At 57.7% G+C, this 115,343-nt stretch carries 105 protein-coding genes and 2 tRNA genes (1 of these 107 running past the window's edge); 41 read left to right on the top strand and 66 right to left on the bottom strand.

Features of this window, described 5'->3' with window-relative positions; all coding sequences use genetic code 11:
* On the top strand, positions 1–1,363 hold the 3' portion of the coding sequence (gene alaS / locus GQF02_RS09185; protein ID WP_160796541.1) for an alanine--tRNA ligase. It extends 1,268 nt beyond the left edge of the window; 1,363 of the gene's 2,631 nt are visible here — the last part of the coding sequence; the start codon falls outside the window, past its left edge; its stop codon occupies positions 1,361–1,363.
* A 66-nt stretch (positions 1,364–1,429) separates the two neighbouring features.
* Here the strand turns inward: alaS and GQF02_RS09180 are convergent, their stop codons facing one another.
* From GQF02_RS09180 to GQF02_RS09125, 12 genes are all read right to left on the bottom strand, one after another.
* Positions 1,430–3,079 (bottom strand): methyl-accepting chemotaxis protein, encoded by a 1,650-nt coding sequence (locus tag GQF02_RS09180; protein WP_235930130.1) that lies wholly within the window; start codon positions 3,077–3,079, stop codon positions 1,430–1,432.
* Positions 3,080–3,093: 14 nt separating this feature from the next.
* Entirely contained in the window at positions 3,094–4,182 is a 1,089-nt protein-coding gene (locus tag GQF02_RS09175) for an HD domain-containing phosphohydrolase (RefSeq protein WP_160796539.1), read from the bottom strand.
* Entirely contained in the window at positions 4,170–6,782 is a 2,613-nt protein-coding gene (locus GQF02_RS09170; protein WP_160796537.1) for a PAS domain S-box protein, read from the bottom strand. The genes GQF02_RS09175 and GQF02_RS09170 overlap by 13 nt, the downstream gene beginning before the upstream one ends.
* A gap of 311 nt (positions 6,783–7,093) precedes the next feature.
* Positions 7,094–8,485, bottom strand: a complete 1,392-nt coding sequence (locus GQF02_RS09165) for a methyl-accepting chemotaxis protein (RefSeq protein WP_160796535.1) — start codon at positions 8,483–8,485, stop codon at positions 7,094–7,096.
* A 225-nt stretch (positions 8,486–8,710) separates the two neighbouring features.
* On the bottom strand, positions 8,711–10,537 hold the full coding sequence (locus tag GQF02_RS09160; RefSeq protein WP_160796533.1) for a SurA N-terminal domain-containing protein: 1,827 nt from the start codon (positions 10,535–10,537) through the stop codon (positions 8,711–8,713).
* Between the two features lie 66 nt (positions 10,538–10,603).
* A tRNA-Asp gene (locus GQF02_RS09155) sits at positions 10,604–10,680 on the bottom strand.
* A gap of 64 nt (positions 10,681–10,744) precedes the next feature.
* Positions 10,745–11,014, bottom strand: a complete 270-nt coding sequence (locus GQF02_RS09150; protein WP_124734539.1) for an HU family DNA-binding protein — start codon at positions 11,012–11,014, stop codon at positions 10,745–10,747.
* A 172-nt stretch (positions 11,015–11,186) separates the two neighbouring features.
* Positions 11,187–13,601 carry an endopeptidase La gene (gene lon, locus GQF02_RS09145; protein ID WP_124734540.1) on the bottom strand — a complete coding sequence of 805 codons (2,415 nt, stop codon included), beginning with the start codon at positions 13,599–13,601 and terminating at the stop codon, positions 11,187–11,189.
* A gap of 131 nt (positions 13,602–13,732) precedes the next feature.
* Complete coding sequence (gene clpX, locus GQF02_RS09140; RefSeq protein ID WP_124734541.1) at positions 13,733–15,010, bottom strand: ATP-dependent Clp protease ATP-binding subunit ClpX; 1,278 nt, start codon at positions 15,008–15,010, stop codon at positions 13,733–13,735.
* Between the two features lie 17 nt (positions 15,011–15,027).
* Complete coding sequence (gene clpP, locus GQF02_RS09135) at positions 15,028–15,645, bottom strand: ATP-dependent Clp endopeptidase proteolytic subunit ClpP (RefSeq protein WP_220789403.1); 618 nt, start codon at positions 15,643–15,645, stop codon at positions 15,028–15,030.
* 32 nt (positions 15,646–15,677) lie between these two features.
* A complete protein-coding gene (gene tig / locus GQF02_RS09130) occupies positions 15,678–16,985 on the bottom strand; it encodes a trigger factor (RefSeq protein ID WP_124734542.1) in 1,308 nt (435 codons plus the stop codon).
* Between the two features lie 297 nt (positions 16,986–17,282).
* Positions 17,283–17,367: transfer RNA gene (locus GQF02_RS09125), tRNA-Leu, on the bottom strand.
* Between the two features lie 158 nt (positions 17,368–17,525).
* Between GQF02_RS09125 and GQF02_RS09120 the strand changes: the two genes are divergently transcribed.
* A complete protein-coding gene (locus GQF02_RS09120) occupies positions 17,526–18,215 on the top strand; it encodes a Bax inhibitor-1/YccA family protein (RefSeq protein ID WP_124734543.1) in 690 nt (229 codons plus the stop codon).
* Between the two features lie 375 nt (positions 18,216–18,590).
* The gene (locus GQF02_RS09115) at positions 18,591–19,136 is read left to right on the top strand and encodes a hypothetical protein (protein ID WP_160796531.1); all 546 of its coding nucleotides are present in this window, start codon (positions 18,591–18,593) and stop codon (positions 19,134–19,136) included.
* A 29-nt stretch (positions 19,137–19,165) separates the two neighbouring features.
* Here the strand turns inward: GQF02_RS09115 and GQF02_RS09110 are convergent, their stop codons facing one another.
* The 6 genes from GQF02_RS09110 to motA form a co-directional block, all read right to left on the bottom strand.
* Positions 19,166–19,504: a YegP family protein gene (locus tag GQF02_RS09110; protein WP_124734545.1), complete on the bottom strand. Its 339-nt coding sequence runs from the start codon at positions 19,502–19,504 to the stop codon at positions 19,166–19,168.
* A gap of 103 nt (positions 19,505–19,607) precedes the next feature.
* Complete coding sequence (locus GQF02_RS09105; RefSeq protein WP_160796529.1) at positions 19,608–20,390, bottom strand: TrmH family RNA methyltransferase; 783 nt, start codon at positions 20,388–20,390, stop codon at positions 19,608–19,610.
* Between the two features lie 3 nt (positions 20,391–20,393).
* Complete coding sequence (locus GQF02_RS09100) at positions 20,394–21,722, bottom strand: histidine kinase (protein ID WP_160796527.1); 1,329 nt, start codon at positions 21,720–21,722, stop codon at positions 20,394–20,396.
* The gene (locus GQF02_RS09095) at positions 21,712–22,440 is read right to left on the bottom strand and encodes a class I SAM-dependent methyltransferase (protein WP_160796525.1); all 729 of its coding nucleotides are present in this window, start codon (positions 22,438–22,440) and stop codon (positions 21,712–21,714) included. Before GQF02_RS09095 ends, GQF02_RS09100 begins: the two co-directional genes overlap by 11 nt.
* A gap of 11 nt (positions 22,441–22,451) precedes the next feature.
* Complete coding sequence (gene motB, locus GQF02_RS09090; protein ID WP_160796523.1) at positions 22,452–23,354, bottom strand: flagellar motor protein MotB; 903 nt, start codon at positions 23,352–23,354, stop codon at positions 22,452–22,454.
* Between the two features lie 15 nt (positions 23,355–23,369).
* On the bottom strand, positions 23,370–24,230 hold the full coding sequence (motA, locus tag GQF02_RS09085; RefSeq protein ID WP_124734550.1) for a flagellar motor stator protein MotA: 861 nt from the start codon (positions 24,228–24,230) through the stop codon (positions 23,370–23,372).
* Between the two features lie 180 nt (positions 24,231–24,410).
* Between motA and GQF02_RS09080 the strand changes: the two genes are divergently transcribed.
* On the top strand, positions 24,411–24,578 hold the full coding sequence (locus GQF02_RS09080; RefSeq protein ID WP_160796521.1) for a hypothetical protein: 168 nt from the start codon (positions 24,411–24,413) through the stop codon (positions 24,576–24,578).
* Positions 24,579–25,099: 521 nt separating this feature from the next.
* On the opposite strand, the gene GQF02_RS09075 is transcribed toward GQF02_RS09080, so the two are convergent.
* The 4 genes from GQF02_RS09075 to ald are packed head-to-tail and all read right to left on the bottom strand — an operon-like array spanning position 25,100 to position 29,821.
* Positions 25,100–26,476 carry an aspartate aminotransferase family protein gene (locus GQF02_RS09075; RefSeq protein ID WP_160796519.1) on the bottom strand — a complete coding sequence of 459 codons (1,377 nt, stop codon included), beginning with the start codon at positions 26,474–26,476 and terminating at the stop codon, positions 25,100–25,102.
* A 58-nt stretch (positions 26,477–26,534) separates the two neighbouring features.
* Complete coding sequence (locus GQF02_RS09070) at positions 26,535–27,869, bottom strand: glutamine synthetase family protein (RefSeq protein ID WP_124734552.1); 1,335 nt, start codon at positions 27,867–27,869, stop codon at positions 26,535–26,537.
* 38 nt (positions 27,870–27,907) lie between these two features.
* Positions 27,908–28,675 (bottom strand): gamma-glutamyl-gamma-aminobutyrate hydrolase family protein, encoded by a 768-nt coding sequence (locus GQF02_RS09065; protein WP_220789411.1) that lies wholly within the window; start codon positions 28,673–28,675, stop codon positions 27,908–27,910.
* 21 nt (positions 28,676–28,696) lie between these two features.
* Complete coding sequence (gene ald, locus GQF02_RS09060; RefSeq protein ID WP_124734554.1) at positions 28,697–29,821, bottom strand: alanine dehydrogenase; 1,125 nt, start codon at positions 29,819–29,821, stop codon at positions 28,697–28,699.
* 211 nt (positions 29,822–30,032) lie between these two features.
* Between ald and GQF02_RS09055 the strand changes: the two genes are divergently transcribed.
* Together GQF02_RS09055 and GQF02_RS09050 are read left to right on the top strand one after the other, a co-directional pair.
* On the top strand, positions 30,033–30,578 hold the full coding sequence (locus GQF02_RS09055; RefSeq protein WP_160796517.1) for a cupin domain-containing protein: 546 nt from the start codon (positions 30,033–30,035) through the stop codon (positions 30,576–30,578).
* 49 nt (positions 30,579–30,627) lie between these two features.
* Positions 30,628–32,118, top strand: coding sequence for an aldehyde dehydrogenase (locus GQF02_RS09050; protein ID WP_160796515.1), 1,491 nt, complete (start codon positions 30,628–30,630; stop codon positions 32,116–32,118).
* Positions 32,119–32,237: 119 nt separating this feature from the next.
* Here the strand turns inward: GQF02_RS09050 and GQF02_RS09045 are convergent, their stop codons facing one another.
* Positions 32,238–34,304, bottom strand: a complete 2,067-nt coding sequence (locus GQF02_RS09045; RefSeq protein ID WP_160796513.1) for an EAL domain-containing protein — start codon at positions 34,302–34,304, stop codon at positions 32,238–32,240.
* A gap of 493 nt (positions 34,305–34,797) precedes the next feature.
* On the opposite strand from GQF02_RS09045, the gene GQF02_RS09040 reads away from it, so the two are divergent.
* From GQF02_RS09040 to GQF02_RS09020, 4 genes are all read left to right on the top strand, one after another.
* Positions 34,798–35,247 (top strand): hypothetical protein, encoded by a 450-nt coding sequence (locus GQF02_RS09040; RefSeq protein WP_160796511.1) that lies wholly within the window; start codon positions 34,798–34,800, stop codon positions 35,245–35,247.
* Positions 35,244–35,852, top strand: coding sequence for an adhesin (locus GQF02_RS09035; RefSeq protein WP_160796509.1), 609 nt, complete (start codon positions 35,244–35,246; stop codon positions 35,850–35,852). The genes GQF02_RS09040 and GQF02_RS09035 overlap by 4 nt, the downstream gene beginning before the upstream one ends.
* 1,642 nt (positions 35,853–37,494) lie before the next feature.
* The gene (locus GQF02_RS09025; protein WP_160796505.1) at positions 37,495–38,166 is read left to right on the top strand and encodes a C39 family peptidase; all 672 of its coding nucleotides are present in this window, start codon (positions 37,495–37,497) and stop codon (positions 38,164–38,166) included.
* Positions 38,167–38,178: 12 nt separating this feature from the next.
* Positions 38,179–38,853, top strand: a complete 675-nt coding sequence (locus tag GQF02_RS09020) for a hypothetical protein (protein WP_160796503.1) — start codon at positions 38,179–38,181, stop codon at positions 38,851–38,853.
* Positions 38,854–38,920: 67 nt separating this feature from the next.
* Here the strand turns inward: GQF02_RS09020 and GQF02_RS09015 are convergent, their stop codons facing one another.
* The 9 genes from GQF02_RS09015 to rimP all read right to left on the bottom strand — a co-directional run bounded on the left by GQF02_RS09015 (position 38,921) and on the right by rimP (position 50,108).
* Complete coding sequence (locus GQF02_RS09015; RefSeq protein WP_160796501.1) at positions 38,921–40,189, bottom strand: transporter; 1,269 nt, start codon at positions 40,187–40,189, stop codon at positions 38,921–38,923.
* A gap of 79 nt (positions 40,190–40,268) precedes the next feature.
* Entirely contained in the window at positions 40,269–41,042 is a 774-nt protein-coding gene (locus GQF02_RS09010; protein WP_235930129.1) for a M90 family metallopeptidase, read from the bottom strand.
* Between the two features lie 130 nt (positions 41,043–41,172).
* Positions 41,173–43,320: a polyribonucleotide nucleotidyltransferase gene (gene pnp / locus GQF02_RS09005; protein WP_124734565.1), complete on the bottom strand. Its 2,148-nt coding sequence runs from the start codon at positions 43,318–43,320 to the stop codon at positions 41,173–41,175.
* Positions 43,321–43,498: 178 nt separating this feature from the next.
* Entirely contained in the window at positions 43,499–43,768 is a 270-nt protein-coding gene (gene rpsO / locus GQF02_RS09000) for a 30S ribosomal protein S15 (protein ID WP_124734566.1), read from the bottom strand.
* 75 nt (positions 43,769–43,843) lie between these two features.
* Positions 43,844–44,764: a tRNA pseudouridine(55) synthase TruB gene (truB, locus tag GQF02_RS08995; protein ID WP_124734567.1), complete on the bottom strand. Its 921-nt coding sequence runs from the start codon at positions 44,762–44,764 to the stop codon at positions 43,844–43,846.
* The gene (gene rbfA, locus GQF02_RS08990; RefSeq protein WP_124734568.1) at positions 44,764–45,150 is read right to left on the bottom strand and encodes a 30S ribosome-binding factor RbfA; all 387 of its coding nucleotides are present in this window, start codon (positions 45,148–45,150) and stop codon (positions 44,764–44,766) included. Before rbfA ends, truB begins: the two co-directional genes overlap by 1 nt.
* Before the next feature lie 84 nt (positions 45,151–45,234).
* On the bottom strand, positions 45,235–48,114 hold the full coding sequence (infB, locus tag GQF02_RS08985) for a translation initiation factor IF-2 (protein ID WP_160796499.1): 2,880 nt from the start codon (positions 48,112–48,114) through the stop codon (positions 45,235–45,237).
* 35 nt (positions 48,115–48,149) lie between these two features.
* Entirely contained in the window at positions 48,150–49,631 is a 1,482-nt protein-coding gene (gene nusA, locus GQF02_RS08980; protein ID WP_124734570.1) for a transcription termination factor NusA, read from the bottom strand.
* Positions 49,632–49,682: 51 nt separating this feature from the next.
* Positions 49,683–50,108, bottom strand: a complete 426-nt coding sequence (gene rimP, locus GQF02_RS08975; protein ID WP_124734571.1) for a ribosome maturation factor RimP — start codon at positions 50,106–50,108, stop codon at positions 49,683–49,685.
* Between the two features lie 226 nt (positions 50,109–50,334).
* Here rimP and fadD point away from each other — a divergent pair, with 226 nt between their 5' ends.
* The 14 genes from fadD (at position 50,335) to GQF02_RS08905 (ending at position 67,880) form a co-directional block, all read left to right on the top strand.
* Complete coding sequence (gene fadD / locus GQF02_RS08970; protein WP_160796673.1) at positions 50,335–52,014, top strand: long-chain-fatty-acid--CoA ligase FadD; 1,680 nt, start codon at positions 50,335–50,337, stop codon at positions 52,012–52,014.
* Between the two features lie 102 nt (positions 52,015–52,116).
* The gene (locus GQF02_RS08965; protein ID WP_124734572.1) at positions 52,117–53,256 is read left to right on the top strand and encodes a PilT/PilU family type 4a pilus ATPase; all 1,140 of its coding nucleotides are present in this window, start codon (positions 52,117–52,119) and stop codon (positions 53,254–53,256) included.
* Between the two features lie 11 nt (positions 53,257–53,267).
* Positions 53,268–53,618, top strand: coding sequence for an ArsC family reductase (locus GQF02_RS08960; protein WP_124734573.1), 351 nt, complete (start codon positions 53,268–53,270; stop codon positions 53,616–53,618).
* Positions 53,619–53,908: 290 nt separating this feature from the next.
* Positions 53,909–54,538, top strand: coding sequence for a MarC family protein (locus tag GQF02_RS08955; RefSeq protein WP_124734581.1), 630 nt, complete (start codon positions 53,909–53,911; stop codon positions 54,536–54,538).
* Between the two features lie 164 nt (positions 54,539–54,702).
* Positions 54,703–56,847 carry an FAD-dependent oxidoreductase gene (locus GQF02_RS08950; protein ID WP_124734582.1) on the top strand — a complete coding sequence of 715 codons (2,145 nt, stop codon included), beginning with the start codon at positions 54,703–54,705 and terminating at the stop codon, positions 56,845–56,847.
* Positions 56,848–56,857: 10 nt separating this feature from the next.
* Positions 56,858–58,039 (top strand): ABC transporter substrate-binding protein, encoded by a 1,182-nt coding sequence (locus GQF02_RS08945; protein ID WP_160796497.1) that lies wholly within the window; start codon positions 56,858–56,860, stop codon positions 58,037–58,039.
* 3 nt (positions 58,040–58,042) lie between these two features.
* On the top strand, positions 58,043–59,644 hold the full coding sequence (locus GQF02_RS08940; protein ID WP_160796495.1) for an ABC transporter permease: 1,602 nt from the start codon (positions 58,043–58,045) through the stop codon (positions 59,642–59,644).
* Positions 59,622–60,272, top strand: coding sequence for an ATP-binding cassette domain-containing protein (locus GQF02_RS08935; RefSeq protein WP_220789402.1), 651 nt, complete (start codon positions 59,622–59,624; stop codon positions 60,270–60,272). Before GQF02_RS08940 ends, GQF02_RS08935 begins: the two co-directional genes overlap by 23 nt.
* The gene (locus GQF02_RS08930) at positions 60,265–60,882 is read left to right on the top strand and encodes a CDP-alcohol phosphatidyltransferase family protein (RefSeq protein WP_160796493.1); all 618 of its coding nucleotides are present in this window, start codon (positions 60,265–60,267) and stop codon (positions 60,880–60,882) included. The genes GQF02_RS08935 and GQF02_RS08930 overlap by 8 nt, the downstream gene beginning before the upstream one ends.
* Positions 60,879–61,517 (top strand): DUF3047 domain-containing protein, encoded by a 639-nt coding sequence (locus GQF02_RS08925; RefSeq protein ID WP_160796491.1) that lies wholly within the window; start codon positions 60,879–60,881, stop codon positions 61,515–61,517. The genes GQF02_RS08930 and GQF02_RS08925 overlap by 4 nt, the downstream gene beginning before the upstream one ends.
* Positions 61,514–62,593, top strand: a complete 1,080-nt coding sequence (locus GQF02_RS08920; protein ID WP_160796489.1) for an FAD-dependent oxidoreductase — start codon at positions 61,514–61,516, stop codon at positions 62,591–62,593. Before GQF02_RS08925 ends, GQF02_RS08920 begins: the two co-directional genes overlap by 4 nt.
* Before the next feature lie 189 nt (positions 62,594–62,782).
* Complete coding sequence (locus GQF02_RS08915; protein WP_160796487.1) at positions 62,783–63,787, top strand: ABC transporter substrate-binding protein; 1,005 nt, start codon at positions 62,783–62,785, stop codon at positions 63,785–63,787.
* Positions 63,784–66,246 carry a putative bifunctional diguanylate cyclase/phosphodiesterase gene (locus GQF02_RS08910; protein WP_160796485.1) on the top strand — a complete coding sequence of 821 codons (2,463 nt, stop codon included), beginning with the start codon at positions 63,784–63,786 and terminating at the stop codon, positions 66,244–66,246. The genes GQF02_RS08915 and GQF02_RS08910 overlap by 4 nt, the downstream gene beginning before the upstream one ends.
* Before the next feature lie 62 nt (positions 66,247–66,308).
* Positions 66,309–67,880, top strand: a complete 1,572-nt coding sequence (locus GQF02_RS08905; protein ID WP_160796483.1) for a methyl-accepting chemotaxis protein — start codon at positions 66,309–66,311, stop codon at positions 67,878–67,880.
* Between the two features lie 35 nt (positions 67,881–67,915).
* On the opposite strand, the gene GQF02_RS08900 is transcribed toward GQF02_RS08905, so the two are convergent.
* From GQF02_RS08900 to GQF02_RS08885, 4 genes are read right to left on the bottom strand one after another with little or no spacing between them, the layout of a single operon-like run.
* Entirely contained in the window at positions 67,916–68,689 is a 774-nt protein-coding gene (locus tag GQF02_RS08900) for a DODA-type extradiol aromatic ring-opening family dioxygenase (RefSeq protein ID WP_160796481.1), read from the bottom strand.
* 57 nt (positions 68,690–68,746) lie between these two features.
* On the bottom strand, positions 68,747–69,316 hold the full coding sequence (locus GQF02_RS08895; protein WP_160796479.1) for a YceI family protein: 570 nt from the start codon (positions 69,314–69,316) through the stop codon (positions 68,747–68,749).
* A gap of 21 nt (positions 69,317–69,337) precedes the next feature.
* On the bottom strand, positions 69,338–69,880 hold the full coding sequence (locus GQF02_RS08890) for a YceI family protein (RefSeq protein ID WP_160796477.1): 543 nt from the start codon (positions 69,878–69,880) through the stop codon (positions 69,338–69,340).
* 10 nt (positions 69,881–69,890) lie between these two features.
* The gene (locus tag GQF02_RS08885; RefSeq protein WP_160796669.1) at positions 69,891–70,427 is read right to left on the bottom strand and encodes a cytochrome b; all 537 of its coding nucleotides are present in this window, start codon (positions 70,425–70,427) and stop codon (positions 69,891–69,893) included.
* 95 nt (positions 70,428–70,522) lie between these two features.
* On the opposite strand from GQF02_RS08885, the gene GQF02_RS08880 reads away from it, so the two are divergent.
* Positions 70,523–71,440 (top strand): LysR family transcriptional regulator, encoded by a 918-nt coding sequence (locus tag GQF02_RS08880; RefSeq protein ID WP_160796475.1) that lies wholly within the window; start codon positions 70,523–70,525, stop codon positions 71,438–71,440.
* A gap of 230 nt (positions 71,441–71,670) precedes the next feature.
* Positions 71,671–72,918 (top strand): hypothetical protein, encoded by a 1,248-nt coding sequence (locus GQF02_RS08875; protein WP_160796473.1) that lies wholly within the window; start codon positions 71,671–71,673, stop codon positions 72,916–72,918.
* A gap of 80 nt (positions 72,919–72,998) precedes the next feature.
* Here the strand turns inward: GQF02_RS08875 and GQF02_RS08870 are convergent, their stop codons facing one another.
* From GQF02_RS08870 to GQF02_RS08840, 7 genes are all read right to left on the bottom strand, one after another.
* Positions 72,999–73,151: a protease inhibitor I42 family protein gene (locus GQF02_RS08870; RefSeq protein ID WP_160796471.1), complete on the bottom strand. Its 153-nt coding sequence runs from the start codon at positions 73,149–73,151 to the stop codon at positions 72,999–73,001.
* Positions 73,152–73,154: 3 nt separating this feature from the next.
* Positions 73,155–73,406 carry a hypothetical protein gene (locus GQF02_RS08865; protein WP_160796469.1) on the bottom strand — a complete coding sequence of 84 codons (252 nt, stop codon included), beginning with the start codon at positions 73,404–73,406 and terminating at the stop codon, positions 73,155–73,157.
* Between the two features lie 118 nt (positions 73,407–73,524).
* Positions 73,525–74,262 (bottom strand): IS5 family transposase, encoded by a 738-nt coding sequence (locus tag GQF02_RS08860; protein WP_407924825.1) that lies wholly within the window; start codon positions 74,260–74,262, stop codon positions 73,525–73,527.
* A gap of 20 nt (positions 74,263–74,282) precedes the next feature.
* Positions 74,283–74,789 (bottom strand): ureidoglycolate lyase, encoded by a 507-nt coding sequence (locus GQF02_RS08855; RefSeq protein ID WP_124734599.1) that lies wholly within the window; start codon positions 74,787–74,789, stop codon positions 74,283–74,285.
* Positions 74,786–75,805, bottom strand: a complete 1,020-nt coding sequence (gene alc / locus GQF02_RS08850) for an allantoicase (protein WP_160796467.1) — start codon at positions 75,803–75,805, stop codon at positions 74,786–74,788. The genes GQF02_RS08855 and alc overlap by 4 nt, the downstream gene beginning before the upstream one ends.
* Entirely contained in the window at positions 75,802–76,734 is a 933-nt protein-coding gene (gene puuE / locus GQF02_RS08845; RefSeq protein ID WP_160796667.1) for an allantoinase PuuE, read from the bottom strand. Before puuE ends, alc begins: the two co-directional genes overlap by 4 nt.
* Positions 76,734–77,930, bottom strand: a complete 1,197-nt coding sequence (locus GQF02_RS08840; protein ID WP_160796465.1) for a urate hydroxylase PuuD — start codon at positions 77,928–77,930, stop codon at positions 76,734–76,736. The genes puuE and GQF02_RS08840 overlap by 1 nt, the downstream gene beginning before the upstream one ends.
* Before the next feature lie 209 nt (positions 77,931–78,139).
* Here GQF02_RS08840 and uraD point away from each other — a divergent pair, with 209 nt between their 5' ends.
* The gene (gene uraD, locus GQF02_RS08835) at positions 78,140–78,664 is read left to right on the top strand and encodes a 2-oxo-4-hydroxy-4-carboxy-5-ureidoimidazoline decarboxylase (RefSeq protein ID WP_160796463.1); all 525 of its coding nucleotides are present in this window, start codon (positions 78,140–78,142) and stop codon (positions 78,662–78,664) included.
* On the opposite strand, the gene GQF02_RS08830 is transcribed toward uraD, so the two are convergent.
* Entirely contained in the window at positions 78,630–79,595 is a 966-nt protein-coding gene (locus GQF02_RS08830) for a LysR family transcriptional regulator (protein WP_160796461.1), read from the bottom strand. The two genes, uraD and GQF02_RS08830, sit on opposite strands and share 35 nt — an antisense overlap.
* A gap of 203 nt (positions 79,596–79,798) precedes the next feature.
* Between GQF02_RS08830 and uraH the strand changes: the two genes are divergently transcribed.
* Genes uraH through xdhC form a run of 4 tightly spaced genes read left to right on the top strand, consistent with a single transcriptional unit; the run spans position 79,799 to position 84,911 of the window.
* Entirely contained in the window at positions 79,799–80,170 is a 372-nt protein-coding gene (gene uraH, locus GQF02_RS08825; protein ID WP_235930127.1) for a hydroxyisourate hydrolase, read from the top strand.
* Positions 80,171–80,173: 3 nt separating this feature from the next.
* A complete protein-coding gene (xdhA, locus tag GQF02_RS08820; RefSeq protein WP_160796459.1) occupies positions 80,174–81,649 on the top strand; it encodes a xanthine dehydrogenase small subunit in 1,476 nt (491 codons plus the stop codon).
* Positions 81,646–83,955: a xanthine dehydrogenase molybdopterin binding subunit gene (xdhB, locus tag GQF02_RS08815; protein WP_160796457.1), complete on the top strand. Its 2,310-nt coding sequence runs from the start codon at positions 81,646–81,648 to the stop codon at positions 83,953–83,955. Before xdhA ends, xdhB begins: the two co-directional genes overlap by 4 nt.
* Positions 83,952–84,911, top strand: a complete 960-nt coding sequence (gene xdhC / locus GQF02_RS08810; RefSeq protein WP_160796455.1) for a xanthine dehydrogenase accessory protein XdhC — start codon at positions 83,952–83,954, stop codon at positions 84,909–84,911. The genes xdhB and xdhC overlap by 4 nt, the downstream gene beginning before the upstream one ends.
* A gap of 70 nt (positions 84,912–84,981) precedes the next feature.
* Here xdhC and GQF02_RS08805 read toward each other — a convergent pair whose 3' ends face one another.
* On the bottom strand, positions 84,982–85,821 hold the full coding sequence (locus GQF02_RS08805) for a hypothetical protein (RefSeq protein WP_220789400.1): 840 nt from the start codon (positions 85,819–85,821) through the stop codon (positions 84,982–84,984).
* A gap of 339 nt (positions 85,822–86,160) precedes the next feature.
* Between GQF02_RS08805 and GQF02_RS08800 the strand changes: the two genes are divergently transcribed.
* From GQF02_RS08800 to GQF02_RS16210, 4 genes are all read left to right on the top strand, one after another.
* A complete protein-coding gene (locus tag GQF02_RS08800) occupies positions 86,161–87,186 on the top strand; it encodes an ABC transporter substrate-binding protein (RefSeq protein WP_160796453.1) in 1,026 nt (341 codons plus the stop codon).
* An 8-nt stretch (positions 87,187–87,194) separates the two neighbouring features.
* A complete protein-coding gene (locus GQF02_RS08795; RefSeq protein WP_124734607.1) occupies positions 87,195–87,974 on the top strand; it encodes an ABC transporter ATP-binding protein in 780 nt (259 codons plus the stop codon).
* A gap of 9 nt (positions 87,975–87,983) precedes the next feature.
* Positions 87,984–88,751 (top strand): ABC transporter permease, encoded by a 768-nt coding sequence (locus tag GQF02_RS08790; RefSeq protein WP_124734608.1) that lies wholly within the window; start codon positions 87,984–87,986, stop codon positions 88,749–88,751.
* A gap of 419 nt (positions 88,752–89,170) precedes the next feature.
* Positions 89,171–89,383: a DUF924 domain-containing protein gene (locus GQF02_RS16210; RefSeq protein ID WP_160796451.1), complete on the top strand. Its 213-nt coding sequence runs from the start codon at positions 89,171–89,173 to the stop codon at positions 89,381–89,383.
* Between the two features lie 326 nt (positions 89,384–89,709).
* Here the strand turns inward: GQF02_RS16210 and GQF02_RS08780 are convergent, their stop codons facing one another.
* The 13 genes from GQF02_RS08780 to urtA form a co-directional block, all read right to left on the bottom strand.
* Positions 89,710–90,279, bottom strand: coding sequence for a HupE/UreJ family protein (locus GQF02_RS08780; RefSeq protein ID WP_124734609.1), 570 nt, complete (start codon positions 90,277–90,279; stop codon positions 89,710–89,712).
* Positions 90,272–90,907, bottom strand: coding sequence for an urease accessory protein UreG (gene ureG / locus GQF02_RS08775; protein WP_124734610.1), 636 nt, complete (start codon positions 90,905–90,907; stop codon positions 90,272–90,274). Before ureG ends, GQF02_RS08780 begins: the two co-directional genes overlap by 8 nt.
* A 38-nt stretch (positions 90,908–90,945) precedes the next feature.
* A complete protein-coding gene (locus GQF02_RS08770; protein ID WP_160796449.1) occupies positions 90,946–91,620 on the bottom strand; it encodes an urease accessory UreF family protein in 675 nt (224 codons plus the stop codon).
* Positions 91,617–92,123, bottom strand: coding sequence for an urease accessory protein UreE (gene ureE, locus GQF02_RS08765; protein ID WP_160796447.1), 507 nt, complete (start codon positions 92,121–92,123; stop codon positions 91,617–91,619). The genes GQF02_RS08770 and ureE overlap by 4 nt, the downstream gene beginning before the upstream one ends.
* A gap of 9 nt (positions 92,124–92,132) precedes the next feature.
* A complete protein-coding gene (ureC, locus tag GQF02_RS08760) occupies positions 92,133–93,836 on the bottom strand; it encodes an urease subunit alpha (protein WP_124734613.1) in 1,704 nt (567 codons plus the stop codon).
* A gap of 2 nt (positions 93,837–93,838) precedes the next feature.
* Complete coding sequence (locus GQF02_RS08755) at positions 93,839–94,159, bottom strand: urease subunit beta (RefSeq protein ID WP_124734614.1); 321 nt, start codon at positions 94,157–94,159, stop codon at positions 93,839–93,841.
* 155 nt (positions 94,160–94,314) lie between these two features.
* The gene (gene ureA / locus GQF02_RS08750) at positions 94,315–94,617 is read right to left on the bottom strand and encodes an urease subunit gamma (RefSeq protein WP_124734615.1); all 303 of its coding nucleotides are present in this window, start codon (positions 94,615–94,617) and stop codon (positions 94,315–94,317) included.
* Positions 94,618–94,670: 53 nt separating this feature from the next.
* Positions 94,671–95,516, bottom strand: coding sequence for an urease accessory protein UreD (locus GQF02_RS08745; RefSeq protein ID WP_235930125.1), 846 nt, complete (start codon positions 95,514–95,516; stop codon positions 94,671–94,673).
* A gap of 1 nt (position 95,517) precedes the next feature.
* Positions 95,518–96,216 (bottom strand): urea ABC transporter ATP-binding subunit UrtE, encoded by a 699-nt coding sequence (gene urtE, locus GQF02_RS08740; protein ID WP_160796445.1) that lies wholly within the window; start codon positions 96,214–96,216, stop codon positions 95,518–95,520.
* Between the two features lie 2 nt (positions 96,217–96,218).
* On the bottom strand, positions 96,219–97,061 hold the full coding sequence (gene urtD, locus GQF02_RS08735; protein ID WP_160796443.1) for an urea ABC transporter ATP-binding protein UrtD: 843 nt from the start codon (positions 97,059–97,061) through the stop codon (positions 96,219–96,221).
* Entirely contained in the window at positions 97,058–98,161 is a 1,104-nt protein-coding gene (gene urtC, locus GQF02_RS08730; RefSeq protein ID WP_124734618.1) for an urea ABC transporter permease subunit UrtC, read from the bottom strand. The genes urtD and urtC overlap by 4 nt, the downstream gene beginning before the upstream one ends.
* A gap of 10 nt (positions 98,162–98,171) precedes the next feature.
* The gene (urtB, locus tag GQF02_RS08725; RefSeq protein WP_220789399.1) at positions 98,172–99,734 is read right to left on the bottom strand and encodes an urea ABC transporter permease subunit UrtB; all 1,563 of its coding nucleotides are present in this window, start codon (positions 99,732–99,734) and stop codon (positions 98,172–98,174) included.
* A gap of 123 nt (positions 99,735–99,857) precedes the next feature.
* Entirely contained in the window at positions 99,858–101,129 is a 1,272-nt protein-coding gene (gene urtA, locus GQF02_RS08720; protein WP_160796440.1) for an urea ABC transporter substrate-binding protein, read from the bottom strand.
* 383 nt (positions 101,130–101,512) lie between these two features.
* Here urtA and GQF02_RS15830 point away from each other — a divergent pair, with 383 nt between their 5' ends.
* Positions 101,513–102,118 (top strand): response regulator transcription factor, encoded by a 606-nt coding sequence (locus GQF02_RS15830; RefSeq protein WP_235930123.1) that lies wholly within the window; start codon positions 101,513–101,515, stop codon positions 102,116–102,118.
* A complete protein-coding gene (locus GQF02_RS16205; RefSeq protein WP_160796660.1) occupies positions 102,111–102,281 on the top strand; it encodes an IS66 family transposase in 171 nt (56 codons plus the stop codon). Before GQF02_RS15830 ends, GQF02_RS16205 begins: the two co-directional genes overlap by 8 nt.
* Before the next feature lie 14 nt (positions 102,282–102,295).
* Here the strand turns inward: GQF02_RS16205 and GQF02_RS08705 are convergent, their stop codons facing one another.
* Both GQF02_RS08705 and GQF02_RS08700 read right to left on the bottom strand, forming a co-directional pair.
* A complete protein-coding gene (locus GQF02_RS08705) occupies positions 102,296–102,811 on the bottom strand; it encodes a nucleoside deaminase (RefSeq protein WP_160796439.1) in 516 nt (171 codons plus the stop codon).
* Positions 102,808–103,842: an ABC transporter substrate-binding protein gene (locus GQF02_RS08700; protein WP_160796438.1), complete on the bottom strand. Its 1,035-nt coding sequence runs from the start codon at positions 103,840–103,842 to the stop codon at positions 102,808–102,810. Before GQF02_RS08700 ends, GQF02_RS08705 begins: the two co-directional genes overlap by 4 nt.
* Before the next feature lie 531 nt (positions 103,843–104,373).
* Here GQF02_RS08700 and GQF02_RS08695 point away from each other — a divergent pair.
* Positions 104,374–105,372, top strand: a complete 999-nt coding sequence (locus GQF02_RS08695; RefSeq protein ID WP_160796437.1) for an isopenicillin N synthase family dioxygenase — start codon at positions 104,374–104,376, stop codon at positions 105,370–105,372.
* Between the two features lie 450 nt (positions 105,373–105,822).
* Here the strand turns inward: GQF02_RS08695 and GQF02_RS08690 are convergent, their stop codons facing one another.
* From GQF02_RS08690 to norV, 4 genes are all read right to left on the bottom strand, one after another.
* On the bottom strand, positions 105,823–106,419 hold the full coding sequence (locus GQF02_RS08690; RefSeq protein WP_160796436.1) for a class I SAM-dependent methyltransferase: 597 nt from the start codon (positions 106,417–106,419) through the stop codon (positions 105,823–105,825).
* 170 nt (positions 106,420–106,589) lie between these two features.
* Positions 106,590–106,934 carry a DUF1971 domain-containing protein gene (locus tag GQF02_RS08685; RefSeq protein ID WP_160796435.1) on the bottom strand — a complete coding sequence of 115 codons (345 nt, stop codon included), beginning with the start codon at positions 106,932–106,934 and terminating at the stop codon, positions 106,590–106,592.
* A gap of 69 nt (positions 106,935–107,003) precedes the next feature.
* Entirely contained in the window at positions 107,004–108,194 is a 1,191-nt protein-coding gene (gene norW / locus GQF02_RS08680) for an NADH:flavorubredoxin reductase NorW (protein WP_160796434.1), read from the bottom strand.
* Complete coding sequence (gene norV / locus GQF02_RS08675; RefSeq protein WP_160796432.1) at positions 108,191–109,669, bottom strand: anaerobic nitric oxide reductase flavorubredoxin; 1,479 nt, start codon at positions 109,667–109,669, stop codon at positions 108,191–108,193. Before norV ends, norW begins: the two co-directional genes overlap by 4 nt.
* Positions 109,670–109,839: 170 nt before the next feature.
* On the opposite strand from norV, the gene norR reads away from it, so the two are divergent.
* Positions 109,840–111,372, top strand: a complete 1,533-nt coding sequence (gene norR / locus GQF02_RS08670; RefSeq protein ID WP_160796430.1) for a nitric oxide reductase transcriptional regulator NorR — start codon at positions 109,840–109,842, stop codon at positions 111,370–111,372.
* Between the two features lie 302 nt (positions 111,373–111,674).
* Here norR and GQF02_RS08665 read toward each other — a convergent pair whose 3' ends face one another.
* Complete coding sequence (locus GQF02_RS08665) at positions 111,675–112,130, bottom strand: ferritin-like domain-containing protein (RefSeq protein WP_160796428.1); 456 nt, start codon at positions 112,128–112,130, stop codon at positions 111,675–111,677.
* 263 nt (positions 112,131–112,393) lie between these two features.
* Complete coding sequence (locus tag GQF02_RS08660; protein ID WP_160796426.1) at positions 112,394–113,302, bottom strand: LysR family transcriptional regulator; 909 nt, start codon at positions 113,300–113,302, stop codon at positions 112,394–112,396.
* A gap of 101 nt (positions 113,303–113,403) precedes the next feature.
* On the opposite strand from GQF02_RS08660, the gene GQF02_RS08655 reads away from it, so the two are divergent.
* Positions 113,404–114,294: an MBL fold metallo-hydrolase gene (locus GQF02_RS08655; RefSeq protein ID WP_160796424.1), complete on the top strand. Its 891-nt coding sequence runs from the start codon at positions 113,404–113,406 to the stop codon at positions 114,292–114,294.
* A 74-nt stretch (positions 114,295–114,368) separates the two neighbouring features.
* A complete protein-coding gene (locus GQF02_RS08650) occupies positions 114,369–115,220 on the top strand; it encodes a DsbA family protein (RefSeq protein WP_160796422.1) in 852 nt (283 codons plus the stop codon).
* The last annotated feature ends 123 nt before the right edge of the window (positions 115,221–115,343 follow it).

Below are 115,343 nucleotides of genomic sequence, written 5' to 3'. Positions count from 1 at the left end.
AGTGGAAATGAACGCCCAGCGCGAACGCGCCCGCGCTGCCTCCAGCTTCAAGATGACCGGCAATGTTGACTACAGCGGTGCCGACACCTGCTTTGAAGGCTACAGCCAGCACAGCACCGACGCCCGCGTACTGGCCCTTTACAAGGACAACCAGCCGGTCGAGTATCTGAATGCCGGCGACGAAGGCATTGTCGTTCTGGACAACACCCCGTTCTACGCCGAAGGCGGTGGCCAGATCGGCGACAGCGGCACGATCTCGGTGACCGGTGGTATCAATGCCCTGTTCGATGTGACCGACACCCAGAAAATCCAGTCGGCCGTCTTCGGACACAAAGGCGTACTGGCACGCGGCGAACTCAAGCTGGGTGACAGCGTGACCGCCACCATCGACCTGCACACCCGCCTGGCAACGGCACGCAACCACTCTGCCACCCACTTGCTGCATAGCGCCTTGCACCATGTACTGGGCAACCATGTGGCACAGAAAGGCTCTCTGGTCACCTCCGAGCGTACTCGCTTCGACTTCTCGCATGGCGAAGCCGTCAGCAGCGAGCAGATCGCCGAGATCGAGCGCATCGTCAACCGCATGGTGGCGCATAACGCCGAGGTTTCGGCGACGGTGATGCCTTACGATGACGCAATGAAAGCCGGTGCCACCGGCCTGTTCGGCGAGAAGTACGGCGACGAAGTGCGCGTACTGAAGATGGGCGAGCACTCGATGGAACTGTGCGGCGGCACCCATGTGAACCGCACCGGTGATATCGGCTTCTTCAAGATCGTGTCCGAAGGCGGCATCGCAGCCGGCGTGCGCCGTATCGAAGCGGTCACTGGCGAAGGCGCCATCCTCTGGGCGCAGGAACAGGATGCCCTGCTCAAGCAGGCAGCCGTCGCGCTCAAGGCACAAGGCACGGCCGAAGTCGTGACCAAAATCAGCGCTCTGCAGTCCGATCTTAAGGCGCTGGAAAAGGAGATGGCAAAGCTCAAGGTCAAGCTCGCCGCTGCCGCCAGCGCCGAACTGGCCGACAATGCCCAAACCGTCGCCGGCGTGAAACTGATCGCCACGACTCTGGAAGGCGTCGACAATGCCGGTCTGAAGGAAACCGCCGAAAAGCTCAAGGACAAGCTGGGCTCGGGCATCATCCTGCTGGCCACCACTAGCGAGGGCAAGGTATCGCTGGTCGCTGCGGTGACGGCGGATCTGACCGGCAAGCTCAAGGCAGGCGAACTGGTTAACTTTGTCGCCCAGCAAGTTGGCGGCAAAGGTGGCGGCCGTCCGGACTTTGCTCAGGCGGGTGGCACCCAGGTCGAGAACCTGGCACAGGCTGTAGCCAGCGTCGAAGGCTTTGTTGCCGGCAAGCTGTAAACGCAAGGCAAGATAAAAGCGGCGGGCACAACCCGCCGCTTTTTTGCGTCCTCTTCTGTGCAAATACTACACGCGGAACGAAGCCACCGTTTTGCGCAACTCATGCGTGAGCTGATGCAAGGCAACCGTCGCTTTGGACGTTTCATGTGCCACGACGGCATTGCTGGCTGCACCCTGTGAAATCTGCTCCACATGGCGGGCAATCTCGCTGCTGGCCTGACTTTGCTCAGTCAGAGAATGCGAGATATCACTGACCACGGCCACAATACTGCTGGCGCTTTGCTGAATGCGCACGATGGCCTGCCCGCCCTGCTCCGCCAGCGCCACGCCATTTTCCGCCCGTTTGACGGCATCGCCTATGGTATGAATCGAGGCATCCGACACGCCCTGAATGGCCGCGATCATCGCGGCAATCTGCTGGGTAGACTGGGTGGTGCGCTCGGCGAGCTTCCTGACCTCATCGGCCACCACAGCAAAACCGCGCCCTTGCTCGCCGGCACGCGCAGCCTCAATAGCCGCATTCAGCGCCAGCAAATTGGTCTGGTCGGCCACATCACTAATGACCTCCATAATGCTGCGTATGGATGCTGTCTTGTCCGTCAGCTCGGCAATAGACACGCTGGCCGTACCGACTTCGCGACTGATTCCCTCAATTTCACTGACAGCACGGGTAATTACCTCGCCACTTTCACGCGAAATTTCGCCGGAGGCCTGCGATTGTTCTCGCGCCATGCCCGCATGGTCAGCAATATGGTGGATACTGGTGGTCAGCTCCTCGATTGCTGCCGCCATCGAAGCGGCAGCCTGACTTTGTTGCTCGGAGTTGCCGGCATTGATTTCAGCATGGCGCTCGATGCCCTCCGCCATATTCCCCAGCTTGTCGGCCGAATCGATGATATTGCCGATCAAGTCCTTGAGCTGGTCCTGCATCTGCCCGATAGCGGCAATCAGGCTGGTGCTGTCCCCTTGCTTAACCTTGATATGCTCGCCCAGGTGACCCGACGCAATAACCCTGACCACCTCGATGGCGTAGGCCGGATCGCCGCCCAGCCCCTTAAGCAGGCCGCGGATAATCAGCGTGCTGGCCGCCAGCAAGGCCAGCATCACCAGTGTGCCCACGCCCAGCAGCATGATGGCCTGGCGCCAGAAAAACGCGTCGATATCATCGATATAGATGCCGGTTCCTACACTCCAGCCCCAGTCCTTGCTGCTTGCGACATAGGAGATCTTGCCGACGGGCGCAGCCGCACCGGGCTTGGCCCATACATATTCGACCACACCGCCACCGCGCTGGATCGACGTACCAAACAGCGCACCAAGATCCGCACCATTGGCATCCGTTTTACCCCTGATGGATTGCCCGACCAATTTTGGGTTAACACCGTGGGCAATCCAGCTCAGCTCCCGGTCGAGCACAAAGAAATATTCTTCGCCATCAAAGCGCTGCCGGCTGATGGCGGCCAAAGCCAGACGCTGTGCCTGTTCGGTGGCAAGCCGTCCCTGACGGGCCTCGTCCTCATAAAAACCAACCATGCTGACCGTACTCTCGACCAAACCTTTGACCTTGTCGATACGATCGCCCAGCAAGGCCTGGCGCTGCATATACAGCGCAGTCATGCCCAGGACAATCAATCCGCTGACCGCCAGCGCGACCAGCAGATACAGTTTGCTGCGCATGCTTATGCCACGGCGCGCCACATGGAGGCTACTCATCATCAGTTTCTCTTTGCTTATACATATTGAAGTTCGCCGGCCGCGATCAGATCCGGGTTGGCCAGACGAATAGCCTGGAATTCAGGCAGGTGCTGCAGGAAAAGTGCGACCAGCGCAGGGTCGAAATGACGGCCGGCCTCCCGGGCGATCAGCGCCGCCGCATCGCTCTCGCTCCACGCCTTCTTGTAGGGGCGTTCGGAACACAGGGCATCGAATACATCGACCAATGCACAGATCCGGCCGCTTAGCGGAATAGTCTCCCCCGCCAGACTCTCAGGGTAACCACTACCGTCCCACTTCTCATGGTGGGTGGCGGCAATGATCGCGGCCATCTGCATCAAGGCAGATGGATGATTGGACAGGATGCGCTGACCGATACGGGCATGCTCGCGCATGATGCGCATCTCGTCGTCCTCCAGCCGTCCCGGCTTGAGCAGGATGGCATCGGGAATGCCGATCTTGCCCAGATCATGCAAGGAGCTGGCATGCAGCAGCATGGCGCAAAAATCGTCATCGCAGCCGGCCAGACGCGCCAGCAACTGTGCCATGCGGCTCATACGCTCTACATGCATGCCGGTTTCGTTGTCGCGAAACTCGGCGGCCTGCGCCAGACGGCGCACGATTTCCAGCTGGGCCTGTTGCAGCTCGCGTTCGCGCCGGGACAGCGCATGCTCAAGTTCGGCTGCGCGTGCGCGGGTACTCCGGTAATACTGCCGGACACGGAGTAGGTTCTCTACCCGCAGCAAAACTTCCCAATGCAGAAATGGTTTACCCAGAAAGTCACGCGCCCCCAGACGCAACGCCTGTTCGCGGGTCAACTCATCGCTCTCCGCCGTCAGCACCATGACCGGCGGCATGGCCTGTGGCTCATGGCTGAAATAAGCCTGCATCTGTTGCAGAAGATCAAGCCCGCTCAGGTACGGCATGCGGATATCCAGCAATACCAGATCAACCGAATGGCTCGCCAGATACGGCATCACCTGCCGGGGATCGCCGATAGAATGCACCGCCTTGTAGCCTGCGTCATCGAGCAAGTCTTCCAGTACGGCCAGATTGGTGGGTTTGTCGTCCACCAGCAGAATATGCAATCGGGTCAAACTGTCCATGAAGCAGGTGTCTCGGTCAGTGGATTCAGCCAGCACTGCAGCACCTTATTCAGGGCGGCAAGATCGACCGGCTTGGTCAGATAATCGGCAAAACCGGCCTTATGCGCCCGGCGCACGCTATGTTCCATGGCATTGGCACTCAGCGCGACGACAGGGATCGTACGGGTTTCCTCATGCTGCAGCAGTGCCTGGCGCGCGGCAAAACCATCCATGCCAGGCAGATTGATATCCATCAGGATCAAATCCGGTTGCCCGCATATGGCCAGCGCAAGACCACTCTGGGCATCCGAAGCAAGAACAAGCCGCCATGCCGGGTATTCCTCCATGATGTCCTGCATCAACTGGCAATTTTGCGGGTTGTCCTCGATATACAGCACCGTCTTTTGCCCAATTTGCACCGCCGGCAAGGCCCCCTTGCTTTCACTCGCCTTGCCCGCTGCGACATCGACCGGGTCAACACCAGGCAGGTCCAACCAGAAGCGGGTTCCTCCTGTCTCCACAGTGTCGACACCAATACTGCCTTGCATATGTTCCAGCAGGCGTTTGCAGATGGCCAGGCCGACACCGGTACCTTCAATCTGCCCCTGCTCCTGCCCCAGCCGCTGAAAAGGCTGAAACAGCAAATGCAATTTGTCGCCGGCGATACCGGGGCCATCGTCCTCGACGACAATGCGCACCATCTGCACCGAGGCGGGAGACAGGCCGATGCGTACGGCAATATGGCCGCCGGATGCATGGTGATACTTGATGGCATTGCCAAGCAGATTCAGCAGCACCTGACGCAGGCGCATGCGGTCGGCCCGCACCATCAGGCGTTCGCTGCCTTGCTGCTGCAAAATGATATTCCGGTTGCCGATCAGCGATGACGCCAGCGCCAGCGTCTCCTCGGCCAGCTCATTGACCTGTACGTTTTCCGACGACAGCGTCAGCTTGCCGGACTCGATACTGGCCAGATCCAGTACCTCATTGATCAAGCCCAACAAGTGGCTGCCCGCCTGACGGATATGCCCGACCTGTTTTTTCTGTTTGTCGGTGAGCGGGTCGCGCTGGCTGTTTTCCATTAACTGGGCAAAACCGAGAATGGCATTCATCGGTGTTCTTAGCTCGTGACTCATGCTGGACAAAAACTCGTCCTTGGCACGACTGGCACTCAAGGCCGCTTCTTGTGCCGCTTTAAGCTCGGTAATATCGGTCTGGACACTCAGCCAGCCAAGACCGCTTACCCGGCAATTGGCAACCTTCAGCCAGCGGCCGCCGTCCAGCGGATAGATAAAGCTGCTCTGCTGCTGCCGGCTTTGTGCCAGACGCCACGCGATCCATTCCTCTTCATTGCCGATGGCGTCGCTGAATTGCCCGCGTGCCACACCGGCCCGCAAGATGTCGGCAAAAGGGGTTCCCGCCTGCATCCGGTCGGCAATCAGTGGATACAGCGCCTGATAGCGCCGGTTGCACAGCAGCAGACAATCATCCTCGCCATACAGCGCAAATCCGTCGGGAATATTCTCGATCGCGGTCAGTAATTGCTGCCTGGCCGCCTGCGCTTTTTGTTCGCTGCGCTGTTGTTCGCTGACATCGTGGCCTACGGCAACCAGACCGGTAATCTGACCATGGACATTCCGCCATGGTGCCTTGCTCATATTGATCCACAGTTCACGCGCAGGCTGACCGGCTTCGGCATCGCGATAATAATGTACTAATTCGGCACAAGGCTCACCGCTGCCCATAACCTGCCTGTCCAGCGCCACAATCCTGTCGGCAAGCTCGGGCGGGAACAACTCGTGATCGGTCTTACCCTGGACAGACTGGTGTTCAATACCCAGCAACGCGGATGCCGCCGCATTGGCAAAGGTGTAACGGCCGTTCAGATCCTTGCCCACAATCGGGTTGGGCGATGCATTAAGCAGGGTATCCAGTTTCAGACGCTGGTTTTCCAGCTCCAGCTGAACCGCCTTGCGGGCGGTCAAATCATGCAAAATGCCGGTAAACAAGCGCTGTCCGCCTATCACCGACTCTCCAATAGATAGCCGTGCCGGCAACGTGTGGCCATGCTTGTGCCTGACCCTGACCTCACGCCCGATGCCGATAATGCTGGCGTGGCCGGTCAGCAGATAACGGGCCAGATAGCCGTCATGTGCCGCGCGCTCCGCGCCCCCCATCAGCATATTCACATTACTGCCCAGCAGTTCGCTCAAGGCATAGCCGAACAGGCGCTCACAAGCGTGATTGGCTGACTGGATAATCCCAGACTGATCGATCACGACAATCGCGTCGGCGGCATTGTCCAGCACCGCCTGATGCTGCTGCCGTGCCTGAAGGAAGCGTTGCTGCTGTTGCAGCTGCTCTTCACACAGCCGGGCAAGAGCTGCAAAGTCCTGTTTCCAGTGCTCATCCGGTTCATGCTCTGCCATCCGCACGCAAGACAAACTGGCGACCGCCACCCCATCCAGACAAAGCGGTAAACGCTCAGCAGCAATCTGCCCGCCCTCCCCATCCACGATGGGCAAAATGGAAACTGTGCCGCAAAGCAGGCGTGCAGCAAAGGCAAGCAGATGCTGCGATGCAGCATCTGCAGACAAATCACGACCATCCGATAAATACATGAAGATCAACCACTAATAAATGAGCCACCCCATTCCGGCTGACTCAGTAATATTTATTATAAGTAATATTTTACATCATTTTATCCATAACAGTTACAAGGTTATTGATTGCAGCACGCCAACACATGCCACAGCGTTTATGGCCGCATACAGCGCCTTACTCGCAGTAGTGCAAGATGCAAATGAATAGGAACAGAATGGACAGGGCGTTTTTGCTGGGGCATGAATACCCCAGGTGGGAATCAAACACAGCGCAGGCTAGCGCGCAGAGCCTGCCGACAAGCAAGCTCCCCACGCTAGCCTCTCAACGTTTAAGCAACAATATGGTTAAAACGCACATCCCCCTCGAAGACACCTAATAACTGCCCGGCTGCATTAAACAAAGGTGCAGAGAGGGTAAAGCAATACTGGTCGGTATCAACCGAACGGTACAGGTCAGACACCACCAAGGCCCGCGCCCTGACTGCATCCTGAAACCAGCGCCGGTCATGCCAGTCGTTGTTACGGCCAGACAAATCGAAATGGCCGGGCGCCACATCGGCAGAGACCTGACGCCCCCGGGCATCGGTCACACACGCCATTTCTAGGGAGGGTTCCTGCCGGCACAAAGCCACCAGCTTGCGATCCAGATCCTCTCCATCCAGCTGCTCCAACTGCCAGCTTTGCAGTGCCTGCGCGATCCGGTCTCGGCTTTGCTGGTGGCCCTCCAGACGGAATTTTCCGACCTCGCCCAACAAGGCATCGCTATCTTCACGCACCTTGACAGCGCTTTGCGCCAAGGCATGGGCGTCGTCCAACTGTTGTCTTGCCCCCTCCACGACGCCGTCTATCTGGCTGGCAATGGCGGCTACTTTGGCACTTTGCGCACCGCTGGCGTCGGCGATCACATGCACATGCTCAATCAGGACCGTAATATCGCGCGAAGCAGCCTTGATCGATTCGCCGGCTTCCCCCGACACCACAATACCCTGCTGCACCAGACTGGCCATCTGCTGCATGGTCACGCCCGAGGTCGCCACCTGCTGCTGGATATTGGCCAAGAGCGTTTCCACACTCTGCGTGGCCTGTGTAGTCTGGTCAGCCAGTTTGCGCACCTCATCGGCAACCACAGCAAAGCCGCGCCCCTCTTCACCAGCACGCGCCGCCTCGATCGCCGCATTAAGCGACAGTAAACGGGTACGGTCGGCAATACTCTTGATCAGCTCGACGACTTCACCGATCGAGTCAGAACTGGTTTTCAACAAGTCCATCTGCCGGGCCAGTGTCTCGGTGCTACTGCCTATGGCCTCGATTTGCCGGCGGTTTTGCTGATCGCTGGCGTTGGCATTACTCACCGCCTGCGCGACCTCACCGGAAAAAGACGATGCCTCGGCCGCGCTATTGGCAATCGATTGCACGGTGACAGACAACTCCTGACTGGCACGGCCTATTTGTTCGGCGTACTGCTGCTGGGCCTGGGCGCGTGCTTCGAGCTTGCCGGCCATTTCCGACAAGGGCGTCGCCAATTGCGACAAATTGATGGCATGGCCGGCAATTTTGCCTATTGCCTGATGAAGATGGCGAAACAGGCGGTTAATCAGGCCAGCCATATCAGAGAGTGCAGAGCGCCCTTCCGGCAATACCAAGGTCAGATCGACTCCACGCTGCGTTGCTGTGCTTAATGGCCGCAGGAATTGCTTCAAGCTTCGGATAGAAACAAACATTGAACACTCCAATAGGCAATCGCTGCCAAAATAAGGCTACAAGGCACAGCCAGCATGAATAACAAATAACAATACCATTATTTTATATTACGATAATTTATTCTTAAGCTATTTGATTACAAACAAATAGCCTTCAATCTCGGGCTACTAACAAACAGCCAAGGCAAATTGACAACGCAAAAACGGGCGCCATCAAGCGCCCGTTTTTGCGTTCAAACTCAAAATTTACTCGGCAGGCTGCTGACTCAGCGTCACCGGATACTTCTGACGCAAGCTCTCCAGATACGCACTGACCAGCGCATTGGATGACATCTCGCCAATCACAGCCGAAAGCTGGGCCAGTTCCGCCGGGTTATCATTTTTAGCCGGCACCAGCTTATCGATGCGGTAGATCACATAGTCGCCATTGTCATGTTTGATACCAGCGTAGGCCGGCAGCACCTTGGCAGACACGGCAAACAAAGCACGCAAATCAGCCAGCGGCAGTCCCTGTGGCGCACGGCGCGACACCGGCACCATCTCGCCCCAGCCTGTTAGCGAAGCGGCCTTACCAGCTTTGAGTTCGGTCAGCAAAGCCTTGCCCTTCTCCTCAGCCTGCTTGGCCCCCTCCTTCTGCAACAGTTCTCTACGAATCAGCGGCGTCACTTCGGCCAGCGTCTGTTGGTGAGCAGGCTGATACTCGGCCACGCGTGCCACGACCAGCGTATTGTTACCCACCTCGACCGGTTCGCTGTTGTGCTTCTTTTTCAGCACATCATCAGAAAACACGGCTTCCAGCAACTTGGAATTGCCGGCAATGCCCTCGCCCGGCTTGCCACGCACCACAAGCGCGCTCTTTTCAACCGGCAGACCCAGCGCATCCGTAATCGCCTTGAGCGAATCGCCATGCTGGTAAGCCAGATCGGCCAGCTTCTCGGCGGCTGCACGGTATTCGGCGGTCGCCTTCTGGCGCTTCATCTGCTCGATGATTTGCGCTTTGACGGCATCAAAATCGGTCGTCTTGATCTCGTCCAGCTTGAGAATGTGATAACCGAAATCGGTGCTGACTACTTCGCTGATCTGGTCTTTTTTCAGACTGAAAGCAACGTCTTCAAACGGCTTGACCATGGCACCGCGACCGAAGAAACCCAGATCCCCGCCATTGGCTGCCGAGCCAGGATCCTGCGAGCGGGTCTTGGCCAGCTCGGCAAAGCGAGCCGGATTTGCGCGCACTTCCTTGAGCAGCGCCTCCGCCTCGGCCTTGACCTTGGCTTTGACTTCCGGCTTGGCGGCTTGATCGACCGTCAGCAGGATATGCGAAACACGGCGCTCTTCGCTGGCAAACTCGGCGGCGTGCGTCTCGTAATACTTGCGGGCCTCGGCATCGCTCACGTCGACCTTGGCCGCCAGTTGCGCCTGCGACAGTACGACATAATCAAGCTTCACCGCATCCGGCGTACGGAAACGCGCCTTATTGGCGTCGTAGTAAGCCTTGAGCGCAGCCTCGTCCAGCTTGATATCCGCTTCGAATGCCTGCGGGCGCAGCACCATCGCCTGCACATCGCGCGTTTCACCCAATAATGCAGCCATGCGCGCCGCAACGGCACGTGATACGAAATGGCTGCCGGTATAAGGCAACAACTGGCTTTGCAGGGTAATGTCCTGCAGCACGCGCGCTTCGAACGCATCCGGCGTCATGTAACGGCTGGCCAGAAACTCCTTGTAGCGCTCGGGACTGAATTTTCCGTCTTGCTGGAAGGCCGGTATCGAGGCGATCACCCGGCGCAGCTCGGTGCTGCCCACAGACAGGCTGGACGCCTCGGCATCCGCCAGTACCAGATTCTGCCGGATCAGGTTTTCCAGCGCCGCCTGGCGGGTCGCTGCATTGGCAGGCTGCCCCTCAAGTGCGCGGTCAAGATCGGCCTTGACGATCTTCTGGCCGCCGACTTTGGCCAGATAAGGATCATCCACCACTGACGAATAGCTGCCTACCCCGAAACCGACAAAGGTCAGGGCTACTGCACCAAGAATGATCTTGATGGCAAATTTGTTGTTATGAACGAAATCAAACATGGCTTTACTGGAGTCAACGACCACAAATAGAAAAAGGTGAACGGTTGCCCGTTCACCTTGCGTGTCTGGCGGAGTGGACGGGGCTCGAACCCGCGACCCCCGGCGTGACAGGCCGGTATTCTGACCAACTGAACTACCACTCCGTTAACATGACAGAAGAGCAAGCTCTCTGTCCGGCCTGCCCGTTACAGGCAGGCATGCAACTGTTTACAGTGCATCCTTGAGTGCCTTGCCGGCACGGAACTTCGGGGTACGGGCGGCAGGAATGGTGATGGTTTCACCAGTCTTAGGATTGCGGCCGCTACGCTCGGCACGTTCGCCTACGTAGAAAGTACCAAAACCGACCAGCGTGACATCATCGCCGTTTTTCAGGGTATCGGTTACAGCAACAATTACGCCATCAAGCGCTTTGGCAGCAGCTGCCTTGGAAATGTCGGCATGGGCTGCGATGGCATCGATCAGTTCAGACTTGTTCACGTTAAGTCCCCTTTCATCATTCTTCGGAATACGTAGTATGCGGCAAAACCGCCTGATTTATAGCAAGGCTGAAATCCTTGTGTCAAGCGGCCTCCCGAGGGTAGCCCCCGGTAAAAAAGCGGTCTGACACGAGGTATTTCATGCGCTTTTAAACTCTTCCCGACGCCTTGAATCAGTGCGTCACGACGGACTGATTCTGCACGACGTCCGCTGATTGCGACATATTGGCAGACGTTGCATCCTCTGACAACGCCTCAGGCATTCTTTCCAGCGCCAAAGCCAATACCTGATCTATCCATTTGACCGGATGGATCTCCAGCTTGCCCTTGATATTCGCTGGAATTTCAACGAGATCCTTCACATTGCCATGCGGGATCAGCACCTGCTTGATGCCGCCACGGTGCGCCGCCAAAAGTTTCTCTTTGAGGCCACCAATTGGCAACACTTCGCCACGCAAGGTGATTTCACCCGTCATGGCCACATCGGCACGCACCGGAATTCCGGTCAGCACCGACACAATGGCCGTGGTCATGGCGATGCCCGCAGATGGCCCGTCCTTTGGGGTTGCACCCTCGGGAACATGTATGTGCATGTCGCGTTTTTCATAGAAATCCGGCTTGATGCCCAGCGATGCGGCACGGCTTCTGACCACGCTCAGCGCCGCCGTGATCGATTCCTGCATCACTTCGCCCAGCTGGCCGGTGCGGATGATATTGCCCTTTCCTGGCAAGGCCACCGCCTCGATCGTCAGCAATTCTCCGCCCACTTCGGTCCAGGCAAGACCCGTTACCTGTCCCAGACGGTTCTCCTCTTCGGCCAGACCATAGTCGAATCGGCGCACACCCAGATACTTGTCGAGGTTATCGGCATCGACCGTCACCTTGCCGGCTTTGTCTTTTTTCTGCAACTGTGCCATCACCACCTTACGGCAGATTTTGGCGATTTCACGATCCAGGCTACGTACACCGGCTTCACGCGTGTAGTAGCGCACGATATCGCGAATGGCCGTTTCATGGATCAGCGCCTCGTCCTCGCTCACCCCGTTGTTCTTCATCTGCTTGGGCACCAGATACTTGAGCGCGATATTGATCTTCTCGTCTTCGGTGTAACCGGACAGACGGATAATCTCCATTCGATCCAGCAGCGCAGGCGGAATATTCAACGAGTTGGCGGTCGCGACAAACATCACATCCGACAGATCGTACTCAACCTCGGCATAGTGATCGACAAAAGCATGATTTTGCTCCGGGTCCAGCACCTCCAGCAGTGCCGACGACGGGTCGCCACGGAAATCGGCACCCAGCTTGTCAACCTCATCCAGCAGGAACAGCGGGTTTTTCACGCCGACCTTGGTCATGTTCTGCAGCACCTTGCCCGGCATGGAGCCGATATAGGTACGGCGATGTCCCCGGATTTCAGCCTCGTCGCGCACACCACCCAAAGCCATACGCACGAACTTGCGCCCGGTGGCACGGGCAATCGACTGCCCAAGCGAGGTCTTGCCTACGCCCGGCGGCCCCACCAGGCACAGGATAGGCGCTTTGAGGCGATCGACACGCTGTTGTACCGAGAGATACTCGAGAATGCGCTCCTTGACCTTTTCCAGGCCAAAGTGATCCTCGTTCAGGACATCGTCGGCATGTTCGATATCCTTGCTGATCTTGGTTTTCTTTTTCCACGGCAGATCAAGCAGGGTGTCGATATAGGTACGCACCACCGTTGCCTCGGCCGACATCGGCGACATCAGCGACAGTTTCTTGAGTTCGGCGGTCACCTTTTCGCGTGCCTCCTTGCTCATGCCGGAGGCCTTGATGCGTTTCTCCAGCTCTTCGGTCTCGCCACCTTCTTCTAGCTCGCCCAGCTCTTTCTGGATGGCCTTGACCTGCTCGTTCAGGTAATACTCGCGCTGGCTCTTTTCCATCTGGCGCTTGACGCGACCACGGATGCGCTTCTCGACTTGCAGAATATCGATTTCGCCTTCCAGTTGAGACAGCAGATGCTCGAGTCGTGCCTGCACCTCGAGGATTTCCAGCACTTCCTGCTTCTGCTCGATTTTCAGCGGCAGATGCGCCACCACCGTATCGGCCAGGCGCCCGGCCTGTTCGATGCCGGCCAGCGAAGTCATGACTTCGGGCGGTATTTTCTTGTTGAGTTTGACGTACTGTTCAAACTGGTTGAGCAAGGCACGGCGCATGGCCTCGACTTCGGTCGAGTCCGCCGGCTCGGGAGCCACAGGCGAGACGGTCGCAACAAAGCAATCCTCCTCTTCCCTGACATCCTTCACATAGGCGCGCTGGCGCCCTTCTACCAGTACCTTGACCGTACCGTCCGGCAGCTTGAGCATTTGCAGCACAGAGGCAACGGTACCAATTTCATACAGATCTTCGGGCGCAGGCTCATCCTTGGAGGCGGAGCGCTGGGCAACCAGCAGGATCTGCTTGCCTTCGTCCATCGCGACTTCCAGTGCGCGGATAGACTTGGCTCGACCGACGAACAGCGGGATAACCATATGGGGGAAGACCACCACATCGCGCAGCGGCAACAGCGGCAATGCGGTTTCTTCGTGAAGTTCGGCGCTCTGGGACATATTTCCTGACCATGGCTAAATGGATATTAATAGAGCAGAAATGGGGGAGCACATGCGCATTTCAAGCGCTCCGGCTGTCAGCCCCAAATAAAAAACCGCCCTGAAGGGCGGTTTTGTCATGTTCAACCGTTTCAGGCAGACTGGGCCAGCCCGTCATCTGCCTCGCGGTAGATGAACAAGGGTTTATCGCCCTTTTCTATCACTTTCTCGTCAACCACGACCTTTTCCACATTCTGCATCGAAGGCAGTTCATACATGGTATCCAGCAAGGCGCGTTCGAGAATGGAGCGCAAACCGCGGGCACCCGTCTTGCGTATCATCGCCTGCTTGGCGATCACACGCAATGCAGACGGACGCAATTCCAGCTCCACGCCTTCCATGGCGAACAGTTTCTGATACTGCTTGCTCAGCGCATTACGCGGCTGGGTCAGAATGGTGACCAGCGCTTCTTCGTCCAGCTCTTCCAGCGTCGTCACGACCGGCAAACGACCGATCAACTCCGGAATCAGACCAAACTTGATCAGATCTTCCGGCTCCACTTCCTTGAACAAGGTGGAAACGCTCTTGCCTTCATCTTTGGACGATACTTCGGCACCGAAACCAATTCCGCCCTTTTCCGAGCGACGGCGGATAATCTTTTCCAGCCCATCAAACGCCCCGCCACACACAAACAGGATGTTGGTGGTGTCGATCTGGATAAATTCCTGATTCGGATGCTTGCGGCCACCTTGCGGCGGAATCGAAGCTACCGTACCTTCGATCAGTTTCAGCAGTGCCTGCTGCACGCCTTCACCCGAAACATCACGGGTAATAGACGGGTTTTCCGACTTGCGCGAAATCTTGTCGATCTCGTCGATGTAGACGATACCGCGCTGCGCCTTCTCGACATCGTAATCACACTTTTGCAGCAGCTTCTGGATGATGTGTTCTACATCCTCCCCCACATAACCGGCTTCGGTCAGGGTGGTTGCATCCGCGATCACAAAAGGCACATCCAGCAATTTGGCCAGCGTCTGCGCCAGCAGCGTCTTGCCGGAACCGGTCGGGCCGATCAAGAGAATATTACTCTTGGACAGTTCAACCTCATCCTTCACCACCGGCGTGTACAGACGCTTGTAATGGTTGTACACGGCGACCGCCAGCGATTTTTTGGCCATATCCTGGCCAATGACATGCTGGTCCAGCGCTTCGCGGATTTCCTGCGGTGCAGGCAGCTTGCGCTCTTCACTCTCGCCGGAAGCTTCGATCGATTTCTGGTCGAGCTCCTCGATAATGATATCGTCACACAAGCGCACGCACTCGTTGCAAATATAGACCTGGGGGCCGGCTATCAAGCGCTGCACTTCATGCTGGCTTTTGCCGCAGAAAGAGCAGTACAAGAGTTTTTCGCCGCTCGATTTTTCAGACATGCATACTATCCGTCAGCTTAAGCCACCACGTCCTTGCGGGACGTCAGTACCTTGTCAATAAGTCCGTAGGCGCACGCTTGTTCGGCCGACATGAAATTGTCGCGCTCGGTGTCGCGTTCTACCTGCTCGACGTCCTTGCCGGTATGCAAGGCCATCAATTCATTCATCAGCGCCTTGATCTTCAAAAGTTCACGCGCATGGATTTCGATATCTGTTGCCTGGCCAGACAAACCGCCAATCAATGGCTGGTGAATCATGACCCGACTATGAGCCAGGGCATAACGCTTGCCCTTGGTGCCGGCAGACAGCAGGAATGCACCCATGCTGGCTGCCTGACCGATACACAGGGTCGATACATCAGGCTTGATGAAATTCATCGTGTCGTAAATCGACATGCCTGCCGTAATCGAACCACCCGGCGAATTGATATAAAGGTAAATATCCTTGTCCGGGTTTTCCGACTCAAGGAACAACATCTGCGCGACGACCAGATTGGCCGACTCGTCGTTTACGGGGCCCACGAGGAACACGATACGTTCCTTGAGCAGGCGCGAGTAGATATCGTAAGCGCGTTCGCCACGCCCACTTTGCTCTACCACCATAGGTACCAGGCCCAAGGCCCGGGGATCCATCATCGACATGATTCGGCCTCTCTGGTCAGTCATTATCAGGCGTTGTTGCCCATCAGTGCATCAAACGCAACTTCTTTCTCTACCACTTTAGCCTGCGAAAGCACAAACTCTACGACATTGTCTTCGAGAACCATGGAGGTCGGGCCTTCCATGCGCTCTGCACTTTCCGCGTACCACTTGGCCACTTCTTCCGGATGCTCGTAGCTATCGGCAAACTCGGCGATCATGGCGTTAACCTGTTCCGGCTTGGCTTCCAGCTTGTTGGCTTCAACAACAGCCGACAGGATCAGACCCAGTGCCACACGGCGCTCGGCCTGTGCAGTAAAGAGCTCAGCCGGGAAAGGCATGTCCTTGATATTCATACCACGCTGTTGCAGATCCTGGCGAGCCTGATCCATCAGACGGCCGACTTCCAGCTCAACCAGCGACTTAGGCAAGTCGATCTTGGTTGCGTCCAGCAGCGCCTGCATCACGTTTTCCTTGGTGCGGCTAGCCAGACGACGTTTCACTTCGCGTGCTACGTTCTTGCTGATTTCGGCGCGCATTTTTTCTACGTCGCCATCGGCCACACCCAGCGCCTTGGCAAAGTCGGCATCAATAGCCGGCAGTTGCGCTTCGGACACGTTTTTAACGGTGATTTCGAACACGGCGGTTTTGCCGGCTACGTCTTTACCGTGGTAATCCTCAGGGAAAGCCACTTCGATCGACTTGGTTTCGCCTTCTTTCAGACCGGTGACACCGGCTTCGAAGTCAGCCAGCATCTGGCCCTGGCCCAAAACGAAAGCGTGGTTTTCAGCCGAGCCGCCAGCGAACAATACGCCGTCGATCGAGCCTTTGAAGTCGATAATCACGCGATCGCCTTCGGCAGCTGCGCGGTCAACATAATTGAAACGGGTGCGCTGCTTACGCAGGATCTCGATGGTCTGCTCGATCTGCGCATCGCCCACTGGGGTGACCGGCTTTTCGATTTCAGCAGAGGTCAGATCGCCTACGACCACTTCCGGGAACACTTCGAATACGGCGGAGAACTTGAAGTTCTCCAGATCAGCGCTTTCCTGGGCCGCTTCAAAACGCGGGTAGCCGGCTATGCGCTGCTTTTCCTGTGCAACGGCAACATAGAAGCTCTGCTGAACCTGCTCGCCGATCACTTCTTCGCGGATCTGCGGGCCGTAGTTTGCTTCAACAATCTTGAACGGCGCCTTGCCCGGGCGGAAGCCCTGAATCTTGGCGCTGCGGGCTGCGCGCTTGAGGCGTTCTGTTACCTTGGCATCGATCTCGGTCATCGGCAGCGCGATGGTGATGCGACGCTCGAGGTTGCTCAACGTTTCCAGCTGAACTTGCATGTTGAATCCTTGATCTTTATACAGGGTTGGAGTGAGCAGGCAGCGCAATCAAACAGACTCCGCCACACAGGTTTACATGCACCGGCACTCGCCGGTCACGGCAAAACCGCAAAAGCAAAATATATTTCCTGCACAGCCTGCCGCAAAAGTTGGCCAGTATATCATGCCCTATCGGGAAGCTATAAGCCGCAAGCGGCGCTTGCTACCCCGCAAAGGACAAACAAAAAACCCCGCAAAACGGTACTTGCCGTTTGTGCGGGGCTACTGCCTACAGCACAAGGCTGCAGAATTTATCTATGGTGCGAGGGAAGAGACTCGAACTCTCACAGGTCGCCCCGCTGGAACCTAAATCCAGTGCGTCTACCAATTCCGCCACCCTCGCCTGCCAATGGCGTCATCTGCCAAGACAAGAGCGCAATAATAACGCACACTAAGCGGCAAGACAAGGCATACGACCATATTTCCATCCACAATGGAAACCATTTACCATTAGTAATGTCAGAACCAATTCACACCGCAACACCCAAGGAGAAACACTGTATGCAACAGAACTTTCAGACTACCTACCGCACCAGCACCGAGGTAGGCGCCAGCCATAAGGTTCTGCGCAATACTTATGCGCTGCTGGCTCTGTCGATGATTCCGACCATCATAGGCGCGGTCATCGGCACCAATATGAATTTTGCCTTTATGGCAGGCAGCCCGATCATGTCCAGCCTGATCATGATGGCCATGCTGTACGGCCTGTTTTTTGCCGTAGAAAAGAATCGCGACAGCTCGATGGGCGTCGTCCTGATGATGGTACTCACCCTGTTTATGGGTGTACTGCTCGGGCCTTTGCTGCAAGTGGCGCTCAGCCTGAAAAATGGCGCCCAACTGGTCCTGGTGGCGGGCGGCGCAACTTCGGTGGTCTTTTTCGTGATGGCCGGCATCGCCACTACCACCAAGCGCGACCTGTCCGGACTTAGCCGCTTCCTGACCGTTGGCGCTGTTGTCCTGATGGTAGCGATGATCGCCAACATCTTCCTGCGCATTCCGGCCATGCAGCTGACCATCTCCGCAGCCTTCGCTCTGTTCAGCTCGCTGATGATCCTGTGGCAGGTCAAGTCCATCGTTGACGGCGGCGAAACCAACTACATTTCTGCCGCGCTGACCATTTACATCAGCATCTACAACCTGTTCACCAGCCTGTTGCAGCTTCTGATGGCTTTTGGCGGCCAGCGCGACTAATCAGGTAAATTCAACAGGCCGGTGCTACCCGACAAGGGTTGCACCGGCCTTTTTTATTTACCGGACAGAATAGAAGCCCCCCATTGAGGCGCTCAAGTAATGGCAAACACAGACGATAGCAAGTAAAGGCTTACCGAAAGACAGTCCATGCAAGTGCGCCCCTCAACCGAACAACGTATCTCAACGCCACACGGCACCGCACACAAACACCCTACCACAACGCCTACCAGCAATGCAGCGCCCCCGCCCCCGGCTACCCGCACACTCGCCCATGAGCAGCAAAACATTCTGCAAGACACGCTCTCCACCGCACTGAACAAGTACATGGCCAAACTGCGCAAACCAACTGCCGCCGCGCCATCAAATTCAAACCCAATGAATGACATCAGCAAGACTATGCTCAAGGCGCGGATAGAGATGCTACGCAAAATGATGGCACTAGCCGGCAGCGACCCGGGCAGCTTGCGGGCACTGGCGCAGCAACTGGCACAAGCGGCACGTGAGCTAAAGTCCCTGAGTGGCGGGAGCGGCAATGCGACACCCACCCTGCCGCAGCAGCCAGCCATCGTAACACCGGCAGATGGGCAGACCGAGGATACTCAGGCGACAAGCGTGATTTTGCCGGAAGCCGGAACACTGACGGCGGATCAGGACAATGCCGCAAACAGCCTGGCCGGCGAAGATGAACTGCCAGATGAAAACCAGATGGAAAAATCCGGTGACAACACACCCAAACTGGGGCGCTCAAGCACTGAGATACAGAAGCAAGAAGAAGACCCCGAAATAAAAAAGATGCTGGCAGAACTGAAAAAGATCCGCGACTGGCTAAAACAACAACTTCGCGGCAGCGATGATCCGCAAGCGATGCAGGCGCTCAAGGATGTAGAGCACACCCTGGCTGCGATTGAAAAAGATGGCTAGGGGCACAATCAACATACCCCATCCAGCCTCTATAGCGCCGTCGTATCGATCACCTGAGCGGTCGGCGCATGATCCAGCAACGAATCTATTCCCCGCTCCATCGCCGAGGAGGATGAATACATTTCACTACGCGCCAGCACTTTATCACCGCGCCCCAGCACACTGAAATAAGGATCCCCCACTGTCGATATCTTGCGGCGGATGCGGGCATCCAGCTTAGGCTCAGATTGCAGGTACTGAGCCGCCTCTATCGCGTGGTGCAAAGAGTCAAACAGCTGGCTGGTCAAAATAATCTGACCGTTGCCGGCCTTAAGGTTGAACAGATACTTGCCATTCTTGGACTTACTGACCTCAAACTTGCCACTCATCGCACTCTCCTTGTGCACGGTGCAGATGATGAATATCACCGTCAACCAATACCCAATATAGATTACGATTAATCACAAATCACCCTGTAACACTACAGAACAATTAGCACTGCAATTGGCGCACCCGCTCAAACAGGCAGATCGTGGCGGCCATCGCGACATTCAGCGACTCGGCATGCCCCGGCATCGGAATACGTACACGGACGTCAGACAGACTAACCAAGGCATCAGACACCCCGCTCCCCTCATTGCCCAAGACCAGCGCAATCGGCCCGGACAAATCCTGCCCGTAAAGCGAAGTACTTCCGGCCAGATGCGTCACCAGTTTACGTCCGGTAAAAGCGGCCAATTCGGCGGCAAGATCGGCGCCTTCATGAATGGACAATGCAAAATGCGCCCCCATGCCCGAGCGCAATACCTTAGGGGAAAACACATCGACACAGCCTTTGGACAGATAGACCTCACGCACATCGGCAGCGGCGGCCGAGCGCAAAATCGTGCCAAGATTGCCCGGATCCTGAATGTCTTCCAACAGCAGGCGGCTGGCATCCTCCTGCGGCTTGCTCGCCTCGGGACGCGGACAAATCGCCAACACCTCGGGCGCGCTAGATAGCGCCGTCACCTTGGCAAACACGCCCCGCGCCACCTGAATGCACTCACTTGCCGAAGGCAGGCGCGCCAACAAAGCCTGTACGTCGGATCGCTGCGCAGCATCTTCATTGACAAAAACCATCGTCGGCACCAGCGCAACATCCAGCGCAGCCTCAAGCAGATGAATCCCCTCCAGCACCATCTGCCGGCTCTTGCGCCGCTCGCGTACATTTTGCACCAGTCGTGCCAATTGCTTGAGGTCTTCGTTACTTGCAGAGCTGATAATCTTTTGCATACGTCAGAATGATAAACTGGCCACTCTGGCGGCCAGTAATTTGAATTGTTGATAGCAGGCATCGTCAATGGCGCGCCCGGAACCGGCATTATCGACCACAAACAGGCCCAGCGGCCGGCCTTCTGCATAAACCGACAGCAAGGCGACATCATTTCCACTCAATGCCGACAACCAGGCATCGGCGTATTTCACCTGCAAGCGCGCATGCAGCGCCAGTGTCAGCAAAAAACCCTGAGGCCGGCCAAGCAGCAAAGCCGGCAAGCCATCCGGCTTCATCAGCGGCATTTGCTGCAATAGGACATCGCCAGACTTGAGACCAATCTGGAACTGCAAACGCAAAGTATCACCCGCTTCATTCAAGCGATAAAACAACACGCGCTCGAACCCCAGATCATTAGCCAAATGGCGCAAGGCGCCCCGTATAGCCAGATCGGTACGCGCAGCTACATCCAGCGAGGGCGGCAAGCATGGCTCATCGGCTAGCGGAATATCCCCTTCCATGGCCAGAAAACGGCGGGCAGCAAAAGTATAAGCAGGCGCCTGCGGGTTGCGTGCCACCTGTAAAACGGCATGCACTACGGCCTGGTAAGCCTCGGAATAGGTTACACCCATCAAATGAGCGGCCGCCGAAACCCCCGCCTGCCACGCAGGACGCCACCATCCTTGATCCAGCCCCTCGGCACAAGCAACGGCAAGTTTAAGCAACTGGCGATGCCGGCCAGGCACACCACTACCCAGCAGCGCATTCAAGCCCTCAGGCAGAGGCATGCGCTGGATAAACGCAGCCAAGAGCGGCGGATAATCCATGGCGAATTGCTCTGCCATCTGCTGTAGCGCCGGCTTTTTTAGCCGCACCTGGTGCTGCAACAGATACAGGCATGCCGGCAAGTTGTAAATCTCGGCGGCAACAAAACTGTCTTCGACCTTGTGCTCCCCTGCAAGGGACAACCAGGCTTTGACAATCAGTGCGGAGATGCGCGCACGCCCCATCAGGCCGGCCACTTCCTCCTGCACGGCAAACTCATGCCGGTCAGCAGGTTCAGGCCAGGCCGTCAACTGGCGATAACGCATCATAATGCGCTCGCTGCCCACCACCATCAGCATCTGCTCGACCGCAGGCAAGCTGCCACTACGTTGCAAGGCGGTGGAAGTCGCCATCAGGCGCAACAAATCCAGCAGCAAAAACGGATCGGACAATGTCAGATTGGCCAGCACCTCGAAACGTAAGCGTTCGCTACCACGCGCCAGCTCCTGCCGTATACGCGCATGCGTTTGCGGCAGGACAGGCCAGCGCTGTACAGCAACAGAAGCCAGCCAAGTGTCAAGTTGCATGGGGATGACGCCAGATAAGAAGCTCGCGCTGCAAAGGCCCGGACAATACCAGAACTTCATTGGCAGGCACGCCCGGAATGGCAAAGGTATTGCTGATCAACACTGCATCAGCGCCCGCACCCGCACTAAACACCTGCCACAGCCGCGGCATCGGGGCGGGGGAAAGAAAGGCATAGACCACATCATACTCACCCCATTTTGCCTGCCAAAAACTGCCATAACATAGCTTGGCATTGGCCGGAGAGCCAGCCAGACGCCAGCGCAAACGTGCAAACAGATAGGGCAAGCAGGCATTCTCCATACCCACCACCTCAATATCTGGCCGCAGATGCGCCAACAGCAACACCGCCCGGCCATCGCCACTACCCGCATCAAGCACGCGCACACCAAAAGGCAGCCATATGGAGAGCACCCGGCAGGCCTCGTCTGACGACAGGTAAAACGGCACCCGCTCAAATAAGGCATTGCGTGAAAGACCAAAAGTCAGCGCTGCGGCCAGCGCATATGACCAAGCCGGAAGATCCAGCCACAACGCCAACACCAGCAAGGGAAACAGGCCGGCAGAGAACAGCGCAGCAAGCACAGTAAGACGGAACAGATGCGCCAACAGCAATACGATACCAGCTTGCAGCGCACACCAGGCCAGCGGCTGCGTGGCCGGCGCATAGACCAACCACGCCAAGACAGCAGCCGACAGGGCAAGCAACGCAGCTCGCATCAGCAACACGATCAGTGTTCGCCGCCTGCCGCAGTTGCGACAGGCTCCGATGCCACGTCAGCAGCCGTATGTTGCGCAGCGCTTAAGCCATCACTACGTATACGGTCGACCGCATCATCATTCAGAATCACAATGGCAATACGGCGGTTTTCCGGGCTGAACTGGTTTTGCGGTATCAGCGGATTGGCATTAGCCAAGCCCACCACACGCAGGATCTTGACCGGATCCATCCCGCCCAGCAAAAGCTCGCGCCGGGCAGCATTGGCCCGATCCGCCGAAAGCTCCCAATTGCTATAGCCCTTTTGCCCCCCGGCAAAAGGCGCCGCATCGGTATGCCCGGACACACTCAACATATTGGGCACGGCATTGAGCTCATAACCCAGTTCGCGCAGAATTTCGCGCGTATGCGGCAGAATATCGGCACTGCCTGACGCAAACATAGGGCGGTTTTTTTCATCCACAATCTGGATTTTCAAACCGTCCGGTGTCATTTCCAGCCGCAGTTGGTTCTTGTAAAATTTCAGCACATTGCTGGTATTGATATCGGCCTGAATTTTTTGCTGCAGCGCCTGCAGGCGCTGCTTTTCCTGCGCCAGTTCAGCCGGATGTTTGTAGCCGCGCTTCACCTGCCCCGCCTGACGGGTGAGATCGGTACCCCCCCCTTTGATCATGGAGGTGGCATCTCCGGCACCAGATCCTCCGGACAGCGCCACCTTAAGCGGGGTTTTGAAATACTCGGCAATACCATTGAGCGTGCCTTGAGACGCAGACCCCAGCAGCCACATCAGCAGGAAAAAAGCCATCATGGCGGTCATAAAGTCGGCGTACGCAATTTTCCATGCGCCGCCGTGATGACCATGACCACCCTTCTTGATGCGCTTGACGATAATGGGGCGTTGAGATTCGTCAGCCATATTGTCTTCCCTGCCTTACTTGGCCTTGGCCTGTTTGACGTGCTCTTCCAGCTCGCGGAACGAAGGACGATCCTGCCCGGCCAGCGCCTTGCGGCCAAACTCAACGGCGACCTGCGGCGCATAGCCATTCAGGCTTGCCAGTAAAGTCACCTTGATCGTCTGGAAAACTCGGGTCTGGTCAGCCAGCTTGTGCTCCATCGCCGTTGCAATTGGTGCGACAAAGCCATAGGCCAGCAAAATACCGACAAATGTGCCCACCAGCGCAGCACCGATCAGCTTGCCAAGTTCAGCCGGCGGCAAACCCACCGACTCCATGGTATGCACCACCCCCATCACGGCCGCCACGATACCGAAAGCCGGCAGGCCGTCGGCCAGGCTCTTCACCGCACCAATCGGCACCTCGGCTTCGTGATGGTGCGTTTCCAGTTCGACATCCATCAGGTTTTCAATCTCGAAGGCATTCAGGCTGCCTCCGACCATCAGGCGCAAATAATCGGTAATAAACTCAACCACATGATGATCTGCCAGAATCGCCGGATACTTAGCAAACAAAGGACTACTCTCTGGCGCCTCGACATCCGCCTCGACCGACATCAAGCCCTCTTTCCTGACCTTGGCCAGGATCTCGAAAAGCAGAGCAAACAAATCCATATAGAAGGCCTTGCTGTAAGGCGAGGCCTTGAATACCTTGGGCAATGCTTTTCCGGTTGCTTTTAGTGGCGCGCCACCATGTGCAGCCAAAAAAGCACCAAAACCGGCACCACCAATAATTAGCAATTCGACAGGCTGAAACAGCGATGCCAGATGCCCCCCTGCCAGCGCAAACCCCCCGAAACAGGCTGCCAGAATGACCACATAACCGATAGGAATAAACATGTATACCCTTGGGGAAAGCTGAAGCTAAGCCGGACATACACACCCGTCGCAATACCAAGGCTATGGACAGTGCACTCGACACTAGCAAATAAGAAACTTTTTTTATTGTATTACACCCTATAGCGATAGTCACCCGTAAGCAAATGTGACAACACCCGCCATAAGCATCAACGACATATCATGCATCAAGCCAATGCCGCGTTTGGCCACTACCGCACCGGCACCCAGACCAAAACCCATTTTCAAACGGCCACGCAAAGTTGCACGCAAACAACAGCAATGATTAAAAACAGACCGGGGGCAGCATTCAACCATCATCCACATATTGCGACTCGCACCCTCGCGTAAAAATCAAAGAAAACAAGACAAGCCATTGATTAAATTAAACTTAAGTACCTTGGCGCCAGCAGCAAAAACAATCAGACAACGAAAACCAAAGGTACATCAGCAACTTTCCAACCATCTTTCACTTATAAAAACACAAACTTAATACACTAAACTCATGAAACCATAACAAAATCAAAGCACAATCAAAGTCACACACCTACCCATTCCAAGCACTAAAGCCGGCACACCCAGTCATGACCGATGCAGGCTATTGATCAACAAAAGAGGGGCAGGAGGGCACACGATGCGCGAATGGTTCAGCAGTGTAGTATGGGAAATCATTTTTTCTATAGCCATCATTGTCGTACTGCAGTTCGCCATCCTGTACATACTCAAACGCTTTTTATTGAAAGAAAAAGACTAGATAGCGAAACTTATTGCACCCAACAGATCAAGCAATGAAAAATACGGGGAGTCAGAGCCCTAACCGCTACGTGCAGCGACCAAAGCCCAGACTCCCCGAATCCGCCACCCTTAAAAATTTACGACCGCGCAGCAACAAGCTGCTCAAACTCCCGCAAGCAGGCTACCGCAGTTTCCAGCATGGCATCGATTTCCGCCTTAGTAATCACCAAAGGCGGTGCACACACGATATGGTCACCGCAGGCGCGCATAATCAGGTTGTGCTTGAAGAAAATATCGCGACACTGCGTACCTGCCTCCCCCCAGTTATCAAACAGCTCACGCGTCGCCTTGTTTTTCACCAGCGTGAATGCCTGAATCAGGCCAACCCCGCGCACATCGTCCACATGGGCAAACTGGCCAAACACCTCGCGCCAACGCTGCTGCATATAGGGGCCGGTCGCGTTCTTGACCCGTTCAACGATACCCTCGTCACGCAGTGCCGCTACGTTGGCATGTGCAACGGCGGCACACACCGGATGACCGGAGTAGGTAAATCCGTGATTGAAATCCCCCCCCTCTTCGATCAGACCGCGTGCCACGCGCTCTCCGACAAAAACCGCACCGATAGGCAAGTAGCCGGATGACAATCCCTTGGCCGTGGTAAACATATCGGGCTTGAAGCCGAAATGTGTCTGGCCGAACCATTCGCCGGTACGGCCGAAACCACAGATCACCTCATCGGCAACCAGCAACACATCATACTTGCGGCAGATGCGCTCGACTTCAGGCCAGTAGGTCGATGGCGGAATAATCACACCGCCCGCACCCTGAACAGGCTCGCCGACAAAGGCCGCTACCTTGTCAGCACCGACTTCCAGTATCTTGGCCTCTATCCACTGCGCCGCTTGAATGCCGAATTCTTCCGGCGTCAAATCCTTGCCATGCTTGTAATACCAAGGCTGCTCGACGTGAGCGATGCCGGGAATCGGCAGATCACCCTGCTCGTGCATATAGCTCATGCCGCCTAGACTGGCGCCACCTATAGTCGAGCCGTGATAACCGTTCCAGCGCCCGATCAGCACCTTTTTCTCCGGCTTTCCGACCGAACTCCAGTAATGGCGCACCATGCGAATCATAGTATCGACCGACTCCGAGCCCGAGTTGGTATAAAACACATGCTCGAAACCATCCGGTGCGACGCTGGCCAGCAGGGCCGACAGTTCCGCCACCTTGGGGTGGGTGGTCTTGAAGAAGGTATTGTAATAAGCCAGCTCTTCCATCTGGCGCTTGGCCACTTCAGGCAGATCCTTACGACCGTAACCGATATTCACGCACCACAGTCCGGCCATGCCGTCGGTAATCTTGTTGCCTTCCGAATCCCACAAGTAAATACCGTCAGCATGGGTGATCACGCGTGCGCCTTGCGCGTTCAGCCCCTTGGTATCGGAAAACGGGTGCAGGTGGTGGGCGGCATCCATGGCGCGCCAATCCTGGGTGGTATGTTGCTGGCTCATCAGTTTCTCCTCTTAGCAAAACACCCGCCGCAGCGGGTGTCTGGTTTATACGACAGGGTTAGACATGCAACAGCAGGAACTTGCGCTCCCACGGGCTGATCACGCGGAAGTATTCGGAGAACTCCTTCTGCTTCATCCCTACATACATTTTCACGAAGCGCGGCCCCAGAATTTCGGCGATATCTTCGCAACGCGCCAGACGCACCAAAGACTCTTCGGTGGAATGCGGGAACTGGTAAGGCAACTCATACGCATCGCTCTGGCACGGGTCACGCGGCTTCATATTCTTGATAATGCCAAGATAACCACATGCCAGGGTCGCGGCCATGGCGATATACGGGTTGACATCCACCCCCGGCACACGGTTTTCCACACGACGGCCGGCCGGGCTGGAATGCGGCACGCGCAGGCCGACAGTACGGTTGTCGTAGCCCCACTCGACGTTGGTCGGCGCCGCCATATAAGGCGACAGACGGCGGAACGAGTTCACATACGGCGCAAACAGCGGCATCACCTCCGGCAGATAGTGTTGCAGTCCGGCAATAAAATTGAAGAACAGATCTGATGGGGAGCCATCCGCATTGCTGAAAATATTCTTGCCGGTTTCCTTGTCCGCCAGACTCTGGTGAATATGCATGGCACTGCCCGGCTCGTTCTCCATCGGCTTGGCCATAAAGGTCGCGTACATATTGTGACGGAATGCAGCTTCACGCACGGTGCGTTTGAACAAGAAAACCTGATCTGCCAGCGACATCGCATCACCATGCAGGAAGTTGATTTCCATCTGCGCGGTGCCGACTTCGTGAATCAGCGTATCGACTTCCAGATTCTGCGCATGGCAATAGTCATAGATGTCCTCGAACAAAGGATCGAACTCGTTGACCGCATCGATGGCATAAGAGCGACGGCCGAATTCTGCGCGGCCAGTACGCCCCACCGGCGGCGCCAACGGAATATCCGGGTCCGGGTTAGGCGACAGCAGGTAAAACTCCATCTCGGGCGCCACCACGGGCGCCCAGCCCTTGGCGTCATACAGGGACAGCACGCGGCGCAAGACATTGCGTGGTGCCACATCTACCGGCGAGCCGTCAGCGCGGAAGCAGTCATAGATCAACTGTGCCGTCGGATCGGTCGCCCATGGCACCAGACGCAAGGTGGTTGGGTCCGGCTGCAGCACCATGTCCGGATCGGTCAGATCCAGCATACTGTCATCCGGATAGTCACCGGTCACGGTCTGCATCAGCACCGCCTCCGGAAGACGCATTTCCGTTTCGCTGATGAATTTATCCTTGGGCACAATCTTGCCTCGTGCCACCCCCGTCATGTCCGGGACAATGCACTCCATTTCGGTGATACGGTGTTCGCGCAGCCAATCTAGATTTTGTTGAAACATGGTCTTCCCTTGTGTTGCGGCCGGTTCACCGGCTCTGGTTACCGTGTCAGCGACGACTCGCGTCGCATACGGCGCTCCCGGCAAGCGTCGCCAAAAGCCTTGAAAATTGCCTGGGAGAGCGTGTTCTCCCAATACTTCCATTCCGGATGCCATTGCACGGCAAAGGCAAAAGCACGCGCCCCTTCCACCCGGTATGCCTCGATCAGGCCATCACTAGCATAGCCCTCGGCCACCAGCGACTCCGCCAGCCGCTTGATACCCTGCTGATGAATGGAATTGATGCGCACCTGCGTCTTACCGGTCCAGCCATGCAGCCAGCCATCCGGCGTGATCGCCAACTCGTGTGCAGGGCCATACATTTGCTCGAGATCATCAGTATTCGGTTCACGATGATCCATCTTGCCGTCCTCTTCCTGCACATGCTGGTAGAGTTCACCCCCTAGCGCGACATTAATCTCCTGAAAACCGCGGCAAATCCCCAGCAATGGAACACCCTCTTCCAGAGCCAGCCGGATCAACGGCAAGGTGGTCGCATCCCGGGCAGGATCATGCAAAGTGCCGGCACGGCTAGGCTCGCCCTGATAATGCGCAGGCTCAACATTTGACGGCGAACCGGGTAACAGCAAACCATCGACCAGTTGCAGCAAGGCACGGATCTGATCCTCGTCCCCGAGTGAAGGAATAAGGATAGGCACGCCCCCTGCCCCGCCCGCTGCGGCGGCAACATATTTGTCACCCACGGCGTGAAAAGGGAAATGCCCTATCATCTTGACGTCACAGGGAATACCGATTACGGGTTTTTGCAACATACGACCTCTGATAAAAAATCAACCGGCTGCCTTGATGGCATCAAGCGGCTTAATAAACGGATAACCCAGCGCGTTAGCGACAGCGGCGTAAGTCACCTGCCCACAACACACATTCAAGCCGTCGCGCAGATGGGCATTATCAAGCAAGGCCCGTGCCCAGCCCTTATCGGCCAGCTCCAATGCATAAGGCAAGGTGGCATTGGTCAACGCCATGGTCGCTGTGCGCGCCACACCACCGGGCATATTGGCCACACAATAGTGAACGATGCCATCGACAACATAGGTCGGCTCTTTGTGCGTGGTTGGCCGGCTGGTTTCAAAGCAGCCGCCCTGATCGATAGCCACATCCACCAGTACTGCGCCAGGCTTCATGCTGCCCAGCATCTTGCGCGTCACCAGTTTGGGCGCGGCCGCACCCGGAATCAGTACCGCACCGATCACCATATCGGCTTCGCGAATGGATTCATCGATATTCACGCCGTTGGACATCAGGGTCTTGATGCGCCCGCCAAACAGCATGTCGATTTCTTTTAGCCGTGGCAGCGACTTGTCGAGAATGGCGACATCTGCCCCCAACCCCATGGCCATACGTGCAGCATTCAAGCCCACAACACCACCACCTAATACCACCACCTTGGCTGGCGCGACCCCAGGCACGCCTCCCAAGAGCACGCCACGACCCCCTTGCGCCTTTTCCAGTGCATGAGCGCCGGCCTGTATCGCCATGCGCCCGGCCACTTCCGACATCGGCGCCAGCAGCGGCAACCCCCCCTTGTCATCGGTCACTGTCTCATAAGCGACGGCAATTGCCCCCGATTCGACCAGCAAACGCGTCTGCTCCGGGTCCGGTGCCAGATGCAGATAGGTAAACAGCAGTTGTCCCGGACGCAACATCCGGCATTCGATGGCTTGCGGCTCCTTGACCTTGCAGATCATGTCGGCTCGGGCAAAAATCTCTTGCGCACCCGATGCGATGGACGCACCTGCCTGGATGTAATGCTCATCAGTAAAACCCACACCAAGGCCGGCCTGAGACTGCACGACCACCTCATGGCCGTGCACCACCAACTCGCGCACACCAGATGGCGTCAAACCAACACGGTACTCGTGAACCTTGATCTCTTTCGGAACGCCAATCAACATTGCAGTCTCCTGTCATACTGTGTAGACGCTTCAATCTGGGTGCGTTTAAAAAAATTCACATCATGGCAAAGCAATACCCTGATACTGGCTACAAAATAGCCAATTTGCAATGATCTTCCATTTTGCATTGCAGCAACGCCTGAGCAGACAACAATTTACTTAACATTATTCGTCTAATATTATTAACATCAGACTACAAAGGCCGGAAGACATGGATATTGGAGCAAGACTAAAAATGGTGCGTGAACGCCTGAGTTTGTCCCAGCGCGAGCTCGCCAAACGTGCCGGCGTGACTAACGGCACCATTTCACTGATCGAACAGAACCGGGTCAGCCCATCGATTAGCTCGCTGAAAAAGGTACTGGAAGGCCTGCCGATGACGCTGGCCGATTTTTTCACCTTCGATGCAGAGCCGCGGGCACCCACGGTGTTTTATCAGGGCGAAGATCTGCCTAATCTGGGCAACGAGGAAATCAAGCTCTTGCTGGTAGGCATGGCGCATCCCAAGCGCGATCTCGCCATCCTCAAGGAACGTTACGAGCCCGGCGCCGATACTGGCCCGGATATGCTGGAGCATGAAGGACAGGAAGGCGGTGTCGTGATTAGCGGACAAATCGAACTGACTGTCGATGGTGAGCAACGTGAACTGGGCCCCGGCGATGCCTACTACTTCGATAGCCGTTTACCACACCGCTTCCGCAACTCAGGCTTATTGCCGTGCGAAATCGTCAGCGCCAACTCGCCCCCGACTTTTTAAGACGCGCCACCACCCACTATTTGCAAGAAAACAACAAGGGAGACACACCATGGCTCGTAGCTACCCCGAATGGCAACAACTCGCGACCGAACTTGAAATCGAAGGCCGTGCCTTTATCGCCGGCGAATACAGCGCAGCTCAAGATGGCCGCAGTTTTGCCTGCATCAACCCGGCCAATGGCCAGACACTGGCACAGATTGCCTGGTGCGGGCAGCGCGAGGTCGATACCGCTGTTCAAGCCGCACGCCAAGCCTTTGAGTCCGGCGAATGGTCGGCACTGGCACCTCTGGCACGCGGGCGCATCCTCAAACGCTTTGCCGCGCTGATACGCGAGTGCAGCGATGAATTGTCCCTGCTGGAAACGCTGGACGTGGGCAAACCCATCGCCGACACACAAAGCGTGGATGTTGCCGGGGCAGCCTACTGTGTGGAATGGTTTGCCGAGGCAATAGATAAAATTGGCGGTGAAGTAGCGCCAGTCGACCCCAAGCTGGTCGGTCTGGTCACCCGCGAAGCAATCGGCGTGGTCGCTGCGGTAGTGCCATGGAACTTCCCCATCCTGATGGCCAGCTGGAAGTTCGGCCCGGCCTTGGCGGCAGGCAACGCCGTGATCGTCAAGCCTTCGGAAAAATCTCCGCTGACAGCCATCCGGCTGGCTGCACTAGCCAAAGAAGCCGGTATCCCTGACGGGATCTTCCAGGTACTGCCCGGTGCCGGCGACACCGGCAAGATGCTGGCACTGCATATGGATGTCGACTGTATCGCTTTCACCGGTTCGACTGCGGTTGGCAAACTGATCGCGGCCGATGCCGCCGCATCCAACCTCAAGCGCACCTGGCTGGAACTGGGCGGCAAGTCGCCCAACATCATCCTGCCGGACTGCCCCGACATCAAAAAAGCTGCCCGCACCGCCGCCGCCGCCATCTTTTACAATATGGGCGAAATGTGCACGGCAGGCTCGCGCGTACTGGTACACCGCGACATCAAGGACAGTTTCCTCGCTGCCTTCAAGGAAGCTGCGCAAGGCTGGCAACCAGGTGACCCACTTAATCCGGACACCGCCATGGGTGCCATCGTCGATCGCATCCAGTACGACAAGGTACTGTCCTATGTGGATAAAGGCTTGAATGAAGGGGCAACGCTGATTTGTGGCGGGAAAGCAACACATCTTGAGCAAGGCCTATTTATCGAACCGACCGCATTCGACTGTGCGCGTGCCGACTTGACCATCTGCCGCGAAGAGATTTTTGGACCGGTACTGTCGGTGATCACCTTCGATACCGTCGAAGAAGCTATTCGTATTGCCAACGATAGCGAATACGGCCTGGCGGCGGCGGTCTGGACTTCGGATCTGTCAACCGCGCATAAGGTGTCGCGCGCACTCAGGGCTGGTACGGTGTGGGTCAATTGCTACGACGAAGGTGGCGACATGAACTTCCCCTTCGGCGGTTTCAAGCAGTCCGGCAACGGCCGCGACAAGTCCTTGCATGCAATGGAAAAATACTCCGAACTGAAGAGTACGCTCATCAAACTCGGCTAAACCGCTTAAAACGGACAAAACAGACGGTAGGCGGATACCACCGTCTGTTTTTCAGGCTTACCACCTGCGCTCCATACTTATCTGCCAGTATCAACCGACAGCAGCTTTATCCAGCAGCGTTACACCATCGCCTCAGTGACCCTTTGCTGCTCGACCAGATGATGCAGCAAATCTGCCATCGGCATCGGCCGATAAAAATAATAGCCCTGCACCACGTTAACCCCGCAAGTAGCAAGCGACTCCAATTCTTCTTTTGTCTCTACCCCCTCGGCCAGTACGCTAGCACCACTAATCCGGCACAACTTGACGGTAGCGGCAAAAAACTCTTGCCCAACCGAACGCGTCAGCCCATGCACCAGCGTGCGGTCTAGCTTGATCTTATCGAATGGATAGCGGGTCAAATAGGCCAGCGTAGAGTAACCCGAGCCAAAATCGTCCAGCGCAATATGCAGCCCGCGTGCGCGCAACGCAGCCAGATTGGCAGAAAAGCACACCGGGTCATCAATCAGCTGACTTTCGGTAATCTCTATTTCCAGCCTGACACCCGTCGGCAAGGCCTTGGCCAAGATGCGGTCGAGCACCTGCGGCAAACGCACATCGAGCAAAGTCTGTGGTGAAAGATTGATGGCCAGACTCACCTGACCAACACCTTGCAGAGACTGAGCGGCAGCTACTGCATGCTCCAGCACCCAAAAGTCCAACTCAGGCATCAGGCCCAAACGGTCAAAGCTGGCAATAAAAGTAGGTGCCATGATATGCCCATCACGACTCTGATGACGTAATAACGCCTCCACACCGACAATGCGCCGGCTATCCAGTGCCACCTGCGGCTGGTAAAACAAAACAAAGTTGCCACTAGCGCGCAAAGTTTCGACTTCCTTTTGCGCGTGAAAATTGTGATGCATCTCGGAAATAAAACTATTCCGCTGCGTGATTACATCAAGCTTTGCATCCGGACCGGAAACACCATCCAGACTGGTGGGCGTGAAAGACAAGCCCAAACTGCGCTTCTCCATCCACTGGAAAAATGGCCAATAAATCAGCGCCCCCAGCAAGATAACCAGCAATTGCAGCGCAACGGCCACATAGGAGCCACCACTGGCCATCCAGCTATTCACCAAAGGCGGCATCATCCAGCCGGGCTGCATATGAAACGCGGGCACCAGCTCAAGGTAGGTTGCCCCATAGCCAACCAGATAACCCGTTAATGGCGCTAACAAAAAAGGTATCGCCATCACCGGATTAAAGAAAACAGGCACACCGAAAACCAGCGGCTCATTCACATTCACAATAGCCAACGGCAAGGAAGCACGTGCCAGCTGCCGGTAACCCGTGCTGCGTGCACGCAGCAACATGCACAGCGCCAGACTCAAGGTACTGCCGCTGCCACCGGAGGCGCACCAGACATCAAAAAAGGTATTGCTCAAGATATTGAGCGGTGCTTCTCCCACCCGCCAGGCTTCCATATTCAACTGGCTGGACAACTGCAAAGCGGCACTGGCATCGCGTAGCACATGGTGTCCGTTGACACCGAACAACCAGCTCACCCCGCGGCTGAACTCATACAACATTCCGCTAACAAATTCAGTCGGGTGCAGATTGGCCTGCCATTGCAGCCATTGCGATGCCAGCACCCCGAGCAAGGGTGCAGACAAAAATGCGATTGCAGCAGCTGCTGCAGATACAGCTATCAGGTTGGTGATGTGATTGATGCTCTGCTCGACCAGCCCGTTGCACGAGCCCGTACTAAACCAGGGCAGGCGTTGCGCCTGCTTGAACAGCCAGTTGGTCAAAAACCCGGCCACCAGCGCCAGCGGGATACTGTCAGGCAAGAGGCCGGCTTGCGGCAGCCAGATCAGATTGAGCATCATCAGCACGCTCAGGCTGACCGTCACGCAGAGCGCCGGCGACAGCCGCTCACGCGCCGCATAGTAAAGCGCGAGATAAATATTCAACAGCAGCGGCACCATGGCAAAACATAGTGCTTGCAGGCTTTGCAACTGCTGGGCGAGTTGCAAGTAGTCAGCATTATTAGCGAAAGCCGCAGCGACTTGCAGCAAGGCGCGCAGTACCGCAAGCGGCACGATCAGCACCGTAATACTGACCACGGCAGTCAATGCCGGATTGGCCGCCAGCCGAACCAGCGCGCGCTCAAGCACCGCCTCAAAGCTTGAAATTAGCCGCATAACGCTCCAAAAACACTAAACCACAGCCACACCTTATCAAATAGATAGCCTCCAATAAGCAAATCAAATGGATTCAAAACAATTCACTTTCTTTGTTGCATGCAAATAGCCATAAAAAGACTATGTCCAAGTTGCATGTAGTTAATTGTTGCTGGCCATGCAAGCACTTAGAAATATCCGTTCTTCAGCACACCTCATGCTAGCAAACTGATCCAGACCGAACATGCCATAAGACGTACGTATAGCAATTTGTATTTTACTACCTTTTTGCTTACCCGCATTGCACGCACCGGTCTCTCCAGAGGCAAACCCCAAAGGAAAATTTATATGAGAGCACTAACATCTCGTTATGTTTTTAAACCATATGATTCATTTTGTTTTAAATTTACTTGAACTATCTAGTTTCGCATCTACGCTAGAGATCAACAAAGAAGCAAGACCTTACCCAATGCAGATGCTTTCTGCTGGGGCGAAATGCATAGGAACCTAGATCATGAAAAACCGGCTATTACTGATACCACTGCTACTGCCCTGTATCGCAGCTAGCTGGGCTCACGCCAGCCAGCCGGAAGTCGTGATCTACCGTGAAGTCCCCAGCCACAACGCCTTCAGGAATGCGCCACGACCACCGGCAGCCGGTGTCAGCCCAGGAGCGATAGTCAGCGAGCAGGTCACCCAGGCGACTGGTTCGCTAGACGACAGCCTGCTGGCCAACGTCGGAGCTGGGAATGCTCGAGGTGTCGCCAACTCGCCCGCAGACAGCGGCAGTCCATACACATCCCCACTCGGCATGCAAGGCCGCACAGGACTAGGATCTTCCACAACAGCAGGTGGCGTCTCATCCGCACGCCAAGGCAGTCTTGCAGGGATAGGCGCGGCGACAGGGAAGATCGCGCCGGCCATCGGCCAAGCGCTAAACGGACTAACAATGGGCCTGAAATGATGCGTATCAACACAATGACAGTGCTTGCCCTCGTATGGCTAGGTGGGACTTCCACGGCGGCCAGTGCCGACGGCACGGCCCGGATACTCGACAGCGGCCAGCAGAATCAGGGCGTACTTAGCGTCAACCAGACTGCAGGAAGCTACAACCAGCAGGCGAATCTGCGGGCCATCGTCACCGAAGGTAGCGTCTCTGCGACGGCCAGCCAGCAGCAGTCGGCTCAGCGTTCGCTAACGAATCATCCGCTGGCACAGGGAAACTACCGCAGCGCGATAGAAGGCGCGTCATTTGCCGGCAGCCACGGCGTCATCGGTGTCAACCAGGCCAGCGGCGTCGGCAACCAGAACGTCAATAGCCTGACCCTGTCACTGAGTCGCAGTGGACAGACGGAACAGGGCGCCCTCGCGATGGACGATAGTTTGCTCGCCTCGGTTCAGGGACAGGGCGAAGCCGGCATCAGCACACCCACAGCCGACGGAAATTCTGTGCTTTTTATCGACGATGCGGCGTTCGCTCAGGCGAGCGGCATCATCCAGGTCAACCAGGTGGCCGGCATCGCGAATCAGGCCAGCAATACGCTGAGCCTGCGCTTTTCCGGCCTCTGATAGAGAAAAATTTCCGGGGTCAATGGACTCTGGTTTAGCGGCCTCGCGGCCGAGCATGCAAGTAGTCGTAGTTCACTACTCAAAGGAGACTTACCATGAAACACTCGAAAAAAGTGCTGTTCGTCGCGATGCTGGCAGCTTACAGCGCGGCATATGCTGATACCCCTCCAGCACAACCGGCTGACCCGACCAGCGTGGTGACCACGGTCGGCGGCAGCAACACGCTAGTGGTCAATAACCGTCAGGAATACAACGTCAATGAAGGTGGCAGCTTCACCTACGGCAACGACTACAACGAAAACATCGATATCACAGTCGAACACGACCCCAAATTCAGCAACGCAGTCACCGCTACAGCTACCGACTCGCAGAAAATCCTTGGCGGTACCGGTTCTCCGTTCGTCATCAAGGATCCGTCGAACGCCACCATGAATGACAGCGTCGTCGGCAACGCCGGTAATGTCGGAGTCAACCAAGCCGCCGGCCTGCTTAACCAACAGGCGAACGACTCTGCGCTAGCTTACTGGCAAGGCGGGGCTCAGGACGTCAGCCAATCTGGCAAGGGTATCTTCCCGANCAACCAAGCCGCCGGCCTGCTTAACCAACAGGCGAACGACTCTGCGCTAGCTTACTGGCAAGGCGGAGCTCAGGAGGTCAGCCAATCTGGCAAGGGTATCTTCCCGATCCCGATCCCGATTCCAGTTCCGAACAAGCCGAGGGTTGCGGTTCAAGCTTCTGCGATGCACGAGCAGCTGATTGACGGCGGCAACGGAGCGATGAATATCGGCCAACCCTTCCCAGGAGCCAATACCAACTCCGCAAGCGCCAACATGACAAACAGCGTTCTGAACAATCTCGGTAACGTCGGCGTCAACCAGGCCGCCGGCATGGCCAACCAGCAGAAGAACGACCTCGCACTGGCGGTGGCAGTAGGCCTTGACGCAGCCGTCGTCAGCAGCCGCGCTGGCGGCGCCCAAGTACAGACCGATGTCGGCATCGATCTGCAGACCAACTGGAACGGACCAAGCGAGGGAGGCAACGCGGTCGCGCTGCAAAACACCAGCAATATGACTGGCTCCGTCAACAGCAACTTGGGCAATATCGGCGCCAACCAGGCCGCCGGCATGGCCAACCAGCAGAAGAACGACCTCGCACTGGCGGTGGCAGTAGGCCTTGACGCAGCCGTCGTGAGCAGCCGCGCTGGCGGCGCCCAAGTACAGACCGATGTCGGCATCGATCTGCAGACCAACTCGAACGGACCAAGCGAGGGAGGCCACGCGGTCGCGCTGCAAAACACCAGCAATATGACTGGCTCCGTCAACAGCAACTTGGGCAATATCGGCGCCAACCAGGCCGCCGGCATCGGCAACCAGCAAGCAAACAGTCTGGCTGCTGCTGCGGCCGAATCGACACTGGTCACCGCGCACGCCGGCGGCTTCCAGGTCATCGACAATCCATCGATCGTGACCCTGTACCCGCTGATAAACAATGCCACCATGACGGCTTCGGTCAGGTCCAACGTGGGCAACATCGGCGTCAACCAGGCATCCGGCCTGTCGAACCAGCAGGTCAACAATCTGGCCATCTCGACCAACCAGTAAGCCAAACCGGACCTGCCAGGGCAACCTGGCAGGTTTTTCCGATGCGTATCAGTGTACTGTTACTGGCCTTGGCCAGCCTGCCCGCCTTGGCGTTCGACGGCATGGTACCGGCACAAACGGTACCGTTCGCCTTTTCCAAAAAGGTCACCTCGCTACGCGACGCGCGCTACGCGCATGTCGTCGAGCAGAAGACCGATTATTCGTGCGGGGCGGCAGCACTGGCCACCTTGCTGACCCACGCTTACAACCGGCCAGTCGACGAGCAGGCCATCATCTTGGGTATGTTCGAGACCGGCGACCGCGCACTGATTGCACAACAGGGCTTTTCGATGCTGGACATGAAACGCTATCTGGAAGCGCAAGGACTACGCGCCGGCGGCTTCGTGGTCGACATGGAAAAGCTCAGAACACTCAAGGTGCCCGCCATCGTGTTACTCAATGATAGCGGCTACAAGCATTTCGTAGTGCTGCGCCGCTTCAGCGACAGCGGTGCACTGGTCGCAGACCCGGCGCTGGGCAACCGTACCATTCCGGCACAGGATTTCCTGCGCCAATGGAACAAGGTACTCCTGGTCGCCGCCGGACCGGGTTACCGGCTGGACAATCCGCTGATGAAGCCAGGCTCGCTGGTCGCGGCACGTTTTGACCGGCTGCGCGCGCCACTACAATCGGAGCTCTTGGAATTCGGTTTTAAACACAGCGATTTTTTCTGAACGGAGGACACCATGCGTACTCCCTCACTTGCCGTGGTATTGCTGGTCGGTGCGATTGGCAGCGCGGCACATGCGGACAGCATTTTGGCGGTGGTCAGCGATGACGCGCTCGCCAACATGCGCGGCCGCTATCTCGACGCCGGCCAGATCACCTACTTCGGCATCCAGATGGTCAGTAGTTGGCGCAACGCCGACGGCAGCGTCTCCGGCAATGCAGCAGTCCTTTATGGTAGCCCGCAAGACCCGAAACTGACGGCCTACAACTACGCGGGCAAGCAAAATGAAGGCTCAGCGGAGCGCGTCCCCGACGGTCTCGCCAGCGCAGGCGGCGTGATACAGGTCAACCAGGTTGCCGGCAGCGGCAACCAGTCAGGCAACGCGACGACCATCACAGTCGGCCGCCCGGGGCAATTGAATCCAGCCACCCCCGGCGCAGGCTGGCAGAGCGTTCCGCTCGGACAAGGCGTCAGCGCCGATGGCGGGCGGTTACGGGTCGAAGTCGTGCATGGTACTGCCGGCTCGGCTTTGCAGCAGATCGGCAGCGGGCAACTGCTGCAGATCACCCGCATCAACGCCAACGGCGTCGCTGCAACCAACGCCCTTAATATCAAGCTGGAACTGGATCCTTCACGCATCTCCGCCTCCCAACTGGTGCAGGCGCAGCAGGCGCTGCTACGGGGACTGTAGGCAGTACCACCCAAAACCAAACGCCGCAGGCCTTAGCCTGCGGCGTTTTGCTTGGTACAAAAAAGTATCAAAAATTGTACGGGAAGCGTAAGGAGAACGCGTAATCGGCCGCATCCGGCGTCAGCCCGACCGCCAGATTGGGGATGACCGACAGGTTCTTGGACATCGCATAGGTCAAGCCCAGATTCAATGTCGCCGAGTTCGAGTCGCTACCCGGCACCTTCTCATCGTTGACCCGGGTCTTGGTACCAAACTGCTGTGCGTACGACATGCCGATGCTGAGCTTGTCATTAAGCGCGAACGCGAGCCCTGCACCCAATGAAATGCTGTCACCCAGCTTGATGTCGCTGCCGTTAAAGGTGCCCACAAAGTTGTGCGTATAGGACAAGCTGCCATAGAGTACGGCAGGGTCGACCGTCTTCACTGCACTCACGCCTAGCGTCGTACCCCATACCCCATTACCGGTCGGCAGGTAGGACGGGATGGTCAGGTTATTCTGGCCTTCGATCTTTTCACTCACCACATCGTATGGATGCTTGCCGGTTGGCGCGCGCGCGCGCAGGTTGAGCACCACGTCCGGCCGGGTCGCACTTTCCTGCTGCAGCTTGTAGGCAACACCGAAACTGGTGTCGCCAAGTTTGGGCGACGAAGTCTTCGAGGCCTCACCGACACAATCGCTGCTACAATTGGCAGCCGTCGTCCCGCTGAAAAAGTTCGAATAGCGGGCAACCAGCGGCAGGTTAACGTCAAACTGCCAGCGCGGCCACGGCGACCAGCGTGCGGCAAGGTCGAGCGTCAGGTTATCGCTCTTGATCCGATCGAGATTGAGCTTACCGAGGAAGATCGCGTCCAGTGCGTAAAAACCGTTGACCTTGAGCTCGCGAGTGTCGTAATGCGTGTAAGTCAAGCCGGTCTCGAACGAGAACTTTCCGCTCTGGATAAAGCCGGTCGCATCCTGATAGATGTCATCGACGCTTTTAGGCACTTCGCTGACCACCGGTAGTGGCGCTCGCGGCTGTTGCGGCGCCATGTCCGCCGCTGCCATTGTCGGCGCAGCGACCTGCCTCGGCACACCAACAGGGAGTACAGCAGCCGGCGGGCTGACTGCCTGGCCGACACTGGAAGCCGGTGCGACCGACGCCTTGACCGGCGGTGCGATTCGGGACTCAAGCTGGGACAGCCGCCGCTCAAGCAAGCTGTTCTGCTGACGCAGTCGTTCAAGCTCCTGCTGCAGCCTCGTCACGTCCGCCGGCGATGACCATGCCGCTGCCGGCAGCAGCAGGCTACACAGTAACAACGGCTTCAATGCAAAACCAGACTTCACCCTGGCTGCCATATTCACTCCTTTGCGAAAAACCATTACTGTCTGATTGCACCCATAAACTTCCGCCTTAAATAATCATAGTTCATAAATATCAAATTGTCACAGACTGCGAAGCAGGCAATCTGGCCAGCGTATCCTGCCGGTAAAAAGCGGACAAATGGGCATAGAGCGTGGGATAGTCGGCTTTTATCCAGTGCGGGGTTTCGAAAAAGCATTCCGACAACACCGCAAAGAATTCGGCCGGATGCTCCGCGGCATAAGGATCCAGCCATGAGTGTGCTCCGGCCGCAAGCTGGCGGCCAAATGCCTGATAAGCCGTCTGCCAGTCATGTGCCCACTGCGCCCTATCCATGCCTTTATGCAGAGGTGGACAACCATTGGCATCCCCATCCAGCATATCCAGCTTATGCGCCATTTCATGGATCACCACATTCCATCCATCCAGCAAGGGTGAATCCATCACATCCGGTAAAGACAGCAACAAAGGCCCGTCTTGTCTCGCCTGACCGATCAGCACCTGCTCGCCTTCATGCGCGAGGCCCATATCATCCAGCCAGGCATCGCGCGTCACAAAAGCAGCCGGATACAGAACCACCTCTTGCCAGCCCACCAACGCCGACTCGCCCAATGCCAGTACCGGCAGCACCGCCTGCAAAGCCAGCTCGGCCGCATCCTGATCCTCCAGACTCTCGCCATCGACACGCAGCAATGATTTGCTGTCGATAAAAAGCAGAGCAAGCTCGGCCAGGCGGGTGCAATCCTCCTCGGACAAACCCGCCAGCAACGGCAGGCCCGGCATCACATCACGCAAAAATTGCAATTTGCGCGCCCTGACATGATCAGCGCCAACATTTTTCCAAAACATGCGCCCTCCTGCTGAATTTGCCCTATACCGCTGTATTTTGCATCAAGTGCTCGCGTGAGACCCAAATAATAAAACCCGCACGCAAAGCGTGCGGGTTTTCAATGGCAAAGCGGAAAATCCGCCCCTGCGATCAGTTGCCGGACTTCAGACCGAACGACTCGGCTGTTTCACGTGCCACTTTGGACTCGTCTTCCAGCAGCGCCTTGATGGACAGGCGCACACGGCCGCGATCGTCCATTTCGATGGCTTTAACGCGTACCACCTGACCTTCTTTCAGATAGTCGGCCACATTCTTGATGCGCTCGTTGGCGATCTGGGAGATGTGAACCAGACCATCCTTGCCCGGCAGAATGGACACGATGGCACCGACGTTGTTGTCGAGGATCTTGACGACAGGACCTTCGTAAATCTTACCGACTTCGACTTCAACCGTGATTTCTTCGATGCGCTTCTTGGCAGCATCCGCACCCTCTTGCGTGACCGAAGCGATGGTGATGGTACCGTCGTCTTCGATATTGATTTCGCAACCGGTGTCCTTGGTAATGCCACGGATCGTCTCGCCACCCTTACCGATCACTTCACGGATTTTTTCCGGATTGATCTTCATGGTGAACAGACGTGGTGCAAACTCGGACAGAGTCTGAGGACCTTCAACCGCATCCTTCATTACGCCCAGGATGTGCATGCGGCCTTCTTTGGCCTGCGCCAGCGCAACCTGCATGATTTCCTTGGTAATGCCCTGGATCTTGATATCCATCTGCAAAGCGGTCACGCCTTCAGCGGTACCGGCCACTTTGAAATCCATATCGCCCAGATGATCTTCGTCACCCAGGATATCGGACAGCACGGCAAAGCGGTTGCCTTCCAGAATCAGACCCATGGCGATACCGGCCACGTGTGCTTTCAGTGGTACGCCTGCCGACAGCAGCGCAAGACAGCCACCGCAAACGGATGCCATGGACGAAGAACCGTTGGACTCGGTAATTTCAGAAACGACACGCATGGTGTAGCTGAATTCGTCAGCAGGCGGCAGCACGGCCAGCAGCGCGCGCTTGGCCAGACGGCCGTGACCGATTTCACGGCGCTTAGGCGGGCCCATACGGCCAGCTTCACCAGTGGAATACGGCGGGAAATTGTAATGCAGCATAAAGCGGTCGGTGTACTCACCGGCCAGCGCATCGATAATCTGCTCGTCGCGGCTGGTGCCCAGCGTTGCGGTTGCAATCGCCTGGGTTTCGCCACGGGTAAACAGCGCGGAGCCGTGGGTACGTGGCAACACGCCGGTACGTACCGAAATCGGACGCACGGTACGGGTGTCACGACCATCGATACGCGGCTCGCCTGCCAGAATCTGGCCGCGCACGATCTCACCTTCCATATGCTTGAAGATGCCCTTGATTTCATTGGCCTTCAGCGTGCTGGTTTCTTCTGTGATCAGTGCAGTCTTGACGGCATCCCATGCTTCGGCCAGTGCTTGCGAGCGCACTTGCTTCTGGCGGATGCGGAAGGCGGCAGCGATTTTTTCGCCCGCCACTTCGCGGATCTGTGCCAGCAGTTCGGCATCATGTGCCGGTGCTTCCCATGCCCACATTACCGGATTGACTTCATCAGCCAGTTCGTTAATGGCGGTGATGGCAGCCTGCATCTGCTCGTGACCGAATACCACGGCACCCAGCATCACGGCTTCGGACAATTCCTTGGCTTCGGACTCGACCATCAGTACGGCACGCTCGGTACCGGCAACGATCAGATCCAGCTCGGAAGTTACCAGTTCAGTCTTGGTCGGGTTCAGGATGTACTCGCCAGCAGCGTAGCCTACGCGCGCAGCGCCAACCGGGCCGGCAAACGGCAAGCCGGAAATGGCCAGCGCAGCCGAGGCGCCAATCATGGCAGGGATATCGGCATCAACTTCTGGGTTCAGGGACATCACGGTCGCAACAATCTGCACATCGTGATAGAAACCAGCCGGGAACAGCGGACGGATAGGACGGTCAATCAGGCGGCAAGTCAGAATTTCCTTTTCCGACTGCTTACCTTCGCGCTTGAAGAAACCGCCCGGGATTTTACCGGCGGCGTAAGTGCGCTCGAGATAATCAACGGTCAGCGGGAAAAAATCCTGACCCGGCTTAACGTTTTTGGAGCCGACAACAGAAACCAGTACCACGGTTTCGTCCATGGAGACCAGAACGGCACCCGAAGCCTGGCGTGCAATTTCGCCGGTTTCAATGGTGACGGTATGCTTGCCGTACTGGAAAGACTTGCTGATTTTATTGAACACTGGGAATCCCTTACTCTGGATGAGTTGGTGTAGCTTTTGATAACGGGAACCCCTAGCTATCAGCACTCGTTGAAATGCTGATAACTAGAGGCTCACCCCGCCATCTTCAATAATAAGTAATGACCAGTTGAAACGTGAAAAATCGCAGCCTGGGCTGCGACTTTTCATTTTACTGCACTTACTTGCGCAGACCCAGACGAGCGATCAGAGCGCGGTAGCTATCGTTGTTGGTGCGCTTGAGGTAGTCAAGCAGACGACGACGACGGCTCACCATCTTCAACAGGCCACGACGGCTGTGATGATCTTTGGTGTTGGTCTTGAAGTGCGAAGTCAGATCATTGATACGAGCGGTCAGCAGAGCAACCTGAACTTCGGAAGAACCGGTATCGCCTTCCTGATGTTGAAAGTCTTTAACGATTTCTGCTTTTTGCGCGGCGGTCATTGCCATGTGTAAAACTCCACAATACTAATTGAGGGCGATTGCCCGGCAAGCACGGCGAGCGCGAACCCATCCGTGCTTCACTTAAGCGGCAGCTTTCGCTACCACGAGCCGGCTTGGATGCAGGAAACCTTCTTCCCTTACCTCGGCCAGACCCAAAAATTCGCGCGTTGCCTCACGGTACACGCGAAAACGCGACATTATTACATGGTTTGCCTGTGACGGGACAGCCTGACCATGCATAAATCGCGCGAAATTCTCCTCGCCCAGCGCCACTTCCGGCAGGTGGGTCAGCAGAATATCCACCGGCAGCAGCAAACCTGTGCGCGCCTCGGCGGCAACGGCTTCTACCTGCTCGATGGTCAGCGCATCCTCCAGACGGAAGCCCGCCGTCTGCGTCCGGCGCAAACCGGTCAGGTGCGCGCCACAGCCCAGCGCTTCACCCATGTCCTGTGCAAGGGTGCGGATATACGTTCCCTTGCTGCACAACACATTGATCACGGCGGTATTGCCGGAGAAAGATTCCAGCTCAAGCTTGAAGATGGTGACCTTTCGCGCCGGCCGCTCTATTTCTATGCCCTGACGCGCATATTCATACAAAGGCTTGCCCTGATGCTTGAGTGCCGAATACATCGGCGGCACCTGCTCGATATCGCCGGTAAAGCGTGCGATCACGGCCTGCAACGCGTCCAGGCTAAAACTGACCGGCCGCTGCTGCACCACTTCGCCCTCGCTGTCTCCGGTCGTGGTGTTCACTCCGAAACATACGGTCGCGCGATAACCCTTGTCCGCATCCAGCAGGAACGAGGAAAACTTGGTGGCCTCGCCAAAACAGACCGGCAGCAACCCTGTCGCCAGCGGGTCAAGTACGCCAGTATGGCCGGCCTTGGCTGCGGTATACAGCCAGCGCACCTTTTGCAAGGCTCCATTACTGGAAAAACCCAAAGGCTTGTCGAGCAGCAGTACGCCATCGATATTCAGCTTGGGACGACGCACCTGAGCCATTACTCGTCCTCGCCCAGCTTGTCGCGGTTTTTGGCATCCACTTCGGACACATCCGAAATCAGGCGGCTCATATATACGCCACGTTCAATCGACTCGTCGTAGACGAAGTGCAATTGCGGCACGGTATAAACGCTCAGGCCGCGCCCCAACTCCTTGCGCAGAAAACCTGCCGAGTGTTCCAGCGCCTCTTGGGTGATTTCACGCTTGCCCTCACCCATCACGGTGTAAAAAATCTTGGCATGCGAGTAGTCACGCGTACATTCAACCGAAGTAATCGTGACCCAACCTACCCGCGGATCCTTGAGACCGGTACGAATCAGTTCTGCCAGATCACGCTGGATCTGGTCAGCCATACGGTCAGAGCGGGAAAATGCTTTTCTAGCCATCACGCTATCCTTTCTTATTCAGCAAAAAAGGCGAGTGCCACCGGCCTTAAGCCGGATAAGCACCCGCCCTGGTTCAACTCAGACTCAGAGGGAACGCGCCACTTCGACGATTTCGTATGCCTCGAGCTGGTCGCCCTCATGGATATCATTGAAGTTCTTCAGCATCAGGCCGCATTCGTAGCCCTGCTTCACTTCCTTCACATCATCCTTGAAGCGCTTGAGCGAATCCAGTTCGCCGGTATGCACGACTACATGGTTGCGGATCAGGCGAATCATGGCGGAACGCTTGATCAGACCATCGGTCACCATACAGCCGGCAATATTGCCAACCTTGGACACGGAAATCACCTGACGGATCTCGACCGTACCCAGGATCACTTCCTTCTTCTCCGGTGCCAGCATGCCCGACAGTGCTGCTTTCACTTCGTCTACCGCATCGTAAATGATGTTGTAGTAGCGAATATCCACGCCTTCGTTCTCGGCCAGCTTGCGTGCAGCCGCATCGGCACGGGTATTAAAGCCGATTACGATAGCCTTGGACGCAATGGCCAGGTTGATATCGGATTCGGTAATCCCGCCCACACCGGAGTGCAGGATATTGACGCGGACTTCGTCGGTCGACAGCTTCTGCAAGCTGCCTGCCAGTGCTTCGTACGAACCCTGAACATCTGCCTTGATAATAATGGACAGGTTCTGGATCTCGCCCTCTGCCATCTGGGCAAACATGTTTTCCAGCTTGGAAGCCTGCTGCTTGGCCAGACGCACATCGCGGTATTTACCGGCACGGAACAAGGCGATTTCACGCGCCTTCTTCTCGTCGGTCAGCACCATCGCATCTTCACCAGCCTGCGGCACGTCGGACAGACCCAGAATTTCAACCGGGATAGCCGGACCGGCAGAATCAACCGGTTTGCCGTTCTCGTCGATCATGGCGCGAACGCGGCCAAATGCCGTACCCGCCAGAACCACATCACCCTTCTTCAGGGTACCGGACTGAACCAGCAAGGTCGCAACCGGACCACGGCCCTTGTCCAGACGGGCTTCAACAATAATACCCTTGGCTGGCGCATTGACCGGTGCCTTGAGTTCCAGCACTTCGGCTTGCAGCAAAATGGCTTCCAGCAGGCCGTCGATGTTCTGACCCATCTTGGCAGACACTTCGACGAACTGGGTGTCGCCACCCCAATCTTCCGGCACGACTTCCTGAGCAACCAGTTCCTGACGGATACGCTCCGGGTTGGCACCCATTTTGTCGATCTTGTTGACCGCCACAACCATAGGCACGCCGGCAGCCTTGGCATGGTGAATCGCTTCAATCGTCTGCGGCATCACACCATCATCGGCAGCCACCACCAGCACCACAATATCGGTTGCCTTGGCACCACGGGCACGCATGGCGGTAAACGCCTCGTGACCCGGGGTATCGAGGAAGGTCACCATGCCGCGGTCGGTCTTAACGTGATAAGCGCCGATATGCTGGGTAATACCACCGGCCTCACCCGAAGCCACTTTGGCGCGACGAATATAGTCCAGCAGCGAAGTCTTACCGTGGTCAACGTGACCCATCACGGTCACAACCGGCGGACGCGAGATCTGCTCAACGGCAGCCGCACTTTCGTCTTTCTCCAGATACGCTTCCGGATCATCCGCCTGTGCTGCTTTAGCCGTATGCCCCATCTCGCCCACGATAATCATCGCGGTATCCTGATCTAGCACCTGGTTGATGGTGACCATCATGCCCATCTTCATCAGCACCTTGATCACCTCGGCAGCCTTAACGGCCATGCGGTGAGCAAGATCGGCAACGGTAATGGTTTCCGGCACCAGCACTTCATGGATGATAGGTTCGGTTGGCGCGCTAAAGGCATTCTGCCCGCTATGCTTGTTACGGCCACCACTCTTCTTGGACTTCCAGCCGCCGGTGGTATCGCCACCCTTGGTCTTCAGGCCACGACCACCTTTTTTCTTGTCATCCCAATCGCGATTGCCACCCTTGCCACCACCTGGTTTTTTATCAGGCGAGCGCGGACCGCTAGGCGCAGCAGCTGGCGCCGCAGGTGCGGCTACAGCTGGACGGGCACCAGCAGGAGCACCACCGGCACGCGCCGGCGAAGAAGATACAGACTGACGATTAGCCGACGGACGCGCCGAACGGACCGAATCACCGCCACGACGGTCTTCCGGCTTGGCAGGGGTAATGCCCGCACCGGAAGGCTTGGCAACCGGTTCGGCCTTAGGCTTGGGTGCTGGTGGCGGAGGTGGCGCATTCTTGGCCGCGATGGCAGCCTGGCGGCGCGCTTCACGCTCCTGCTTCTCGCGCAGCATGGCTTCCTGGCGTGCGCGCAGTTCGGAATGACGACGTGCCTCGGCTTCACGCGAAGCAATTTCTTCTGCCGACAGGATGGATTGCGGCGCAACCGGACGCGCAACAGGTGCGGGTGCAGCCGGCTTGGCTTCGGCCTTTTCCACCTTGGCTTCTACCTTCGGCTTGGCCGCTGGCTTGGGTTCAGCCACAGGCTTGGCAGGAGGCGCAACCGAAATCACCGGCGCAACAGGTGCAGCCTTGACTTCTACCGGCTTGACCTCGGCCTTAGCTTCGACCTTAGGTTCGGCTTTCACTTCGGCCGCAGACTTCACTTCGACTGCAGGTGCCGCTACGGGTGCCGCAACAGGCGCGGATTCTTCCGGACGGGCCACAACACGCTTCTTGCGTGTTTCGACCTTGACGGTACTGCCGTCTGCAGTGCGAATCTCACTAGTCTGCTTACGTGCCAAAGTGACATTTTTATCGTCAGCCGCACCATGTGCCTGCTTCAGATGAGCCAACAGACGACTCTTATCCTGTTCGGTCAAAGTATCACTGACAGCTTGCTTGGCCACACCGGAAGCACGCAACTGCTCAAGCAGGCGCTCCGGTGTCAGCTTAAGCTCAGCTGCAAATTCTTTTACATTAGTTAATGCCATTCGTCTTCCTACAATCTGTTAATTCTGCTTGATGCTTACTGGGCAAACCAGTGCTCACGCGCTTTCATGATCAGAGCGCGGGCAGGTTCGGCTTCCATACCGGTCAACTCGACGAGGTCGTCCACAGCCAGATCGGCCAGGTCGTCACGTGTCGTCACACCGTTTTCAGCCAGCTTGCGCACCAGTTCGGCATCAAGGCCTTCCAGATTGCGAAGCTCATCTTCCACACTCTCCACCTTTTCTTCGGTGGCAATCGCCTGCGTCAACAATGCATCACGTGCACGGCTACGCAAGTCATTGACGAATTCTTCGTCAAATCCGTCGATTTCCAACATTTCAGAAATCGGCACATACGCCACTTCTTCCAGCGAGGTAAAACCTTCCTTCACCAACACACCCGCCAGCTCATCACTCAGATCCAACTGGCTGATGAATACTTCGCGAAGCACATTGTCTTCGGCCTGGAGCTTCTCCTCGGCCTCCACCACGGTCATGATGTTGATGTTCCAGCCAGTCAGTTCTGCCGCCAGACGAACGTTCTGGCCGCTGCGGCCGATGGCGAACGCCAGCTGTTCTTCCTCAACCACAACATCCATCGCATGATTGTCTTCATCAATCATGATGCGGGTCACTTCCGCCGGCGACAGTGCATTGATCACGAATTGGGCCGGATCCGGTGCCCAAAGTACGATATCGACACGCTCACCCGCCAACTCCTGCGTCACAGCCTGGACACGGGAGCCACGCATACCGATGCATGTTCCTTGCGGATCAATGCGCGGATCGTTGGCCTTGACGGCAATCTTGGCGCGCATACCCGGGTCACGGGCAGCTTCCTTGATTTCCAGCAAGCCTTCTTCAATCTCCGGCACTTCCAGCTCAAACAGCTTGACCAGAAAATCGGCGCTGGTACGCGACAACACCAGTTGCGGACCACGGCCGGCGCGGTCAATACGCAACAGGAAGGCACGCACACGGTCACCAACCCGCAGGTTTTCCTTAGGGATCATCTGGTCTCGCGGCAGCACGGCCTCAAGCTTGCCGCATTCGACAATGGCATTGCCACGTTCGATGCGCTTGATGGTGCCCGATACCATATGCTCACGGCGCTGGAGGAAATCGGTCAGCAGTTGCTCGCGCTCTGCGTCACGGATTTTCTGCAAGATGACCTGCTTGGCAGTTTGCGCACCGATGCGACCGAACTCAACCGCTTCCATCGGCTCTTCAACCAGACTTCCCACCTCGGCACGCGGATCCTTTTCCCGCGCCATCGCCAAAGTCATCTCACGATCTTCAGATTCGAGAAGCTCGTCCTCGACCACCAGCCAGCAACGGAAAGTGCTGTACAGTCCGGTCTGGCGATCGATCTCGACACGCACTTCCATGTCGTCTTCAGCTGTGAACTTCTTTTTGGTTGCCGAAGCCAGCGCCTGCTCCAAAGCAGAAAATACCACATCCCGGCTAACGTTCTTTTCGCTAGCCAAGGCGTCAACCAGCAACAAAATCTCGCGACTCATTCATTCCTCCGGATACATTGTCCTTTTTGTGAGAGAAACGCCTGCCCTGAATCAGAACTCCGGCTCTATGCGAGCCTTGTCGATATTGGACAGTTCGATCTCCACAATCCGGCCTTCCACTTCAAGCTTGAGCACACCATCCTCAACACCCGACAGACGACCGGTAAATTTCTTTTGCTGCTCTACGGGCAGACGTGTGCGCAGCTTGGCAAGCTGTCCCGCGAAACGCACAAAATCGGCCTCCTTTTTCAGAGGACGATCTAGACCTGGGCTCGATACCTCGAGCCGGCTGTAATCGATATTCTCCACCATGAACAAACGGGTCATATGATTGCTGACCGACACACAGTCCTCAATCGTTACGCCACCTTCTTTGTCCATGAAAACACGCAAGCCACCACCCGGGGTCAGCTCAACATCAACCAACTCAAAACCCAGGCCCGGCAGGGTATTTTCCAACAGCAGACGTACATCCATTGCATTTTCCACAAATAAAAAATGGGCGAACCGCCCATCACTAAATATCGGTTAGTGTAACCCATTCAGCGCAAAAAGAAAACGCCAAGCCTGTATTGCATACCACACCACACAGGCATGACTGGCGACAATTTTGCACTAGCCATTCAGTTAAGGTAAATTGCAGAAAAAGAGCACCGGTGCGCGTATACCGGCCACCAAGAACACGATGGAGAAACAACAGGATATGGAAAAAGTCTGGTTCAAGAATTATCAGGCAGGCGTCGCTCACGAAATCGACATCAATACATTCAAGTCTATTGTCGAGGTCTTTGACGCCAGTGTAAGCAAATTCCGCGATCGTCCTGCCGTAGCCTGCATGGACAAGGTACTAAGTTACGGCGAACTGGACCAGCAGGTCAGTCACTTCGCCTCCTACCTGCAAAACACACTTAAGCTTGCCAAGGGCGACCGCGTCGCCCTGATGATGCCGAACCTGTTGCAGTACCCCGTTGCAGTTTTCGGCACTTTGCGCGCCGGCTGCACCGTCGTCAACGTCAATCCGCTCTACACCCCGCGCGAACTGGAACACCAGCTTAACGATTCCGGCGCCGAAACCATCGTTATTCTGGAAAACTTCGCCAACGTACTGGAAGACGTGATCCGCCGCACCAAAGTAAAAAACGTCATCATTGCCTCCATTGGCGATATGCTGGGCTTCCCCAAAGGCGCCATCGTCAACTTCGTCGTACGCAAAATCAAGAAGATGGTTCCTGCCTGGCATCTGCCTGGCCATATCCGCTTCAACGACGCACTAGACAAAGGCAGCAAACAAGCTTACCGCAAGGTCGATATCGGGCATGAAGACATCGCCTTCTTGCAGTACACCGGCGGCACCACCGGCGTATCCAAAGGCGCCATGCTGTTACACCGCAACATTGTCGCCAATATGTTGCAAGCCGGCGCATGGATCAAACCAGGCATACGCGAAGGCCAGGAAGTCATCGTCACCGCCTTGCCGCTCTACCACATCTTCTCGCTGACCGCCAACCTGATGGCCTTTACCGAAATCGGCGCGCTGAATGTCCTGATCAGCAACCCGCGCGACATCCCCGGTTTCGTCAAGGAACTGAAGAAGTACAAAATCACCGCCATTACCGGGGTGAATACACTGTTCAACGCCCTGCTGAACAATCCGGAATTCAAGACAATAGATTTCTCCAGCTGGCGCCTGTCGCTGGGCGGCGGCATGGCGGTGCAGCGCGCGGTTGCCGAGCGCTGGAAGCAAACGACCGGGGTCACCCTGGTAGAAGCCTACGGCCTGACCGAAACCAGTCCGGCCGCCTGCATGAACCCGCTGAACCTGAAAGACTATAACGGTACCATTGGTCTGCCCGTACCATCTACCGACATCCAGATCCGTGATATGGACGGCAAAGAAGTCGCCCAGGGCGAGGCTGGCGAGCTGTGCATCAAAGGTCCGCAAGTCATGAAAGGCTACTGGCAGCGTCCCGATGAAACAGCCAAGGTGATCGACAAGGATGGCTTCCTCGCCACCGGCGATATGGCCATCATCACCCCCGACGGCTTCGTCAAACTGGTAGACCGTAAAAAAGACATGATACTGGTGTCCGGCTTTAATGTTTACCCGAACGAAATTGAAGATGTGGTGGCGCTGCACCCTGGCGTATTGGAAGTTGCCTGCATCGGCATTCCCGATGAGCGCTCGGGCGAGGTCGTTAAAGTCTTCGTGGTACGCAAAGACCCGACACTGACTGCTGATGCCGTGCTTGAGCACTGCCGCCAGAATCTGACCGGCTACAAGGTGCCCAAGTCTGTCGAATTCCGCGACGAACTACCCAAGACTAACGTCGGAAAAATACTGCGCCGCGCCCTGCGCGATGAACAGACCGGCAAAACAGCCTAAACTGACACAAAGCCAAACCACCTCAAACCCCGGTCGCGTCCTGCTGATGATGCCCCGGGGTTTTACATCGAAACAGCCACACTCTGCAGCCGGAGTTCACCCATGCTGATGCTGCCTTTCTTGAAGTTGATGGCCGAAAAAAAAGCCAGCGACACCTTCTACACCAGTTTTGCACCCGTCCAGATCAAAATTGACGGCACAGTACGGCCGGTCAACGACAAACCGCTTAGCCCGGAAAACGTCCAGCATCTGGCATACAGCCTGATGAACGAGCGTGAAATTGAAGATTTCGAACGGGAGATGGAAATGAACTTTGCCCGCCAGGTCGAAGGACTGGGCAATTTCCGCGTCAACATCTTCCGCCAGCGCGGCACGGTCGCAATGGTTATCCGCCACATCGCACCCAAAATCCCCTCGCTTGACGAACTCAACCTGCCCTCCACGCTGCAGGAACTGATCCGGCACAAGCGCGGCCTGATTATCGTCGTCGGCGCAACAGGCTCAGGGAAAAGTTCGACCGTTGCAGCCATGCTCAATCTGCGCAACCAGACGCAAAGCGGCCACATCCTGACAATCGAAGACCCTGTCGAGTTTCTGTTCAACCACCAGAAATCCATCATCAATCAGCGCGAAATCGGCATAGATAGCCACTCGTATACTGCCGCATTGAAAAATGCAATGCGCGAAGCACCTGACGTACTGATGATAGGCGAGATCCGCGATGCAGAAACATTAACCCATGCCATCAACTATGCCCAATCAGGCCATTTATGCATCACCACACTGCATGCCAACAATAGTTATCACATGCTCAACCGTATCATCAGTTTTTTCCCGGCGGAGTCGCGCACAGCATTGCTGATGGATCTCTCGGTCTCACTCAAGGCCGTCATTTCGCAACGCCTGGCCCCTTCCCCACAAGGCAAGCTGATACCGGCCGTCGAATTACTTATCAACACGCCGCACATTGCCGAGCTGATCCGCAATGGTGACGTAGATAAAATCAAGGATGCCATCGAGGCTTCGATGTCCGATGGTGCACAGACCTTCGAGCAATCACTGTTCAAACTTTACAATGCCGGGCAGATCAGCCTGGATGAAGCCATGAAAAATGCCGACTCGCCTACCAATCTGTACTGGCTGATCAACCACTCCACAGAAAAGAATAAAACACCCAGACCAACACCCTCCCCAGCCAGCAGCCCCGATCTTCCGGACTTTGCCGGTTTTACCCTTAAATAAGCCCAGTCACCATGATCACCCTTTACGGCATTCCTAATTGCAGCACGGTAAAAAAAGCCCGCCAGTGGCTGTCCGAACACCAAGTCGATGCCTGTTTCCACGACTTTAAAAAACAGGGCATTGACGAGGCCACCCTAAAACGCTGGCTGGGGCGCACGGACCTGACCATTTTGATCAACCGCAAAGGCACCACCTGGCGCGCCCTGAGCGAGCATGACAAAACGCGCGCCGATAGCACGGATGCAGCTATCACGCTGATGATGGAAAAACCCTCGCTGATCAAGCGCCCGGTGCTTGAATACGACACGCTGCTGCTGGTCGGGTTTAACGAAGACAATTACAAGCAACTCCTGACGCGATAGCACGCAGGCGGCTACTCACCTTCACCCGCAAACGGCATCAGGCTCAGCTTGCGTTTTAACGTAAACACCTGATGCCCGTCAGACACCGCGCTTATTTGCGGCCCCTCCTCTTGCACGGCAGCCCCCCAAAAACCTGCTACTTTAAGCATATTGAATGCTAACCATGCCAGCCAAAACCATCAGGCTTGGCGTGCTATTTTTCTTCACAAGCTTAGGCATTGACGCGAGCGTGTCTGTTCTCGTCCCTAGTCTGAATGAGATTTCTACCTGACAGAGGTATGATCCGTGCCATGGAACTTGAAATCATTAAAATATTTACCGCATTGCTCGTATTGGTTAATCCGCTGGGTGCAATACCTGTTTTTATCAGCCTTACCCCAAATTCGTCACAAGCAGAACGTAAATCCATTGCCAAAACAACGGCGTCGACCGTCGCCATCGTGATGATCGTTTTTGCCCTGGTCGGCGATGCCCTGCTCAAATTTCTGGGTATCAGCATCGGCTCATTCCAGGTTGGCGGCGGCATGCTGCTGATGCTGATCGCCATCTCGCTGATGAATGCCAAATCGTCCCCCACCAAGACGACCAAGCAAGAACGCGAAGAAGCCGAAGCCAAAACCAATATCGCGGTCGTGCCTATGGCCATCCCGCTGATGATGGGACCGGGTACAATGTCGACGGTCATCATTTACGCCAGCGCAGCCAAAGGCTGGCTGCAACTGCTGGCGCTGATCATCAGCGGTCTGCTGGTGGCGGCCGCCTGCTATGTCACCCTGGTACTGGCAACGCCCATCGGCCGCATCTTAGGCCAGACAGGTATCAACATTGTCAACCGGGTCATGGGTATGATCCTGGCCGCGCTATCGGTAGAAATTATCGTGGACGGGGTTTACCGCCTGTTTCCGCAGCTTGCCCGCTAAACATCAGGTGGCACAGAATTTTCCTGTGCCACCCTTTTTTTGCCTGCTTTTCACCATCGAAGGCAGCGCCCCCAGAATGCCAACCCCATTGGTCTGATAAAAACCAGCTGCACATGATTAGCGGTTAAAATACCGACCCTCTCCTACGGCAAGACAAGTGCGCCATGAGCAAACACGCTTTTTTACGTCTGGCACTGATACTGGCCCTTTGTGCGCTGGTCGCGGCATTTTTCGCACTGGGCGGCAGCGAATGGCTAAGTCTTGAGCGCATCCATGCACATTTGGGACAATGGCGCAGCGCCGTAGAGGCCCACTATTTTGCCGGCGTGGCCATCTACTTTGCGCTTTATGTACTGGCTACCGCTCTGTCGCTTCCCGGCGCGACCTTGCTTACCCTTCTGGGCGGCGCATTATTTGGTCTGACTGCCGGCACCCTCATCATTTCCTTTGCCAGCACACTGGGGGCCACTCTGGCCTTTTTATCGGCGCGCTATTTACTGCGCGACAGTGTCGAGCGCCGTTTTGCCAAGACCATGAGCACAGTCAACGCCGGCATCTCGCAAGAAGGCAAAAGCTATCTGTTCGGCCTGCGTCTGGCTCCGCTCTTTCCCTTTTTCGTCGTTAATCTGGTCATGGGGCTCACCCGCATGCGTGTGTCGACCTATGCCTGGGTCAGCCAGCTGGGCATGCTGCCGGCCACCCTTGTCTATGTCAATGCCGGGGAGCAACTGGGCACGCTGCAAAGCATATCGGGCATCCTGTCGCCGCTGATGCTGGCCTCTTTCATTCTGCTGGCCATCCTGCCATTAACCAGCAGCGCGCTGCTGCGCCGCTACCGCAGGCAGGCGCGCTTGCGCCATTGGACCAAACCCAAGCGGTTCGACACCAATCTGGTGGTGATAGGCGGCGGCGCGGCTGGGCTGGTTGCCTCCTATATCGCCGCAGCCGCCGGCGCGCGCGTGGCACTGATCGAAGCGCGCGAGATGGGGGGCGACTGCCTCAACACCGGCTGCATTCCTTCCAAGGCCCTGATACGCTCGGCCAGACTGGCACACGAGGCGCGCCACGCTGCCGATTACGGCTTAAGCGGCAGCCTGCAAGCACCGTTTAGCGAGGTGATGGCGAGGGTGAAGCGCGTCATTGCACGCGTCGCGCCACATGATTCGATCGAGCGCTACACGGCTCTGGGGGTCGAATGCATACAGGGCAAGGCGCAGATTATCTCGCCATGGCAGGTCAAGGTGGGCGAGCGCACGCTCAACACGCGCGCCATCATTATCGCAACCGGCGCCGCACCGGCCATTCCGTCCATACCGGGGCTGGACGCTTGCGAGCCGCTGACTTCAGAAACGCTATGGTCGCTCAGCACCCTGCCCGGCCACTTGCTGGTAATAGGCGGCGGCGCCATAGGCTGCGAAATGTCGCAGGCCTTTGCCCGCCTGGGTAGCCGTGTCACCTTGCTTGAAGCCGGCGCGCAACTCTTGCCGCGCGACGACATTGACACCGCAAGCAGCATCAGCGCGGCGCTGCAGGCGGACGGGGTGAATGTCGTCTGTCACGCCACCCTCCATCAGTTCAGCCAGGCCAACGGCCACAAGCAGCTGAGCTACAGCCAGCAAGGTCAGGCGCACACAGTAGCGTTTGATCAGGTTTTGCTTGCCACCGGACGCAAGGCGCGGCTAAGCGGTTTCGGGCTGGAACAGCTGGGGCTCTTGGAAGACGGCAAACTGATACTGGACGACACGCTGGCAACACGCATGCCGCACATCTTCGCCTGTGGCGATGTGGCCGGCCCCTACCAGTTCACCCATATGGCGGCACAACAAGGGTGGATCGCCGCGACCAATGCCTTGCAGAGCCTGCGCCGCTTTAAAAGCGACCATAGTCTGGTGCCGATGGCGGTGTTTACCTCACCCGAAGCGGCTCGCATCGGCCTGAACGAAAACGAAGCGCAGGCACAAGGCATCGCCTATGAAACTACCCGTCTGGATCTGGCTGAGCTGGATCGCGCCATTGCCGACGAGGCCAATCACGGCTTTATCAAGGTGCTGACCGCCAAGGGCAGCGACCGCATTTTAGGGGTGAGCATTGTGGCCGAACACGCCGCCGACATGCTGGCCGAGTGGACACTGGCCATGAAACACGGTCTGGGACTGAAGAAGGTGCTGGCCACCGTGCACGGCTACCCGACCTGGATGGAGGGCAACAAAGCCGTCGCCGGTCTCTGGCAGCAAGCCCATACCCCGGCGTGGGCGCTGCGTCTGGCTCGCTGGTTTCTGCGCCGCGCCTGCCACAACCCGCAGCTCTGACAGGACAGCCATGAAATACACGCTACTTGCCACTCTGGTACTGAGCCTGCTCAGCCCCGCCGCCCGTGCCAACTGGGACCAGACCCTGGCGCAAGCGCGCGGCCAGACCGTCTATTTCAATGCCTGGGGCGGCAGCGAGGCGATTAACCGCTATATCGCCTGGGCTGGCAACGAGACGCAAAAGCGCTACGGCGTCAGCGTCAAACATGTCAAAACCGCCGACACCGCCGAAGTCATCCGTCGCATCGCGGCAGAAAAAGCCGCCGGGCGCACGCAAGGCGGCAGCGTCGATCTGGTCTGGATCAATGGCGAAAACTTCCGCGCCATGAAAAATCAGGCGCTGTTGTCGGCCCCCTTTGCCCGAACCCTGCCCAACTGGCGCTATGTCGATTTGAAAAAGCCGGTAGAGCGCGACTTTGCCGAGCCCACCCAGGGCCTGGAGTCGCCATGGGGCGGCGCCCAGCTGACTTTCATTGCCGATCGCAGCCGTGTTCCCGCGCCGCCAGACTCCGTGGCCAGCCTGCTGGCCTTTGCCAAGGCCCATCCGGGACGGGTCAGCTACCCCAAACCGCCACAGTTTCACGGCACCAGCTTCCTGAAACAGGCGCTGCTGGAACTGGCACCCAACCCGGCCCTGCTGCAACAGCCGGTCACCGCTGCGGTTTTTGCCCGCGAAACCCGCGCCTTATGGGCCTACCTTGATCAACTCCACCCCTTGCTGTGGCGCAAGGGTCAGGCCTTTGCCGCCTCAGGCGAGCAAACGCTGCAGATGATGGCCGATGGCGAACTGCTGCTGGGCATCAGCTTCAACCCGAATGAAGTACCCAATCTCATCACCGCCAAACGCCTGCCCAAAACCGCCTATAGCTATGGCCACAAGGGCGGCACGCTGGCCAATGTGCATTTTGTCGCCATCCCGTTTAATGCCAGATCGGCCGCCGGTGCCAAGGTGCTGGCCAATTTTCTGCTCTCGCCCGAGGCGCAAGTCAAAAAGGCCGATGTCGCCATCTGGGGCGACCCTAGCGTACTGGACCCGGCCAAGCTGCCGGCCGCGCAAGGTGCGGCCTTGCGGCAAAGCGCTACGGGCAGCCTGCCAGCCAGCGTCAAGACGCTGGCCGAACCGCACGCCAGCTGGGTGGATGCGCTGGAAAAAGAATGGCTGCGCCGCTACGGCAAGGCCGGCGGCACCTGAGCCATGCCCGTATTGACCCTGATACTGGTCGGCCTGCTGTTTGCCCTGCCACTGCTGGCCGCCCTGCTGGCGGCGCTATGGCCAGCCCTATCCGGTGCGGCGTTAAGCGCGCTGATTACCGACCCGCAGTTTGCAAGCGCCCTCTGCGCCACGCTGATTTCGGCGCTTTTGGGAAGCGCGGCGGCGCTAGGCGGTGCGCTGCTGATTGCGCGCAGCCTGTACCACAGCCGTCTCTGGCTACGCTTAAGCGCGCTGTTTTCACCTATGCTGGCCTTGCCGCATGCGGCATTTGCCATCGGGCTGGTCTTTCTGATTGCACCTGGCGGCATGCTGGTGCGTCTGTTTGCCGCCATCGCCGGCTTTCCCGTCGATGCGCCGGATTGGGTCACGGTCAACGACCCGCTGGGGCTGGCGCTGGCGCTGGCTCTGTGCCTTAAGGAAATGCCGTTTTTGCTGTGGAATATCGCACTGTTTCTCGCACGCCGCGAGCTTGCCCATCAGACACAAGTTGCCGCCAGTCTGGGCTATGCCCCGAAGCACATCTGGCGCTGGATCATTCTGCCGCAATTGCTGCCGCGCCTGGCCTGGCCCTTATGCGCGGTACTGGCTTACTCCCTGACCGTCATCGATATGGCCATCATCGCAGGCCCGGGCACGCCACCTACGCTGGCGGTTCTGCTATGGCAATGGCTGCAGGAAGGCGACCCGGCACGTCTGGCACCGGCCATGGCCGGCAGCTGGCTATTGGCTCTACTAAGCGGCGCGCTGCTGATGCTCTTTGCCTTGTTGTGGCGCGCATGGCAGGCGAGCCACAGATGGCCCGACGGCCAGCGCGGACAACGCACAACCGGGTTTGGCGGGCGCTTGCTGGCCATCAGCTTGCTGGCGATCTACGGTGCAGTCATCCTGCTGACCCTGCTATGGTCGTTTGCCGGCCTGTGGCTGTTTCCCGAGCCATGGCCGCAAAGTCTGACACTCGCGGCCTGGCAAGATGGCGGCGACACCCTTGCCGCCCATCTTTTCAGCACGCTGGCGCTGGCGCTACTCAGTGGATCGGCAGCCTTGTTGCTGGCGCTATTGTGGCTGGAGTACGGCACAGAACATCCGGCCGTGGGCAGCCTGCTACTGGCACCGCTTATCCTGCCGCAAGTCTTGCTGGTGGCCGGCCTGTACCGGCTGGCGCTCCCCTGGCAACTGGAGGGCAGTGTGTTCAGCGTCGCCTGGGCGCAGTTATTCTGGGTATTCCCCTATATGGTGATTGTGCTGGCGCCCGCCTACCGGCGTTTTGATGCGCGCTATCTGATGCTTGCGCGCGCATTGGGGCACACGCGCCTGAAGGCCTGCTGGCGCGTCAAATGGCCCATGCTGGCACGCCCGATTGCTGCTGCTGCTGCCGTCGGTGTCGCGGTCAGCATTGCCCAATACCTGCCCACGCTTTATCTGGGTGCCGGCCGCATCACCACCCTGACCACCGAAGCGGTGGCGCTGTCCTCCGGCGGCAATCGCCGCGTGATGGCCGCCTATGCCCTGCTCACGACCTTATTACCGCTGATCGCCTTTATGCTGGCACGCACATTGCCCGATGATGAAAAACACTCTGTTTGAACTGGACAAGCTCTGCCTGACCCTGCCCGATGGCCGAGCCATCGGCCCGCTTAGCCTTGCACTGGCGCCGGGGGAAATCCTGACCTTGATGGGCCCTTCCGGCTGCGGCAAGTCCAGCCTGCTTGCAGCCATCGCCGGCACCCTGTCACCCGCTATCCGCCAAAGCGGACAGGGGCGTCTGGCGGGGCAAAGCCTGAGCGGCATCCCGATAGAGCAACGCCGCATCGGCCTGTTGTTTCAGGACGCGCTGCTATTTCCGCATATGAGCGTGGCCGAAAACCTGGCCTTTGCCCTGCCGGCAAGTGTACGCGGCCAGGCACGCCAGAACGCGGTAAGGGCAGCGCTGAAAGACGCGGAACTTAGCGGCATGGAAAAACGCGCGCCGTCCACCCTCTCCGGTGGTCAGGCGGCGCGCGTGGCCTTGATGCGCGCCCTGCTGGCCGAACCTGCCATGCTGTTGCTGGACGAACCCTTCTCGCGGCTGGACAGTCGCTTGCGTCAGGACATGCGCGACTTTGTCTATCGCCATTTGCAGGCACGCGCGATTCCGGCCCTGCTGGTCACCCATGACAGTGCCGATGTACCTGCCGGCGGCCGGATCATCCAGCTGGAGGCGCCTGATGCTTGACCGTCTGCTGCTACCGCTTTTACACCGCCCTCTGGCCGCCATGGCCAGGACCCTGTGCCGTCATCGCATCCACGCCGATACCGTCACCCTGAGCGCCTTTGCCTGCGGCTTGCTTGCGGCACTGGCCATTAGCCAGCGCTGGTTTTTAAGCGGCCTTGCGCTGATTTTGCTGTCGCGCCTGCTGGACGGGCTGGACGGCACACTGGCTCGCCTGACCACCCCGACCGATCGCGGCGCTTTTCTCGATATCAGCCTGGACTTCCTGTTTTATTCGTCCATCCCGTTTGCCTTTGCGCTGGCGGCGCCAGACAGTAATGCCCTGGCCGCCGCCACGCTGATCTTCGCCTTTGTCGGTACCGGCACCAGCTTTCTTGCCTTTGCCGTGATAGCGGAAAAGCGCCGCATCCACAGCACCACTTACCCCAACAAGGGCTTTTACTATCTGGGCGGACTGACCGAGGCCAGCGAGACGCTGGCCTGCTTTGCCCTGATGTGTGTCTTTCCCGCCTATTTCCCGCTGCTGGCCTGGGGCTTTGCCGCACTTTGCGCGCTGACCACGCTGAGCCGGCTTGCCGCCGGCTGGCACAGTTTTACCGGAACCAAACCATGAAAAGACTGAATCCTGCATGGCTGCTGGCACTGTCCGCCAGCAGCATTTTCGCGGCCGAGCCCCTGGCCGGTGCCTTCAGCCAGGGCTCGCTCGCCGGCTGGGACACTAAAAGCTTCAAGGGTGAAACCCGCTACCGGCTGGTACAGGACGGCAATACCACCGTGTTGCGCGCCGACGCCGATGGCGGCGCTTCCGGCAAATTCCGCAAAATGAAGGTTGACCTCACCAAGACGCCTTTTCTTAACTGGCGCTGGAAAATCAGCAACACCTACGCCGGCGTCAACGAAAGAAGCAAGAGCGGCGATGACTATCCGGCACGGGTCTATGTGGTGGACGAACGCGGCCCCTTCGGCCTGTCCAGCCGCGCACTGAACTATGTCTGGTCCAGCAACCAGCCCATCGGCAGCCGCTGGCCCAATGCCTTTGTTTCCCAAGCCATGCTGCAGGCGGTCGACAGCGGCAATGCCAAGGCCGGGCAGTGGGTGGCGCACAAGCGCAATGTACGCGAAGACCTGAAAACCGCCTTCGGTGAAGACTTTGACCATATCGACGCAGTGGCGCTGATGAGCGATGCCGACAACGCCGGCGGCAAAGCCAGCGCCTGGTATGGCGATATCTGGTTCTCCGCACAATGAAAAAACTGCTGCTAACTGGTGGCGGCCACAGCCACCTGTTTGTGCTGGAAGCGCTGATACGCCAGCCCCGCCCCGATGTGGAAATCACGCTGCTGACGCGCGATGTGCTTGCCCCCTACTCAGGCATGTTGCCGGGCTTTGTCGCAGGCGCTTACACGCGCGAAGAGATTCATATCGACCTCGCCCCGCTATGCCTGGCAGCCGGTGTCAGGCTGATCCACGACACGGCCACCGCCCTGGACTTGGCAAAGCGTACGCTGCACACAAGCAAGCTCGCGCTGGAGTTCGACCTGCTCTCGCTCGATATCGGCTCCAGCCCCAAGCTTAACGCCGTACCCGGCGCTGCCGACCATGCCTGCGGCGTCAAGCCGATAGATGGTTTTATCCGCTGCTTGCAGCAACTGGATGCCCGGCCCGGGCCTGAACAGATCGTGGTGGCTGGCGCTGGCGCAGCTGGCGTAGAGCTTGCCCTGGCACTGGCACTCAGATATCCGGCAAAACACATCACGCTGATCAGCCGCAGCCGCCTGCTCAAGCGCCACCCTGCGCGCGCCGCGCATCTGGCAAAACAGGCCCTGCAAGCAGCCGGCGTGAGCTGGCGTGAAGGCGAGGCAATAAATGCCGTCAGCGCCGGCATGCTGCAATTGGCGTCGGGACTGGCGTTGCCATTCGATAGCCTGTTCTGGGCCAGCGGCTCGTCCGCGCAAGCCTGGCCGCAGGCTGCCGGTCTGGCCTGCGATGCATCAGGCTTCGTACAGGTCGACGCGGCCTTGCGCTCGACCAGCCACCCCTGCGTATTTGCCGGTGGTGACATCGCCAGCCAGACAGGCCATGTCCATGACAAGGCCGGCGTCTATGCCGTGCGCCACGGCGCCATTCTCGCGCACAACCTGCTGGCAGCACTCGATAGCCAGCCCCTATTACACTACACACCACAAAGCAGCTATCTGTCGCTGCTGGTCTCGGGATCTCAGTGCGCCATCGGCGTGTACAAGGGTTTCAGCTTTAAAGGTGCCTGGGTGTGGAAACTCAAAGACTATATAGATCGCGGCTTTATGCGCCGTTTCCAGCGCTGAAGGACACCATTTCGCAGATGCACTCTATGGCTAGGCAGCGCACCGGCAAGGCCACAAGCCCTCCCAAGGCACACACCCTGCACGACCACGCCCTGCAGGAATGATTCAGTGCATTAACCATAATCATGGACGGGTCTTTCAAGCGGTTATATCATCAGCATATGGCAATAGAAAACAATTGAAAATATTATGGACCACGCGGCTGAAAACCCTCTGTCATCCCCTTGCCGCCGCAGCCTGTTTGGCATCGGCTGCGCATTAGGGCTAGGGGCTTTATTGCCGGCTTGCCGCACAACGCATCCTGCAACGCTTAAGATAAGCAGCCATATCTGGCCGGGATATGAAATGCTGTTTGTTGCACGGCACGAGGGACTGCTGCCTGCCGATCAAATCAATCTGATCGAAGTCCCGTCAGCCAGCGATTCATTACAACTACTGGCTGCCGGCATCACCGATGCCGCCACGCTGACGCTGGATGAAGTGCTGCGAGCACGCGCCACCGGTCTGGATCTGGTTGTGGTCATGGTATTCAATATTTCTGCGGGTGCCGACGTGCTGCTTGCCAGAGAAGACATCCCGCATTTACATGAACTCAAAGGACTGCGCATAGGGGTGGAAAGCTCGGCCACGGGTGCGGTCATGCTGGCGGGCATATTGCAGGCGGCAAAACTGAAAACCGAAGACGTCGATATTATTCCGTTGCCGGTCAATGACCATGAAAATGCCTGGCACAAAGGGCAGGTCGATGCCCTGATCAGCTATCCGCCGGTCAGCACCAAGCTGCAGCGCCAGGGAGGACATATTGTATTTGACAGCAGCGAGCTGCCCGATACCATTTTCGATGTACTCGCCGTACGTCGCGAGGCACTGGCACAGCATGAAAATGCATTGCGTCTATTGCTGCGCGCCCATTTCGCCGTACTGGAACGCCTGAATCAGGCACAAGAAAGCGTGCTTGCCATTATGGCGTTACGCATGCACGAGCAAGCCGATGCCATCGCTGCCATTTTCTCGGCCCTCGTACTACCCGGCCCTAGCGACAACCTGCGACTGCTAAACGGCGAGCCATCTTTACTGACCCTTGCAGCACACCGTTTGAGCAGGCTGATGCAGGATGCAGGCTTGCTACCGGCCACAGCCGGGCTAACCGAGCGGCTAAGCAACCCACGATTTTTACCGGGTGTTTCTACATGAGATATCGCGCCTTATCCTTGCGCCTGCTATTGCCGCTGGCCGTCATTATCGCTTTTATCCTGTCAGTCATACTGTCTCTGGCCTGGATGCGGCAGATCGAAACGCAGAGCATCCACGAGCAAGCCGATGCGCTACTACGTAGCGAATCGTCACGCCTGTCCCGTCTGGCCGACACGTTGCAGCAGCACAATCCGGCCCAACTTGAGGCCGAAGTCATGCTCGCCGGCGCCCAAAGCGACGGCATGGAAACGGCACTGGTAAACGCCGACGGGCAAGTACGCTACGCCAGCCGCAGTGAACGCAAAGGACAGCCGGCAGCCCTCGCATTGCCCGCCTGGGACGAGGCGGGTTTTGCCCTCGCCCGCTCAGGCGTAAAGGCTCAGCTGAGTAATGATGTACACAATAAAAAGCTGAGCATCATGATGCCATACACCATGGCGGCCAGCCGTCATGAAATCAGCGCCCTGAAGCGCGGTGTAGTATGGATACGTTACGACTACAGCCGGAACTTGACAGCCGGGCTTAGCCACGGCTTATGGCAGCGCCTGCCCGAGTGGCTGGGCATGCTGCTGTTTGCCGGCATATTGTCGTGGTGGGTGCGTGGCAATGTGGCCATTCCGCTTGCCGATCTGCTCGGTCGCAGCCGCGCCTTGCAGCAAGGCCGGCTTGACCTGCCCCCGGTAGCGGAACAAGGGGTTGCCGAAATACGCGAACTGGTACAGGTTTTCAATGCCGGCCTTGCGCGCACGCGCAAAGACCGCGATACCCTGCTGGCCAATCAGGCCAGCTTGCAACTGGCGCAGCAAGTATTCGATGCCGCCGCCGAGGGCATACTCGTCACCGATGCAAATAGCCGCATCATTGCCATCAACCCGGCATTTACCGACATTACCGGCTACAGTGCCAGCGATGCACTAGGCAATACCCCGACACTTTTAGCCTCGGGCCGGCACGATGAGGAATTTTTCCGGCAATTTCACCGGACGCTGAAACAAACGGGTCTGTGGCAGGGCGAAATCTGGAACAAGCGCAAAAATGGCGAGATCTATCCGCAGTGGCTGATGGTACGCGCCATCCGCGACGAAGAAGATGAGACCAGTATCAATCGCTATGTCGCCTTATTCAGTGACCTGGCCTGCATCTACCGCGCTCAGGAAGACGCGCGCCGACTGGCACTTTATGACTCGCTGACCCAATTACCCAACCGCAAACTGCTGCTGGAAAAACTGGATGAAACGCTAAGCCGCCAGGGCGGTGTCGCTGTGCTGGTTCTCAATATCGACCGTTTCAATAAAATCAACGAAGCGCGCGGCATGCAAGCCGGCGACAAACTGCTATGCAGCGTTGGCGAACGCCTGGCTGCAGAATTTCCTCATGCCCTGCTGGCACACTTGACCGGTGACGAGTTTGCCATTTTGCAAACCAATCTGCCGGCGTCCAGGCGGGAGGCGGCTTCGGTCATGATGCATCTGGCCAGTGATGTACAAGCCAGCGTCGCCCTGCCTATTGAGCTGGAAGGCAGCCCGGTGCAGCTAAGCATCAGTGTTGGCATTGCACTGGCCAGTGGCAAAGAAGATGCCAGCGAACTGATGCTGATGGCCCAGACCGCACTTTCACGCGCCCGGCGCCAAAGTGGCGGCCATATTGCCTTTTTCGAAAGCAGCATGGGCGACATCGCACGTAAGCGCTTTGATATCGAACGCGAGTTGCGCCTTGCCATCGCAAAAGGAGAACTAAGGCTCTATCTGCAACATCAGGTGGACACCCAAGGGCAAGTCTGTGCACTGGAGGCGCTGGTGCGCTGGGCACATCCGGTACGCGGCCTGGTTCCGCCCGGAGAATTCATCACGGTTGCCGAAGAAAGCGGCTTGATCATCGCGCTGGACAACTGGGTACTCACTGCGGCCTGTCAGGCGCTGGCACAGCTCGCGGCAGCAGGCTGCCCTATTTCCATCGCCGTCAATGTCAGCCCCAAACACTTCGCCCAGGATGATTTTGTCGACACCATATTGGCAACCCTGGAGCGCGAAGGCGCCTCGCCCAACCGGCTGCTACTGGAGATCACCGAAGGCCTGCTGCTGGACAAATTCGATGAGGCACGCGCCAAAATGGCAGCGCTAAGCGAAGCCGGCATACGCTTTTCCATCGACGACTTTGGCACTGGCTACTCCTCGCTGGCCTATCTCAAGCAACTACCGATACACGAGCTGAAAATAGACCAGAGCTTTGTACGCAACCTGCCCGGCGACAAAAACGATGGCGCACTGGTCGACACCATTATTTCTATCGCCCGCCATCTCGGCCTGGCCATTGTTGCCGAAGGCGTCGAAACAAAAGCCCAGCAACATTTTCTGGCCGAGCGTGGTGACCTGACCCTGCAAGGCTATTTGTTTGCCCGTCCGATGCCGGCACAAGCCGTCATCGATGCCCTTGTCCATATCCCGGCACAGCATGCATAGCACGGCCACAAACCGTGCATTGCCTAAGACGACTTACTCAATAATCTATCTGGAATCTAAGCATGCGCAACAACCAGCCTGTTACCAATCAGGAAACACCCTTTACCGAAGGGATCATCGTCACCCGCACCCGGCTGGATGGTGTGATCGAGTATGCCAACGACCGCTTTCTGGAAATATCCGGCTTCACCCGCGACGAGTTAATCGGACAGCACCACAATATCGTGCGTCATCCGGATATGCCGCCGCTGCTGTTTGCCGACTTATGGCAGACCATACGGTCGGGCCAGCCATGGAACGGCCTGGTCAAAAACCGCTGCAAAAACGGCAACCATTACTGGGTGGATGCTTTCGTACTGCCCATGCAGGAAAAAGGCAAGACTGTCGGTTATATGTCGGTACGCTCCCCGGCCTCGCGCACGCAGGTCGAGCAGGCACAGCGCGACTACCCGGCCTTGATGTCGGCCTCTGCCCTGCCCCGCCCACCCCGAAAAGGCCCCGGTGAAAAGACGGTACGCCGGCTTTATGGATTATTGATGTTTGCGCTGGTGGCCGGCATGGCAGCATGGCAGGCCTCGCCGCTGGCCCTGGCCTTGGCCGCTTTCGCCCTGACCGCCACACTGGCATGGCAGCACTATGAGCAGCGTCAGCAACAAAATATCCATGCGCTGATTGACGCCTGCCATGCCATGGCCGAAGGCCGGCTGGGCGAATCCATTGCCCGCAAGCAGTCAGGCATCGCCCAAGAGCTGGCAACGGCACTGGCCATCATGCAGGCCAGAACCAAGGTTGTGGTTGACGACATCCAGACCGCGGCCCATGCCTTGACCAGCAGCAGCGCACAACTGGAAACACGCATGCACGAAACACAAGCCCGCATCGCCAGCGGCAACGACAGCGTCACCAATATCAGCAGTGCGATTGAAGAGCTGTCTTCATCCATCACGCAAGTCGCGGAAAATGCCACCCAGTCCGCACAGATCAGCAAAATGACCCGCGAACGACTGGACAACAGCAGCAAGCAACTGTCCATGCTGGAAGCACAAAGCGGCACCTTCAGCCGCGAGGTCGAAACGGCCCAGCAAACGGTGGCCTCGCTAGGAGATGCCATCGGCCAGATCAGTCTGGTCAGCAATACCATTCACGACATTGCCGAGCAGACTAATTTGCTGGCATTGAATGCGGCGATCGAAGCCGCACGTGCCGGCGAAGCGGGCCGCGGCTTTGCCGTCGTGGCCGATGAAGTCAGAAAACTGGCGGAACGCACCAGCCAGTCAACCGGACAGATCAACCAGCTTATCGCCCATGTCAATGAAGCAACCAGCAACGCCATCAACAAAATGGGCGATGTTACCCGTCAAAGCCAGAACAGCGCGCTAGCTCAGAAGGATGCGGCAGACGGTATTCATGCCGTCTCACGCGAGACCGAGACCGTAGACGGCAATATGCAGGACATCGCCAGTGCCAACCAGCAGCAATCGGCAGCCGCCAATCATCTGGCGACCGAAATGGCGAGTATTGCCGAGCAATTTAGCGCCTCCAACGAACATCTGGCCAGCGCGACCCGACAGATTGGCGGCCTGTCTGTCCGTGCAGAAGAGATGCGCAAGCTGGCGGAAACCTTCGAAGTCTGACAGCACGGCAAACCTGCCTCCACCGGCTTACGCTTTCAGACAAAGGCGTAAGCCGCCATCGACAAACTGCCGTAACGCCACGCCTCATGCCATTTATGCGCCCGGGCTGCCGGCCCTGCCGCACCCAGCGCAACAAACAGCGGAGCGAGATGCTCGCTACTTGGGTGTGCCTGACGCGCATGGGGCGCCTGCTGCTGCCAGTCCAGCAGCCCTTCGCGCCGGCCGCTTTGCAGCGCATCGTCCATCCACGCTTCAAACGCCAGCGCCCACTGTGGCGCGAGGCTGCCATCCGCCTGCAAGGCAGCCAGATTGTGCACCAGGCCGCCCGAGCCCAATACCAGCACGCCTTGCGCCGGTAAACCGGACAGCGCATCACCCAGTGCCAGCAATGCTTTTGCATCTGCCCCATAAGGCAGCGCCAGTGTCAGCACCGGCACACTGGCATCTGGCCACATATGTTTCAGCGGTACCCATGCGCCATGATCCAGCCCGCGCATGTCATCGACAGCATAAGCGATGCCGGCCTTGTCCAGTGCGCCAGCAAGCTCGGCCACGCCCTCGTGGCTGCCGTGTGCCGGATATTGCAGCCCATACAAGGGGGCGGGAAAGCCGGAAAAATCATGGATCGTCGCCGGCTGCGCAGCGCTACCGATAACGGGTTGCCTAGCCTGCCAGTGCGCCGACACCACCAGCACCGCACGCGGCGTCGCGAAACGCGCGGGGAGCGAAGCCAGAAACTGTGCGTCGGCGCCCTCTTCCAGCGCCAGCGTGGGCGCACCATGGGAGATAAACAAGGTGGGTAAACGCATGACTGAACCTCTGTAGCGGATTGTCGCGGCTTGAATCAGGCCAAGCCGCTCACAGCATTACTGCGCCTTGGGTGCTTCCAGCGCAATATCCAGTTTCACTTCGTCGGCAATACCCGGCAGATAGGTCTTCATGCCGAACTCGCTACGCTTGAGCTGGCCGGTGGCATTCACCCCCCAGGTCTCCACCCCGCTCATAGGATTGGCCTGCTTGGCGGCAAAGCGCACCTTGAGCATCACCGGCTTGGTCACACCCAGCAACGTCAGTTTGCCGTCGATAACGGAAGGCTTGCCATTCGTGAAGATCACCTTGTCCGAAACGAAACGCATGGCCGGATATTTGGCCACATCAAAAAAGTCGGCACTTTTCAGGTGCTCATCACGCTTGGCCAGATGGCTGTTAAGCGTGGCAGTCGGAATAGTCACATCCACCTTGGCTGTTTTAGCCGCCTCATCGACCAGCAAATTGCCCTTGATCTGGCTGAAAGTACCGCTTTGCAGCGACATACCCAGATGATTGACCTCATAGCTGGCCGTGGTGTGGGTCGGGTCGATTTCATACTTGAGCGGTGCGGCATAAGCGGCGCTAACGGCAGACAAAATCAGGCTGGCAAGCAGGGTTTTTTTCATGGTGTGCTCCTTCGGGTGTATTCAGGGTTGAATCAGGGTCAGACGGAAATTGAGTTTGACAATATCGGACACGGTTTCGGTATCACGCCAGCTGCCGTCGCCGATATTGAATGCCAGACGTGAGACGGGCAGCACACCGTCGATCAGCAGTTTCTTGCCCTGCACCTTGGCTGTAAACGGTGCGGCAATCTCGCGAGTAACCCCCTTCAGCGTCAGCTTGCCGCGCACTTCGAAACGCTCAGGTGCCAGTTGCTTGAACTGGCCTGCAACAAAACGCGCCTCGGGGTAGCGTGCAACATCAAACCAGTCCGGTTTTTTCGCTTCATTCACCGCGTCGGCCGCCGGCAAGGCAATACTGGTTGTGGCAATACGGATATCGGCACGGCTGGCGGCCAGTTTGGCCGGATCAAAATTCACCTCGGCCTTAAAAGCGCGAAAGCTGCCCTTCATCGGCACGCCCATCTGGGTCAGCGTGAAATCAAGCCGGCTGGCAGTGGCATCCAGCACTTGTGCTTGCGCCCAGAGCGGCAGACACAGCGCGAGCGCCAAAATCTGTTTTTTCATCATTACATCCTTATGGTTGACGCAGGCGCATACGAAAGAGCAGGCCGTCGCGATCGAGATAGTGGTGCTTGAGGGCGGCCAGCACATGCAGGCCAATAAAAGCGGCCAGGGTATAGGCCAGAAGCGTATGCCAGAAGGCAAGGCGCTCGGCAAGTTCAGGGTTGGCCGCAACCAGATCCGGCACGGGCACTACCGTAAACAACACCAGCGGGATCCCCTTGGCCGAACTCATCAGCCAGCCAGTCAGCGGCACCGCCAGCATCAAGCCATACAACGCCAGATGCCCTGCGTGGGCGGCGCCCTGTGCCAGAGGGCTCATATGGCCAGGCAAAGCCGGTGCACCATAGCGCAGACGCGCCGCAAGACGCATGATAACCAGCAGCAACACGGCAAATCCCGCCCACTTGTGCCAGGCCAGATAGCGGAATTTGGCTGGTGACAAGGAAAGACCCGCCACATAAACCCCGCCGGCAAAGGTCGCCACGATCAGAACTGCCATCAACCAATGCAAGCACACTTGCAGTGGCGCATACGCTTTTGCTGCCATCACCTACCCCTCCTTGTCATATTGCGCACTGTATTGGCATTTGAGATCGCGATAAACTACCGAAAATGAAATGAATTAATGCGAAAAGAAGAACAATGGACAAACTAGAAGCGATGCGGGCGCTAGTTGCGGTAGTGGATCAGGGCAGCTTTGTCGGAGCGGCAAGCCAGTTGGAGCAAGGAAAAACCAGGCTCTCGCGCTTGGTAGCCGATCTGGAAATGCAACTGGGGGTCAGGCTGATGCAGCGCACCACGCGACGCCTGTCACTAACCGAAGAAGGGCTACGCTATGTCGCACGCTGCCGCGAGGTTTTGCAGGCCATTGCCGAGGCGGAAGCCGAAGCGGCCAGCCATAGTCTGGAGCCGCGCGGCCTGCTGCGCATGAGCGCGCCCTTAAGCTTTGGCGCGCGCTATCTGGCCCCCTTGTGGGCCGAATTTGCCGCGATTCACCCCGATATACGGCTGGACATCGACCTGTCCGACCGCAAGATAGACCTGATTGAAGACGGTTTTGATCTGGCCATCCGCATCAGCAGCGAGCAGCCCGACTCACAGCTGATCGTGCGCCAACTCTGCAGCGCCCGTCTGATGGTGTGCGCCAGCCCCGACTATCTGGCCAGTCACCCGCCACTACAACACCCGCAAGACATCACGCAACACGCCGTAATCGACTACAGCTATGCCAGCCAGCGCCAGCTATGGATATTGCAAAACAAAGAGGAAGTATGCAGCGTCCGCGTGGACTCGCGTCTGGTGGCGAATAATGGTGACGTTTGCCGCCAGTTTGCACTGGCGCATCTGGGACTGGTGCGCCAGCCCGGCTTTATCGTTGGGGAAGACATTGCAGCCGGACGCCTGCTTGAAGTGCTGCCGCAATGGAGTGCCGGTGAAGTGGCCATTTATGCGCTCTACCCCAGCCGCAAATATCTGCCGCTCAAGGTCAGAACCATGGTGGACTTTCTACACACCCGGCTGGATGCGGCAGCGTGGAGCGGAGCGGCACGAGTGGTTTAACAAACCGGCCCGGCTTGCTGGGCAATCAAAAACCAACAGCACATCAAGACCATTTCCACCACAATAAACACATAAAAAAACTATAAACATCAGTGTGTTATCAATATAAAAACATCAAAAATTAGTCCCATTAAATCTGAGCGTAAAATCATTTGACATAGATCAAGCCCGGCTTTTCTGACTAGTCCTAATTTTTACTTAAAGGAGCACCACAAACAGAAGGGGGATATATGAAAAGCAAACACTTACTAGCCATCACGCTACCTGTCATTCTGGCTGCTTGCGGCGGCAGCGGAGGTAGCAGTTCAACGGCGACGGCAACACAGACGGGCGTATTCAAGGACAGCGTAGTGGCGGGTGTCGCGTACAAAACGGCGACACAATCCGGCTACACCAATGAAAAAGGCGAGTTCCGCTATTTGCCGGGTGAGAGCGTAACCTTCTCCATCGGCGGCATCCAACTGCCTGAGGCCAAAGCCGCTGCGCTGGTCACACCCTTGATGCTGGCAGGGGACGACGCACAGGCAAGTGCTATCGCGATCAATATCGCACAATTGTTGCAAACGCTGGATGATGACGGCAATCCGGAAAACGGCATCTCGATTTCACGCGCCCTGCTTGAGCAGCTAAAAGCTGTGAATCTGAACGTCAAATCACCAGACTTCGACACTGCAGCGAGCACGGCATTGCCCAAACCACTGGTTACCGAAGACAAGGCCGCAGCGCATATGAATGCGGCACTGGCGACCGCAGGAATTGCCGGGTCGTGGCGGATGACACAAGGAGATACCGACCCACTGGTACTGCTGACCTTCCTGCCTGATGGCACTTATGTCATGGCCCAGGATGGCGACAAGGATAGCAGCGGGCAATCGGGTATTGAGCGTGGCAGCTATAACTGGAATGCCAGTACTGGCGAGTTTAAGGCTCGCCCGCAGCTTGACACCAATGGTGAATGGGGGCTTTCCCATCCGCAAGGTACGTTCAATTTCACACTCAAGGATGGCGTTCTTCAAGTCAAGGACAATCAAGCTAGCCACCAATTTGAGCGTTTGACACCTTTTGCAGAGAAGCCGTTGTTTGGTAGCTGGACTGTTAAAGCCGGAAATAACGATGTGCTACTGACCTTCTACAACACCGGAAAAACAACTGGAGTCACCAAGTATCTGATGGTGGAAACAGGTAGCAATGGATGTGATCTTGTAAGTAAAGAGAAGCCCAGCGCATGTAATGGCTTTGAAATCGGCAAGTACACATGGGATAGCAACACCCTGAACTACCAAGTTCTGAAAGACCAGACCGGCTGGTGGGGTCTATCGCACGCCAGCGAAGCCACCGTGGATAAGGGTGATTATGGCAATCATGTGTCCTCGGTTGGTATTGACCAGACATTGCCACTGACGGTAAGCGGGGATAGCCTTACATTGACTGCGGCGGATAACACTACCCAACCGATGGTATTCAAACGCGTCAAATAATTGACGCACCCCATAAATAAAGGCGCATGCAAGTCGTGCGCCTTTTTTGCATCCCGCAGGGACTGCGATAAAAAGGTCAATCAATTGACCTCGACGCGGTAGTTCAGTTCACGTAGCGGCATCGCTTCCCATGGCCGCAAATAGCGCAGTCGCAACTGCGTGATACCCTCCTTGTCGGCCACAAAAGACCAGGTTTCGACCCCGCCACTGCCCGGCATGCTGCCATTCGCCACAAATTATGCCTCGCCCTGCTGCGCCAGCACCGGTGCAAAACCCGAGGCTTGCCAGACATAGCCGGTAGATGGGGTAGCCGGCACAGCCAGCAGCAAGCGCTGGCCGCGCTGCATCTGCAGCGTCAAGCCGTTATCCGCCTCCCCTATCCGTAACGCCTGCCCGGCATCTGTTGATGGCGGAGCCTGGACAGCTTGCGACGAGGCGCACCCACCCAGCAGCACGACGCTTAATAGCAAAAAACTGATCCTGTACATGATGACTATCCTTATCCGGCTCGGGCGACAACATAGGAGCATAGCAGAGCATTCATGCCGGCAGCCGTGGGGCAAAATTGGGCCAAAACGCAAAAAAGCCCTAGGGGCTGTTGACGTTTCACATTGGCAGCCATAAAAACGCACACGCCATGGCCACCACGCTTTCGTAATTACGCTTCAACTTATCGTATCGGAACGCCACGACTCGGTAATGCTTCAGCCGCGCAAAGGCGTTCTCCACCAGATGTCGGCAACAATACAGCCCCCGATCCAGATCCGCATTTCCCTTGACCGAATTCCGTTTTCTTGGAATGACAGGGCGCGCTCCCTGTGCCTCAATTTGGCGCCGAATACGCTCACTGTCATAGCCTTTGTCTGCCACGATCACCTCGGCCAATGGCAGTTGAGCAATCAGTTCGGGGGCAGCGGTACAGTCGTTGACCTCACCCCCGGTAACTTCAAACGCCACAGGCAAGCCATACGCATCCACCGCCAAGTGGATTTTTCTCGTGTTACCTGCTTGACTTTTTCCGATGGCCTCAGGCTGCTTACCGGCTGCGCCGGTGCTATGTTGGTGGGCTTTCGCATAGATTCCATCGATGAACACCCACTCGAAATCGGGATCAATCAATAAGGTCTTGAAAATTCTGAGCCATTTGCCGGCAGCAGACCAAGCATTGAAGCGCTTGTAGATCGAGTTCCAGCCGCCAAAAGCGCTAGGCAAGTCCCGCCATGGGCAACCGACGCGCATGAGCATCAATCGTGGCATTGCAAACCTGCAGGGAGATCGGTGTAGGAGCCTTAATTCTGCGGGTTTGCCCCTCTCTTTTCTCCCCCTGCCTCGAAACGTCAACAGCCCCTAGTTATGCATGAAAATTACCGAGACCCTGCCAGCGCCCCCAACCACAGGGGCTCATCGAGCCAAGCCTCATCGCAATTGGCGCCCGGTCCCTTACGATCCAATACCAGAAAATCGCTGATAGCATCCAGTGCCAATAACGAGTGGTGCCAAACTGCACGATTGATATTCACCCCCTGAGAAGCCTCGGCCATAAATAAGCGGATCGAATTTGGATCAGGCTTTGGCGACGGCATGCCAACCAGCACCAGAAATGGCCGGCCCGATAGCGGGATAAATGCCTGGGACGCCAGCGGATGGCGTTCAAGTAGCGCGACCGAGCGCGGCAGCGGGGTCGGCTGTGCACGGAACACGCTAGCGATCAGTTCACCGCCGAAACCGGGGTCCAGTCTGGCCAGATCATGGTAGCGGGTGCAGCTTCCGCCGTTGATCGGATAGTGAGACGCCAGGCTACCGGCTTCAATGACCTGCCCGAACGGCGCGAAGGATGCCGCAGTCAGTGCTTCCAGCTGCAAGGTTTTCATGGCAAATCGACCGGTTGGCCCCACACGCGGAGCCGAGATACGCCTCCGTCAGGATGCAGATTGAACCGCACATGCGTCACCGCAGCCGCTCCCTCCAAATTGAAATGGTGAATCGAATCTGCCGACAGTGGCTGTTCGGATAAAAGCGTAGGCCAGAATTGTGACTGCGCAGGCAAGGCAGCCGGAGCGGCATCAGGCAGCCATGCGCCTTGCAAGGAGCAGCGATCCGGAAAATTTCCCTTGAAGTGTGCGGTATCGACTTCGATCAGCACCGGTACGCCAGGCGCACCCAGTGCGATCACGCACCAGTCGTGCCCCGGTTCACGCCGCCGTCTCGTCTCCCAGCCATCGCCCATATCCAGACCTCGGCCTGGCAGCAGTAATTTGTCCGGCGTCCCGTAATGCGCGTCATTCCAGACCGCTGCCCGGGCGCCGCCAATCAAGGCCGACAACTCGAACAGGCCAGCCTCGTTCGGCAACTGGGCACCCTGCCGGGGCTGCCCGTAGACACGTAAGCGCGCCACGCCGCCGTCGGGAAAAATATGTAGCCGCACATGACTGAACAACTGCGTATGGCTATGCAATGGCAACAAATGGTGGGCATTCCCTGTTAACGCCGTAACAGGCAGTAGTGTTTGCCACGACGACTCGAGCAGCGGGTCAGCCCCGACAAGACAGCCCTCGAGCGCTGCGGCCGGCGGGTAATTGCCGGTAAAAAAGCTGGTATCGATATCCACGCCTACAAGCTGCCCAGGGCAAGCCAATCGCACCACGCACCAGTCATTTCCCCCACTGCGGCGCCGGCGCGACTCCCAACCGTCCATCCATTTGCCGTTATCGTCGTAGCGACCAGGGAAAAACTGTGCTGCATCCGGAGCCAGCAAGCGAGACATGGGCGCAAAAAAATCATCAGAGCAGGTCAGCGCCACCGCGCCGAGGCGCATATCGGCAAGGTTGACGCTGTTGCGGGCCCAGGCCGGCAAATCGGCCGCAGGAGCTGTCAGGGGAGGAATCATGGAGCGCTCCTTGGTATAAACGGATGATGTAAATGCCAGTGACGGGCAATATCGACTCGACGGCAGACCCAGATACGGTCGTGCTGTTCAAGGTAATCAAGAAAGCGCTTCAGCGCGGCAAAGCGGCCCGGGCGCCCAAGCAAGCGGCAATGCATGCCTATGGACAGCATCCGTGGCGTGTCGCCGCCTTCGGCATACAGCACATCGAAACTATCCTTCAGGTATTGGAAGAACTGCTCGCCGGTATTGAAACCCTGTGCGGTGGCGAAGCGCATATCATTGCAGTCCAGCGTATAGGGCACGATCAGGTGCGGATGGCGGGCACCGCCGAGGGTCTCCACCTCGGTCCAGAACGGAAGTTCATCGCCGTAATAGTCGCTGTCGTACAAAAAACCGCCATGCTCGACCAACAAGCTGCGCGTGCTCGGGCTGTCCCGCCCGGTATACCATCCCAAAGGGGGTGCGCCGGTCAGCCGTGTGAGTACCTCCACTGCACGTGCCATGTGCGCGCGCTCGGTTTCAAGATCGACCGTCTGGTAATGAATCCAGCGCCAGCCATGGCTGGCGATTTCGTGCCCAAGCTCGACGCAAGCCGCGGCGATTTCTGGTACGCGCTCCAGCGCCATGGCTACGCCGAATACCGTCAGCGGCAAGCCACGCCGCTCGAATTCACGCAGGATGCGCCACACCCCGACCCGCGAACCGAATTCATAGATAGACTCCATCGACAGGTGCCGGTCAGGGTAGGCGGTGGCGCCGATGATTTCTGACAGGAACTGTTCCGAAGTCGCATCCCCGTGCAGGACGGAACACTCCCCCCCCTCCTCGAAATTGAGCACGAACTGCACCGCCACTCGGGCAGCACCCGGCCATTGCACGGCAGGCAGATTGCGGCCGTAACCGGTCAAATCACGCGGATAGGACGTCATCACGGCTGACCCCCTTGCCCCTGTGCAGCAAACCAGCGGCTAATCAACTGCCGCTCGCTTTCGGTCATCTGGGTCAGATTGGCCAGCGGCATGGTGCGGCTGAGTACAACCTGCTGGTGAATGCGCACCGCATTAGCCGCGATGGCATGACGGTCATCCAGACGTAGCCCGGCCGGCGGTGCGGCAAACCCGGCTTGCGTCGGCTTTGCTGCATGGCAGGACACGCAACGCTCTGTCAGCACGCGCTGCACCTGAACCTCATCCACTCCCTCAGCGCGCACGACGGGTGCAGCGGGTTGCGGTGCGACACGCCATGCCACCAGCGCCAGTAGCAGACAGGCTCCCAGAGGAAATCGCCAATCGGCCACGCCATGGTGGCGTCTATTGAAAAAATGGCGGATAAGAGCACCGGCCAGCATCAGCAGCCACAGTACCAGCCACGATTGCTCCTGCTGGTAAAGAAAGGCGTAGTGGTTGCTGATCATCGCCAACAAGACCGGCAAGGTCAGGTAGTTGTTGTGCAACGAGCGCTGCTTGCCGCGTAAACCATCGCTTACATCCGGCTGCCGCTGTGCCGCAATGGCGGCGACCATTCGGCGTTGACCGGGGATGATGACCCACAGCACATTCCCTGCCATCCAGCAGGCCAGCGTCGCGCCGGTCAGCAAAAACGCGGCACGGGGTGCAAAATATTGTGCAAAGGCAAAACAGAGCGCACCGACTAAACCGAGCAAAAGAGACGCTAGCACAACAGGCTTGCTGGCAAACACGCGACACACGCCTTCGTACAGCACGGTACCCAGCAATAGCCCCCCCAGCGCCAGCATGACCGCCTGCCATTGCGCCAGCGCGGCCACCGAGGGATCAACCAGATAACCGGGGCGAAGAAAATACAGCGCAGTGAGCAAGGCCATCCCGGACAGCCAGGTCGTGTAAGCCTCCCAGCGGAACCAATGCAGTTTCTCGGGCAATACCGGCGGCGCCAGCCGATACTTTTGCGGGTTGTAGAATCCGCCGCCATGAACGGCCCATAATTCACCGCTGACGCCTTTCGCCTGCAGTGCTGGCTCCTGCGGTGGGATCAGATGATTATCCAGCCAAACAAAATAAAACGATGCGCCGATCCAGGCGATCGCAGCGACTACGTGTAGCCAGCGTAATAGCAAACCGGCCCAGTCCAACCAATATCCATCCATGTGTCGGGTGCTCCCTTATGTTGTCTTGGCGATTATTCGACGTTTTCCACATTCGGGGGGCGATACCCTTTATTGCCATTCCCACATATTTGCCATGTGCGTTACCCGTTATCGAAATACACATAAGGGGCATATGTGGTTTTTCGCATTGGCGTAAAAACAGCTGATATCGATAATTCAGGGCATACCTACCATGGAGGAAGTTTTTAATGCCCACGCTGCTTCTGCCCAGCGCGCTTTCCCGTCTTAACCACGCTGATTTCATCGCCGCTCTGGCCGGCATTTACGAACACAGCGACTGGGTCGCTGAACGGGCTTGGGATGCGCGCCCGTTTGCAAGCCGTGAATCGCTGCTGATCGCGCTTAACCATGCCATGCTCGATGCCCCCCCCATCCAGCAGCAACAGTTGATCTGCGCCCACCCGGAACTGGCTGGCACTGCCGCGAACGCGGGACAATTGAGCCCGGCATCGACACAGGAGCAAGAGAAGGCAGGACTGAGTACGCTGGATCAGGCTGCGCTGTCTTGTATGCAACGCCTCAATGCCCGCTATCGGGAGAAATTCGGATTTCCATTCATCGTCGCAGTACAAGGACGCACCTCGGAACAGATCGCAAACGAACTGGAACAGCGCCTGCAGCAAACGCCAGCTGAAGAATTTTCTGCCGCACTACAGCAAATCGCGCTGATTGCCGGCTTCAGACTGGCAGCGCGTGTCGCGGACGAGGGCTGAGCGGCTCATCGTCCCGCATCGTCGACATGACCTGATCCCGGAACCAGCGATCCGCCTCGCTGTAATGGCTGCGCTCGTGCCAGAGCAAGTAGTAGCGTACCGCAGGCAACGACATCGGCAGCGGCAAGTATTCGACCGGCAGCAAGCCGGCATAATGCTCGGCAAACTGCCGCGAACAGGTAAACAGCAGATCGCTTTGCAACAATAGATAGGGCGCTAAGTTGAAGTAAGGCACCTGGGCAGCCACATGGCGGCGCAGACGCTCGCGCGCAAAGTACATGTCGAGACTCCCCCGTGGACCGGCACTATGCGGCGTCGGTGCCAGATGCCCAGCCCCCAAATAGGTATCAGTCGTCAGCCCGCTACCCAGCAAAGGATGCCCACTGCGCATCAGAACCACGAAGTCCGTCTCGAATAACGGCGCTGTGCGCAGATGCTCGGGAGGCTCCGGCCAGTTGCCGATGACGCAATCAATCTCCCCGGACTCCAAGGCGCCCAGCCAGTCATAATCCGGACCTAGCGCATGCATCGTAATCGTCGCGCCAGAAGCCAGACGATTCACACGCCCGACCAGACGCCCCAGGTGCCCTGCGTTCAGGTAATCCGGACTGGCGATACTGAATGCCTGCCGCGTTTGCGACGCCTCGAATGGAGGCTTACCGACAAAGGTCATCAGCTCGAGTTTTTCTAGTGCTGCCCTTACCGTGTCGTGCAACGCAAGCCCGAGCGCGGTGGGCGTCATCCCAAAACGGCCCCGTACCAGTAGCGGATCGCCACTGATTTCGCGCAGACGCTTGAGCGCTGTACTGACCGCCGGCTGGGACAAGCCCAACTTGAGCGCCGCGCGCGAAACACTACATTCGTTCAACAAGACGTTGAGTACCTTCAATAAGTGAATGTCTACCCCGTCCCACGATGGAATGCCGCGCATAACCCCTCCCGTCCTGTGTGCCACACCATGAGCCAACAGCTATTGGCGTATTGCTGGTTGATATACAAAACGAACAAAGCACGCGCCATGCCACAAGCGAACAGGAGCGTCGGAGAGCACGCTCAGGCGAGATAGAAGCAATAGCTTTATTTAAGAATGCCGATACCGTTTATCGGTACTTGAGGCTACCGCAGGAACGGCACTTGCTAGAGACTGGCATCGACATCATCCAGCGGGCCGTTGCCATGGGAAAACTGACCACCCACATTCTCGACACTAGCCGCGGACTGCCTGCAGCCGGCATACCCGTCATCCTGCTTCAGGATGGACAAGTACTCGCCAGCGCACACAGCAATGCCGATGGCAGGCTAGACATTCCGCTGCTGCAAGGCCATGCCTGGCGAAGCGGCCGCTATACCCTGCGCTTCTTAGTCACCGATTATCTGGGCGCGAAAGGGTGCATCCCGTTTTTTGACCTGATTGATATCCACTTTTTGGTCGATGACTCCGCGCCCTCGCTGCACCTGCCGCTATTGCTATCGCCCTACGGCTACAGCACCTACCGGGGAAGCTGAGCCATGACGCACAACCGCTCCACCGTTCGCTTCTTGCTGGACGGCAAAGTCGTCGAAATTCAGCAGTGGATGCCTACCACGATGCTGCTGCCTGTGCTGCGCGAGCAGCTTGGCAGAACCGGATGCAAGGAAGGCTGCGCCGAAGGAGATTGTGGTGCATGCACGGTTCTTGTCGGGCGCGAGCATCATGGACAAGTCCGCTATCAGAGCGTCAACGCCTGTATCCGGCCGCTGGCGCTGGTAGACGGCTGCGAAGTCGTCACGGTCGAGTCGCTCGCCCCCGCTGGCATGCCCCTGCACCCGGTACAACAAGCGCTGATACAGCATCACGCATCGCAATGCGGCTTCTGCACGCCCGGGATCGCCATGTCGCTGGCCGGACGCTATCTCGAGGCAGGACGTCCGGACCGGCCGCAAGTTCTATCCTGCCTATCGGGAAACTTGTGCCGCTGTACCGGTTACCGCCCGATCGTCGACGCCGCGCTGGCGATGGATGATTACCCCCCCACATCCCACTGGAACAAGCTAAGCGGATGCGAGCCATCAAAGCTGGCCGCGATCCGCGCCCTCGATGATGGCACCACTTTAGTGCAGGAAAGCGCAGGCCATATTTTCGTCGCCCCGCGCACACAGGCAGAACTCTCTGGCTGGCTTGCGAACCACCCCGATGCCACGCTAGTGGGCGGTGCCACCGACATTGGTGTCGCCATCAACAAAGCCTTTTTTGCCCCGCGGATACTGATCGCCTTATTGCGGGTGCAGGGTCTGGGGGAAATATCCACCGATGCAGAAACGATCAACATCGGTGCAAGCGTCAGCGTGGCCGATGCGTTTACCGAACTGACCACGCACTACCCTGAGCTGGCAGAGCTGGGCGATCGCTTCGCTTCGCCGCCGATCCGGCACGCAGGTACGCTGGCTGGCAATCTGGCCAACGGCTCGCCCGTCGGCGACGCACTCCCTGTACTGCTGGCATTGGACGCGGAACTGTCTCTGGTTTCGGTGCAGGGCGTGCGGCGCATTGCGCTGCACGGTTTTTACACGGGCTACCGTCAAAACCTGCTGCGCGCTGGCGAATATCTCTCTGCAATCCATATACCGTGTCCACGACCGGGACAGCGCATCGCCGCGTACAAACTCGCCCGCAGATACGACCAGGACATCAGTGCAGTCAGCATCGCGTTCAGCGCCAGCGTACAGGACGGATGCCTATCCCAAGTCCGCCTGGCATTTGGAGGGATGGCGGCCTGCGCCAAACGTGTATCCGAACTCGAAGTGGCACTGGAGGGAGCGAGTCTGGAGCGTGTCTGCGCAGCCGGCATCGACACTTGGCTGGGGCAGGCGCTCTCGCCACAGTCCGACCACCGTGCCAGCGCCGACTACCGCATGGCGGCGGCCAGCGGTCTGCTCAGGCGGGCACTACAGGAATGGCAGGGCAACGATGCGGGCCGGATTCACCATCTGGAGGCAACATCATGAATGCCCCGCTCTCGCGCACCAATACCTGCGTAGGCCAGGCCATCCAGCATGAAAGCGCGCACCTGCACGTGACCGGGCACGCTCACTACACCGCAGATGTGCCCCTTCCGGCAGGGGCCTTGCATGCTGCGATCGCCTATAGCCCGCATGCGCATGCACGGTTCAGCACCATAGACTGCACGGATATGCTGGCTGCCCCCGAAGTAGTCGGCGTGCTCACCGCCCGCGACATTCCCGGGCAGAACAACTATGGCGGAATCCGCCCTGACGACCCCTTGCTGGCCGAAACACTGGTTGAATACGCCGGCCAGCCCGTTTGTCTGGTGGTGGCAGACAGCCACCTCGCAGCACGACGCGCGGCCCGAAAACTTTCGGCAAACTGGCAGCCGCTTGCCGCCATCCTCGATATCGACTCTGCCCTCGCCGCGGACAGTTTTCTACTGCCAACCGAGACCCTCGTCCGGGGCGATGCCGATGCGGCACTTGCAATCGCGCCCAGACACTTTAGCGGCCAGTTCGAAATGGGCGGGCAAGAACACTTCTATCTGGAAGGGCAAGTCGCAGTCGCCATACCGGATGATGACAAAGGCGTATGCATACGCTCATCGACCCAGCACCCCAGCGAGATCCAGCATATCGTCGCCCATGCACTATGCCTGAGTGCCAGTCAGGTCACCGTTCAGTGCCGGCGCATGGGAGGCGCTTTTGGCGGGAAAGAGTCGCAGGCCGCACTGGTCGCCACGCTGGCAGCACTCGCGGCACGCCACTTCGGACGCACTGTCAGCCTGCGCCTGGACCGCGACGACGATATGCTCATCACCGGCAAGCGGCACGACTTTCGGGTACGCTACCAAGCGGGAACTGATGCAGCGGGGCATCTGCTCGCACTGGACATTGAACTGGCCTCACGCTGCGGCTACTCGGCCGATTTGTCCGGCCCGGTCAACGACCGCGCCATGCTGCATATCGACAACGCCTACTGGCTGCCGGCCGTACGCGTTACCTCGCACCGGCTAAAGACGCATACCGTCTCCAACACAGCATTCAGGGGATTCGGCGGACCTCAGGGCATGCTGGCGATCGAAGCGGTTCTCGATGATATCGCACGCCAGCTAGGCATCGACCCATGGACGGTACGCCGGCGTAATCTGTACCAGCCACACCAGCACACGCCCTATGGTATGAGTGTCGAGGGTGCACCGCTTGCGAGGCTGGTCGATACGCTGGCCGAAGACGGGCGTTATGCGGATAAACGCCGGGCAATCGACGCATTCAACGCAGCCAGCCCCTACGTCAAACGGGGACTCGCACTGACCCCGGTCAAATTCGGCATCTCGTTTACCGCCACACACTACAATCAGGCCGGCGCATTGCTGCACATTTACACCGACGGCAGCGTGCTGATCCACCATGGCGGTACCGAGATGGGCCAGGGGCTATTCACGAAAATCGCCCAAATCGTCGCGGAAGAACTTGGCATCCATATCGACCGGGTACGCGTCTCAGCGACCGATACGGCCAAGGTTCCCAATACATCGGCCACGGCAGCCTCTTCAGGCAGCGACCTGAACGGACAGGCGGCCGCAGCGGCGGCAAAATGCTTGCGTAGCCGCCTGGAGGCATTCGCGGCCACCCGCTTTGGTGTGAGTACCGACGACATCCGCTTTGCCAACGATGATGTTTTTGCCGGCGCACATGTGCTGAGCTTCGAGGAGTTGGTCAAAGCCGCTTACTTTGCCCGTATTCAGCTCTTTGCCACCGGCTATTATGCAACCCCTGATCTGGCATATGAAAAAGGCAGCTTTCAGGGGCGCCCCTTTTACTACTTCGCCTGTGGTGCCGCGCTAGCCGAAGTGGCCGTCGACACGCTAACCGGCGAAATGCGCACGCTGTCACTAGATGTACTGCACGATGCCGGTCATTCGCTCAACCCCGCCTTGGACATCGGCCAGATTGAAGGAGGCCTGATGCAGGGACTAGGCTGGCTGACCATGGAACAACTGGTCTGGAAGAATGACGGTACGCTCGCCACACATGCACCCTCGACCTATAAAATTCCGAGTGCGCGTGACTGGCCTGAGGCGAGCAGGATTCGGCTGCTCCAGCACGCCCCCAATCAGGCGGATACGATTCATCGCTCGAAGGCGATCGGCGAGCCTCCGTTCATGCTCGGCATGGCCGTATTCTTTGCCGTACGCGATGCAGTTGCAGCCTGTGCGTCTGAGCACTGCAGCGTTTCCCTGAATGCACCTGCCACGGAGGAGGCCATTCTGGTTGCGGTGCAAAAAGCAAGGACACCGCAATGAGGACCATTCGCGTCACCGTCGCGGCGACCCGCGGATCGGCACCAAGGGAGGCTGGAGCGAGCATGTCCGTTGATGCAACGCACAGCCGGGGCAGCATCGGTGGAGGACATCTGGAATGGCTGGCAATACGTATGGCCAGAGACATGCTATGCAATGAACAGCCGGCAGCGTGCTGCCAACGCTTTGTACTGGGCGCAAGCCTGGGGCAGTGCTGCGGCGGAGTGGTGGATCTGTGGTTTGAACAGGAAATCCCCTCCCCCGCACCAGCCGCCCGCTGGCGCCTTAGCCGGGTGGGCGCGTTTTCACCCATTCACTTCACGCATGCTGGTGACGCCCCGCAATGGTTGGCGCCTAGCTTGGCTGCCTGGCAGCCGCCCCTGCGCGTGCAGTTGCTGACCCACCTAGGCAAGCAGTACCTGCTCGAGTCTCTACACGACGACCGCACCCCGCTTTGGCTGTACGGCGGCGGCCATATTGCGCAGGCGATGCAGCCCATGCTCGCATCCTTACCGTTTGCAACCACCTGGATCGACAATCGGGATGATGTCCTGCCTGCGATGAATACACCGAACATCACACCGTTACCAAGCGATGACCCTGCCGCAGAGGCCTTACTTGCGCCAGACGGCGCATTTCATCTGGTGATGACACACGACCACGCGCTGGACTTTGCCATTGTCCATGCATTGCTCGCGCAGGCGCGGCCGGGCTTTGTCGGCCTGATCGGCTCAAAAAGCAAGCGTGCCCGCTTCCTAAACAGGCTGGAGGCAAGGAACATCAGCGCGCAGCAGCGTGCTCGACTGTGCAGCCCCATCGGCGTGGAAGGGATCAAAGATAAGTCGCCAATGGCTATTGCCGTGTCGTGCTGCGCCCAGCTATTGCAGTTACGAGAACAGAAGATGCTTATGCAATCGAACACCTCAGCATACGGCAAGAACGTCCTGGCGACAGCCTAGACGACCACGGGATCATCAAACGAACTGAGATAAAAAAGCCGCCCGAAAAATCGGGCGGCAATATCAGGCATCAGAAATGCCACTCGGCATGAATCGACGGCGCACTGGTTTTAGTCCCTTTACCAGGCGGATTACCGAATTTGTTATGCCAGTATTCGTAACCGGGGCCGACAAAAACCACTCCCTTATGACCGGCCACCAGTTGACCAACATCGGCTAGCAGTGCGGTGCGGACCAAGGTTTCCGGCTTGGTTGAACCGCCAAAACCATCCTTGCCCTTTTCCCCTATGTAATCGGCAAAACCCTTGAACACAAACGGTGCAGCGCCGATCTGGAACGGAATACCCCACGACAGGTTGACATTCCAGGTCGAGTCAAAGTGTACATTCCGCTCTTTTGCCCCCGGAATTCCGTTGTGATTCGTTTCGTCGCGATACAACACACTCAGGTCAAGAAATCCCGGCACATCAAACTTCAAGGTTGGACCGGCCACCAATACCCGAGGCCTCGGCGCAAACTGAGTATTCTTGCTACCTGCATTGAACCCGGCGGTAAATGCAAAATCCTTTATCGGGCCCAATTTCCAATCACGGGAAAAAACCTTGTTCAGCGACAGTTGCGTCCGATAGACCGCATACAACTCTTGGGCACCACTTGACCCAGCTCCGGCAGCCGGATCTTTAGAGTCCGACATCAAGACATCGATATTGAAGAAATTACTGCCGTATCGATATCCGCTGGCATGGGTCAGCGAAACAATATTCTTGCTAAATTCAGCATCGATAGCAGGCTCGGTGTACTGATTACTCCAACGATACCCGATAGATGTGTCACTCCAATCTGCGGAAAAAACGGGAATTGAAAACGAGCACAACATGCCGGCACATAAAAGCATCTTGAATTTGGCCATACAAACTCCTTTGGATTGTGGCGTCGCAACATCGACGCCTCAAACCTACCAACCTTGTACTGGCCACTAACTAATAGAGAATATTTGACCGATCGAATAATAATAAAACATCAACACCAACCCGGATAATAAATATCGTTCAATACATGCAATGCACAATAACTGGACATTCACACAGAAAAAATTGCCACTTATTTGAATCAGGCACCAAAAAACAGCAAAACGCGCACCATAAAAAGGAATAACTTTGTACAGACAAAAAATACAACAATAAAGCGACATACACGACAGGCACATGTATTGCATCAGACTCCGTGCTTGCAACCATAGGAGACCACAATGCAACTCAACCGCCGCGCCCTACTTCCCCTACTGGCATCGACTTTTCTATTTCCGGCCTCGGCCATCTTTGCGGCACCGGCCGATAAAGTGCGCTTTACGCTCGATTGGCGCATTGAAGGCCCCGCAGCACCCTTCTTACTCGCCCGTGACAAAGGATATTTTGCCGAGGAAGGACTGGACGTCAGCATCGACGTCGGTACCGGCTCAGCCGGTGCCGTAACCCGGGTCGCCAGTGGCGCATACGATATCGGTTTTGCCGACTTCAACGCGCTAATCGAGTACGAGGCAAAAACACCCGGTTCAAGGGTGCAAGGGGTGTATATGGTCTACAACACCACGCCGGCAGCCGTCATCAGCCTGAAGAAAACTGCCATCAACCGCCCGGCCGATCTGGCAGGAAAGACGCTGGCGGCGCCTATTTTCGATGCCGGCCGCAAAGGCTGGCCGGCCTTTGCCAAATCCAACCAGCTCGCACCGAATGCCGTGACTTGGCAGACCGTCGAACCCGCATTGCGTGAAACCTTGCTGGCACGCGGCGATGTAGACGCCATCACCGGTTTCTCGTTCACCAGTGTGCTCAATCTGGAGTCTCGTGGCGTCAAGCCCGACGAGATCCGCGTCATGCCTTACGCGACACATGGGGTTGAAGCATACGGCAACACCCTGATTGCCAGCAGTGCGCTGATCCGCGACAAGCCTAAAGTCGTCGCCGGTTTTGTCCGAGCCTTCAACCGTGCGCTAAAGGAAACCCTGGCCAATCCTGAGGCGGCTGTTACACATGTCAAACGGCAGGACCCGCTAATCAACGAGGCCCTTGAGTTACGCCGTCTGAAACTCGCACTGGCCGCATGCGTCGTCACCCCCGAAACGCGAAGCGCCGGACTCGGAGCGGTCAATCCCGAGCGCATGCGTCGCGCGATCGAGGAAACCTCAACCGCGTACGGACTCAGTTCGACTCCCGCAGCAGAGGTGCTCTATACCAGTGCATTCCTGCCCCCAAAACCGGTGCGTATGATCAAGTGAGGTGCAACATGGCATTTGTTCAATTTGAGAATGTCAGTCTGGCCTATCAGCCAGGCGGTCAGACCGCCATCGAGAATGTCAGCTTCAAGGTGGATGAAAATGCGTTTGTGGCCGTCGTCGGTCCGTCCGGTTGCGGCAAGTCTACGCTCATGAAACTGGTCAGTGGACTGAAGCCCGCGAGCGAAGGCTACGTCTACGTTGGCAACCGCGAGGTCACGGGTCCGCTGGGCATTGTCGGCATGGCTTTTCAGCAGGCAAACCTGCTGCCGTGGCGCACGACCTTGCAGAACGTGATGTTGCCACTTGAAATCGTCGAACCCTTCCGCTCCCAACAGAAGCGGCAGCGCTGCGAGCATGAGGCAATGGCGCGTGCCCTGCTGGCCAAGGTCGGACTAGCAGGGTGCGAAGACAAATTTCCATGGGAGCTTTCCGGCGGCATGCAGCAGCGCGCCTCGATCTGCCGGGCACTGATCCACAAACCTAGGCTCCTGATGCTCGATGAACCCTTCGGCGCACTTGATGCCTTCACCCGCGAGGAGCTTTGGTGCCTGATGCGTGATTTGTGGCAAAGCGAGCCGTTCACCGCCATTCTGGTCACCCATGATCTGCGGGAGGCGGTCTTTCTCGCCGATCGCGTCATTGTCATGAGCCCGAAGCCGGGCCGCATCATCGACGACCGATTGGTCGATCTGCCCCGACCACGCCCGCTCGAACTTTGCTATAGCGAAGCCTTCGCAGAACATGTCCATGCATTGCGCTGCCAAATTGGCCACGCCCGCCAATCCTGAGGAAACACCATGCCCCCCTCCCTGATCATTCGCGCAGCCCCTGTACTCTTGCTGTTAGCCCTGCTCGGCGTTTGGCATCTGGCTTGTACCGCGCTGGCCATTCCCGACTTCCTGCTTCCCTCTCCCATGGCGGTCTGGCACGCCGGTGTCGATGCTTTCGATCCGATCATGATGCATGCACAGCAGACTTTGCTGACAACACTTGGCGGTTTTGCGCTCGCCGTCATCGTCGGCTTATTGCTGGGCATCGCCGTTGGCATTTCACCGCTGATCTACCGTGCCTGCTACCCTTTAATGGTCGGTTTCAACAGCATTCCCAAGGTTGCCTTCGTCCCGGTCCTGGTCGTATGGTTCGGCATTGGCACCATACCAGCCATCATCACCGCATTCCTGATCTCGTTCTTCCCGATCGTCGTCAACGTCGCCACGGGCCTATCCACTCTTGAACCCGAGCTTGAAGATGTACTGCGCTCACTCGGCGCAAGCCGCTTCGACATTCTGAGAAAAGTCGCGATTCCACGCGCCCTGCCTTACTTCTTTGCCTCGCTCAAGGTGTCGATCACGCTGGCCTTCGTCGGGTCCGTCATTGCCGAGACCGTCGCGTCTAACCTGGGAATCGGTTACCTGATGATGTCTGCCAGTTCGACTATGAACATGGCACTGGTCTTCGCCGGTCTTGCGGTCATTGGGGCGATGGGGGTTGTGATGTACGCGTTCTTCTCCCAAGCCGAGCAGCACTTTACCGCTTGGGCCCACCGTGGCACGCATGCGCCCTAAGCGTTGCCATACTTGCTCCCGAAAGATGTAGGATATCGAGACGAGGGCCGCCGGTGGCGTCAGGTAGAACGACAACTTGGTGATCGCTTTAAAAAAACCGCTGCAGCTGCAGCGGTTTTTATTTGGAACGTCCAGCACGCGCAACGGGGCTAACGAAAGTGGCCAGTCTGCTAACGCGGAGCTGGAAATACTACACGAGTCCGGCAAGGGGAATCGTTAGCTGAACGGAAAGTGTGGACATATGGTAGCGTAAAAAAAGGCTATGCCCCCGTTACGAGTTGGCACCGATAGGTGTGGCTTTGGGTCCGCTGCGCGAACACTTTTTACTTGCCGTTTGCGCACAGTGAACTGGGATGGGCGGCATGAGCAATAATAAGCACCAACCCGCAACTACAGTATCGCCCACAAGAAAGGCCAATATGAAAAACCAAGACAGCCTGCTCATATTCTGGTTTGGCGAATCAGGCGACGATTCCCTAACCACCACCACACAAGCAGCGCTGTGGTCAGACACCGATGCGGCCATACGCCAGCGCTTCGCGCCACTACTGCCTGCTGCACGCAAGGGCAAGCGAGTCAGAGGCTTACTGGACAAGGCATTGCAGATGCGCAGGCAGGCTTTGCAACGGTAGCAGCGTAAGCCACGCTGCCAGCCCCAGCCAATGAGTTGCTGGGCAGGCGCAGCACAATGCGGGTATGCATTCAGAGCGGGGAACAATTCTGCCAGCACGTCATGCTGTGATGGATCTTGCAATGCGAATTAAAAGGAGGCTCTCTGTTTAGTGCTAAGCGTAGCAAGCTGAACAAGCAGACGCTGAAAGGAATGGGGGTCCATCATCGCGCTCCTGACGTGGTATCTGCTTCAGCTTAGCTGACCAACTCGCAATTGGGACCTAGCCTAAAAAAAGGCGGGTAGCCCCGCCGCCTAATCAATAAGTTTCGGCCCTATGCCATGCGCTCAGAAAGCCGCCATCATCAGTACAGCCCCCGAGGCAGCAATCGCGGCCCCCAACATGCGCAGCATGCCGGATACCTTCAGCGCGCCGTGACCGACGGCCAGACCTGAGGCGTGCAACAAGGCGCTCGCCAGCATAAAGCCCGAGGCATAGGCGGCCGCACTGGCTTTGCCTGGCATCTCCAGCCCGTGCGCGATACCGTGCCACAGCGCGAAAAAGCCAATGCCAGCTAGCGCGAGCGCTGTGGGTACCCGGGCCACGGAAACCACCAGTAGCCCCGCCAGCATGACCGATAGCGCGATGCCGCTCTCCAACGCGGGCAGGCCGATGCCTAACATCCCAAGCATACCGCCCGCAGCCAGAGCCAGTACGAAAGTAAGTGGCCCTTGCCAGCGGACACGCCCACCCTGCTGCGCCGCCCACAGGCCGACAGCAAACATCGCTAGCAGGTGATCGATGCCGGCAAACGGGTGAATCAGCCCCTGAGTGAAGCTATCAGCGCCATGACCGGTATGCGCTTGCGCGAAGTTTGCACTCCCAGCAAGCAGGATAGAAAGCAGAAATTTACGCATGGGGTGCTCCTTGTGCGCTCAAAGCGAGCATACCTTTTTCTTCGATAAAATTAATGATATCCGTCAGGCCGTGCCCGCTTTTCAGGTTGGAGAAGATGAACGGGCGCGTGCCGCGCATCTTTAGCGCGTCGTGTGCCATCACCTCGAGCGACGCACCCACCAGCGGCGCGAGGTCGATCTTGTTGATCACGAGCAAGTCCGACTTGCAGATGCCGGGGCCACCCTTGCGCGGTATCTTGTCGCCCGCCGATACGTCGATTACATAGATCGTCAGGTCTGACAATTCTGGGCTGAACGTCGCTGCCAGATTATCGCCACCGCTCTCGATAAAGATCACGTCAAGGTTGGGATGGCGTGTATTCAGCCGTGCCACTGCCTCGAGGTTGATTGATGCATCCTCGCGGATTGCGGTATGCGGACAACCTCCCGTCTCAACGCCAATGATACGTTCAGGCGGTAGCGCTGCGTTGCGAACCAGAAACTGCGCGTCCTCCTGCGTATAAATGTCATTGGTCACGACGGCAATGTTGTAGCTATCGCGCAGCGCGGTACACAGCGCCAAAGTCAGATGCGTCTTACCCGAGCCGACCGGCCCGCCGATGCCAACGCGTAACGGTGCATGTTGCATGCGTGCTTCTCCTTTTGTCTTGAACGACTATCACCGCTTCAGGAGCGGAATAGCCGGCTGTACTGAGTCTCGTGTTGTGCCGCAACCCAGGCCAGCATGGGCGCGAAATTGCTGATATCCTCATCCGCCAGCGTCAGCGCGATCTGCACCGCCTGCGCGATGTCCGGCAGCAACGCAGACAGCAACTGCTGGCCGCTGGTCTGCCCCATCGGCATAGCCTTCATCAGCACCATGACCTGATTTTCCATCCAGCCCCACAGAAAAGACTCGACCGCCTGCGCCGCATCCAGCTCTAGCTGGAACGCCGCGACGGCCCAGGCTACGGGCAACGCGACCGGCCCCCCGGCCAGTACTGCCGGCCAACGCCCCTGCCCTTCGGGCAGCGCCGCCAGCAGCGTCCTGAGCGAGTAGCCCATCTGCTCTGTCTCAGCCCTCATCTCGCTACCGTCGCGGGAGGCCAGCAAACGTGCGTTAAGCGCCACCAACGTTGATGTATCATCGGCATTCAAACTGCACCAGACTCGAACCAGCAGCGCCGCCTCGAAACGCGCCAGCGGCCCGCTCAACACACCAGCGATCCACGCCTGCGCGCTGCGGCTGTCTCTGACCAGCCCCAGTTCGAGCGCACTCTCCAGCCCCTGAGAGTAGCTATATCCACCGATGGGTAGGCTGGGGCTGGCCAGCCTCAGCAGCTGCAATGCAGCAAGATTCACGTTAGCGTCCCCGCCTCATTAAACAGATGCAGCTTCGGGGCGTACTGATAAGTACTGTCCTTGCCGTGCGAGTGGTGGTGGCCGCCACCATAAGCGCCGGTTTCAGGATTGAATGCAGCATCGACCGGCAACGGCTGCAAGCCCATCTGTGCCAACATGTCAGCCAGAACGCTATCGGCAGCAATGCGCAGTACACCGTCGCCGACCTCGACATGCACATGGCGATTACCCAGGTGGTAGGCAGCGCGGGCCAGCAGGCGGGCGTCGGACGCCCGCACTTCAATCTGCGCCTCGATAGCCGCCCGCACCCGTACTCTCCGGCCATCGGTAGCCTGCAGTACGTCGCCATCCCGCAGGGGCAAGCCATCGTTGAGAAACAAGCCGGCATCCTCTCCACTACTGGTACGGGTACGCAGTCTATGCTTGCTACGCAACTCGAACGACAGCACCAACTCAGCATCATGCCCCTCTCCAGCAGGGGCAAAGGCATTGATCAACAGCATCGCATCACCTCAGAACAGGAAATAGCGCTGCGCCAGCGGCAGCACCTCGGCTGGCTCGCACCACAGCAACTGGCCATCGGCAAAGACGCGGTAGTTCTGCGGATCCACCGTGATGTGTGGCAGGTAGCTGTTGTGGATCAGGTCGGTTTTCTTAACGTTGCGGCAGCCCTTGACCGCAACCAGGCGCTTTTTCAGCCCCAGCGCGTCGCCGATGCCGGCGGCCAGCGCCGCTTGCGACACGAAGGTGACGCTACCCTGCGCCACGGCGAGGCCGTAGCTGCCGAACATCGGCCGGTAGTGCACCGGCTGTGGCGTTGGAATACTGGCATTGGCGTCGCCCATCGCGGCGGCAGCGATCATGCCGCCCTTGAGAATCTGCGATGGTTTGACACCGAAGAATGCCGGCCTCCACAACACCAGATCCGCCAGCTTGCCCACCTCGACGCTGCCGACCTCGTGTGCGACACCGTGCGTGATTGCCGGATTGATCGTGTACTTGGCGATATAACGCTTGATACGTGCGTTATCAGAACCGGGAGCATCACCCGGCAATGGTCCGCGCTGGCGGCGCATTTTGTCGGCACTTTGCCAGCAGCGCAGGATGGTCTCCCCCACCCTCCCCATCGCCTGACTGTCGGACGACATCATCGAGAATGCCCCCAGATCATGCAAAATATCCTCGGCGGCGATGGTCTCGCGCCGGATGCGGCTCTCGGCGAACGCCACGTCCTCGGCAATCGCCGGGTCGAGGTGGTGGCACACCATCAGCATGTCCAGGTGTTCGTCTATGGTGTTGACTGTGAACGGGCGGGTCGGGTTGGTCGAACTGGGCAGCACATTCAGTTCGCCGCACGCCTTGATGATGTCCGGCGCATGCCCGCCGCCAGCACCTTCGGTATGGTAGGTATGAATGGTGCGGCCCTTGAATGCGGCCAGCGTCGTTTCGATAAAGCCTGACTCGTTCAGCGTGTCGGTATGAATCGCGACCTGCACATCCATTGCGTCGGCAACACTCAGGCAATTGTCGATAGATGCGGGGGTCGTACCCCAGTCCTCGTGCAGCTTGAGCCCGATCGCACCGGCCTCGACCTGCTCGATCAGCGGTGCCGGCAAGCTGGCATTACCCTTGCCGGTAAAACCCAGATTCATCGGGAAAGCCTCGGCCGCCCGCAGCATTTGCGCCATATGCCATGGCCCTGGCGTGCAGGTGGTGGCATTCGTACCAGTGGCCGGCCCGGTACCCCCACCAATCATGGTGGTAATACCCGACATCAGTGCCTCCTCGATCTGCTGCGGGCAGATAAAGTGGATGTGGGCGTCTATGCCGCCGGCGGTCACGATCATGCCTTCGGCCGCAATAATTTCGGTCGAGGCGCCGATTACCATCGTTACCGCCGGCTGGATATCCGGATTACCGGCCTTGCCGATGGCGGCAATCCGTCCATGCTTGAGCCCGATATCGGCCTTGCCTATACCCCAGTGATCGATAATCAGCGCATTGGTAATCACCGTATCCATCACCTCGGCAGAGCACGCCTGCCCCTGTCCCTGACCATCGCGTATGACTTTGCCGCCGCCGAACTTCACCTCCTCGCCGTAGACGGTATGATCAAACTCGACTTCTGCCAGCAAATGGGTATCCGCCAGACGCACACGGTCGCCGACAGTCGGGCCGAACATTTCGGCATACGCCGCACGTGAAATTGTCGCCATCGTCAGCCCTCCTGCTCAAGCGCGCCCATCACCCGCCCCTGAAAACCGTAAACCGTGCGGGAGCCAGCCAAAGCCACCAGTTCGACGCTGCGCATCTGGCCGGGCTCGAAGCGGACCGCCGTGCCGGCGGCGATATTGAGCCGGTAGCCGCGCGCAGCGGCACGGTCAAATTCAAGTGCGTCGTTAGTCTCGAAAAAATGGTAGTGCGAGCCGACTTGTACCGGCCGGTCGCCACGATTGGCCACCACGAGCGAGCGGGTGGCACGGCCTGCATTCAGCACGATTGCGGGCGCATCCGCGACCAGAATTTCACCGGGTTTCATTGCACATCTCCGCAACAGGATTTTGAAAAATCGATGGCCCGGGGTGACATGCCCGCCGGTATGCGGCACCCGCAAAGCCCTGCATCAAGTGCGATGTCCGGTGCAGCCGTTTACTTGCCGGTATGGCGTAACGTGTAGTCATAGGATGATGAGTCTCAGACAATGGGCTGGTGAACGGTGACCAGTTTGGTGCCGTCTGGGAAAGTGGCCTCGACCTGAATCTCGGCGATCAGCTCGGCCACCCCTTCCATCACATCGTCACGGCTAAGCAAGGTGGTGCCGGTGTGCATCAGTTCGGATACCCGCTGCCCGTCTCGTGCCCCTTCCATAATGGCGGCGCTCAGATAAGCGACCGCCTCCGGGTAATTGAGCTTGAGGCCACGTGCGCGACGGCGCTCGGCCAGCAAGGCAGCGGTGAAGATCAACAGCTTGTCTTTTTCGCGCGGGGTCAGTTCCATAACGGGCTTTCGTGTAGGGTTTGCACAAATTTAGCAAGCCGCGTGCCAAGAACTCAGGTAGCCCAAATGCGCGGGGCAACCGCCTCCACGCCGAGCGTGAACGGGCGCAACTGCTGCCACAAGCCTGTAATCCATGCCTGCGCCGCTTCTGCCGAGTGGGTAAGACAGCGGGCAACAAACACGTCAGGTAATTGCGACACCCCGGCACGTCCGACACAGGGATAGGCCCGGCAAGCGTCAAGCAAGGCTTCCGGCAAGGCGGGACCAGCCCACAGCAACAAGCCCGTCACGGTATGGCCGTCCATGCCGACTGGCGAGGAGAACTGCGCATCATCCCCTTTGAGCGCATTGTGTTCACACCAAAGCAGCGCATCATCGCGCCAGACCTCAACCGTCTGGCGCCAGCATCCATGTGCGAATGGCTCGGCCGAAGCCGGGCGCCCCAGACAAACCACATCCGAATACAGCAACACGGCATCGCGGGCCAAATCAAAACGTGCAGCTAATTCCACGTCGGCGCCATTAAACAAAATGGTTTCCAATGGCAGCCATTCCAGCGATGCACCTGCACCGATGCGGGCGGAAACACGTTGGGTCGCGCGCCGGCCAAAGCCCTGATACCACTTGGCTGCACCAGGGCTCGTCAGCAATGCCCGGCTGCCCGCTGCCAGATCAAGCTCAAGGGTCAGGCTGTCGCCGCCGGCAATACCGCCAGGCGGGTGAACCACGATGTGCTGGCACACACCCGATGGCTCGGTAAAATGCTTTTGCACCCGTAGCGGCCCTATATGGCGCCGGTGCACAGGGATGGTGCACGCCTCACGCCGCGCATAGGCCAACTCCAGACGCGCATCCCAACCTGACTCCAGCGTGCAGTTTTCCATTCGGTCGCGCTGCATGTCAGATCGCCAACAATTCGCGTACGCCGTCAGTCGCCATTGCGCTACCGGCTCCCGCTTGCACGACTTCACCGCGCGACATCACCACATAACGGTCAGCCAGCGCTTCGGCAAAGTCGTAATACTGTTCAACCAGCACGATTGCCATTTCCCCGCGGACGGCCAAGCTGCGGATTACCGCACCGATTTCCTTGATAATGGACGGCTGGATACCCTCGGTTGGCTCGTCAAGAATCAACAATGATGGCTGGCTAATCAGCGCCCGCCCTATCGCCAGTTGCTGCTGCTGGCCGCCGGAGAGGTCGCCACCACGGCGCTGCGCCATATCCTTGAGCACAGGAAACATGTCATAGACCGTGTCGGGGATCTCGCGCCCGGCGCGCCCGCTGAAACGTGCCAGCCCCATTTTCAGGTTTTCCTCTACCGTCAGCCGGGCAAAAATCTCCCGCCCTTGCGGCACATAGGCAACGCCGCGCGCCACGCGTGCGTGCGGCGTCAGGCCGTTCAGACTCACCCCCTGCCAGCTGATCTTGCCACTGCGTGCCGGCAGCTGCCCCATCAGGCAGCGAAGCAAGGTGCTTTTGCCGACCCCGTTGCGCCCGAGCACGCAGGTCACCTCGCCGACTTTCGCCTCGAACGACACGTCGCGCAGGATATGGCTGCCGCCGTAATACTGGTTAAGTTTTTCCACTTTCAACATAATCAGCGCCCCAGATACACCTCGATGACCCGCTCGTCCGCCTGCACCTGCGCAAGCGACCCCTCTGCCAGCACCGCGCCTTCCGCCAGCACGGTGACTCGCTCGGCGATGCTGCCGACAAAAGCCATATCGTGCTCAACCACCATCAGCGAGTGCCGCCCCTTGAGCGAGCACAACAACTCTGCCGTCTTTTCGGTTTCGGCATCGGTCATGCCGGCGACCGGCTCATCCAGCAACAGCAGTTTCGGATCCTGAGCAAGCAGCATGCCGATTTCCAGCCACTGCTTCTGGCCATGTGACAACAAGCCGGCCAGGCGGTGACTGAATTCGGCCAGACGCGTAATCTGCAGCAACTCGTCAATGCGGTCATGCTGCACACCTGACAAGCGGTAACGCAGACTGGCCCAAACCCCCTTGTCGCCGGACAGAGCCAGCGCCAGGTTATCGGCAACACTCATCGCCTCGAACACGGTCGGCTTCTGAAACTTGCGCCCGATGCCCATGCGCGCAATCTGAGCTTCGCGATGGCGGGTCAGATCTATTGTCTCGCCAAAAAACACATCTCCGGAGTCGGGCCGGGTCTTGCCGGTAATTACATCCATCATCGTGGTCTTGCCGGCACCATTGGGACCGATCACACAACGCAACTCGCCCACGCCGATTTCCAGGCTAAGGTGATTAAGCGCGCGAAAGCCATCGAATGAGACGCACACATCCTGCAGATACAGGATCTGGCCGTGACTGGTATCCAGCCCGGTACTGACCAGATGGGCAAGACCGCTGGTTTCGCCCGCCCAGCTTGGCGTCAAGGTCTCGATCTCGGGCGGCAGGTGCGGAATACTCATGATGTTTTGTCCTCACCGCGCCGGACCAGCCCCATCAGGCCGCGCGGCAGCAGCAAGGTGGCAGCAATAAACAGGAAGCCGAGGAAGAACAGCCAATACTCAGGAAAGGCGACGGTGAACCAGCTCTTGGCGCCATTCACGACAAACGCCCCCAGAATCGGGCCGAGCAAGGTGCCACGCCCGCCCAGCGCGACCCAGATCGCCACCTCGATCGAGTTGGCCGGGCTCATCTCGCCGGGGTTGATGATGCCGACCTGCGGCACATAAAGCGCACCGGCCAGCCCGGCGAGCATGGCCGACAGCACCCAGATCGCCAGCTTGAAGCGCACCGGGTCGTAGCCACAGAACATCAGCCGGTTCTCGGCGTCGCGCACAGCGGTCAGGATGCGACCGAAGCGCGAATTCACCAGCCACAGACTGCCGGCAAGGCTGCCGGCCAGCAGCAGGACCGACAGGACAAACAGCACGGCACGGGTCTCGGGCGCCGCGATGGCGTAACCGGCAATGCGCTTGAAGTCGGTAAAACCGTTATTGCCGCCAAAGCCGGTCTCGTTGCGGAAAAAGAGCAGCATGGCCGCGTAAGTCAGCGCCTGCGTGATGATGGAGAAGTACACGCCCTTGATGCGCGAGCGAAAGGCCAGAAAGCCGAACACCAGCGCCAGCAAACCCGGCACAGCCACCACCAGCAACAGCACCCAGGCGAGACTGTCGCTGCCCCACCAAAACCAAGGCAAAGTGTGCCAGTCGAGAAACACCATAAAGTCCGGCAGCGCGCTCTGGTAATTGCCTTCACGGCCGATGCCGCGCATCAAGTACATGCCTATCGCGTAGCCGCCGAGGGCAAAGAACAGCCCATGGCCGAGACTAAGCAGGCCGGTATAGCCCCAGACCAGGTCGAGCGCGAGCGCGAGTACGGCAAAGCATACAATCTTGCCCAGCAAAGTCAGCGTATAGGCGGAGACATACCATGCCGAATCGGGCGCGACGTACACATGCGATAACGGCAGCGCCAGTGCCAGCATGAGCAGCAATACGACCATGACGCGCGTCAACGCCGGGCCAAGCTGCGCCATCAGGCGCAGGGTGAGAGGTTGGTGCATGGTATTGCTCCTAATCGGTCACCCGCCCCTTAAGGGCGAACAGGCCCTGCGGGCGCTTCTGGATAAACAGGATGATGAAGGCGAGAATCAGAATCTTGGCAAGCACGGCGCCCAGTGACGGCTCCAGCACTTTGGCCAGGATGCCAAGCCCCATGGCTCCGATGACGGTACCGGCCAGTTGCCCCACCCCGCCCAGCACCACCACCATGAATGAATCGACGATATACGCCTGCCCCAGATCGGGCCCGACATTGCCGATCTGCGACAGAGCCACGCCGCCAAGGCCGGCGATGGCAGAGCCCAGCCCGAAAGCCAGCATATCGACGCGCGCCGTAGCAACGCCTACGCTATCAGCCATGCGCCGGTTCTGCGTCACCGCGCGCACAAACAAACCCAGACGCGTGCGATTAAGCAGCAGCCAGGTCACCAGCAATACCAGCACGACAAACGCAATGATCGCGATGCGGTTGTAAGGCAGCGTCAGCATCGGCGTCAGCATATAGCCACCGGATAACCAGCCCGGGTTGGCGACTTCGACGTTCTGCGCGCCAAAGACGACCCGCACGGCCTGCATCAGCATCAGGCTGATGCCCCAGGTCGCCAGCAGCGTCTCCAGCGGCCGGCCGTACAAATGACGGATGACCAGTCGCTCGAGTGCCATCCCGACCACAAAGGTCAGCGCAAATGCCACCGGCAAGGCTGCGAGCAGGTAATAGTCGAAAGCATCCGGCAGATAAGCACGAAACAAGTTCTGTACTACATAGGTTGCGTAGGCGCCCAGCATCAGCATCTCGCCATGCGCCATATTGATGACGCCCAGCAAGCCGTAAGTGATGGCCAACCCCAAGGCCGCCAGCAACAGCACCGAACCCAGACTGATGCCACTGAATGCATTGCCGACCAGATTCCAGCTGAATTCGCGCGCCTCGATCGCGGCAGAGGCCGTTTTGGCCGCCTGCGCGACTGCCCCGTCCGTATCCCGTGTCAGCGGCTCAAGCAAAGCCAGCGTTGCCGCATCCTTGCTCTCGCCTAAGGTGGCAATCGCCGCCAGCCGCACAGCCTTGTCATCGCTGACCAGCGCCAGACGCGCCCCGGCCTCGGATAACAACGCGCTCACCTGCGCATCGCGCTCCAGCGCCTGGCGCTGCTGCAGCAAGGGCAACAAGGCGGCATTGCCCGCATCGCGAATCGCCACTACGGCACCGCTGCGTACGGCTGGGTCGGCATCACCCAAGGCACCGGCAGCACGATAGACCTCGATCGCGCTACGGATGCGGTTATTGACCACCAGTGCTTCGGCATCGTCCGGCAAGATTGAAGGCCGGCCACTGGCAAGCTCGGTGATGGCCTCGCCGCTTTGCTGCCAGATGCGCCCATCCGGCGTGGCAAATAGCTCGCCGTTTTCCAGCGCCACAAGTGCCGCCGCACGTGTGGCGTCTGGCGCCACTGCCCAGCTCGAAATCAGCTCGGCCCGCGCCGTCGCGTCGGTCGTCGCCAACTGTGCGGCGGGCGACGCCGCCCAAGCGCCCCCCGCGACGAGCCAGACAAGGGCGCCAATCAGACGTTTAAACATTGAAGTCTCCATGCGATAGCGCCGGATGAGCCAGATGGCACCGCCACCTGGCCTTGCATCTGCCGGCTACGCTGCAACAGGTTCAAGCCTAGGCCCGAACCCCTGTCAAGTCCGCCTGACGGCTTACAGCTTGGTCTTCACCGGTGTATCAGGCTTGCCGGCATTACCCGGGATGTATGGACTCCATGGCTGTGCGCGTACCGGCGCCGGTGTTTTCCATACCACCGAGAACTGACCGTTAGGCTGTACTTCACCTATCATCACCGGCTTGTGCAGATGGTGGTTCTTCGCGTCCATCTGCAACACCATGCCGCTAGGCGCCTTAAAGCTCATGCCGGCCATCGCTTTTCTGACCGCATCCACCTCGGTCGTACCAGCCTTTTTCACTGCGTCGGCCCACATATTGATGCCGACGTAGGTCGCCTCCATCGGGTCGTTGGTCACCAGCTTGTCGGCGTTGGCCAGGCCTTTCTTCTTCGCCCACGCCTTGTAATCCTTCACCCACTGGCTGTTGACCGGATTTTTCACCGACATGAAGTAGTTCCATGCCGCCAGATGCCCGACCAGCGGCTTGGTGTCGATCCCCTTGAGTTCTTCCTCGCCGACCGAGAACGCCACCACCGGCACGTCGGTCGCCTTCACCCCCTGGTTACCCAGTTCCTTGTAGAACGGCACATTAGAGTCACCGTTGATGGTCGAGACCACGGCGGTCTTGCCGCCGGCAGAGAACTTCTTGATATTGCCGACGATGGTCTGGTAGTCACTGTGACCGAACGGGGTATATACCTCGAGAATGTCGCCATCCTTCACCCCTTTGCTCTTGAGGAAGGCGCGCAGAATCTTGTTGGTGGTGCGCGGGTAGACGTAGTCGGTCCCCAGCAGGACAAAGCGCTTGGCAGCGCCGCCATCCTTGCTCATCAGGTACTCGACGGCGGGAATGGCCTGCTGGTTAGGCGCTGCGCCGGTGTAGTAGACGTTAGGCGACAACTCCTCCCCCTCATACTGCACCGGGTAGAACAAGAGACCGTTCATCTCCTCGAACACCGGCAGCACCGACTTCCTGGACACCGACGTCCAGCAGCCGAAGGTCGCCACCACCTTGTCCTTGCTCAACAGCTGACGTGCCTTCTCGGCAAACAACGGCCAGTTGGATGCCGGGTCGACGACCACTGGCTCAAGTTTCTTGCCCAGCACCCCGCCCTTGGCATTGATCTGATCGATGGTGAACAGCGCCATGTCTTTGAGCGAGGTTTCGGAAATTGCCATGGTGCCGGACAGCGAATGCAGGATGCCGACCTTGATCGTATCGGTGGCGGCAAATGCGCTGGATGCCCCGCAGGCGAAAAGCGAAGCGGCGATAACAGACTGCTGGAGAAACTGACGGCGTGTAGACATGAATGCCTCCCTGGTTGGCGTGCAAAATTGTTGCAATGCAAGATCAGACTAGGGGCTCTGTGCCACATCAGGAATACGTCGAATAACGCATAAGCACCACTTGGCAGACAGCTACAGGCTGTTGCCCTGCTGGCACAGCCATTACCGGGCATGCTTTTTGCTAAATAACAGCAGGAGCAAGAAGCCCATGCAGACAGAAAAACAGTGACACACACCCGGAACAGGGCAGTCCTCCATCAGGGAACGTAATGCAGCACCTGTATACACCCAGCCGCAAGCGGTGCAGCCAGGCATGCAAGCGAACAGGAAAAACTGTGATACGACTTGCTTGCAGCAGGCTCAATGATGGCGCACAGCGCCACAACACATGGAAGGCATGTCAGATGAAGGTACCCGTCGTGTTTTTCATTGAGTTAACAGAGACTCAGGCTCTGCTACACGAGATATTGGAGGTCGCCAGAAAACGGACACATAGCGCTGCCCAGCCATCACTGCCGATAGCGCAGTTAAGAACAGCCTCTAGCAGCGGGCATGTATTGTCAGGCATGAACACCGATGTCAGCCGCACAAAAAGACAGCCTATGCCGGAAGCCCCCCCCCAGATCGTGCTGCAACAAGCCGATGAACATGCAGTACGGCAGCTATTAAATAACTGGATTTACTCAGCCAATGCGCTACTGGAGGCATGCGACCCGCCAGACACACTTTTCGGCCCAAGCCCAGCAGGACTGCCGCCAGCGCATCCGAATAGCAGAGAGTCCCCCGTCAATCGGGACTCAGTAATCGCGACACTGATGCAGCGTTATGCCCTAACCCGGCGAGAAGCCGAAGTCCTGCACTGGCTTAGCTTCGGCAAAACCAACCGCGATATCGCCGACATCCTCGGCGTGAGTCCGCGCACAATCAACAAGCACTTGGAACATATTTTCGGTAAGTTGAATGTCGAAACGCGTACCGCGGCGGCGGCATTGGCCTTAAAAACTGGGTAGTCAGTCCGCACATCGGGCGACAATCTCTCCTGAGAGAAGCCAACACCCATACTGCAGCTACGCCACCAGTGGCCATTTTCAAATTGACAACAATCCGGCGGAGAACGCTATCAGCCCTCTTGCCATTGGCAAGGTGGGGTGGCTAATCCCTTACTGCCCATGAGCCACCCCTCCCCACTATTTCCAGGCAGCCAAATGCGAATGCCGGGCCTCCTCGACCAGCGCCGGCCCCACGCAGACAATGTCGCTTGGCGAAGCCTCAAAAACGTCGCGACAAGATAGCTCGGCATCCCGCTGATCCAATCGTTCACCACGAAACACCCGCAGGCTGACGGCGTCGATCCCGTAGACTACTCGGCCGATATTGGACCAAAAAATCGCCCCGGCGCACATCACACAGGGCTCGGCAGAGGAATAAAGCGTCGCGGCAGCCAGTTGCTGTCGACTATATCTGGCTGAAACCATACGCACAGCATTGATTTCAGCATGGCAGGTGCAATCACCCGTTTCGCTCGTATTACAGAAGGCCTCAGCCAAGACCTCCTCATCGCCGCCGACCACCAACGCCCCAAACGGCCGGTTACCACGCGCCCGGCCTTCATCAGCCAGGGCTATGGCGCGGCGTAAATGCCTTACGTCGCATGCATCCAGCCCACCTTCGACAGACGACTCCTGTACCGGTGCGCGACTCATATCCGCACCTTGCGCTCGGCGACTGTCGGCAACATGGAGAGATCGAACAGGTCTTTGACCTTGGGGGGACGATCCAGTTTGAAGGTTGTACTCACAGCGGCAACTTGCCGTTCGACCAGATCCCTGCGTACATTGCCAAGCCCGTCTGCCCGAGTGTCTGCGGCAGCAATATAGCCACGGGCAATCTGCCAGCGCGCCCGCTCCATCTCGACGTTAATAATGGGATCGCGCGCACTGATCGCAGCCAGGGCCGGCGAGACATCGCTGATCGTTTCGCGCAATGCACGGTTGGTCGCCCGCAAGAAAGCCGCCACGACCTGAGGGCGTTTGGAAATCAACGATTGGCTTGCCAAGATGGCATTACCGTAGAGGTCGAGTCCGGTATCGTTATACCTGAGCACCGAGAATTCCTTCTGGGGCATGCGGGCGAACAGCGATGCGGCAGAATCGTGAAAGTAGGTTGCCGCGTCGACATCTCCGCGCAACAGTACGTTGTCGCGAACAGCAAAATCGGTGGTCACCCACTCGAACAGGTCAGGATCAAGCCGCAAGTGGCTCGCCACAAGCGGCCACATCCGGCGTGTCGACTCGACAGCGGCACCCGCCACTTTCTTGCCCGCCAGACTGGCAAAATCCTGAGTCACGCCCCGGTCTTTACGGCCAATAATCGCAAAAGGCGCACGGTTGTAATATTGGTAAACCGCCTTGACCGCATTACTGTTGGGGTTTTTTGCCTGAAATTCGATCAGCGAGGACAAATCGCCTAGCGCCAGATCGTAGGCACCCGTGGCCACACGAGTGATAGATGCCACGGAGCCCGCACCGACGTCGATGGTCACATCCAGTCCCTCATCGCGGTAATAGCCCTTACTTTGCGCAAGAAAGAATGGTGAGGTTTGGCTGGTCACCCGGTAATCCAGTGAAAACCGCAAGGGCATCAACCCGACAGCGCTCTGGGCGCGTGCGAGTCCAGGCAGGCTAACAACAGCGGCAAGTGCGGGAATGGCTGCAAGAAAATGTCGACGATTCATAATGGACGCTCCAGTCATAGACTTGTAAAAGCGGCTGTCTCGACAGCCGGGTCACAAGAGCAATTTCCGGGCGGCCGGAAAAACCGGCTCGCTGAACGCTTCTACTCTTGCCTCCATCCAAGCAGAATACGTGCCAGATGCCTTGCAGCTCCATCCTTAAGCAGAAACCACGGTAAATGGCACATCTCTTCACGTCGGCCGCCGCAAAGGGCTAGCGTCTGGTGCAGGGTGGCCATCACTTGAAACCTATTTGGTGCATAAGCGAACACGCATGGGCACCAGAGCTGTATTCCGCTGCCCACGCCCCCAAACCCATGGCACACCCCTTGCTTAGCAAATAGCGAGAGTAGAAGCGTTCACCCGCTGCGCCGGCCAAGGCGCTGCCGGTCGGAAATTGCTCTTGAAGCCGGTGCATGCAACGCAACCGGATTTTCTTCAAGAGGCGATGCGATGCCGACGGGTCTACTCACTCACAAAACGGCCTGCGTGCATCCATCCCAATATCGCCTGAAAAGCCTATAGGAGCACGACATGAATGACCGTAACCACACCTACACCCTTGATGAACTGAGACTGGAGTCACGCATGGGGGCACCAGGAACAGACGCTGTCCACCGTGAAATCCGCCGCATAGACCTGTCTGACTTTGAGCATCGCCGCGCCGAAATCACCGATCAACTGTGGCGGGCTTCACAGGAAGTCGGCTTCTTCCAACTGGTGAATCACGACATCGAACTGGATCGGGTTCGCGCGGCCTTTATCGATGCCGAGCGTTTCTTCGCCCTGCCAGCCAGTGTCAAGGCACAGTATCCGCTGCACAAGGGGCAAAATGCCGGCTGGGAGAGTCTGGCTCAAGTACGTCCCTCGACTGGCACGCCAGACCAGAAAGAGTCCTACCAGATCACCCTACCGCAGATGGATGCACAGTGGCCGAGCGAGTTTGAACTACCTGGATTTCAGGCCGCGATGCTGGACTTCGAACGCCAATGCTGGAAAGTGGGTATGCAGGTGCTCTCGTGCTTTGCGGATCGACTCGGTTTCGAACGCGACTTTTTCACCCGCGCCCACGACCCGGCAGCAGATGACTACCAAAGTACCTTGCGGCTGCTGCATTACTACGCGATCCCCGCCGAATCCAGAGAACAGCTCGGATTATGGCGAGCCGGCGCGCACACCGATTTCGACAGTCTGACCTTGCTGTTCCAGCGTGACGGGCAAGGCGGACTGCAAGTCTGCCCCGGTAAGGAGGTCGAAGGGCAGGCCTGGACCAGCGTGCCGCCTTCGAGCCAGGTTATCACCTGCAATATCGGCGACATGCTGATGCGTTGGAGCGACGACCAGTTACCATCCAACTTCCACCGCGTACGCAATCCGCTGGCGCATGAGTATCAGGGTCCGCGCTACAGCATCGCCTTCTTCTGCCAAGCCAACCGTAGCGCAGTGATCCAGGGGCCAGCCGCCAAGTACCCCCCTATCACTGCCGGCGACTATCTGCAGCAGCGCATCGCCGCTAACTTTACCGCCAACTAAACCGCTGCGCCGCCCAAGCCCCTGCCCATCCATCATGGATGGGCAGGGGCTTGGGCCACTTGCAATCAGAATGGCAACAAAGCCGACACCGGAGATGCGGTTACTGCCAGTGGTGCCAGCAGCAGAGTGCCCAACTGAGCGCCTATGCGCTGCTGCATGACGACGAGCGGCGTCTGCCCGGGCTCAGCGCCCAAGGAGCGTCCTGAAATGGCAAAGAGCCGGAAAATGATCATTCCCCGGCTCGCTGAAGAAGAAAGACAGTGTCTGATACGCTCGTCCGTGCAAGGAATCTCTTGTTCACAATCGATTGCACCAGCGATACCGCGGATGCCGCGCAGGATCGTATTTGTTCAGCGCGTTCTTAGGTAACCTTGCACGATGTCAGCACCACTTTCGCAAACTTACTGCATCTGCGAGGCATCCTCGACGCCTTCGACGACCAGTCGAGTATCAACGGGCATTTTGTTGCAATTCATCTGTGGCTGATTTGTAAAAATGCATGATGTAATGATCAGGGCAACTACTTTCATCTAACTCTCGTACAGTGAAGCCGGCCGCTACCACCTCAGCAACAGCCTGGGCAGGCGAAACCCGTGCATTACTTCCTTTAAAATCAACAAATACCACTCTTGTTTGAGTTAAAATTTGCTGATAGAGATGCGTCAGAAACAAAGGTCGATCGTGGATAAATCTATAGACGTTCGCCAGAAAAACCAAATCACAATAGCTTGGCAAGCAGGGATCAGTCAGTAGGCTTTGGCTGACCGTAATTGCCCCCATTTTGCTATCGGCAAATCGTGTCTGCATATGTCGCACCATGTTAGGCTCGGGATCAATCGCATAAACGTGCCCCTGTGGCAACCGCTCAGCTAATAACGCGGTGAAGTAACCGGTTCCTGCGCCAACGTCTGCAACGATCATGTCGGATCTCAGCTCCAACACTTCTAGAATACGTGATGTGTTTTGCCATTCCTGCCGATCAGGCGCATCAAAAATCAAGCTTAAACGTTCTGGCTCGGAAAAACTGATAGTGGCTGCGTGAGTCATAAATAATTACCTGTTAATAAATATATATATTGACCGTACCTCCGCGAGGCGATCATAGTGACATTGGATTTATTGTCATTAGTTAACTCGATGCCGGCCAATATTGCGGCTTACTGGTGGCAAATTGGCCGACATGGATCACGAAAACCAATTCTGGCTCAGTCGCGTTTTCATTGATTCTTACGGCTGTGGTATAGGGGCTGATCTGATTGTGCCTGTTCGGCCCAGAAGTGAATATTGAATCGCGCATCTTCGGATAATTCGACTCGATGCCAGTATTGTGGTGGACTGGTGGCAAACTGGCCGGCATGAATCACCAAAGTAACCTCTGGCTCTTCAGCTTGTTCGTTGGCAAAACCATAGTAAGTGACCGTACCCTCCATCACGCAGAGCTGGCCAAACACGCCTGCCGCCGTATTGTGATGGCTGAGCAAGGCTTGAGGCACAGTCTCGCGAGTAAAGAAAGGTGTAGAACGGCGCACGACCCAGTGAGCTGGAATTGAGTGTAGGGACATATATTTAACCTCTTGGTGTGATGCTCGAGCCTATTGCCCAAGTACAAATATTATTTCGATGTGCCGCCTTTAACGCGGCAGTTGGCACAGCAGCGGGAACGCAGCCCCCATCTGATCGCCTCCCACTACAAAGCCACATAACTCGCCACTCTCCCCCACTGCCTCTGCCACCATACCCTGGCGGTTCCAGCGGCACTGCCAGGCCAGATCCTCGCCCTGGGTGCGGCCTGCCAGTTGTAGCGGATAGTGAGGTGTCTTTACCTTCACCAGCATAGGCGGCAGGGTCAGCGCTGTGGGTGAGCCGAGCAGGGTTTTGGCCAGGGCATTGGCTCCAAGCAGGATAGGTTGCAGAAAGGGAAGCAACTGCCCCTGCCACTCGGCACAATCTCCTAAAGCATAGATGTGCGGGTCCGAGCTGCGTAACCAGGCATCAACCTGAATACCCTGCCCCACCATCAATCCGGTTGTTTGAGCCAGCTCCAGATTGGGCCGCAGACCGATGGCAGCAATCACCAGATCCTGCTCGCTTTGAGCCCCATCACTAAGGATCACCCGCAAGCCTGCGTCAGGCTGCTCCGGATCGAACGCGGCTATTTCTCGGATTCCCAAACCAAGCTGTAGCTTCACCCCCTGAGCCTGCAACGCCTGCTGCAGCGGCTGGCTCAGCATTGCAGGCAGCAGGGCGCTGAGCGGGCTGGTGGCCTGATCAACGAGGGTGATCTGACGCTCGCTACTGGCCATGTCCATCGCCAGTTCGCACCCAATGAGACCCGCCCCCAGTACCATGATGCGACGGGCGCACTGGAGCCTCTCCTCGGCGGCAGCAAACTCCTCCAAGCTGTTGAGTGTCACCAGCTGTTCTCCTCCTGGGATGGCAGGACGCACAGCTCTGGCACCGGTCGCCAGCACCAGCTGACCATAGGTAAACTCCCCCTGAGCGGTCAGCACAGTGCGTCGCTGGCGATCTATACCCAGAACAGGAGAGTGAGGCACCAGCATTATGCGTTGCTGCTCGGCAAATTCGGCACCGCTCAGGCGCATCATGGAGGCGGCTTTGCTTCCTCGGCTCACCACATGGCTCAAGTCTGGCTTGTTGTACTCATCACCACTATCGGCCGTGATGAGACGTATAGGTTGCCCAGCATCCAGCTTGCGCAGGCTCTTGATGAGTTGCTGAGCGGCGAAGCCACTGCCGATCACCACAATTTCCTCGCCTGCCCCCGAATAGTGAGGGGCATCGTAGATATCTGTGTTACTCATTTTCGGTTTCCCACTGTACAGGGCTCGAATACCTCTTTTCCAATACCGCAACCTGGACAGAGGAAGCTCTCCGGCACCGCGGCCCAAGGGGTTTCAGGTGCAACCAACTGATCCGGCTCGCCAAGCGCAGGGTCGTAGATCCACTGGCAAACGGTGCAAAGCATGCCCCGATCATTATTCATGGCAATGGCATCGTTTGTGGCAATCGGTGTCGCAATCACAGTTGCCGTTGTCACGGCTGTCGCATGCGTGGTGTTAGACCGAGGTACGGCCAGCGGTTGCAGTGCCCACTGGCGGGCAATCTGACGACCGTGCTCGCGGCATTCAGCCAGCGCCGAACCATCCGGCCGCCACTTGGTCTTGAGTGGAAAACTGATATCAAATCCGGCATCCATCAGCCGAGTCTGGATCCGATCCACCGCGCCGCCTGTCCAGCCATAACTGCCAAAGGCGGCAGCACGCTTGTTGCGAAACCGTAGGCCGGTAATTTCTTCAAGCATGCCTGCCACCTTGGGCATCATCACATTGTTCATGGTGGAGGACCCCACCAGAATGCCCTTGGAGCGGAACACCTGAGTCAGAATCTCGTTCTTGTCGTGTCGGGACACGTTGTATATCTTCACAGCTACACTAGGATCTACTTCGTGGATCCCTTGGGCAATGGCATCGGCCATCATGCGTGTGTTGTTGGACATGGAGTCGTAAAACAGAGTGATGCGATCCTCCTGATACTGGTCTGCCCACTCCAGATATTTGAGAATGATCTGGGTAGGATCATCACGCCAGACTACGCCATGAGAAGTCGCCACCATACTCACCGGCAGGTTGAAGCCCAGCACCTCTTTGATCTTGGCGGTCACCAGCGGACTGAAGGGGGTGAGTATGTTGGCGTAGTAACGCTGACACTGCTCCATCAACTCGGTCTGATCCACCTCGTCGTTGAACAGGTGTTCGTCGCAATAGTGCTGGCCGAATGCATCGTTAGAGAAGAGCACCGCATCACCGGTCATATAGGTCATCATGCTGTCAGGCCAGTGCAGCATTGGGGTCTCGATAAACACCAACTGCTTGCCATTGCCGATATCCAGGCTGTCGCCAGTCTTGACTGGATGGAAATTCCACTCTGGATGATGATGGTGGCCGGTGATGGAATCGATGGCGTTGTGGGTGCAGTAGATGGGGGTACCCGGAATGCGAGCCATCAATTCGGACAGCGCACCGGCATGATCCTCCTCGGCATGGTTGATCACCACGTAGTCGATGCTGGCCAGATCGATCACTGCCGCCAGGTTCTGCACGAACTCGCGACTGAACTTGTGATCCACCGTATCAATCAGCACATTCTTCCCTTCGCGGATGAGGTAGCTGTTGTAACTGGTGCCCTTAAGGGTTTTGTACTCGGTACCGTGAAAGTCGCGGACTTCCCAATCCCGTTGACCGACCCAGTGAATGTTGTTTTTGACGTGAATGGTCATCAAGCTGATCCTTTTAATGCAATAGTTAATATTCGACAGAACAAACTAGAGCAAACAGCGTGCCATCTTGTAAATGATTGATTTAATTAAATATTTATTATGAATGGTGTCATTTAGACAAAGTCATCCATGATCATAAAGACAAAGATGAAGTCATTTGGACAACTTTTGTGATTTCTATCGACAGCCTGGCGCGCATCGCCCTCGACTTGCAACTTGGCATCTCTCATCAGGACAGGTTCCACCGTCTGATCCAGAGTGTGCGCAGCCTGCTGTACTCTGATGCCTCGGCTCTACTGCGCTACGAAGGGGGGCAGTTCATCCCGCTGGCCATCGATGGCCTGATGCAAGATGTACTGGGCCGCCGCTTTACCCTGGCAGATCACCCGCGCATGGAGGCCATCGCTCGCGCTGGCGACGTAGTACGCTTCCCTTCCGACAGCAACCTGCCCGACCCCTATGACGGTCTGATCCCGAATCATGGCGATCTCAAGGTGCACGCCTGCGTCGGCCTGCCGCTTTTCTCGGATCAGGCACTGATCGGCGCACTGACCATAGACGGAATGAACCCGACCCAGTTCGACGGCATCAGTGACGAGGAGTTGCGACTGGTGGGTGCTCTGGCCGCTGCCGCCCTCAGCAATGCACTACTGCTGGAGCGCCTCGCCCGCCAGAGCAGCGAGCCCCTCTCCCCTGCGCCGCATACCGACCACAGTCAGCCGGAGATGATCGGACGCTCTCCCGCCATGACCCAACTGCGTCACGAGATAGCTGTGGTCGCCAACTCCGAGCTCAACGTACTGATTCTGGGGGAGACGGGGGTCGGCAAAGAACTGATCGCCAAAGCAGTGCATCAGGGCTCACCCCGCGCCAGCCAACCGCTGGTCTATCTCAATTGCGCAGCCCTGCCAGAATCAGTGGCGGAGAGCGAACTGTTTGGCCATGTAAAGGGTGCCTTCACCGGTGCCATCAACAACCGGGCGGGCAAGTTTGAGCTAGCCGACAAGGGCACTCTGTTCCTGGACGAGATCGGCGAACTGTCACTGCCACTACAGGCCAAGCTGCTGCGGGTACTACAGTACGGCGATCTGCAAAGGATCGGCGACGACACGCCGCTCAAGGTGAACGTGCGTATCCTAGCCGCCACCAACCGAGATCTAAAACAGGCCGTGATCAAAGGGCAGTTCAGGGCCGACCTCTACCACCGGCTAAGCGTGTTCCCTATCTACGCTCCCACGCTGCGGGAGCGGCCTGATGACATCCCCCTGCTGGCCGGTTATTTTTGTGAACATTGCCGCGTCAATATGGGGCTGGAGCGGCTGCGCATCCAGCCTCAGGCCTTGCAACTGCTCGGTCGCTACAACTGGCCGGGCAATGTGCGGGAGCTGGAACACGCTATCCACCGGGCTGTAGTGCTGGCCAGAGCCGAGCAGGGCAGTCAGAGCCCCACCCTTGAGTGCCACCACTTCAATCTGGCGACCGTCAACCAAGAGGAAACATCCAGCAGCACGCCAAGCGAGCCGATAGCACCATCGCTGACCAACGGCATGGGGCTTCGTGCCGCCACCGACGCCTTCCAGTTCAAACTGATCGAGCAGACTTTGGCCACTCAAAACGATAACTGGGCGGCTACCGCCCGCTTACTGGATATGAACAGCGGCAACCTGCACCGACTCGCCAAGCGTCTCGGCCTCAAACCCTAAGACCCGACAGCTAGGATCGCTGTAGAAATAGCGGACACATCCCTCAGGCAGCACTGCCAAGGTAAAGCGCTAGCCTGTAGCTACGAGAAATATGACTAACCAGCCCCCCACCCACAGCAGGTCGGACACGCTTGAACACTGGCTAGCAGTGCAAACAGCAAGCCGAAAAGAAAAAGGTCGAACCCCTCGCGGAAATTCGACCTTTTGCTGGATCAGCAGGGATGGGGTCAGAGAAATCTACAGCGACATTGGTTCTAGGAACATCGCCCCCTGAACCCGCCAGCTCCCCACATTAACCAAGTTCATCCCTTGAACGCAGCGGTGTCACCTGGGTGGCGCAACATCTTGTTGACCTCATCCTGATGTAGTTCCTCGGCCAAGATCATCTCGCGCGCGTACTCTTCGAGTAACACAGAATGTCCCTCAGCTATCTTCAGCAAGTCGTAGTACGCCGCCAGCGTCATCTTTTCATGCTCTAGGCTTTCTCGCAGGATATCTCCAATATCGTGCTTCTGCGTCTCCAGCAAAGACGCAATCTTGAGCGAAGGGTGCCCACCCAGCAGCGTAACCAACTCGCCCGCCTTGTGGGCGTGATCCAACCCCTCCTCAGCATTGTCTTTCAACCACGACACAATTGGGATACGGTTATATCCGTACACCATGAGGGAGTAATGGGTGTACTTCACCACTCCAGCCAACTCCAACTCCATGATGCGGTTCAGCGCGTCGATGGCCGCTTTGGTAGCGTTTTCATCCATGGCAATACCTTTTCAAGAAGAGCATTTTCCAAAGATAGCCTAATGCAGATGATTTTTTTCGCATTTTTCCATTTGAGCTCCATCCATTGTACAAAAGATGCATTTCCCCTGACCTGCCTACGCCCCGACGGAGCTATTTATTAGCGACCTTAAGTAGCTGTGAGGCTTGGCTGCCCTTGCAACGTAGTTCGTGCCGCTCCGGCTCTGAAATGGCAACCGCGCAGGGTACGCGTGCGATCCGAGACGAGCCATTCCCTCCCCTGCTAAGGAATTTGATCCCAAGGCGCGGGCTCGCCAGCGAAACGCGCAACCAAAAAATCCACTAACAGGCGCAAGGCCAGCGGCTGGTGCTGTCGTGAGAGGTAAATCGCATGAATGCCCAGCACATCGGGCTCATGATCCGGCAGCAGTTGCACCAAGCGGCCTGAGCGCAGTTCATCGCCCAGGTAGTAGGTCGGCAACATGCCGACGCCCGCGCCGGAGAGCACGGCTCGCCGCAGTACGGAGGTTTCGTTGGTGTGGAAGCACCAGTCAACCGGCACGGAAAGTGTCTCGCCACCATACGCGAAACGGTATTGCTTGCCTATTCCAAAGGCATGGGCAATGCAGCGATGCTGGCGCAAGTCCTCTGCCACGCGCGGCACACCGTGTCTTTCCAGGTAGTTCGGCGAGGCGCATAGCATCGAGCGGCAGCGCGCCAGTGGCCGCGTGATCATCACCGGGTCTAGAGTGTTGGTGATGCGCACAGCCAGATCGACCCGCTCACCCACCAGATCGGCCGCCTTGTCGCCGACCGACAGCACGATTTCCACTTGCTCATATTGGCGCTGGAAATCGACTAGCGCTGCCGTAAGCTGGGCATCCGCAAAAGAGCCTGAACTGGTGACACGCAACACGCCACTCGGCTCTCGGCTGCGTTCGGCGGCGAGGTACTGCGCCTCATCCGCAAGTTCAAGCAGTTGCCGGCATACAGACAAGACGGAGAAACCAGCATCGGTGAGGCTTAGCTTACGCGTGGTCCGGTGCAACAGGCGGGCATCAAACCAATCCTCCGCCGCTGCGAGATAGCGACTGACCATCGCCACCGACATCTCCAGATGCTCGGCGGCTTGGGTGAGGCTGCCGCAGTCGGCTACTTCCACGAATACACGCACCGCTGTCAGTCGATCCATTTTATCGATTTGCGCAATAAATATTCAATTGAAACGCACTTTATCAACTGCTTCGCAAAAAATATAGTTCGTTCACAGCAAAACCACCCAAGGAGACCCACATGTTCCACCCCGGCAAAATCTTCCGCTTCATTTTCCCAGCCCTCACTATGGGCGTTGTTGCCTCCACCAGTGCGCATGCGCAGACGCCTGCCCCGCTCTCCGTGAAAGTCTATAACGCCGACGGTAACAGCTTCCATGTCAATGCCGTGGTAGTCAGCGGCAAGACCGAAGCCCTCGTGATCGACAGCGGCTTCACCCGCGCCGATGCCCTGCGCGTGGCTGCCAACGTGCTAGACAGCGGCAAGACGCTGAAGACTATCTTCATCAGCAACGCCGATCCGGATTTCTATTTCGGAGCCGAAGTGTTGAAGGCCTATTTTCCAAATGCCCAGGTGCTGACCACTCCAGCTGTGCGCGAGAAGATCGAAGCCAAGCTGGCTGGCAAAGTGGCTTTCTGGGCGCCCAAGATGGGTGCCAATGCACCGCAGAAACCGATAGCACCGGAACTGCTACAGGGCTCTAGCCTGAGTGTGGATGGCGAGACCATCGAAGTGCGCGGCACTACGGGTGAGCTGGCCCATCGCCCCTATGTGTGGATTCCGTCGATCAAGACCATAGCCGGCAACATCGCGATTTTTGGCAATATCCATGTGTGGACTGCCGACACCCAGAAGGCTAGCGAACGTAAGGCTTGGTTCGCCCAACTCGACGAGATCGAAGCGCTGAAACCCACCACCGTCGTGCCGGGCCACATGGCCGCCGGCACCGTACTGGACGTGAGCGCCATCCGTTATACCCGCGATTATCTGCAGCGCTTTGATGCAGAAGCTGCCAAGGCCAAGAATGGTGCCGAGCTGATCGAAGCCATGAAGAAGGCTTATCCGCAAGCCGGCTTGGGGCTGGCTCTGGACATCGGCGCCAAGGTCGCCAAGGGTGAAATGCAGTGGTAATCCACTGAAAACTCCCACACACCGAGGCGACTCGGGTGCTTCACCCTCCAAAACTATGAATCAGATCCCTTATCATGACTACAACAACGCTGCATTACCTTTATGACCCCTTGTGTGGCTGGTGCTACGGGGCAGCCCCACTGGTAAAAGCGGCCCGCGAAGTGCTTCGCGTAATCCCTCATGGCGGCGGCATGATGACCGGCACGCGCCGCCAACCTGTCACCTCGCAACTGCGCGAGTTCGTCAAACCGCATGATGCACAGATTGCCCGACTGAGCGGACAGCCCTTCGGTAAAGACTACCTCGATGGGTTGCTGCATGACACCGAGGCTGTGTTCGACTCAGAACCGCCGACTGCAGCCATGCTGGCAGCTGAAGCGCTAGCCGGGCGTGGGCTGGACATGCTCGTCCAGTTACAGATCGCGCACTATGTTGAAGGGCGCCGGATAGCAGATCGCAGGGTTCTGATCGAAGTGGCCACCAGCATAGGTCTGGATTCCGCTGTTTTTTCAGCAATACTGAATCGCCAATCGGACCAGGCGGTTCAGGCGCATATCCAGCAGACCCGGGCTTTCATGGCTCAGGTCGGCGCTAAGGGCTTCCCCAGCTTCGTGCTCGAAACAGGGCGCGTTTTCAAAATCCTTGATATTGAAAACTATCTGGGGCGTGCGCAAGATTTTCGGGCCTGGCTAAGCAGCCAGATCCACCCCGCAACCATACCGGCCGAAGGCGAGGCTGTTGATCCGTCACGCGTCACGCTTGAAGAGACTGCTACGCGTGAAGCAGCGCTTCAGTCCAGATCATCCCAACGTATACGCCGAGAAACTTCCGACAGTGCGGGTGCGGGTGCGGGTGCGGGTGCGGGTGCGGGTGCGGTCAGCATGATGTGTACCAACCCATCTAGCTGCAACGGCGGGTTTGCGTAACAGGCAAACCCTTTGTCTAGGTACGGTTATCTGCGATGCTTGCGTCCCCGGTGAGGAATCGGGAGTGAGCATCAAGAGCACCGCGATTACCACGTCTGGCGAGTTTCACTTGCTCGTGCCACG

The sequence above is a fragment of the Craterilacuibacter sinensis genome, assembly GCF_009831765.1.
Taxonomy (GTDB): domain Bacteria; phylum Pseudomonadota; class Gammaproteobacteria; order Burkholderiales; family Chromobacteriaceae; genus Craterilacuibacter; species Craterilacuibacter sinensis.
This window is presented reverse-complemented; position numbering and strand designations above follow the sequence as displayed.

Bases quoted from the DNA above. Each gene is read 5' to 3' on its own strand.
- GQF02_RS09180 (WP_235930130.1), bottom strand. From the start codon at position 3,079: ATGATGAGTAGCCTCCATGTGGCGCGCCGTGGCATAAGCATGCGCAGC.
- GQF02_RS09175 (WP_160796539.1), bottom strand. From the start codon at position 4,182: ATGGACAGTTTGACCCGATTGCATATTCTGCTGGTGGACGACAAACCC.
- GQF02_RS09170 (WP_160796537.1), bottom strand. From the start codon at position 6,782: ATGTATTTATCGGATGGTCGTGATTTGTCTGCAGATGCTGCATCGCAG.
- GQF02_RS09165 (WP_160796535.1), bottom strand. From the start codon at position 8,485: ATGTTTGTTTCTATCCGAAGCTTGAAGCAATTCCTGCGGCCATTAAGC.
- GQF02_RS09160 (WP_160796533.1), bottom strand. From the start codon at position 10,537: ATGTTTGATTTCGTTCATAACAACAAATTTGCCATCAAGATCATTCTT.
- lon (WP_124734540.1), bottom strand. From the start codon at position 13,601: ATGTCCCAGAGCGCCGAACTTCACGAAGAAACCGCATTGCCGCTGTTG.
- clpX (WP_124734541.1), bottom strand. From the start codon at position 15,010: ATGTCTGAAAAATCGAGCGGCGAAAAACTCTTGTACTGCTCTTTCTGC.
- clpP (WP_220789403.1), bottom strand. From the start codon at position 15,645: ATGATGGATCCCCGGGCCTTGGGCCTGGTACCTATGGTGGTAGAGCAA.
- tig (WP_124734542.1), bottom strand. From the start codon at position 16,985: ATGCAAGTTCAGCTGGAAACGTTGAGCAACCTCGAGCGTCGCATCACC.
- GQF02_RS09120 (WP_124734543.1), top strand. From the start codon at position 17,526: ATGCAACAGAACTTTCAGACTACCTACCGCACCAGCACCGAGGTAGGC.
- GQF02_RS09115 (WP_160796531.1), top strand. From the start codon at position 18,591: ATGAATGACATCAGCAAGACTATGCTCAAGGCGCGGATAGAGATGCTA.
- GQF02_RS09110 (WP_124734545.1), bottom strand. From the start codon at position 19,504: ATGAGTGGCAAGTTTGAGGTCAGTAAGTCCAAGAATGGCAAGTATCTG.
- GQF02_RS09105 (WP_160796529.1), bottom strand. From the start codon at position 20,390: ATGCAAAAGATTATCAGCTCTGCAAGTAACGAAGACCTCAAGCAATTG.
- GQF02_RS09100 (WP_160796527.1), bottom strand. From the start codon at position 21,722: ATGCAACTTGACACTTGGCTGGCTTCTGTTGCTGTACAGCGCTGGCCT.
- GQF02_RS09095 (WP_160796525.1), bottom strand. From the start codon at position 22,440: ATGCGAGCTGCGTTGCTTGCCCTGTCGGCTGCTGTCTTGGCGTGGTTG.
- motB (WP_160796523.1), bottom strand. From the start codon at position 23,354: ATGGCTGACGAATCTCAACGCCCCATTATCGTCAAGCGCATCAAGAAG.
- motA (WP_124734550.1), bottom strand. From the start codon at position 24,230: ATGTTTATTCCTATCGGTTATGTGGTCATTCTGGCAGCCTGTTTCGGG.
- GQF02_RS09080 (WP_160796521.1), top strand. From the start codon at position 24,411: ATGCATCAAGCCAATGCCGCGTTTGGCCACTACCGCACCGGCACCCAG.
- GQF02_RS09075 (WP_160796519.1), bottom strand. From the start codon at position 26,476: ATGAGCCAGCAACATACCACCCAGGATTGGCGCGCCATGGATGCCGCC.
- GQF02_RS09070 (WP_124734552.1), bottom strand. From the start codon at position 27,869: ATGTTTCAACAAAATCTAGATTGGCTGCGCGAACACCGTATCACCGAA.
- ald (WP_124734554.1), bottom strand. From the start codon at position 29,821: ATGTTGATTGGCGTTCCGAAAGAGATCAAGGTTCACGAGTACCGTGTT.
- GQF02_RS09055 (WP_160796517.1), top strand. From the start codon at position 30,033: ATGGATATTGGAGCAAGACTAAAAATGGTGCGTGAACGCCTGAGTTTG.
- GQF02_RS09050 (WP_160796515.1), top strand. From the start codon at position 30,628: ATGGCTCGTAGCTACCCCGAATGGCAACAACTCGCGACCGAACTTGAA.
- GQF02_RS09045 (WP_160796513.1), bottom strand. From the start codon at position 34,304: ATGCGGCTAATTTCAAGCTTTGAGGCGGTGCTTGAGCGCGCGCTGGTT.
- GQF02_RS09040 (WP_160796511.1), top strand. From the start codon at position 34,798: ATGAAAAACCGGCTATTACTGATACCACTGCTACTGCCCTGTATCGCA.
- GQF02_RS09035 (WP_160796509.1), top strand. From the start codon at position 35,244: ATGATGCGTATCAACACAATGACAGTGCTTGCCCTCGTATGGCTAGGT.
- GQF02_RS09025 (WP_160796505.1), top strand. From the start codon at position 37,495: ATGCGTATCAGTGTACTGTTACTGGCCTTGGCCAGCCTGCCCGCCTTG.
- GQF02_RS09020 (WP_160796503.1), top strand. From the start codon at position 38,179: ATGCGTACTCCCTCACTTGCCGTGGTATTGCTGGTCGGTGCGATTGGC.
- GQF02_RS09015 (WP_160796501.1), bottom strand. From the start codon at position 40,189: ATGGCAGCCAGGGTGAAGTCTGGTTTTGCATTGAAGCCGTTGTTACTG.
- GQF02_RS09010 (WP_235930129.1), bottom strand. From the start codon at position 41,042: ATGTTTTGGAAAAATGTTGGCGCTGATCATGTCAGGGCGCGCAAATTG.
- rpsO (WP_124734566.1), bottom strand. From the start codon at position 43,768: ATGGCAATGACCGCCGCGCAAAAAGCAGAAATCGTTAAAGACTTTCAA.
- truB (WP_124734567.1), bottom strand. From the start codon at position 44,764: ATGGCTCAGGTGCGTCGTCCCAAGCTGAATATCGATGGCGTACTGCTG.
- rbfA (WP_124734568.1), bottom strand. From the start codon at position 45,150: ATGGCTAGAAAAGCATTTTCCCGCTCTGACCGTATGGCTGACCAGATC.
- infB (WP_160796499.1), bottom strand. From the start codon at position 48,114: ATGGCATTAACTAATGTAAAAGAATTTGCAGCTGAGCTTAAGCTGACA.
- nusA (WP_124734570.1), bottom strand. From the start codon at position 49,631: ATGAGTCGCGAGATTTTGTTGCTGGTTGACGCCTTGGCTAGCGAAAAG.
- rimP (WP_124734571.1), bottom strand. From the start codon at position 50,108: ATGGATGTACGTCTGCTGTTGGAAAATACCCTGCCGGGCCTGGGTTTT.
- fadD (WP_160796673.1), top strand. From the start codon at position 50,335: ATGGAAAAAGTCTGGTTCAAGAATTATCAGGCAGGCGTCGCTCACGAA.
- GQF02_RS08965 (WP_124734572.1), top strand. From the start codon at position 52,117: ATGCTGATGCTGCCTTTCTTGAAGTTGATGGCCGAAAAAAAAGCCAGC.
- GQF02_RS08960 (WP_124734573.1), top strand. From the start codon at position 53,268: ATGATCACCCTTTACGGCATTCCTAATTGCAGCACGGTAAAAAAAGCC.
- GQF02_RS08955 (WP_124734581.1), top strand. From the start codon at position 53,909: ATGGAACTTGAAATCATTAAAATATTTACCGCATTGCTCGTATTGGTT.
- GQF02_RS08950 (WP_124734582.1), top strand. From the start codon at position 54,703: ATGAGCAAACACGCTTTTTTACGTCTGGCACTGATACTGGCCCTTTGT.
- GQF02_RS08945 (WP_160796497.1), top strand. From the start codon at position 56,858: ATGAAATACACGCTACTTGCCACTCTGGTACTGAGCCTGCTCAGCCCC.
- GQF02_RS08940 (WP_160796495.1), top strand. From the start codon at position 58,043: ATGCCCGTATTGACCCTGATACTGGTCGGCCTGCTGTTTGCCCTGCCA.
- GQF02_RS08935 (WP_220789402.1), top strand. From the start codon at position 59,622: ATGATGAAAAACACTCTGTTTGAACTGGACAAGCTCTGCCTGACCCTG.
- GQF02_RS08930 (WP_160796493.1), top strand. From the start codon at position 60,265: ATGCTTGACCGTCTGCTGCTACCGCTTTTACACCGCCCTCTGGCCGCC.
- GQF02_RS08925 (WP_160796491.1), top strand. From the start codon at position 60,879: ATGAAAAGACTGAATCCTGCATGGCTGCTGGCACTGTCCGCCAGCAGC.
- GQF02_RS08920 (WP_160796489.1), top strand. From the start codon at position 61,514: ATGAAAAAACTGCTGCTAACTGGTGGCGGCCACAGCCACCTGTTTGTG.
- GQF02_RS08915 (WP_160796487.1), top strand. From the start codon at position 62,783: ATGGACCACGCGGCTGAAAACCCTCTGTCATCCCCTTGCCGCCGCAGC.
- GQF02_RS08910 (WP_160796485.1), top strand. From the start codon at position 63,784: ATGAGATATCGCGCCTTATCCTTGCGCCTGCTATTGCCGCTGGCCGTC.
- GQF02_RS08905 (WP_160796483.1), top strand. From the start codon at position 66,309: ATGCGCAACAACCAGCCTGTTACCAATCAGGAAACACCCTTTACCGAA.
- GQF02_RS08900 (WP_160796481.1), bottom strand. From the start codon at position 68,689: ATGCGTTTACCCACCTTGTTTATCTCCCATGGTGCGCCCACGCTGGCG.
- GQF02_RS08895 (WP_160796479.1), bottom strand. From the start codon at position 69,316: ATGAAAAAAACCCTGCTTGCCAGCCTGATTTTGTCTGCCGTTAGCGCC.
- GQF02_RS08890 (WP_160796477.1), bottom strand. From the start codon at position 69,880: ATGAAAAAACAGATTTTGGCGCTCGCGCTGTGTCTGCCGCTCTGGGCG.
- GQF02_RS08885 (WP_160796669.1), bottom strand. From the start codon at position 70,427: ATGGCAGCAAAAGCGTATGCGCCACTGCAAGTGTGCTTGCATTGGTTG.
- GQF02_RS08880 (WP_160796475.1), top strand. From the start codon at position 70,523: ATGGACAAACTAGAAGCGATGCGGGCGCTAGTTGCGGTAGTGGATCAG.
- GQF02_RS08875 (WP_160796473.1), top strand. From the start codon at position 71,671: ATGAAAAGCAAACACTTACTAGCCATCACGCTACCTGTCATTCTGGCT.
- GQF02_RS08865 (WP_160796469.1), bottom strand. From the start codon at position 73,406: ATGTACAGGATCAGTTTTTTGCTATTAAGCGTCGTGCTGCTGGGTGGG.
- GQF02_RS08855 (WP_124734599.1), bottom strand. From the start codon at position 74,789: ATGAAAACCTTGCAGCTGGAAGCACTGACTGCGGCATCCTTCGCGCCG.
- alc (WP_160796467.1), bottom strand. From the start codon at position 75,805: ATGATTCCTCCCCTGACAGCTCCTGCGGCCGATTTGCCGGCCTGGGCC.
- puuE (WP_160796667.1), bottom strand. From the start codon at position 76,734: ATGACGTCCTATCCGCGTGATTTGACCGGTTACGGCCGCAATCTGCCT.
- GQF02_RS08840 (WP_160796465.1), bottom strand. From the start codon at position 77,930: ATGGATGGATATTGGTTGGACTGGGCCGGTTTGCTATTACGCTGGCTA.
- uraD (WP_160796463.1), top strand. From the start codon at position 78,140: ATGCCCACGCTGCTTCTGCCCAGCGCGCTTTCCCGTCTTAACCACGCT.
- GQF02_RS08830 (WP_160796461.1), bottom strand. From the start codon at position 79,595: ATGCGCGGCATTCCATCGTGGGACGGGGTAGACATTCACTTATTGAAG.
- xdhA (WP_160796459.1), top strand. From the start codon at position 80,174: ATGACGCACAACCGCTCCACCGTTCGCTTCTTGCTGGACGGCAAAGTC.
- xdhB (WP_160796457.1), top strand. From the start codon at position 81,646: ATGAATGCCCCGCTCTCGCGCACCAATACCTGCGTAGGCCAGGCCATC.
- xdhC (WP_160796455.1), top strand. From the start codon at position 83,952: ATGAGGACCATTCGCGTCACCGTCGCGGCGACCCGCGGATCGGCACCA.
- GQF02_RS08805 (WP_220789400.1), bottom strand. From the start codon at position 85,821: ATGGCCAAATTCAAGATGCTTTTATGTGCCGGCATGTTGTGCTCGTTT.
- GQF02_RS08800 (WP_160796453.1), top strand. From the start codon at position 86,161: ATGCAACTCAACCGCCGCGCCCTACTTCCCCTACTGGCATCGACTTTT.
- GQF02_RS08795 (WP_124734607.1), top strand. From the start codon at position 87,195: ATGGCATTTGTTCAATTTGAGAATGTCAGTCTGGCCTATCAGCCAGGC.
- GQF02_RS08790 (WP_124734608.1), top strand. From the start codon at position 87,984: ATGCCCCCCTCCCTGATCATTCGCGCAGCCCCTGTACTCTTGCTGTTA.
- GQF02_RS16210 (WP_160796451.1), top strand. From the start codon at position 89,171: ATGAAAAACCAAGACAGCCTGCTCATATTCTGGTTTGGCGAATCAGGC.
- GQF02_RS08780 (WP_124734609.1), bottom strand. From the start codon at position 90,279: ATGCGTAAATTTCTGCTTTCTATCCTGCTTGCTGGGAGTGCAAACTTC.
- ureG (WP_124734610.1), bottom strand. From the start codon at position 90,907: ATGCAACATGCACCGTTACGCGTTGGCATCGGCGGGCCGGTCGGCTCG.
- ureE (WP_160796447.1), bottom strand. From the start codon at position 92,123: ATGCTGTTGATCAATGCCTTTGCCCCTGCTGGAGAGGGGCATGATGCT.
- ureC (WP_124734613.1), bottom strand. From the start codon at position 93,836: ATGGCGACAATTTCACGTGCGGCGTATGCCGAAATGTTCGGCCCGACT.
- GQF02_RS08755 (WP_124734614.1), bottom strand. From the start codon at position 94,159: ATGAAACCCGGTGAAATTCTGGTCGCGGATGCGCCCGCAATCGTGCTG.
- ureA (WP_124734615.1), bottom strand. From the start codon at position 94,617: ATGGAACTGACCCCGCGCGAAAAAGACAAGCTGTTGATCTTCACCGCT.
- GQF02_RS08745 (WP_235930125.1), bottom strand. From the start codon at position 95,516: ATGCAGCGCGACCGAATGGAAAACTGCACGCTGGAGTCAGGTTGGGAT.
- urtE (WP_160796445.1), bottom strand. From the start codon at position 96,216: ATGTTGAAAGTGGAAAAACTTAACCAGTATTACGGCGGCAGCCATATC.
- urtD (WP_160796443.1), bottom strand. From the start codon at position 97,061: ATGAGTATTCCGCACCTGCCGCCCGAGATCGAGACCTTGACGCCAAGC.
- urtC (WP_124734618.1), bottom strand. From the start codon at position 98,161: ATGCACCAACCTCTCACCCTGCGCCTGATGGCGCAGCTTGGCCCGGCG.
- urtB (WP_220789399.1), bottom strand. From the start codon at position 99,734: ATGTTTAAACGTCTGATTGGCGCCCTTGTCTGGCTCGTCGCGGGGGGC.
- urtA (WP_160796440.1), bottom strand. From the start codon at position 101,129: ATGTCTACACGCCGTCAGTTTCTCCAGCAGTCTGTTATCGCCGCTTCG.
- GQF02_RS15830 (WP_235930123.1), top strand. From the start codon at position 101,513: ATGAAGGTACCCGTCGTGTTTTTCATTGAGTTAACAGAGACTCAGGCT.
- GQF02_RS08705 (WP_160796439.1), bottom strand. From the start codon at position 102,811: ATGAGTCGCGCACCGGTACAGGAGTCGTCTGTCGAAGGTGGGCTGGAT.
- GQF02_RS08700 (WP_160796438.1), bottom strand. From the start codon at position 103,842: ATGAATCGTCGACATTTTCTTGCAGCCATTCCCGCACTTGCCGCTGTT.
- GQF02_RS08695 (WP_160796437.1), top strand. From the start codon at position 104,374: ATGAATGACCGTAACCACACCTACACCCTTGATGAACTGAGACTGGAG.
- GQF02_RS08690 (WP_160796436.1), bottom strand. From the start codon at position 106,419: ATGACTCACGCAGCCACTATCAGTTTTTCCGAGCCAGAACGTTTAAGC.
- GQF02_RS08685 (WP_160796435.1), bottom strand. From the start codon at position 106,934: ATGTCCCTACACTCAATTCCAGCTCACTGGGTCGTGCGCCGTTCTACA.
- norW (WP_160796434.1), bottom strand. From the start codon at position 108,194: ATGAGTAACACAGATATCTACGATGCCCCTCACTATTCGGGGGCAGGC.
- norV (WP_160796432.1), bottom strand. From the start codon at position 109,669: ATGACCATTCACGTCAAAAACAACATTCACTGGGTCGGTCAACGGGAT.
- GQF02_RS08665 (WP_160796428.1), bottom strand. From the start codon at position 112,130: ATGGATGAAAACGCTACCAAAGCGGCCATCGACGCGCTGAACCGCATC.
- GQF02_RS08660 (WP_160796426.1), bottom strand. From the start codon at position 113,302: ATGGATCGACTGACAGCGGTGCGTGTATTCGTGGAAGTAGCCGACTGC.
- GQF02_RS08655 (WP_160796424.1), top strand. From the start codon at position 113,404: ATGTTCCACCCCGGCAAAATCTTCCGCTTCATTTTCCCAGCCCTCACT.
- GQF02_RS08650 (WP_160796422.1), top strand. From the start codon at position 114,369: ATGACTACAACAACGCTGCATTACCTTTATGACCCCTTGTGTGGCTGG.